This is a genomic window from Polaromonas sp. (assembly GCF_010365105.1).
Taxonomy (GTDB): Bacteria; Pseudomonadota; Gammaproteobacteria; order Burkholderiales; family Burkholderiaceae_C; genus Polaromonas.
In genome coordinates this window covers 1-101,979 of record NZ_JAAFGZ010000020.1, presented here as the reverse complement: position 1 = coordinate 101,979, position 101,979 = coordinate 1, and the positions used below count along the sequence as shown (strand labels likewise).

The following is a 101,979-nucleotide window of genomic DNA, read 5'->3' as shown; positions in this document are numbered from 1 at the left end:
AAGCGGTCACGTTGCCGGAATCCTCCCGTTCACGTTCACCGGAACGTCGGTCACGATCCCGGAATCACCGGTCACGTTGGTCCGGAATACTCAGCATTGCGCAAGCAGCCCAGAAGCACGTCGCCCAGCACTCTAAGACGTCGTCAGGAATGCCTGCGTTTCCGTCCGACGCAACAGCCAGCTTTTCGACCAAAGGACCTTGTGAGCCAGCATGGGCCCGGAAGAAGGTAAAGAGAAGACGGCCGGTCAAGTAGGGCCAGCCGAATTCACCTTGGCTCGGCAGGACCTGCCGTCGCGAGATTTTGGCGGTTGGGTCCGTCGGCAGTAAGGTCGACTTGTTACTTCCGGCGCCAAGGACAACCATCATCAAGACCCGAAGCCGCAGCAGGTCAGCTATCTCGAGCGGCTGGGATGTGGTTCGCCTCTGAACATCGGAAATGAAACGTTGCACCGCGTCGGCAATGCTCTTTTGAGTGTCTTTGTAGTAGGCCTGTTGGCGGCGCAGCTGCTGCCTTTCGTCTGAGCTTAGGTCGACTGGCTTGGACGCCAGCGGCTCGTTGTTGAATTGCTCGCCCCCTTCTATCGCGTTCTGCCCGTCGTCGGTCTCATCCCCAGTAGGGAGGACGATAGCTGGCGGGTCTACTCGGTCGACCGGCACGTGCGGGCTGTCGCGGCCTAGCAATGCATTGAGAAAGCCCCGAACCGATTCATGGTGAGTCGTAGCCAAGTGGCTCCCCACCTCGATACCCTTGGTCACCTCTCGCCCGGCGATGAACTCCGTGTATGGAAGTATCATCGCTGCGTTCTCAACTTCAGAGTTCTCGAGGCCAACGGACGTATCGTTGAAACCCTTCGACCGATATTCCGCCTGGTCTAGCGCCACCGCATCTATGAGCTCCAGCAGCCATAGGCCTTCAAATGCCTCGTCGTCATCCAGGAACGCGAGTGAGTTATGCACAGCCCTGGAGACCATCCGTCGCTGTGACTGTTGAATCGCCTGCTCCACAACGATGACCGCAATCGAAGACTCGACGTCATGCCACCGCACTTGGGCGAAATAGGGCAGGTCGCTGCCTGCAAAGCGATAGGAAAAAGCCTCGTCCCGGCCATGCAGTCGTACGAGCTCCCCAGCATTGCGCGCTCCGTTCTGGTCGAGCAGCAGCAACTCTGCGCCCTCCGCCGCTGCGCCGTTCGGCGGCCACCACTGAAGGATGTTTCCAGCGAGCTCGAAGCGACCAGGAAGCCTCCCTGCAAGCGCTTCCAGCGGAATTTCGTCGGTCTGGTTGTAGGCTGGCAGGTCAGCTGCAGCTATACAGGCTGCATCTGTCAGAGCCTCGCTCAAGCCGAGTAACTGCGTGGCCTGACCAGGCGGAAGCTCTCGGTAAAGGCAGACTTCCTCGTTTGCCCCAGGGACACCCTCCCGCCCCAACGCGGCGAGTGTGCAGTTTGCGCTTCCGAAAAGGACGCAGTCCCCGTCGTCTGTCTCCGCAACGAACACCTTGGCATGGGCAAACCGGCTAGGGACCGTTCCCTTCACCTTGTCGGTGTCAAAGAGTACCGTCCCTCTTTCGCGGGGAAGGGCGTGCACCGGAAACAGTGCGGTTTTTGGCTGCACGAGGACAGCAGTGGCTCCCGGCTCGAGCCTGCGTTGCATCCAACCTAGCGCGGTAAGGCTCGGGTCCCAGTAGGGGCTGGCCACGACCAGTCGCTTGACCAGGCGCTTGCCAATCAATTCGAGGAAGCGTTCGCCGATACCCTTGTCCTGAGCGTTCACGACAAAGGCCAACCGGCCGCCGCCATCAAGTTCCACAGTTGCGTTGGCATCGGTATCCGCGGCCACCTTCAACCAGGGTGTCCGGCGCATCGCCCAGTCCAGCTGCCGTCTTGCCACTGAACCATGCGCAAGAAACTGCTGCAGGTACGCGACGGCCGCCTGGAATACGGGCACCGCTTGGCGGTCTGTTTCACTCGTCAGCACCGAACCCACGACCTCAAGGTTGCCAGCCAAACCTGCGGACGTCATGTTGGCCGACGCGACGAGCAATCGGCCGGCTTTGGTCCCTAACTGAACTATGACTTTGGGATGGAACACGCCCGAGGAGCGCGCACCGGTAACCGAGTACCGTCGCCCGGCGTGCGCAGGCCGCTGGAACGCATCGCTCATGGACAGCCCGAGCATCCGGTCGTCGGCGATGAGCATATTGTTGTGGCAGCCGGCTTCTCGCAGCCGGCCAAGGACGATGGATTCGTACGCGCTGAAGTCGACGCCGAAGGTCGTGACGATACTACTGTGGTAGCCAGCGTCACTGAAACAGTCAAAGAGCTTCATGCGGCCTCCAAGACCTTGAGGCCGGCGGATGTCGGGGCAGTCGGCGAGAGCAAGTGGATGTCCTGCAAGAATGTGATGGCCGATGCTAAGCGCGGGTTGGTCAGAGCAGGGCCGTCTTTTCTGCGAAGACGCACTCGACCTTCGTCGTCTTCGATAAGGAACGTGTAGTCCCCCTGACCTCTGAACTTGTGGATTGCGACCCAGAGATGGCGCTCCATGACTCTCCGCTTGACTAACTGCCCGAGAAAGTCGGCCAGAGGAATCGTGGCGTTCTGGCTCAGGTAGGTCAGCTCGGTCACGATGGACTGAATGTGAGTCTTTTCGGCAATCACCGGAAGTTGCGCCGCGACTTGGGGTACTAGGCTACCGTACCGCTTGTACAGAACCGCAAGCAGACGAACCGCCCCCGCCGCTGAAGTTGAGGTTGTGACCGCAAGTGGGTCCGCCATCTTGAGCACGGCTTTGTGAAGCGCGAATTCGCTCACTACCTGGCTAGCCGACCAGGCGTTCTCCGAAAGGTCGATGGAGGCGACGAGCTTCTCCCACGTCTCGTGGCCACCCAGCGCGGCGTGAAGTGCCGTCACTACTCGGCCCATCAACCGGTCCATCGGCATCCCGTTGGGGGCAAGCCCGAGAACATCCAATGAGTACTTCAGGAGCGCCTCGTAGCATACGTGCAGAAGGTCGTTTGCTTGGTATGCGCCCCATGCGTCCCTTTGAGCGCTCTCATCGGCTGGAAGGGGGGGAAGGCTTGCGCCGGCGGCATCGTGTGATGAGTACAGCGCCCAACGGACAGCGTTGGCGTCCACGCGGCCGACTGCCTGAGCAACTCGCAGGACCAGCCTCAGGCTGAGCCGGCGCGCATTCGCCTTCGGGGATACCTTTAGCGAAGCGCCGAGAAGCAGTTCTTCGTAAAGCCGTCGTTCCTCTCCTGCGTGGTCGATGCGCGAGGGGAGCATTTTCTGGAGTGTCCGCAGCTCACTCTTGGTAACACGGGCCTTGGCGGCCACGCTCAGGAAGAGAGGGGCGGCATCCCCGATGGCAGCCTCGAAGGCGAGGGCAAGAGTGTCGCCCGAGTCCGGGGTTGGCACGGGAATGGAGTGCTTTTCGAGGTACTGCAGCAATCCCACCTCGACAAGCTGGGCGCCGTAGGCTGCACCGAATGCGCCGAATCTTTGCGCCAGATACTGCGGGGCACCGCTATCGAGGTCGCAGTTCTTCGAGAAGTCCAACTCACCGTCGGGAAAGGTGGCGACAGCTCCAATCGCCCAGGTGACCCCTGCAACCCCGAGCTCATACGCTGCGTCTGCTGTGGACGCCGCGGCAACCTTCTCGCCACCCTCAAGCGCGGTGACAAGTGCGTAGAGTGCTTCTGCACGGCGCAGGTAGCCACGCCACGCGTTGGGCGATACGTCTCCGGTGTGCTTTGCATAGGAATGGGAGAGCCAGGTGTACAGGCCGTAGTAGCGCATCCGCAGCGTCACGTTGCCGATGCCGGGCATGAGCTGCTGGTAGAGCGCGATGCTTGTCGTCTGCATGCCAAGCGGGTCCAAGCCGCGCTTCTCCGCGCGTTGTGTCCATTCAGGTATCCCAGTAGTCACTGTCCCTCCGTGTCGCCTCGTCATTTGAGGCTAGGTTATTGTTGAAAACCAGTTCTTGCCCGCGGACAGGCTCTTTCGCCACATGGTGTCCACTCGAGCTGTGTCGCCGTCAATAATACGGCTGTAGGCCAAGTCCCACTGGAGTGGACATCCGTAAACACGCCTTGCAGCACGTGCTTTGGACACTATCTTTAAACGAGGTCTCGACCTCAGGAAAGCTCAGTTAGAAGCTGATGAATGTCAGGTTCGAAGAAGTCTGAACAGCCGGGGAAGAAGACGAAGCGCCTCTGACACTGACAGGGCCAGTGCAATGTCGGCAGTGTTTTTGCCCGAGGCGTACTGGTATTGCAAGCAAGGCGTGAAAGCTAGGCGAACCAGTGCTTCTTGCCACTTGTTGGCCAGCGTCGTGTGGTTGCCGTAGCCCCGGCGCAGCACCACGCGCCCGAACTGGGCAATCACGCGCAGGGCGTACTCCAGAATTTCAGGCGTCACGTTGTCGCAGTCCACAAGAACTGCCACACGCGTTTCGCCAGTTGCCACCGCACCGTTCATTTGACAGGCTCCAAAGTTGAGCTTCCATCATATTCGGCGGCAATGCTTCAACGACAAGAAAATCCAAACTCCACATTCAAAAAAATATCCGAACCAGCACTGCTTGGCTCGCGGAAAAAAGCAATGAAATTTCGTTGGATACTTTTTGTTTCATGTGCTATAACGTATATCTATTAGGAATATAAAACGGATACGCTAGATAGCTCACTATGGCACGCCCCAAAAGCAAAACTGAAGCGACAACGCTAAAAATGACCCCCGAGGTTCGAGACCTATGGGAGCGTTGCGCCGCGACTGAACACCGTACCCTCACCAACATGTTTGAGGTCATGGTGCGCGAGCACGCCAAGAAGCTCAAGCTCAAGCCGGCCCCTGCGCCCGCAGTCCAATCCACAGAACCACCAGATAACAAGTAATCCCAAGATATATGGCTCAAAATTTCTCAGAACTCGCGAATTTCGTATGGTCCGTCGCCGACCTCTTGCGGGGCGACTACAAAGCAGCCGATTACGGCAAGGTCATCCTTCCCCTGACCCTCCTACGCCGCCTTGACTGTGTGCTTGAGGGCACCAAAGAACAGGTTCTTGAGGAGCATGCCAAGCACAAGGGCGAAGGCGACGCCCCTGCCAGCCTTGACCGCATCCTCAAACGTAAAAGCAAGCAGGCCTTCTACAACACCAGCCCCTTCACGCTGCAGACCCTGCTGGATGACCAGAAGCACATTCGCCAGAACCTGACGGCCTACATCGGCGAGTTTTCGGCCGATGCGCGCGACGTGTTCGAGCGTTTCAAGTTCCTCGAACGCGTAGTGGAACTCGATGACAAGGACCTGCTGTTCATGCTCATGCAGAAGTTCGCCAGCATCGACCTGCACCCCGATGCCGTGCCCAATGAAACCATGGGCTTGGTGTTCGAGGAGCTCATTCGCAAGTTTGCTGAAGCGTCTAACGAAACGGCCGGTGAGCACTTCACGCCGCGCGAAGTCATCCAGCTCATCGTGCATTGCCTGTTTTCCGGGGACAGCGAAGCACTGTCCAAGCCGGGCGTGGTGCGCTCCATGTACGACCCCACCGCCGGGACGGGCGGCATCCTGTCCGTGGGTGAGGCCGTGGCCCGCTCCATCAACAAATCGGCCAAGATGGTGCTGTTCGGCCAGGAGCTCAACGATGAGTCCTACGCCATCTGCAAGGCCGACATGCTCATCAAGGGGCAGGACCCCAAGAACATCGTGCGGGGCAACACATTGTCGGCAGACGGCTTCCCCGACGAGAAGTTCGACTACGGCGCGGCCAATCCCCCATTCGGGGTGGACTGGAAGAAGGTGCTTGACCCCATCAAGGCCGAGCACGAAACAAAAGGCTTTGCCGGTCGCTTCGGGCCGGGCCTGCCCCGCGTTTCGGACGGCTCATTGCTCTTCCTGATGCACCTGATTTCCAAAATGCGCCCTGCTGCCGAAGGTGGCGGCCGCATTGGCATCGTGCTAAACGGCTCACCCCTTTTCACGGGAGATGCCGGTTCCGGGGAATCCGAAATCAGGCGCTGGCTGCTCGAAAACGATATGTTGGAGGCCATCATTGCGCTGCCCAACGACATCTTTTTCAATACCGGAATAGCCACGTATATTTTTCTCTTGGATAACGACAAAAAAGCTGACCGCAAAGGCAAGGTCCAGCTCATCGACGCGACGCGCATGCACACCAAGATGAAGAAAAGCCTTGGTAGCAAACGCGTGCGCATCACGGACGAGCAGATTGCCGAAATCGTGGGCGTCTATGCTGCGGGTGCCAAGGACGTCACTTTTGAGCTGGAGTTCAAGGAGCCGGTGAAATCAGTTGGCACCAGCCCGGCAGAGGTACCAGCCCGCCGGATTGTGTCCAAGGTCTTTGAAAACAAGTTTTTTGGCTATCGCAAGGTGACGGTGGACCGCCCCCTGGCAGAAGGCAAGACTGGGAAATTCAAAAAGGGCGAGAAGCCTTTTGACAAAGACCTGCGCGACACCGAGAGCGTTCCGCTCACCGAGTTCATCGACGCGTACTTCAAGCGGGAGGTGCTGCCGCATGTGCCCGACGCTTGGGTGAACAAGGACGTCAAGGACGAAAAGGACGGTCTTCCAGGCAAGGTTGGCTATGAAATCAACTTCAACCGGTATTTCTATGTCTATAAGGCACCGCGCAAGCCAGCGGTGATTGCAGAAGAAATCCTGGAGATGGAGAAGCGCTTTGTGGAGTTGATGAAGGGGGTGACGGCATGAGCGGGTGGGCGCAGACGCGACTGCGCTATGTGACTGACCTCAATCCTCCAGTTCGTGCTGACCTACTTGCGGCGCTTGATACGGAACTTTCATTTTTGCCAATGGACTCCATCGGCGAAAACGGTTCGTTGAACCTTGAGCGAACCCGCCCCATCGCAGAAGTTCGAAACGGGTACTCATACTTCGAAGACGGAGATGTTGCGTTTGCCAAAGTAACGCCCTGCTTTGAAAACGGTAAGGGTGCTCTCATGCAGGGCCTAGAAAATGGCGCTGGCTTTGGAACAACTGAAATAACTGTTCTTCGTCCAAAGACGGGGACAAACGCAAGGTACCTGCGTTATATCGTTCAAAGTGAAATGTTTCGGCAACTCGGTGTCGGCGCAATGACTGGGGCAGGCGGCCTAAAACGGGTGCCTGACGACTTCACCCGGGACTTTAAGACTGACTGGCCCGGGGCAGTAGACCAAGAACGCATCGCCAACTTTCTTGATGACAAGACGGCGCGGATTGATGCTTTGATTGCAGAGAAGGAACGGCTGCTCTCGCTTCTGGGTGAATCGCGTGAATCCGTGACTGAGCTTGCGGTTATGCCCACAGACGGTACGCCGCTAAAACCTTTAAAACGAGTGACTCTTCGAATCATCACGGGCCCTTTTGGGAGCGCATTACATTCGTCGGAGTATGTAGAAGACGGGGTGCCGGTGATTAACCCGTCCCACATCGTAGGAAATTCAGTTTGCCCTGACCGGAACGTTTCGGTAACGAAAGAAATGGCAATGAGCCTGTCGTCCTACTGGTTGAGCCCAGGTGAGTTGGTTGTGGGACGGAGAGGCGAAATGGGCCGCTGCGCAGTAGTACCTTTGGAGGGAAAGGGGTGGCTGTGCGGCACGGGTAGCCTGCTGGCAACCCCAGACCCTCCACAAGTGCTACCGGACTATCTGCAGTTGGTAGTGTCCAGCCGTGCCTCAAAAGACTGGCTCTCACTTGAGTCAGTGGGGAGCACGATGGAAAATCTGAATGGCGAGATTCTTGGACGACTGCCGGGATTTTTCCCTTCGATTTCGGTCCAAGCTGACCGATTGAGTAGAGCCCACGTTGCATTGCACACACATGACGAATTAATAAAGCATGTTGCAGAGCACATCGCCCGCCTCCGGGAATACCGCTCCTCGTTGATTTCAGCGGCGGTGACGGGGCAGTTGGACGTAGGCGCCGCCGAGGTGGCCGCGTGATTGGCGAACAGGACGCATTAGCCCTCAGAAGCGATGCTACCTTTTCATCCTGCCGGCAGTACCGCTACAGCCTGTGGCGCCGATGGGGTGACCCCGCGGGCGGATACGCCATGTTTGTCGGGCTTAATCCAAGCACGGCGGACGAAACGATGGACGACCCGACCATCCGGCGGTGCATCGGCTTTGCCCAGGACTGGGGCTACGCTGGGTTGTGCATGACCAACCTGTTTGCATTTCGCGCGACGCAGCCCTCGGTGATGAAGGCCGCCGCCGACCCGGTCGGGCCCGACAATGACCAAGCCTTGCTGTGCATGGCGCAGGGGGCTGGAGTCATCGTGGCCGCCTGGGGCGTCGACGGCGCGCACCAGGGCCGGGGTGACGCCGTGCGCGTCATGCTGCCCAACCTGCATTTTCTAAAGCTCACCCAGGCGGGCCACCCGTCCCATCCGCTGTACCTGCCCAAGATTTTGAGGCCGCAGCCTCTATCGCCTGCAGGCCGTTCGGCAGCTACCTGAAAAGATTATGTCTTTACGAAAAATTATGAAATCCGCATAATTATGGCATTCTCATAAAAGTTAATAAATCATGACCTTCCGGCGTACCGTCCTCGCTCAAGAAATGGCCAAGCAGTTGCTGCAGCCTTCATTTCTTGACACCTCTTTGCGCTCTGGGCTGTTTCTGTCAGGGCAACGGCGGGTGGGTAAAACCACATTTCTCGCCACCGACCTGATTCCTGCTTTGGAAGCTTTGGGCGCTATCGTCATCTATGTCGACTTGTGGAGCCAGCCGCAAGCCAATCCGGCAGACCTAGTGCATGGTGCTATTCGCAAGTCTCTGGAGGAGTTGCAAACCCCCGGTTCCGGAATCCTTCAGAAACTCAGACGGGTCTCTAGCGTCGAGGCAGGCGTTGCCGGGTTCAAATTTGGATTCAAGCTCGCGGACGTTGGCAAGGAGGGCGGCGTCAGCCTTGCCCATGTCTTTACGGAGCTTGTCGACCAGGCCAAAACCAATGTGGTGCTCATCGTTGACGAGGTGCAGCACGCGCTGGGCAGTGCCGAGGGCGACAACATGCTCCACGCGCTCAAGGCCACCCGTGACGCCATCAACACGCGGCCGGCAACCTCCGGCTACTTTCTGTTTGTTGGAACAGGGTCGCATCGCGCGCGCGTTCAGGAACTCTCGCTCAAGGGCAACCAGGCGTTCAACGGCGCGGTAACGCACGAGTTTCCGGTGCTCGGGCGAGACTTCATCGAATACGTTCTTGAGCAGGTGGGGCCTCTGCTGGGTGGCAAAACTCCCTCGGTGACCGTCACGCAAGAGGCGTTCAAGACAATGGGAAGCCGGCCCGAAGAATTGATGAAAGCCCTTAATGTCCTGCGTAGCCTGCCTGAAGGAGCAAATCCTGATGAGCATTTGCCCACCATTGCCCAAGCGCTTGGCGCGGCCGCGGCTGACGTGGAGCTTCAAAAGATAGAAGCCCTAGGGCCTCTGGCAGAAGCCGTGTTTTCACGCATTTGCAATATTGGCGGAAACGTCAAGGGCGGATTTACGGCGGACGCTCTGAAGGAGTACTCGGCTCAAATAGGCCGCGAAGTCACTGCCCAGGAAGTCCAGGGCGTCATCGGCCTGATGACTGCGGCCAACTTGCTCATGCGCGTGAGCCATGGGCGCTATGGGGTGACGGACAGCTTTGTCGAGAAAGCGTGGGTGACTCGATTGCAGACCGACAGCCTCTTGCGGCCTGGCGCGCCCCCGGACAACGGCGCCACGAGTTGACCTCAAGCATCCGTGGCAATGCTCAACTGGAAAAATCTCGCTCAGTGCACCCCTTACCTAATGTCGCCGCCCGAGCATGGCCACAGCCCCGACGCAGACCTCAATAAAAACAAGTTTTAAAGGGAAACCTCACATGACACCAAAAACAATCAAGGCAGCTGCGGTTGTCGCCGTCGTAGCCGTCGCAGGCTACTGGTACTGGTCTCCATTCTTGGCAATTCGCCAGCTGCAGTCCGCAGCCCAGGCGAAAGATGCCGACGCCTTCAACGAGCGCGTTGATTACCCCAAACTGCGCGAGAGCCTCAAAGGCCAACTCTCAGCAGTCATGGGCGAACAAATGGCCAAGACACAGGATGCGGACAATCCTTTTGCTGCGCTGGGCTCGATTCTGGGCCTGGCTATGGTGGACCGTTTCGTTGATGCCATGGTCCGCCCCGAGACGGTGATGCGCGCCATGCAGGATGGCCAAATGTCTCCAGCAGCCGCCAAGCCGAGCGATGCCCCGGCGGCGCCCACCCGTAATCCGTACAGTCAGGCCCCAGCCGAAGCCCGGGAGGACAACAAACCAAAGTGGACGTATGAACGCAAGGGCGTGGACAAGCTCATCGCCTATGCAACCGACCCCCAAAAGCCAGGCGCACAGAACTCGGAAAAGCTGGGTGTCGTATTTGAGCGCAGTGGCTTTGTGAACTGGAAGCTGACAGAAGTCAGGCTGCCCGCGATGGAAAAGTAGATTTCCCCGGAATGGATAAAGCCGAGACCTATAGAAAAAAACAATAAAGAGAGCCATGCCAACCCCGTCCAATGTCCACACCGAACGCGTCTTCGAAAACGAGCTTTGCGAGCACCTGACCGCCAATGGCTGGTCCGTGCGAACCCACCTGCAGGACGCAAAGTCCTACAGCCGGGAGCTGGCTCTCTTCCCCGAAGACCTGATTGCCTTTGTCCAGGAAACGCAGCTGGGCCAAGTTCAAGCAGTGGCACAACGGGCAGTCCGAGGCGATGTTTACCAAGCGCGTGGCCGACCAGCTCAACAAGCATGGCACGCTGCATCTGTTGCGCCACGGGTTCAAGGACTCGGGCAGCAACGGCACGACCAAGTTCTTCCTGTGCCAGTTCCGCCCGGCGCACAAGAAAAACATGCAGCTGTGGGAGCTGTATGAAAAGAACCGCATGACGGCCATTCGCCAGCTGCATTACTCGCTGAACAACGAAAAAAGCTTTGACATGGTGCTGTTCGTCAACGGCTTGCCGGTGGCTACTACCGAGCTCAAGACCGACATGACGCAGTCCATCAAGGACGCTATCGACCAATACAAAAAGGACCGGCTGCCGCGCGACCTCAAGTCCAAAGAGCTGGAACCCCTGCTGCAGTTCAAGACCCGGGCCCTGGTGCACTTTGCGGTGTCGACCGACGAGGTCTTCATGGCCACCAAACTTGATGGCGACAAAACGTATTTTCTGCCGTTCAACCTGGGCAGGCCTGACGGAGCTGGCGGCGCTGGCGCCGGCAATCCCCCCGCGTCCAAGGAACACGGCTACCCGACCTGGTACCTGTGGAAGCTGGTCTGGTCGCGCGATGTCTGGCTCGACATCCTGGGGAACTTCCTGCACATCGAGGTGAAGGAAATGCAGGACAAGGCGGGCAAGAAGGTCACGAAGGAATCCCTGATTTTCCCGCGCTTTCACCAGCTCGACGCCGTGTTGCGCCTGGTTCGCGGCGCCGGTGACGAAGGGGTCGGGCAGGTCTACCTGATTCAGCACTCTGCCGGCTCGGGCAAGTCCAACACCATCGCCTGGACGGCACATCGGCTGGCCAACCTGCACAGTGCCCAAGACAACAAGGTGTTTGACACGGTCATCGTCATCACGGACCGCCGGGTCCTGGACCGCCAGCTGCAGGAAACAATTTCGCAGTTCGAGCACAAGGCCGGCGCCGTTCAAAAAATTGACCAGAACTCCGAGCAGCTGGCCAAGGCCCTCAATGACGGCGTGCCGGTCATCATCACCACGCTGCAGAAATTCCAGTTCATCCTGCAAAAGGTCCAGGGCCTCAAGGACAAGAAGTTCGCGCTCATCGTGGATGAGGCTCATTCCAGCCAATCCGGTTCTGCCGCCCAGAAGCTGCGCCGGGCTCTGACGACAGACACCAAGAAGGTCGTGACCGTTGAGCTGGACGGCGCTGAGGTGGACGTCGATGTGGATGTGGAAATCGACCCGGAAGACGTGACCTCCGAGGACATCATCAACCAGGTGATGCTGTCACGCCAGCGCCCGGCCAATGTGAGCTACTTCGCATTCACGGCCACGCCCAAGTCCAAAACGCTCGAACTGTTCGGCCGGCCAGGCACCGACGGGCTGCCCGTGCCGTTTCACGTGTACTCCATGCGCCAGGCCATCTTCATCCTGGACGTGCTCAAGCGGTACATGTCGTACAAAACGTTCTACAAGCTGGGCTCAACGGCGGCCGAGAAGATGGTGCCGCAGATGAAGGCCAAGAAGACCCTGGGTCGGTTTGCCGTCCTGCACGCTTACAACATCGCCCAAAAGATTGTGGTCATCGTGGAGCACTTTCGCGAGTTCATCGCGCCCAAGCTGGGCGGCCACGCCAAGGCCATGGTGGTGACCGACAGCCGACTCGCTGCGGTGCGCTACAAGCTCGCCATGGACAAGTACCTCAAGGAAATGGGCTACGACAAGGAAATGAAAGCGCTGGTGGCCTTTTCCGGGGAGGTGCAGGACCCCGAGTCGGGGACGGATGATTTCAGCGAGCGCAGTATGAATGTCGGCATCAAAGGCCAGGAGCCCTCCGACGCCTTCAAGGAGGAGGTTTACCGCGTGCTGCTGGTGGCCAACAAGTACCAGACCGGGTTCGACCAGCCGCTGCTGCAGGCGATGTACGTTGACAAGCGCCTGTCGGGCGTCATGGCCGTGCAGACCCTGTCCCGGCTCAACCGCATGGCCCCGGGCAAGGAAGACCCGTTCGTGCTGGACTTCGTGAACAAGCCCGAAGAAATCCTGGCCAGCTTCAAGCCGTATTTCCGCACGGCCGAGGTGGAGGACGTCACGGACCCCAACATCGTGCACGAGCTTCAGGTCAAGCTGGACAAGGCCAAGGTGTACTTCCCTAACGAAATTGAGCAATATGCCAAAGCCTTTTTCGACCTCAAGTGCAAGCAGGCGAGCCTGATGTATATCCTGAAACCGGCCAAGGACCGGTTCTACGACCTCGAGGACGAAGACGCCGAGCAGTTCCGCAAGGACTTGGGCACCTTCTTGCGGTTGTACGACTTCCTGTCGCAAATCATTCCCTACGGGGACGCGGACCTAGAAAAGCTCTACAGCTTTGGCAAGGGCTTGATGCCGATGGTGGCGGCCAGGAATTCAGGCTCCAGCATTCTGGAACTGGACTCCGATGTGCAGCTCACCCATTACCGCATCCAGAAGCTGGGCGAGCAAACGCTCGACCTGGCCACGGGCGAACTCGTCAAGCTCAAACCAGCGTCCGACGCGGGCAGCGGAACGACCCAGACTGACGAGGAAAAGAAGCTGGCCGAAATCGTCGACAAGATGAACGATTTGTTCTCGGGCGAGCTGACCGAGGCCGACCTGGTGGGCTACGTCACGACCATCAAAGGCAAGCTGCTCGAGAGCGAAACGCTGGCAGAGCAGGCCGAGAGCAATACCGAGCAGCAGTTCGGCATGGGCGACTTCAAGGACATCATGATGGACATCATCATTGACGGCCAGGAGAGCCACAACAAGATTGCCGGTCAGCTGCTCCAGGACGACCGGACCTTTGCCATCATGCAGGGAATGCTGGCAAAGATGGTGTTTGATGGATTCAAGCGGGCTGCAGCACAGCGCCTGACCGTTTAATGATGGCCTTAGCTTCCCTCGAAGCGGCTGTGGCCCTGCTTTCCAGTACAAAGCGCAGGTCATGAACGACCGCGCTTTGCCCTTGGCAAATGAGGCCTTGCAGCAAATGCTGCCCACCTGTGAATTGCTTGACTTAGGTCGGCAGCAGCGAAACCTGCTGCTTTTACGCCCCCTCTTTCAGCTCGAACTCAACAAACTTCGGATTGGTGACGAGGCATCCGGCGACAAAGGACTTTTCCAAGCCGTTGACACCCACTATTTGGTGCTCTCTGCGCTTGATTTCATGATGGAGGGAACGACCGTCAACATGGGAAGCACCCAGCAAGAAGTGCTCAGCCATTTGTCAGCGGTGGCGCAGGTTATGAAGCCTGAGTTGACTGCGCAGCAAGCCACCCGGGTCGCCGAGGTGGTTCTGGATACCTTGGATAACAAGGCTCAGTCTTATCGTGAGTTCCAATTCGAACACTTCGACGCTGAGCATCACACGCACCGAACCTTGCGTTTTCGGCTGGTGGCCTACCAGCCTGACCTGGAAGACATTTACCGCTACAAGCCGACGTCCGAGGGCTACCTGGTTTACCTCGGCATGCTCGACTTAGCACCGGAGGATTCGCAAGAACTGATGGAGAAAATGCTGGACCTTCTGGTCAAGCGGGGGCGCTTCGAAGCTGCCCTGGAGATTGCCCGGCGTGCGCGCAAGCTCTCCCTCGAATACCGGCAGCTTATCCGGGACCGCTTGATGCAGGCTTACCGCGCGCCTGGCTCCGTGAACTGGACCAAGGACATGGCAGGAAAACTGACCGCAGCCCGTGGCCATGTTGCAGGACGCCAGGCCGAGGACCAGCGGATGGAGGAAGCCGTGCGGGAGGCGCTCCAGGCCTCCGATGAGCTGAAAACCCGCCAGGATTTGTCTCAACTGCTCAAGACGCTGCAAAGCGCGAGTCTCATCCGCTCAAACCTGGTCAATGACATCACGGTCGCGCCCGACAAGTTCCTCTTATCGCAGAGGTCGTTGTTTCGGGCCCGACGGCCCTCCGGCCTGCCTGATTTGGAAGACAGGCTGCTCCCCCAGCTCATCAGCCTGCCTGCCAACGTGCTGGTGGCCAATGCCGACAACTGCATCAGCGGCCTGTATCCGGCTTCATGGGCAAAGGTCTATGACCTCAACAACGTATTTGCGCTGCTTTTGGAACGCAGGGCAGATGAGTCTGTGCCGGACGAGGACGACGGAGAAATTACGCCCTTCGAGCCCCAAAAGGACCAGTTCGCACCGGAGGTTATCAGCCAGGTCGAACAGTGGCTCAAGCGGCAGTTCGCCACTGGCTCAACGTTCCGCATCGACCAACTCCTGGGCATGGCCGAGGCGCAGGGGCTGGAAAGCCAGCTCCGCCGCTGCATGGTGCTGATGCTGTTTCGAAGCTTTGCCCAGTCCGAGACCCTCTTTCCGGGCATGAAGTCTGATGCTGCCGGCCGGTTCCAGATGGATATTGCGCAGGGAACAAACCTCGAGTTCTCGCCGCTTCAAGAAAACAAGCCAGAACAACCATGACAACCCTACAAGCCTCTACGCGCAACGCCGCACGCCTGGTCTACAAAGCCCTCCAAACTTCCGTGTCGCCCGTCAACGACCTTCAGTACCGGGAGCTCCTGGACCTGTACCGTGCCGACCCCAAGTTTGCCGACGCCGTGCAGGAAGTGGCCGAAGGACTCGAGCTCGTCGTTCTCGACTTCAGCGAGCGGGGGCTCATCGTCGTGCCCACCTCCCGAGAAAGCAAATTTTCCGTACGGATGGCTGACATCCGCACAAACCTCAAGGCGGACCAGAAAGCGGGCCTGCTCCTGGCCCATGTGGCCATCGCCGCGGTTTTTTACCCCACCACGGATGGGCTGGACGACGACAACTACATTCCGCCACCGGCGAACCTCGCTCAATTCCGGGACGTGCTGTTTGCGCTGGCCCGCCGGCTTAAAGATGCGGGCGGCAATGTACAGGACGTGCCGCTCGAACTGGCGCCGGGCTGGGAATTGATTTGCGCCATGCCAACGGCAGTGCCAGCAAGCCAGAGGGCCTCCGCCAGCTCGTTGACCGGGTTGATTGGTCTGGCCTTGTCGCATATGGTGTCGGGAGGGCTTGTTCGCATCGACCGGGATTCGTCTGACGAAGAACTTATCACCTACACCGCAACGCACCGGCTTCGTGTGCAATTGCGCGAACTCACGCTGCGCCGCCTTTTTGAACTGGCCCAGACCAGCAGCACCACCGCCGGGAGCGCCTGACATGCAAAAAATCACTCGAATCTACGTTGGCAACTACGGCATTGACATGGCGTGGTACGACGGCATCACTTTTGACCTCACCGACCCGGATGACGGGAACCCGACGGACACCATCATCAATCTGGAAAACGGGGGCGGCAAGACGACGTTGCTGAGCTTCATCTTTTCCTGCTTTGAGACCAGCCAGGAACGATTCCTCAAGCATATCCAGAACAAGAACCACCGGTTCAGCCAATACTTCGCCAAGGACGGACTGCCAGGAATCGTGCTCATCGAGTGGCACATGCCTGCGCGGGTGGCGGGAGGCGCGCCTTATCGCCTCGTGACGGGTCAAGCCGTGGCAGTCAGGACCAATGCCGAGCGGGACGAGGTCGACCGCGTGTTTTTCTCCTTTGAAGCAAGCCAGGGCCTTACTTTCGAGACGGTCCCGGCGCCCAAGCTTTGCTTCGCCCCGGTCACCAACATGAACGAGTTCAGCCGGTGGATGCATGAGTCGCATAAAACGTCGCCTGATTTCTTTCATACCCGTACCCAGAGCGACTGGCAAAAGCACCTTTGCGACGAGCGGCTCATTGACGTCGAGATGCTGCAGCTGCAGGTGAACTTTTCAGCGCAGGAAGGCGGCATCGACACCGGATTTTTGACCTTCACCTCGGAGCCGGAGTTCATCCGCAAGTTCTTCGACCTGACCCTGGACCCTGAACGCTCCGCGGCCGTCCGGCTGGCAGTCGTCAATACCTGCGACAAGCTCAGTCGCAAGCCCCATTTCCAGCAGTGCCTGACCGAGCTGACCAAGCTGCGCGACAACCTGACCCACTTCGACGAGGTGGCGGGTTCCTTCGCCACCGCCCGCGTGTCCCAGGACGAGGCTGTCCGCCGAGGCTCCGGGCTGGCCTTAAGCCTGGACACGAGAAACCGTGACCGAACGAAGACAGCTGCCGACGAAGCGACTCGGGCGACAGACCAGGAACTTCTGTCCAACAAGTCGAGCGAAACGGCAAGCAGGCGTGCCGATGACGTCCTGGTCCTGACGGCCTTGCAATACCTTCGGCGCAAGGAGCAAGCCGAGGCGGCAAAGAAACAAGCCGATGACCTCTTGAGCAACGCGCGCAACAAACTCGTCCACGTGAGGGCCGCCCAAGCCCGCGGTGAGCTCGATGCCCTGGACGCGCAACTGGCGCAGCTTGAATCTTTGTCCGCGGTAGCCCAAGAGCAGCTCGAGCCTTGGCGCGACAACGCTGAGAAGCAAGGTGCTCTGCTACGCCGCGCGCTGTACGTGGGAGAACAAAAACTGCAAAAATCCGCAGCGGGAGAAGCCTCGCTAGAGGTGGCCGCCCAGCAAACCCAAATTGCCCTCAGCAAGGACCTGGCTACGCTGACCAAGGACGAGCAGCGTCTCTTTCAAGAGCAGGCGAAACTGAATGCAGTCGAAAATGCGTACACCGCAACAAAGGCGCAGCTCATCCGCGATGGGCAGTTGGAGCCAGAAGAGGAGTCCACCGCGGCAGCCGCCCGGTATGCCAGCACGGAGACTGCCAAGCGTGCCCGCGAACAGGAACTCATAGGGCGGGCCAAGGAATTTCGCACCCTGGAATCGGCGTCCAGAGCCAAAAGCAAAAATGAGGCAGCAGAAGCCGCGCGCCTCAAAGCGGGAATTGGTCCGCTTGAGCGGTTCATCGCCGACGCAGAAGTTGAGCGCGAGCAGTTGTCCCAGCTTCCCATCCTTCGACAGGCGGCTGAAGCAGAGACAGCCGACCCGGTCTCCGCCGCACTGCTGCCCGCCCTGGACCGGCTGGTTCATGGAAGTGAAAGCGAGGTGGCCCAGTGCGAGGTGCATCTTGCCGCGCTGCGGTCGAGCAAGGCCGCCATCGTTGAGACCGGGGTATCCGGGGCGTCGCGAGACGTCAATGAGGTGGTGTCTCGCCTGCGAGAGCTTGGGGTCAAGTCCGCAGCCCCCTTCAATACCTACCTTGCCCGGGCTCTGCCCGACGCTGACAAGGCGCGCGCCCTCGTGGCCAGCAACCCTGCGCGATTTTTGGGCGTGTGCGTTGCCTCCGCCGAGCTTGACAAAGCACGAAGTGTCCTCAGCCAGTCCCTTCAACTGGTAGCGCCGGTCATGGTGTCGAGTACGGCGCTGGAGTCTGACCCGGTGGAAGAAAACCGGTTCGTCCTGCCAGCCGCCGATGACGCGGCATTCAACTATGCAGCCGCCACAGAGCACTTGACCCACCTTGACGCACGCCTCAACGCGGAAGAGCAGCGGCGCGAGGTGTATGCCGGGCGTCAGCGTGCAGCGCTGGCCGCCAAGCAGCGCCTACAGGCCTACGGTGCGCGTTTTGGGGGCGGCGCTGTCAGTCGCGCGGGCATTGATGTGGCTCGCCTGGAAGCCGAGAGCCACGCGGCTTCGGGACGTGCTCAAGAGGCCGAGACACTCGCCAATACCTCCCAAGCAAAGGCGGAGGCCGCAAGAAAGGAGGCAGACAAGTGCTCCAAGGCAGCCGACCGTGCGCAGAACGACGGGCGTGTCATCGAGCGGTTTGCCAGGGACCACGAAGCTGGCTGCGCGGAGCGTCTGGCTCGCCTGGACTGTCTGCTGGTAGAAATTGCCGCCAAGGGCGACCTCCGAGACCGCATATCCACTGAACTGAGCGACAGCGCCGAAGCGGAAAAGGCAGCATACCGCCGCAAGCTTGAGCACCAGACCGAAGCAGCTCACCTTGGCGCTGAGCGCGGAGCCCTCAAACACTACAGCAAGAGTTTTTCGGCCGAGCAGCACCTCGCAGAGCATCCGCAGGAGTTGGCTGTCCTGCGAGTCTTGTACAGCGACGCGGAGAAAACCTACGACGCCGAGGCCGAGACCCGGCTGGGCATCGTGCATGAACGGCAAAACTCGGCACGGGAAGACCGAGCGAGCAAGGGCCAGGCGTTCACGAACGCGTTCCCCGGCGTTAAGGCTGGCGACATCACTCCCTACCTCACCGCGAACTTCGCCGTTTTGCTGCCCCAGGCCGAGCATGAAGTAAAACAAAGCGATGACACGTCCCGCTCGGCAGACCGCCAGTGTGCTGTTGCTGTTAACGACCATTCCCGCTATATCAAAGCCAACAAAACCAACTCTGCCGCCAGTGCTGAGATGCTGGCGCTGAACGATGACGCGCTCCACGAAGCTATCCAGACGTCAACGCAGGACCAAATCCAGTCTGCGGCGACAGCCCTGGCGGCAAAATTAGAAGCAGGCCGTTGCCGAGACCGTGCCCGCCAAGCTCGGGCAGACGCAACGCAGGCCCTGAACACCGCCAGCGCGCTGCGGGCGTCGCTCTCGCTGCCTGAACTGCTGGATGCTGAGCCCGAGATACTGCTTGAGGACATCGCCGACCAGGCAAACCGGGTCATTGCCAACTTCCAGTCGAAAGCCAAGTCGGTCGAAAGCGCCCGAAAGAAGGCCTATAAAGCGTTCGAGGACCTCAAGGGCACAGCCTCGACGCCGGCGCTTCAAAAAGTCGAACCCGATATCGCCAACCAGCTTTTGCGCAACGACTTCGACGCCGCCTGCGCAGACAGCACCCGGCTGCTGGAGGGCATTGAAGACCGCATTGGCACGACCCAGTCCAGCCTGGACGGAATGACCTCCGACTTCGAGAATTGTGTGGGCGAGCTGTCCAACCTTACCAATGGCGCCATCACCTTGCTCAACTCGGCCACGACCAACAAAAAGGTGCCCGTGGGTGCGCCCTATGTTGGCGGCAAGGCGATTCTCAAGATGCGCGCCCGCTTTCACGAGCTCGGCCAGGACGTTCGCCGGCAGCACCTGCGCAACTACCTTGACTCCTTGATTGGCAACAACGCCGTTCCAGCCAAAGGCCCGGAGCTGGTGGCAGAAGCGCTGCTGCGCATCCACGGCAAGCCTCTGGGCATGCAGATGCTGAAGATGGTTCCAGACGAAAACCTTCAGTACGTAGCGGTTGACAAGATTCAGAACTCGGGCGGTGAAGGGGTGGTGATGGCCATGTTCCTGTACATGGTCATCAACCAGCTTCGCTCCGAGACCCAGGCCAAGCTCAAGAAGGCCGGCGGCGGCCCGCTCATTTTGGACAACCCGTTTGCCAAGGCCACCACCCCGACGCTCTGGAAGGCTCAGCGCATGCTGGCCGAGTCGATGGACGTGCAGCTTATTTTCGCCACCGCCCTGCCGGACTACAACACCGTGGGCGAGTTTGGCCGATTTGTCCGGTTGCGCAAAGCGGGCAAAAACACCAAGACAGGGCGCTGGCACCTGGAGGCCGTTGACTTCAAACTCAGCCCGCAGGCCGAGGCGTTGGCGGCATGAGCGAAGCATTTCTTCATCTCCTTCGAGGTTCCTCCCGCAAACGAGTGCCCCTGCTTGACGTCAAGCGGGCATTCTTTGAAGCCCACCCCGAGGCCTTGACCAGCCCGTCGCGGCACGAGCATCTGCTATCAGCGCTGCGCGGACTGGAATCCTCCTGCTCGGTTCAACTTCCTGCCGCCGGAAGTTGGGAAAGGGTGGGAAATCCGCCCTTGCCAAACTGGGTCCAGCTTGTCCGGGACGAGCCGGCTCAACCCAGCCCGGATTACTCACAAGTTCCTTGGGTTCCGGAACTCGGGTTCTGGACGGAATTGAAACCCTCTGCACTTGAGGCTGCCAAGGCAGTCAATGATTTTTTATTACACCGTCGAAAAAACCTGTTGTTGGCACCCATCAAGGAGCGCTCCCTGGAAATTTTTGGCGACGAAAAGCGGCTGGATACCTTGGAAACGGGGGGCCGGCTGTTTGCAGGCAGGCTGCCGCTCTCGGCTATTGGCGCCTTCAAAGTGCCCTTACCCTTGCCCTATCGCATGGCGGAAGCGCCCGGGATGCCCGTGCTTGTGGTGGAGAACCACAACAGTTACTGGAGTTTTGGCGAGTGGAATCAGACCGCCAAACGCTACTCCGCAGTGGTCTACGGTAGCGGAGAAGCTTTTCGCAGTACGGGTGCCGCGCTGGGTCAGGTTCTTCGCGAGGTGCAAGGGGTGGGCGCGGAGTACCTGGGTGACCTGGACCCCAAGGGCGTGCGCATTCCTCATGAGTTCAATAATGCGTCTGCGATGACCGACCCCAAGGTTCGACCCGCGGTTGACTGGTACCGATGGCTGCTGCAAAACGGCCGAAAACGAGAAAAGCCGGAATGCACGACTGCCGACAAGGCGCACGCGTTAGCTTGGCTGGGTGCCGGCACCGGCATGGGGGAGGAACTCGCTGCCGTTTGGAGAGCAGGGCTGTGGATTCCACAAGAGGCGTTGGGGTATGAGCAGTTGGCGGTCCTAACCGCATGACCGGCCGCATTGTCGGGCAACGTGCCATCGCCTCATCGAGCGCGTCGCGGGTGCGGGATTGATGGCGCGCAGGCCCATCTTAAGTTTGGACCAGCTCGGCTCGATGGGCGAGTAGTAGGGCGAATACGGTGGTAGACACATCAAGGCAGCGCCCTTGGCTTGGATGGCGCTGCGGATGTCGTCCACCTTGTGCGCAGCCAGGAAAGTCCATCACCACCACGTCGCCTGGCTCGAGCGTGGGCGCCAAGACCTGGCTGACATAGGCACGAAACACCGCGCCATCAATGGTGCCCTCCAAGGTCATCACCGCTTCGAGCCCAGCACGGTCAAGTTGCGGCCACAGTTATTCGGCACCACGTCATGCACGCGCTGGCCGTGCCGCGCGCGCCCTTAGCAGCGTGTCATCGCCAAGTTGACGCCCGATTCGTCCACAAACTTCAACCGCTTCGGGATATGCCCGGCAGTGTCTCTCCAGTATTGATGGCGTGCCTAACGTACCTACGCAGTGTCGCGTTCGGAGGCTTATACGGTCTTTTTTATTTCGCCGCAGGTTCAGGCGTTGCAGCGCCCGACATCTTTGATGACATCTTGCTTGGACACTCGGTTTTTCAAAAATATTCATTGCATTAAGTTATCTTGAAAACCGCTCTATTGGCACTTCAGATGCGACAAGGCGAGCGCACTTTTTGTTCGCGTTGTATCTAAGCGCCACGAACGAAAGAGCTTTGGTATTACGTAGTTAGTGTTGGCGCTCAAAAGTGCAAGTCCACCTTCACGCAGGTTTTCATTCGGTCACTCGACAAAGTCACATTTAAGCAACTTTTAATCGCCACTGTGGGTCGTGCAACCCAGCTGGTGTTTTTTTGCAAGTCAGGTTTTCCGCCATCACGGGTAGAAGTGAGGGCTTGACTAAGAACCTGGTCACCAGAATCAACAAATCTCCAGTTCAAACAACTAAATTTTCAGGATTTTTTTAGTTCTCCAGCGGTGCATCGCTCAACTCTCCGGGTCGGGGCTCATCTCTATTCACCTCTTGGCACCATGTCTCAGGAGTGCTGGATGTGGGTTTTCAGTAAAAACATGTCTATCTAAATATTATTGCGTTTTTAAATTCGAGCGACTGAAGTGTCATGACTCACTAATATTTTTAAAAGTAGTAAAAAAACAACAATATAAATTAAAAGTTCAAAATATTTTTAAATGCTTAGAGGTAGGCATGGGTATCGACTTTAGATAAGTTAATACTAAAAAAAGAAAATTTTAGAATTAATTTATTTGGCAGTTTTTCCGTCCCGAATATTGACGATTTGTTAGGTAACGCATCGTTCTAGATGAGATTTTGTTAACCTAAATTATAGGAATAGAAATTGTTTTAAACAGAAGCTGGCAGTAGTTTTTAAATATAAATCGAGCGTTTCTATAAATGCTAAACAAAAAATTACTTGCAAAGTCTGACGTTGCAGGTGAGGAAAAATCTGGCAATAATTAAAAACCGCATCAGTTTCGGGAACTGAAGCGCAGCAACAATTTTGTTGTTGAGCGACGGAATTTTATTAACAGTCAGGAGTGAGTTTTGATGAGAGATGAATTTAACGAGACAGCGGTTGTAATGGAGTCTGGTTGCTCAAGATTTCAATTTAACCTTGATGGCAATGGCGCAAAATTGAATGTTTTTTCCAAAAATCCGTCTTTGAGTGAGATAGATTTATATAGAAAAAATGAAGTCCAATTTGCATTGTTCGTGCATAACGAGGTCGCATATTATTTGACAAAATTCGGTAAGGAAGAATGGGTTGAATGTCCATTTCATGCGTCGATTAATTCTGTTAAGTCAAGAGGTATCCCTGTTGGGTTTGTCGCAGGAAAACATAACTTGTCTGTTGCTGTTGTTTTGTGTGATGAGTACAAAGCACAGAAATTTGGGGGCAGATTTGTAACGTTGAGCAAAAAAATGTCCGAAATGCTTATTGATATTGCATTAATGCAATTGAATAAAGCTATCTCCCTCCGGGAGTACGAGCTTCGTATCGAACGTACTTTTACGAAGTACTCTGCGTCTGAGATGGCTGCAATGGCCGTCGTCAAGTGCATTGGCGGGAAGGACGATGAGGATACAGGTGAGGAGGGGGTAACGCCGAACGCCCAGGAAAATATTAGTAAAAAATATCCAGATGTGAAAGCTTTTTCACATATTTCACTGCACAGCGGGCATGTCTGTACTCAGCCTTGGATTGATATCAGTCAACAGTCAATGAGGGCTTGTCGAGGTTTGATTGTTGATTCAAGAGAAACAGGATGGACGCGAATGATTTTGGATAAAAAAATATACCCTGTTTATATCCATCTCGATGGCAGTAATCTTTTAGGTAAGCTTTATTTGCCATCTAAAAACATCAAATCTGACCATCCGGCTGTGGTGTTTGCTGTAGCTGCTGTCGCCGAAAACGGTGAGCAGCCGTGGAGAAAATTACATGAATGGAGCGGCCAATTGGCACTTACAAATCCAGACTGTAAGCCCACAGTACCTTGGGTAGCTGCAATGCCAATGCCTCCGCACGATATGGGCATGCCGTCGTTGCTTGAGTATTTGGAACTGATGACTTGGGTAGGCGATTTTGAACGCGTGATGGCATTTGCATTTTCGAGCTATTTTTATTCAAAAGATAATATCTGATGTCAGCTTTAAATTGTGAATTTTGATAAATTGCAATGATTATTAATAGCAGGATTAAATGATGAATAAACGAAGAAATAATTTTAATATACTTTCTCCATCGGAAGACCAAGTGCAAAGAGTAAGTAATTTTCTTGATGGCCTAGGTAAGAATATTAATGCTCAAGGACCAATTGCATACAAGAGGATGGTATTTCAGATTACCATTGACATTATTAGCATTGATAATCTTAAAGAAGTCAATTCAAATAAAAATCCTCTGACAGATATTTTTCATATGGCCAGTTTTGATTATAAAAATTGTGCGGAAGAATTTGCGATTGATTTGATTGATTCAGTGTTCTTTGTTGAAAGAATTAAATTAAATAAGGGTAGGAATTTGTATGAGATTTTTTTTAAAAATCAGAGTAAGTTGGTACTGGAAGACATTGCTCGCTGCACATTAATTCTCGATGAATTAGCCGATGAAAAACTTGGAAAATATGAAGGATGGAAAATTAAAAGGATTGGCAATCACGATTGGAGAAATTATATTTAGTTATTGTTTAATATTTTTCTTGCCTTCTTAATTTTTAGAAACCTAATTTGGTAGTTGCTGATAATTTATCAACTCTATTTCTTTGGACGGGTTATTCATCGAATAAAAGGTTAATATGAAATTGATTTATTTAAATATAGATAAAGATTTTGAGTTTGGAGGAATGCATGGTTGTGCTTTTGAATTCTCAAGACCTTACTTGAAAACGTACTTGGAACAACATGAAAACATTGCAGATGGTTTAACTGGTGGTCGTGTAGCGGGTTTGGCTTGTGCAAGACTTGAGTGGATTCTTCAAATGACTCGAGAACGTATTAGCAACATGTTTTCCTTGGAGGACATCAAGATTCTCATTGAATACAACAAGGAGGGCATCTTTATGCCTCAACATTTTTCTTCAATTCCTGAATTTCTTTGTGATACACATGGAATAGATTTTGATGAATACCAGTCTAGTTACCTTAAAGATTTAGTTGACAAATTGTGTTGTCTGGATGACATGCAATTTTTCGCTCTCGGGGATGTACTAGAGCAAACCTGGCGCCATGGTATGACGGACGAAACCAATCCAGGAGAATTTTTGCAAACGCTCGGAATCGAATTGGTCTGAATTGACTTGCAACTGTTGACGAACTGACGAACTGACGAACTGACTAATGGCATTTCAATGATGCAAGCCCTCTTGAAAACGGGGGCTTGCACTGGAAATGCAGGATTGCATTTTGAATGAGTTTGACAATCAAAATTAATCTGGTCAGGCAGAGCTGTTGGGGTATGTTATTGCGAAGTACGAGGCAGCATGCAAAGCGAACCTGTGCTGGTTTGGCGCTAATTTTTTAACCAAATAATTGAATGTATTCAACCGATTCGAGCTGCTGCATACCATTTTTTAATTAATACACTTGAATTTATCAAATGAATATTACTCAAATTAAACGTCCCACGTTGCATCTCAAGCAACGCTTAAACCCTGAAACTATGAAGGTATTAAAGAATGATGAAATATCGCCAGCTGTACCGGCTTCCAATGGCGACCTAGTTTTGATTCGTGGTCTGCCGGGCAGCGGTAAAAGCAACATGGCCAGCATCCTGGCCATGATTGGATACAAACATTTTGAGGCTGGCATGTTTTTCGAAATCGGTGGAATATACCGATTTGACGGTGCCCGCCTCAAGGATGCCCATGCTTGGTGCCAGCACATGGCACGTCAGGCTTTGGCTCGTGGTGACAACGTTGTTGTCAGCAATACCTTCACCACCCGATGGGAAATGGAGCCGTATTTTTCAATGACGACAAGAACAGTTCGAGTTATCGAAGCGAAGGGGCAATTGGGAAATGTGCATGGCGCTCCACCAGAAACTGTGGAAAGAATGGCATTGCGGTGGGAATCGATGCCGAAATGTATGAGGTCAACTACCATCCCTCTCTCATATGAGCGGATGTAGAGAAGGCGAGCCCTGGAGCTCTCCTGGCTGGTGGATGCCAATGCGGGGCGGGTGAAGGCCGGTTATGCCTTGCATGCATGGCCTGCGAACAAGAGAAATCTGTCGGCGAACTTGTGCTTTGATGGGAGGACTGACGCTCATGCGAGTGGGCGGCTAGTCCGGCTGTTGTGTGCTTATTGCTCCGGCCCTTTGAAGTCACTACTATTTTTTGCCGCCTACAGAGGGAAAAGGGAGTTGAAAATTTCAGACTTCATCGGGCCGGAGCAATAGGACCGGTTTGCGCCGTTGAAACTACGGAGCAAGCACAGAAGGGCAGTGGCAGATGCGATGGAAAGCAGGTCGTTTCGCCTTTCGAGACTAAAAGTTATGACGCAGTAATTGACGGCCGTAATTGCATGCGGAGGCTTAAAGATTTGTCGAAAAATGCTGTCATTGAAGGGGGCAACTTGATACACTGCTTGATACACAGAGCCGTGTAACAACCTCTTGAAACCCGCATGGATACTGGGGTGTGGTTATGGCCAGTGGCTCCCCATCAGCCACCCCAGATAATGCCTTTCAGCGCATACAAAGCCTGCTACTTAATCGGTAGCAGGCTTTTTTTTGGTGTCAGGCAGTCGTCATCACACTAACATCGCTAGATGGAAAAGAGAAGCGCTTTGGCTGGAAGAGGTGGGTTACCAATCGAGTGCAAGTCATTCATCCACCACACAATGTATCTCTGCAATTGTTGTGCTTACAAGTGTGAAATTTATCCATTCGTCGGGTGACTCTCGCATCTTCAAAAGAAAACAACTTCCGTGGCCTGTTAGTCCGGTACCACTAAAGGCATCGATTTTTGAAGAAAATTGAGTAGGCTGCCTTGTTTCTATCTGATAATTGCTGCACCGCAACATTTTTACAAAGGCCGCCACATGTTTACCAATACTTCTTTTGAGTCCATTGCAAAAACCATCAAGGAAAACTCGCAGAAGTTCAATCCTGCTGCCTCCCAGGAAGCATTCAAGCCTGTGATGGATCAACTCAAGGCCTGGGGTGATCTGGCTCAGAAACAAGCGCAAGTTGCTCAGGCCGCTGTGGCTGAAACTGTTGAGTCTTTCAAAACCATCAAGGAGCCGCAAGCAGCATTTGAGGCCATGAAAGCTTCGGCAGAAAACAGCATTGCGTTGGCGACACAGAATCTGAAGGAAGTGACTGCCTTGGGTTTTGCGCAATTCCACACCAGCGTTGACGCCCTGCAAAAAGCTCATCCAGCGCCGGAAGCTTTTGCGAGTGTTGGAAAGGGTCTGAAAGATGCGGCTTCCACCATGGAAAACGCACTGGAATCAGCAATGAAAAATGGTGCAACGGCAGTAAAAGCCGCCACCAAGAAGTCTCGCGCTTCCTGAAGAGGCAACTGCCCCCACAAACATTGACTTCAATATTTGGTTGAAGGCCCTGATGCTTTAACCTGACGCTCTTCCATTGAAAACACCCAGGCCATGGGCTGGGTTCTTCAACTGGAAGAAAAAAATCTGGCGGTGCCTTTAGTCCTCCGGTTTATCGGTAAGCCAAGGTAACCGAGTCGAGGACCATCCAGGCCGGTCCAAGAGTTTGTGATGGAACGGACTACAAGAACACGAAATTTTCTCTGCAGATAAAGCAAAAATTTTGCGAAACAGCAGTTTTTCAACTATTGGTTTGCAAGCACTACCGTGCATTGATTGTTTGACACGAGTGTCTGGTACCAGGCTGTGTTGCGTATCGCAAACATAGGAAACCAATAACTGTCACATGAGCAGATTGCATTCATGTAGAACGAACAATCCTTTCACTGCGCACATGGCAAAAGGCTGGAAAATCTAAAGAAGACACTTAATGCGGGTCCGATAAACGAGAAAAATTCGGGTTTCCCCTGTTATTCGAATGCGTGTTGCGATGCCGCACAATCGATGCCATCAAATCGGATGCCGAGTTAGAAGGCGACAAGTGGTGCGGTTTGCAGGAGTCAACGTGGATAGCAATCCGGCATTGAATGGTTTGGAGCGGTTTATGACCGCACAGGATCGCGTCTATACAGCGGTCTGTGAAGAACTGGCGGCAGGAAACAAGACTGGCCACTGGATGTGGTTTGTCTTTCCTCAATTGAAGGCCCTTGGCCGAAGCAGCATCGCCAGACACTTCGGCATCGAATCAAGGAAGGAAGCGCTGGCCTATTGGCAGCACTCTGTCCTTGGAAGGCGTCTTAAGGAATGTACCGAACTTGTTCTTGCTGTCGACGACAAAACGGCCCATGAGATTTTCGGATCCCCGGATGACCTTAAATTCAGGTCGTGCATGACGCTTTTTGCACAGGTCGCACCGGATGAAAAAGTTTTCAGGTGGGCCTTGCAACGCTTTTCTGGCGTCCAGTCTGATGAAAACACACTCAGATTGCTTGACATGGTAGGTTGAATGCCGATGCTTGGCCACGGCAAAGCCCTTTGGCTGTGCAGCATCGACATGTCCACGGAATCTGCGCTTCAATTTCTGTCGCCAAAAAGATCCTTCCTGGAAGGCTTCACAGCAACCTCGGCTTTCAACTGATCACCTGGACAGGGCTGCATGAAGTCCATGGTCTGTTCCACCGGTGCCGTGAGCCAGTCCCGATAAGCACCGTCGGGCAAGACCACCACCATTCTTTTTTCATCGTCGGGCTTGTGGTAATGCTTCATTAGCGGGTGAGCACTGGCATTGATGGTCAGCAGCGCATAGCTGTGCACCACTTCACCGGAGGGCGACTTCCAACGTGACCACAGTCCTGCCAGGCCGATCGGCTTGTCATCGGTGCGGCTGAAACGGGTCGGCACGGACTTGCCACTGCGCCAGTCCGGCTCATAAAAGGCGTCAACCGCAATGATGCAGCGCTGGCTTTGGCGCCACGCATCCCGAAAACTCGGCTTGCTGGCGGCAGTCTCGCTACGCGCGTTGTAGGTTCGTTTGCCGATAGCCGCGTCCTTGGCCCAGTGCGGAATCAGACCGAACTGGCCGGACAGGGCTTCGAATGCCGGCACGGCTTCATCGCTTGCGTCGGCTTCAGGCGGGCGGCGTATCAAACTGGCCATGTACAGGGGCCAGACGTCCGACCGGCCCGAATCGGCCGGTGGCTCGATATCAAAATGACGTCGGTAACGCTGTCGGTCCTGGACTGCTTCATAGTGGGCGCACATGTCGCTATGTTAATGGGGCATGCCACAACGTGAATGGCGAAATGCCGGGGCGGCGACTTGTCCCCGCCCCCTGTGGTTTAGCTTGTGGATAAGCGCAGGGACAAGTCCAGAAAGCGGCGCCAGTTCTGGGCTGGCGGGCAGCGCTTAAAAAACAGGCGGATGCGTTAGAAAGTGCATAAGAGAGCCGCATGGACGATTTATCAAGCGCTGGCCACGTTGATGCCGCTACGTGTTCCGATAAGAAAATTTTTTGATCAAATCGGCACTCTCCGCTTTCCTGTTATATCTTTGTTGCTATAAATAATGAAGTGTTTAATTTTTTGCGACTGACCTATCCTTGCCCCACAATCGCATGCAGTCTGACCGAAATCAGGCAGCCGACTAGACAAGAAAGTGACTTGCATGCGTTTCATCCATACTGCCGACCTGCACATCGACAGCCCCCTTCGTGGGCTGAGCCGCTATGAAGGCGCACCGCTGGAGCGGCTTCGTGGTGCCACGCGCCGCGCGCTGGAGCGCCTGGTAGATATGGCGCTCGATGAGCGGGTCGATTTTGTGCTCATTGCTGGCGATTTGTACGACCGGGACTGGCAGGATTTCCATACCGGCCTGTTCGTGCGCGAACAGATGGTCCGCCTGGGCCGCCATGGCATTCGTGTGTTCATCGTGCAGGGCAACCACGATGCCCGTGGCGTGATCACGCGACAGATTCCGTGGCCTGACAATGTCAAGGTATTTTCCAGCCGCGCCGCAGAAACCGTGTGTCTGGAGGCTCTGGGCGTGGCCATTCACGGGCACAGCTTTCCGGACCGTGAGGTGCCCGAAGACCTCGTACCCGGCTACCCCTCAGCGTTACCGGGCTATTTCAACATTGGCCTGCTGCACACCAGCCTGACCGGCATTGGCGGACATGACACCTACGCGCCAACGACCTTGTCGAGCCTGAAATCCAGAGGCTACGACTATTGGGCGCTGGGACACATCCATGCGCGGCAGGTGATTTGCGAACAGCCCCGGGTGGTGTTTCCAGGCAATCTTCAGGGCCGCCATGCCCGTGAAACCGGCAGCAAGGGGTGCGAGCTGGTCACGGTCGAAGATGCCCAAATGACGACCCGCTTTATGCCGTTGGCGGTGGTTCGCTGGCACCAGATCGACATCGATTTGCAGCCCGTGAAAACCTTGGACGAATTGCCTTTACGGGTTGCGCAGGCGCTGGAAATTGCAGCATCTGAAGAGGTGGATGTGCTGCATGCGGTCCGGGTGGTGCTGTCCGGCGAAACCCACTTGCATGCGCTGGAAGCGCGCCAGCCCGGAACGCTGGCCGCAGCCGTCCAGGCCGCTGCACAGGATGTGTCTGGCGTGGAGGTCTGGATTGAGCAGGTCAAGCTCGATATGCGTTCGCCCCTGGACCGGTCGCGCGTCGAGCAGGGCGACGATGCGCTGGGTGAACTGGTGCGCTGGGTTGACTCGCTGGCAGCCGACCCGACGGGTCTGGAGAGTTTTTGCCGCGACGTGCTGGCCGAAGTGCTCGGCAAGGTGCCTGCAGAAGTACTCGCGGCCATGGCCCATGAGGCGGCCGATGCCGCCACGGAAATTCCCCGGCTGGACGATGGCGCTGCGCTGTTGGTCCTGTTGAAGGATGCAGAGGCCACCCTGCTGGCGCGACTGACGAGCCACGAAGTGATTTCATGAAAATCCGGAAATTTTTTCTCTCGGCGTTTGGTCCGTTCACCAATGCCGCACTGGACTTCTCAGGTGCCGCCAACCTGCACCTGGTCTATGGTGCCAACGAGGCGGGCAAGTCTTCGGCTCTGCGTGCCATGACCGATCTGCGCTATGGCATACCCCCGCGAAGCAAGGATGATTTTGTGCATGGCTTCCGGGACATGCTGCTGGCCGGATGTTTCGAGGACGCGGCCGGCGGTGATGTAGGCTTGGCGCGTCGCAAGGGCAACAAGGATCCCCTGACCAGCGCTGATCCGTTAACTGGCATGCCTGCCACGGGTCCTGCGGTTTCCCCCGAGGTGCTGCTGGCGCTGACCGGCGGGGTGGCGCGCGAGCAGTTCGACACCATGTATGGCTTGAACTCACTGCATCTGCGCAAGGGCGGACAGATGCTGATACAGGGCGAAGGCGAACTGGGCGCAGCGCTTTTCGAGGCCAGCACCGGTTCGGCCGGGATCAAGCTCATGCTCCAGACGCTGCAGGCCGATGCGAAGAAATACTTCGTTCCCAAAGGCCAGCTACCCATCCTCAATGAAGCCGCGCGGCAACTTGAAGAGGCCCGGCAGCGCTACCGGCACGCCGTGACCAAGCCCGACCAGTGGAAGGCGCTCAAGCGCGTCCATGACGAGGCGAAAGCACAACTTTTGAACGCAAGGGAACAACTGGCCGGCCAGCGCCGGCGGCTTGAGGAACTGACCGAACTGCGGGCGGTTGAACCCTTGCTTCGCGAACTGGACATGGCCGAAAGCCAGTGGACCGCGATACAAAGTCACGTGTCCCTGCCAGCCGACGCCCGGGACTGCAGGCTTGCCGCGCTCCAGCACCAGACGCTGTCGCAAAGCGCGCTGCTCGAAGCCGATGAAGCGATTGCACAATGCCGGCATTTGCTGCTGGCATTGGCAATCGAGCCCCTGCTGCTCACCCGTGCTGCGGCCATCGACCGCCTGGAGGCTGACGTGTCCCTGGTGCGGCGCGAGCGCGATGTCCGCCTCAAGCTGCAGGCCGCAACCGAGGACGAAGGCCGGCAGTTGATGCTGCGGGCGCAGCAGATGCAGACCTGCCGCCAGGGAGTTGACAGCCTGGAAGAATTTTTCAGGCAAGCGCCGTCGGCAGCCGACCAGGCCGAGCTGCTGCGCACGCTGGAAACGTTTCAGGCACTGAGCATCGAGTTACAGCATGTCCAGGTGCGGCTGGCCGCTGACAGTTGCAAACTGGCGCAACTTCGGCGCGAGGAAATTCCCGAGCCGGCAGCGGATTTGCGACAGGCCCTGGTGTCGGCGCTGGAGCAGGCCAGGTCGCTGGGCGATGCGCAGCAGCGGTTGCTGGGACTGCAGGCCGGGCTGGACACGGAACAGCGCAAGCTGAACGGGTCACTGCGCGACATGGGGCTGCAGTTGCCCGTGCAACTGACCCTCACGGGCTGGCTGGCCGTTGCCGAAATCGATGCCTGGGAACACGAACGAAGCGAACTGCTCAAGCAGGCAGCGCTCAACCAGAACCATACCGGGCAGTTGCAAACCGATCTGGCATTGCAGCATCGGCGCAGCAAGCGCCTGGCTGCCACCGGCGAGGTCGTAACGGCTGACACGTTGCGCCGGGCCAGGGAACTGCGGGAAGCGAGCTGGCAGGCCATACGGTCTGCATACATCAATTCTGATAAGGAAGCAGTCAAGCTTGCAAGTAACGACATGTTCGGCAACCCATTGCCGCTGCGTTTCGAGCAGACGCTGGCCGAAGCCGACCGGCAGGCCGACTTGTTGCGCGAGGGGGCGCAGCGAGCCGCCGAAGTGGCTGAATGCGGGCAGCGCATTGAAGAAATGATGCAGACGCTGGTCGTTTTGCAGACTCGAGAAGTCGAACACACCGACGCACTGGCGTCGCTGGACAGCGGCTGGCACCAAACCCTGTCGCGTCTGGGGATTCCCGCCAGCACGGCAGCCGGGGTACGGGAGTGGCTGATAGTCCGTCAAACGGCGCTAGACCAGCATGAGCGCCTTGCGCAGACCCGACTTTCCCATGACTGGCTGACGCAGCAGATGGCGGCATCCTTCCAGGGCTTGTCTGACGCCCTGCGCGCGCTGGGCCATGCACTCCCCGAAACATCGCTGCCACTGTCTGTGCTGGTCGCGCTGGGCACCGCCGCCGAGCGTGAACTGGTGACGGTCCAGGCTGCGATGCAGCGCTGGCGTGTTGACCTGGACAGCCTGGGGCAGGGTCTTCAGGCCGATCAGGCCCGGGATGCCGAGCTGACCCGATGGATCCAGAACGCCCGCGTGGCTTTGGACCGGAACTGCTCCCGCCTGTCCCTGGAGCAGGATGCCGAAGCGCCCACCATCAAGGCGCGGCTTGCTGAACTCCATCATTGGGTCAATGACTACCAGTTGCATGTAGGCCACCAACAGCAACTCAAGCAAATGCAGGCGAGCGAAGAAGCTGCCACCCATGGGGCCATTGCATTGGGCCGGCTCTTGAAGGAGCCTGTCTGGGATCACCGGGATGCCTGGATCGACGAGATGGCCCGTCGGCTCTCGCGCTCCCGCGAGGCGGCTTTGGCAAAGGCCTCCCTGCTACGCAGGGAAGACGAGGAAACCGCCCGCCGGCAACGCGCGCTGTCAGGTCTTGAAGACGTCCATCAAATACTTCAAGAGCTTGTGGGCCAGGCAGGGGTGCGGCATGCCGACGAGTTGCCGGAGGCAGAAATTCGCTCGGGCCAGCTGCACGCGCTGCGCCTGCGCCTTCAGGGGCTCAAGGACCAACTCGCACGGACGTCGCGCAAGGACGCTTGCGCCCTGCGTCACGATCTGGCCAGTCTGGACAGCGTGGCCATAGAGCAGGAAAAACAGCTCTGTTCGGCGGCGATCCTGACGCTGGAGTCAGACGAAAAGACCGCTATCGACGCGGAGCAGGCCGCCCGTCTTGCATTGGCGCAGATCGACACGTCGGACGAAGCTGCCCAGGCCAAGGAAGAAATGGAAGCCGCCATCGCCCGCTACCGCGCTGGCGTACGGCCATGGGCGCGGCTCAAGCTGGCCGAAGCGCTGCTGGGCGAAGCCTTGCGCCGCCACCGCGAAAAGGCACAGGGTCCGGTGGTGGCCCTGGCAGGCGACTACTTCCGGCTCATGACGGCGGGGCGTTTTGTGCGGCTGGTGGTTGATGCCGACAGCGACACGCCGCTGCTGCTCGCCCAGCCCGCACAGGGCAAGGCCGTGGAGATTTCGGCCTTGAGCGAAGGAACGGCCGATCAGTTGTACTTATCCCTGCGATTGGCCGCGCTGGAAGTGCAGCGCAAACCCGGCCGGATGATGCCGCTGGTGCTCGACGATGTGTTCATGACCGCCGACGACGAGCGCGCCAGCCACATGTTCCGCGCACTGGCAAAATTTGCGGCTGCATCACAGGTGCTGGTGTTTACCCACCACCATCACCTGCTGGCGCTGGCGACCAGCGCTGTCGGGGAAAGTGAATTGCGGGTTCATCAGCTTGAAGCTGGCTTTGCGCGCGGCCAGTGAAGCAGGCGCGGGTGCTGAAGGTTGCCAAAGTAAAATTAAAAGAGATTTGTTGCCTCAGCGGACTAACTGCAAGCCCTGATAGCTATCATTTTTAACTTCAAAAGAAGACAAGGAGATTGCATGATTGTTCGTTTCCACATCGACCCGATGGAGCAGGACCTGTATGAATACAGCGTCAGTTACGAAGGGGAGACGCTGTATTCCGATGTGGGTCTGGGCTCCATGGAGGACTGCATCGTCGCCGCCACGGAAGGCCTCGATCAGGAAGCCGTGGCTGCCGAAATAGCCTACAAGGGAATCATCAGCGGGACTTATGCACTGGCATCGCTGGCCCTGATGTCCGAGCAGATTGCCAGTCATGCACTGCAGACAACGCTTGCGATTGAAGAAGTCAGCGAGTAGGACTTTCGCAACGCGCCAGCTGTTGATTCAGTGGGCTCGGCATGCATTTGTAAGAAACGCACTGCAAAAATTAGGTGACGAGCCTTGACCCCGGCACTGGCTCCGCAGTTAGGGCTGCTTGGTTCCCCATCTGACCCGGTTGGCCGCTTTACCATGCGGGAAGGCCCGTCATCCCGGATTATAGGGGCGATGGCTTCGCCCTTTGACGCATACGGAGAATTTTCATAAAACCGGTACCTGCAGCTTCAATCATCCCTCATACTGTGCCGCCACAAAAAGCTGCAAACTGTATTCCCGCCTCTGCCAGACCGTCAGTTCGAAGGGCTGCCTGTGCTCGCGCCAACCCTTCGCGCCCATATCATCGCAGGCACAATCGGTTATTCACTACTGCCGCACAAGGAAGCTTCATGCCACGCGTTGTTTTCAATCAAAAAGGTGGAGTAGGCAAGTCCACCATCACCTGCAATCTGGCCGCCATCAGTGCCAGCCAGGGCTTGCGTACGCTTGTCGTTGACCTGGATCCGCAGGGAAACTCCAGCGCTTACCTGATGGGCAAGGCGGCTACCGATGGACAGCCAGACGTGGGCGGATTTTTTGAAAATACCCTGAGTTTCAGTTTGCGGAATGTTTCGCCCGCCGAATTCATTGTTGCCACGCCGCATAAAGGGCTTGACTTGATGCCGTCCAGCCCAAAGCTTGATGAATTGCAGGCCAAGCTGGAGTCCCGTCACAAGATCTTCAAACTGCGCGAGGCACTGCAGCAACTGTCCGGCAGCTATGACAGGATTTACATCGACACACCGCCGGCGCTCAATTTTTACACCCGCTCGGCGCTCATCGCGGCACGCACCTGTCTGATTCCCTTTGACTGCGACGATTTTTCACGAAAGGCCTTGTACACCTTGCTTGAAAACGTTCAGGAAATCCAGGCGGATCACAACGCCAGGCTGGTGGTCGAGGGCATTGTGGTCAACCAGTTCCAGCCACGCGCCAATCTGCCGCAGCGCATTGTCAATGAACTGATAGAAGAAGGTTTGCCTGTGCTGCATCCTTACCTGCCGGCTTCCATCAGGGTTCGTGAATCGCATGAACAATCGCTGCCGATGATCTACATGGACCCCGGCCACAAGCTGACCCAGGCGCTGGTGGAGCTGCATGCCGCGCTTGAGCCCTGAACCGCCAGCCTGCCGCAAAACACTGGCCATCCGTGCATGCCGCACGCAGGCTGCGGTTCAGGTGCTGCCCGGGCAATTTAGAATGAGCCCATGTCCTATCTAGTGCTTGCCCGCAAATACCGCCCCAAAAATTTCTCGGAAATGGTGGGCCAGTCGCACGTCGTTCAGGCCTTGGGCAATGCGCTGGGCACAGGGCGGCTGCACCATGCCTACCTGTTCACCGGCACCCGGGGCGTGGGCAAGACCACGGTGTCGCGCATTCTGGCCAAGTCGCTCAACTGCACCGGCATTGACGGGCTGGGCGGCATCACCGCCCAGCCTTGCGGCGTGTGCGACGCCTGCCGGGACATCGACAGCGGCCGCTTTGTCGATTACACCGAACTGGACGCGGCGTCCAACCGGGGCGTCGATGAAATCGCCCAGCTGCTCGAACAGGCTGTCTACAAGCCGGTAGTGGGCCGCTTCAAGGTATTCATGATCGACGAGGTCCACATGCTGACCAACACGGCGTTCAATGCCATGCTCAAGACGCTGGAGGAGCCGCCCGACTACCTCAAGTTCGTGCTTGCCACGACCGATCCGCAAAAGGTGCCCGCCACGGTGCTGTCGCGCTGCCTGCAGTTCAACCTTCGGCCCATGGCACCCGAGACGGTGCTGGAGCATTTGGTGCATGTGCTGGCCATTGAAAACGTTCCGGCCGAGCCGCAAGCCCTGCGCCTGCTGTCGCGTGCCGCGCGCGGCTCAATGCGTGACGCGCTTTCGCTGACCGACCAGGCGATTGCCTTCGGCTCAGGCCAGCTCGACGAGGCCAGCGTGCGCGTCATGCTCGGCAGCGTGGACCGCAGCTATGTGTTTCGATTGCTCGATGCGCTGGCGCGCGGCGATGGCCGCACAGTGGTCGAAACCTCGGAAGTGCTGCGGCTCAACGGCCTGAGCGCTGCCTCCACGCTTGAAGAAATGGCCACTATTCTGCAGCGCATGGCGGTGCTGCAGGCCGTACCTGGCATTGGCGCCAGTGATGACGACACAGATCCCGAGATCGTCGAAACCGCCCGGCTGGCCCATGCCATGCCGGCCGATGAAACCCAGCTGCTCTACAGCCTGTGCCTGCACGGACGCGGTGAACTGGGCCTGGCGCCTGACGAATATGCTGGACTGACCATGGTGCTGCTGCGCCTGCTGGCTTTCAAACCGTCAGCCACCGTTGAGCCGGCCGCTGTTGGGGCACAGCCTGTCGCTGTCAGGCCTGCGCCGGGGAGTGCCGCCGAGCCGGTAAAAAAGTCGCTGCCTGAACCGGGCGAGGCGCCTGTTGCCAGCCGCTACACTGCGGCCCAGGTCGCGCCTGTGAAGCGATTGACAGACCCCCATCAGGCCGTGTCAACCCAGGAAGTGCCAGCGCTGCCACTTACGGCGTTTAATGAGTCAAATGGGGCTTCTGCGCATGCTGATGTTAAACCGATTGCTATCAATAGCGAAGCACCGGCTGTACCGGCGGAAACACCCATCCAGCCATCGGCGGCCATCGGGACAGAAAGTGTTTCCTTTGACGATGTATGGGAACGGATCGTCAACCAGATGGTGGCGTCTGAATCCATCGCAGCCCTGACGCGCGAACTGGCGCTGCAGTCGCAGTTGTGCGGCCGGAGCGAAAGCCTCTGGACGCTGCGTGTCGAGCGTGAGTCATTAAACCAGGCGGCAGCCCGTGAAAAACTTCAAACCGCGCTTCAAGTGGAACTGGCCGAACCAGACCTCCGGCTGGTCGTCGAATTGGGCGCCGTGACCGATACGCCGGCGCGCCGGAACAGCGCTGCGCTGGTCGAGCGCCAGCGCGCCGCAGAACTGTTGATCCAGAACGACCCGTTCGTGCAGGACATGATCCGCGAATGGGGCGCCCGGGTTGTTCCGGGCAGCATCAAGAGCGTTTCGCCCTGAGCCAGGCTGCGGTTGCCATAGCCAGCCGATATGATCAGCGACAGTTTCAGCAACTCCATTTAAAGGAAAAAACCATGTTCAACAAAGGACAACTCGCAGGCCTCATGAAGCAGGCGCAGGCCATGCAGGACAATCTGAAAAAAGCCCAGGACGACCTGGCGTTTGTCGAAGTCACGGCTGATGCCGGCGCCGGATTGGTGAAAGTCACCATGACATGCAAGCATGATGTCAAGCGCATCGAGATCGATCCCAGCCTGCTGACGGAAGACAAGGACATGCTGGAAGACCTGGTGGCTGCCGCCTTCAATGCCGCCGTGCGCAAGGCCGAGGAAGTCAGCCAGGAAAAAATGGGCAAGCTCACGGCGGGCATGCCGGCGCTGCCGGGCGGCATGAAGTTTCCTTTCTAGTTTTTTTGCGGGACGGACCGACGCACGCGCGCAGCGCCCCTTCGCTCGGTCCCCAACTGATCAAATTCTTCGACCCAATCCATAAATGATCCCCTCCGATGCCCTTGACGGCCTGACCCAGGCCTTGCGCAAGCTGCCTGGCGTGGGTGCCAAGTCGGCAGCGCGCATGGCCTTTCACCTGCTGCAGCACGACAGGCCTGGTGCCTTGCAGATTGCACGGGCGCTGGACCATGCGGTGCAGAGCATCGGGCATTGCGCGCTGTGCAACACCCTGACCGAGCAGGAGGTTTGTGTGACCTGCACCAATCCGCAGCGCGACCGCAGCAAGCTTTGCGTCGTGGAAACCCCGGCGGATCAGGCGGCGCTGGAGCGGACACTGGCCTACCGGGGCCTGTATTTCGTGCTGATGGGCAAGCTCAGCCCGCTGGACGGCATTGGCCCGAACGACATCGGCCTGCAAAAGTTGTTCGACCGCGTGGCGCCCCGCGACGACAGCGGAGAACTCCTGCCGGCTGCTGACCGCGAAGTTCAGGAAGTCATTTTGGCGACGAATTTCACCGCTGAAGGCGAGGCCACGGCGCATGTAATCGGCCAGGCGCTCAAAAGCCGCAACATGCAGGTCACCCGCCTCGCGCGCGGCGTGCCGGTGGGTAGCGAACTGGAATATGTGGACCTGGGAACGATTGCCCACGCACTGACCGACCGACGTTAAGCCTGCAGGCAGCCAGTGCCGCTGCCAGGCATCAAAAAAAGGATTCTCATGACGCTTGAACATTTCACGATCGCCTACTGGTGTGTTCTGGTGGCCGCCTTGCTGCCTATTGTTTGCGCCGGCATTGCCAAATTCGGATTGATGCGAATCGCTCCGGCAAAAGGTGGTTACGACAACAACGATCCCCGGGCCTGGCTGGCGCGTCAGACTGACTGGCGCGGGCGCGCCAATGCGGCGCAGGCCAACACCTTCGAGTCCATTCCCTTCTTTTTTGCAGCAGTCATCATTGCCCACCAACTCCAGGCCAGTCAGGCACGGCTCGACATGCTTGCTGTGCTGTTTGTCGCGTTGCGCATCGTCTATATCGCGCTCTATGTTGGCAACAGGGCCAATGCGCGCTCCATCATTTGGGCGCTTGCATTTTTCATCAACATCGGCATCCTTTTTTCCGGCTTCCGCTGACAGGTTTTATATTAGGAAATCACCTCCCGTTACAAAGACGCGAGCTTTGACACCAACCTGCACGGGATGACCCCGATGCGATTTTTTTTCGGGCTCGATATGCTGAAACGCATGGCTACCGAAAAGAAAAAAATGGGTATTGAACGACTCCCCCGACTGTCCAGGCGGATGTTTACTGGCGGCAGCGTATTGGCGGCAGCAACACTGGTCTGGCCCACCTTGCATGCCCAAGGACAGCCTGAGATCCGGAAAATCACCATTGCAGCAGGTAACAAGGCTGCTTTTTACAGTCTTCCCCTGACCATTGCAGAGCAACTGGGTTATTTCCGGTCGGAAGGCCTTACCGTTGGCATCAGTGACCATGAAAGCGCAACACAGGCCGTGCAGGCGATGATGGGAAAATCAGCCAATATCTGTCTGGCGGGCTTCGAGCACATCATCCGCCTCCAGTCTGCCCAGCAGATGGTCCAGTCGTTTGTGCTGCTCGGCAGGGCGCCCCAGATCGCATTCGGGATTTCGACCCGAAGTCTACCGCGCTACAAATCGATCGCCGAACTCAAGGGCAGGAAAGTCGGCGTTGCTGCGCTGGAAAGCGCAAGCGCCCTGATGGCTTCCATGGTGTTGGCCCAAGGCGGCCTGCGAGCCAGCGATGTGGGTTTTCTGGAAGTAGGTGAGGGAGAAGGTGCCCTGGCCGCGCTGCGTTCAGGCCAGGTGGATGCCATGAGCCACACCGACCCGTTCATGACCATCCTGGAGCAAAAAGGCGAAGTCCGGATCATCAGTGACGCCCGCACCCTCAAGGGAACGACTGAACTGTTTGGAGGACCGATGCCTGCGGCCTGCCTGTTTGCGCCAATCGATTTCGTCCGAAAAAATCCCAACACCTGCCAGGCGCTGGCAAATGCCATGGTGCGCGGCCTGAAATGGCTTCAAACGGCGGGACCTGGGGATATCATCAAGACTGTTCCCGAAAATTACCTGCTGGGTGACAGGGGTCTGTATATTGCCTCGTTCAACAAGGTGCGCGAATCCATTTCGCTCGACGGCATCCTGGCGGATGAAGCGCCCCGTACCGCCCTGAAGGCGATCGCCGGTTTTGACGCAAGCGTCAAACCTGGCAGGATTGACCTGTCAAAAACTTACACCAACGAGTTTGCACAGCGGGCCAAGGAGCGTTTCAAGGCCTGAGGCAGCACGCGCTGGGAATGACGGACCCGTCTGGAGACGGTCTGTTGAAACGATTGCAAACTATTCGTGCCGTCATGACGCCTGCATCGACGCGGCTGTCTAAAGTTTCTGGTGAAATGTCCGTGCAGTCCAGTTTTGGGCTGTGATTACACTTTTAAACCATAAATATCCAGGGAGCAACTATGAATCTTCACATGAGCATTGGTCCAATCGTCGCGTTGATCGCAGGCATTCTGATCCTGCTGATCCCACGGCTGCTGAATTCTATTGTCGCCGTGTACCTGATCGTCATCGGACTGATCGGCCTGTTTGGAACCGGCTCGCTGCGGATTTGATGCCGCCGGATTCGTCGTCATTCAATCGCCGGAAATTACTTTCTTCTTGACTTGACCACCGCCTTACCAGTGTCGCGCCTGTTGGCCTGGACAGCGGTTTTTCCCCTGGATGGTGCGGACCTTCTGTGCACATTGCTGGTCATGGCGCGCGCGGTGATTGGCAGATACAGCACGACCTGATGGCCTTGCTTGAAAGCGGCTCCGGCACTGACGCTGTTCCAGCTGGCGACGCTGGCCGCTGTCAGGCCGTAGCGCCCCGCAATGCTGGCAACCGACTCGCCCTTGCGCGCCTTGACCGTTGTGCGGCGAGTGGTGATTTCAGGCGCCAGCGATACCTGGGCATTGTCCGCAACCTGGCTGCTGACGTCCTCGTTCATCTGGGCCGTGCGCGGCACGACCAGCGTCGAGCCGGCCTTGATGAGCATGCGCGGCGGAATGTTGTTCATGCTGCGCAGATCGGATTCGTTCATTCCGGTGTGCCGCGCTGCCTCCGTGACGTTCATGGTGCTGGGCGCTGTCCACGCGGTCCAGCTTGCATATTGGCCTTGGGTATAGGCGTCGAAGTTGCGTTGGAACACAAGCGCGTTGTCCCAGGGCAGCAAGATCTGCGGCGTTCCCGATGCCAAAATGACCGGGCGGCGGGCGGAAGGATTGAGCGCCTTGAACACGTCAATTTCAACATCTGCCAGACGTGCCGCCAGGGCGACGTCAATATCCCGCGTGATCTGCACTTGCTGGAAATACGGATGGTTTTCAATCAACGGCAGTTCGGTGCTGAACGCTTTTGGATTGGCAACGATATTTTTTACTGCCTGAAGCTTGGGTACATAAAGGCGGGTTTCCGCCGGCATATTGAGCTCGTCATAAGTGGTTCCCAGCCCGGCCTTCTGGTTTTTGGCAATGGCCCGGCTCACGCTGCCTTCGCCCCAGTTGTACGCGGCAAGTGCCAGGTGCCAGTCGCCGAACATGCCGTAAAGTTTTTGCAGGTAGTCCAGCGCTGCCCGTGTCGACGCCAGTACGTCGCGGCGGTCATCCCTGAAATCGTTTTGCTTGAGTGCAAAATATTTTCCGGTCGCCGGCATGAACTGCCACATGCCCGCCGCCTTGGCGCTGGACACTGCCTGCGGGTTGAAGGCGCTTTCAATGAAAGGGAGCAGCGCCAGCTCGGTCGGCATCTGGCGACGCTCCAGTTCCTCGACGATGTGAAACAGGTATTTGCTGGAGCGCTCGGTCATGCGCTGGATGTAATCCGGTCGGCTGGCATACCATTGCTCGCGGTCGGTTACCAGTTCATTTTGCAAGTCGGGCATGGCAAATCCCCGGCGAATCCGGTCCCAAAGTTCCTTGGGCGGCTCGGTGGATGCTATCGGGAAGGAATTCACCTGGCCCGGGGTAATGGCGCGCAGCGGACCGGCTGGAATCCTCTGGCCCGGGACAGTCCCCGGCCCGGTGGACAGCACCGGATCGTCCGGCAGGCCTGGAGGCTGTGTGGCGCAACCTGCCAGCACGGCCATCACCAGCACAAACACCAGCGAAACAAGCCGAAAGCCGCGTAAGGAAAAAGAATGGGAAGGGAAAAAGGAAAGCGGTGCGTTTCGAGGGACGAGTCTCATTTGAATTGGTTTTTCCATTGCCGCAGGGCGGCAAATACAGTGGTGTCGTCATGGGTTGACGCATCAAAGTGGTGAACAGCAGCCATGATGGTGGCTTGCCGTGTACGTAAAAAAGGATTGATCAGGATTTCCTGTCCGATGGAACTGGGCAGGGTCGGCATGCCCTGTTCTCGCAACTGGCGGCAATGCTTTTCATACGCTGCCAGATGCGCATTATCAGGCTCAACAGCAAGCGCAAAGCGCAAATTGGCCAGGGTGTACTCGTGCGCGCAGCAGACACGGGTTGTATCCGGCAATGCGCCGAGCTTGTCAAGCGATGCCAGCATTTGCGCTGGCGTTCCTTCAAACAACCGGCCACAACCTCCTGAAAAAAGTGTGTCGCCACAAAAAAGCAGCGGATGACCGTCCATGTCCGGGGTGTAGAAGGCAATATGTCCTGCGGTGTGGCCTGGCACTTCCAGTACCTGGAAATCCAGGCCGAGGGTCGTAACCCGATCGCCCTCGCGCAGCGGCTGGAAGGGCGCCGGTATGCGTTCGGTGGCCGGTCCATATACCGTGGCGCCGGTTGCCTGGCGCAATGCATCAACGCCGCCGGTGTGATCCGCATGGTGGTGCGTGACTAGAATTGATTCCAGTTGCAGTTGGGATGCTTGCAGTGCGCGCAATACCGGCTCGGGGTCGCCAGGGTCCACCACCAGGGCGCGCTTGCCGTCATGCAGCAGCCACAGGTAGTTGTCGGCAAAAGCGGAAACAGGAATCAAATACATGCAGTGGTCTCGATGAAGTCAGAAATTATAGGATTGACAGAGTGGCTTGAGACCCCGCCGGGGGCCTATCTGCTGGACTGGGAGCGCTCCCACTTTGACTTGGCCGTCAGTGATATTTTTGGCTACCATGCCCTGCAACTGGGATTTCCAGAAATCGATGCCCTGCGGACCAACCGCATGCCGCACAAATGGCTGGCGCTTCATTCTCTGCAAAAGCAGACCTTAGCGTTTCCTTCAAGATGCGGTGCAGAGCATCGGACAGGGCCTGAATCCATAAGTTCCCCGCACCCTGCCTTGTACACCGATTCAGCAGCGCTGCCGTTTCCCGAGAGCAGCCTTGACCTGGTGGCCTTGCCGCACACGCTTGAGCTTGGCAGCGACCCGCATTCTGCCTTGCGTGAGGTGGCCCGCGTTCTGGTCCCCGAGGGGCGTGTGGTCATCAGCGGCTTTAATCCGGCCAGTCTGTGGGGCCTGCGCCAGCGGCGCGATCATCTTTACCAGCGTTTTGGCTACGAAGGGCTTTTTTTGCCGGACGCTGGCAAATACATTGGCTACTGGCGGCTTCGTGACTGGCTCAGGCTGCTCGACTTTGAGGTGGAATCGGCGCAGTTTGGCTGTTACCGCCCGGCGCTGAAAAGCCAGCAGTGGCTGGACCGGTTTGACTGGATGGACCCCGCCGGAAAACGCTGGTGGCCAATCTTCGGGGCGGTTTATTTTCTGGTGGCCGTCAAGCATGTGCGTGGCATGCGCTTGCTGGAACCCAGCTGGAAAACCCGCAAATCACTGGCGGCTGCACCCGCCATCGTGGCCAGCAAGAAGCCCGCTGGCTGGGTCAAAATAAGCGGTTGAGCTTTTTCAATTTTTCAAACCCACCAGGCATTCCTGGCATCACAAGCATCCCATGACCGATTCAGCAGCAGCGTCCCGCGTTCCCAGTCAACACATCGTGATTTATACCGACGGCGCCTGCAAGGGCAACCCTGGTCCCGGCGGTTGGGGCGCCTTGCTGGCCGGAGGCGGCACCGAGAAGGAAATCTTCGGTGGCGAGATGGGCACGACCAATAACCGCATGGAGATGACTGCTGTCATCGAGGCGCTGGCAGCACTGAAAAAACCCTGCAACGTGACCCTTTACCTCGACAGCCAGTACGTGCTCAAGGGCATCACCGAATGGATTCATGGCTGGAAAGCCCGTGGCTGGCGCACGGCGGCCAAGGCACCTGTCAAGAACGTCGATTTGTGGCAACGGCTGGACGCGTTGCTGGTATCCAGCGGCCACACTATCGACTGGCGCTGGGTGAGGGGCCACAACGGCGATCCCGGCAACGAGCGCGCCGATGCGCTGGCCAACAAGGGCGTGGAACGCGCACTGGGCCGCATTTGATGCACGCTGGCGCCAGCGCCCTGGCGCACCTGGTTTTGCAAAAGAATTTGCCGTTGGGCCGAGACTTCGAGAACAGCGGCTTCAAACCCGGTTAAATCGTGCGCATCGCCTGCGTTTTTTCGGCCATCCTGCTACATTGAAAGGCGTTTCCTTTCATAACAAGTCACCTTGTCACCACCCCATGGCATCCAAAGTAATTTACACCGTCATCGCCGTGGCCGGCATTGCAGCGGCTTCAGGCGCCGCCTGGTGGTACCAGAAGCCCAAGCCGGCTGGTGCGGCAGGCATGGCCGTCACTGCGTCAGGGCAGGGCGCGGGCAGCAACGGCACGGCGGCCAAACCGCCATCAGTGGAAGTAGCCAGGGTCGAGTTGGCGCGGCTGGTCGACGACACCCGCGCGGTCGGCAGCCTGCGTTCGCGCCGGGGCGTGGTGTTGCGTCCTGAAATCAGCGGCCGCATCACGCAGCTCAACTTCACCGATGGCCAGCGGGTGAAGAAGGGCCAGGTGCTGGTGCAGTTTGACGACCAGTTGCCGCAGGCGCAAGTCCAGCAAAGCCAGGCCGAGCTGTCGATTGCCCGAGCCAACCAGAAGCGCAACCAGGAACTGGTGGCGCAAAACTTCATCAGCCAGCGCTCGCTCGATGAAAGCGAGGCCAATCTGCAAGTGGCCCAGGCCAAGCTGGCGCTGGCCAAGGCCACGGCGGCGCGCTTGAAAATCGTGGCACCGTTCGACGGCATTGCCGGCATCCGCCAGGTCAATGTGGGCGACTACCTCAAGGATGGCGCCGACATCGTGAACATCGAAGACATCGACGCCATCTATGTCGATTTCAGGCTGCCCGAGCGCTACCAGAGCAAGGTGAAGCGCGGCCAGACGGCCCTGCTCGACATCGATGCCTTGCCGGGACAGGGCTATACAGCGCAGATCCAGGCGATTGACCCGCTGATCGATGCCAACGGCCGGTCGGTTGGTATCCGGGGCTGCATCGACAACCGGGCGCTGCAGTTGCGCCCCGGCATGTTCGCCCGGGTGAATGCCGTTTTCGGCGTTCGCGACAATGCCAGCGTCATTCCCGAAGAAGCGATTGTTCCGCAAAGCGGGAAGCAGTTTGTCATCAAGCTGCTCGAAGGACCCAGCGAAGAAACGCGGAAAACCCAGCGTGTCGAGGTCAAGGTGGGCCTGCGCAGTCCGGGCAAGGTTGAAATCCTGGAAGGGCTTTTGCCTGGTGACACCGTGGTCAGGACCGGCCAGCAGCGAATCCAGAAGGACGGGACCGTCGTCAGGGTGGTGAAGCTGAACGGCGGGGCCTCTGTCGGAGAAGCAGCAATGGATAAAAAACCTGCCGACACGGCCTCCACTGCGCCGGTTTCGTCCGTGGCAACTAGCGTAAAAGCAGCGCCGGCAGGCCCCAACCCGTGCGGCATCATTGTTTCGCAGCTACCTGCCAGCGGCAGCGTGATGCCAACCTCCAGCACAGACCCTGCAGTGCACAAGCCGGCCCTTCCTCCAGTCCGCAATCCGGGCTGAGGCCTGCCTTCTGCCCGAATCTTCGTGACCAACGCCGGACCGCCGCATGCAACTCGCTGAAACTTCCATTCGCCGCCCGGTGTTCGCCACCGTGCTGTCGCTGCTCATCGTGCTGGTCGGTGCGGTTAGTTTCAACCGGCTGACGGTTCGCGAATACCCCAAGATTGACGAGCCGGTCGTGACCGTGAGCGTTCGCTATGCCGGCGCCTCGGCCGAGGTCATCGAGTCGCAGGTGACCAAGCCGCTGGAGGATTCCATTGCCGGCATCGACGGCGTGGATGTCATCACCTCGATCAGCCGCGCCGACCAGGGGCAGATCAGCGTGCGTTTCCGGCTGGAGAAAGACGCCGATTCCGCCGCCGCCGAGGTGCGCGACCGCACCTCGCGGGTGCGCAACAAGCTGCCTCAAGCAATTGAAGAGCCGGTGATCGCCAAGGTAGAGGCCGACGCGTTTCCGGTCATCCAACTGGCGTTTTCCAGCGAGTCGCTGACGCCGTTGCAGATCAACGACCTGGTCAACCGCATCGTCAAGCCGCGCCTGCAGACCGTCACCGGCGTGGCCGACGTGCGCATCTTTGGCGAGCGCAAGTACGCCATGCGTGTCTGGCTGGACACCGACAAGCTCGCTTCCTACCGGCTGACGACACAGGACGTCGAAGACGCAATTCGCCGCAGCAACCTGGAACTGCCTGCCGGCCGCATCGAATCGCAGCAGCGCGAATTCAGCGTGACCTCGCAAACCGACCTGCTCAAGCCGGCGCAGTTTGGCGAGATCGTGATCAAGACCGTGAACGGGTTTTCGGTCCGGGTGCGTGATGTGGCCCGGGTCGAGGAAGGCGCGGCCGACGAGCGCACGGTGGTCCGGCTGAATGGCCGCCCGGCCGTCGGCGTGGGCGTGATCCGCCAGGCCACGGCCAATCCGCTTGACCTGTCCAAAGGTGTGCAGGCCGCCATTCCCCGGCTGAAGGCAGACCTGCCGCCCGATGTGCTGATCGACATTGCCAACGACAACTCGGTGTTCATCGACCGCTCGGTCAAGAATGTGTACCAGACTATTTTCGAAGCCGTCCTGCTGGTCGCGCTGGTGATCTTCGTGTTCCTGCGCACCTTGCGCGCGTCGATCATTCCGATCATCACCATCCCGGTCAGCCTGATCGGCACGTTTGCGCTGATGGCGCTGGCCGGCTTCACCATCAACACGCTCACTTTGCTGGCGTTGGTGCTGGCCATCGGCCTGGTGGTGGACGACGCCATCGTGATGCTGGAAAACATCTTTCGCCACATCGAGGAAGGCATGGACCCGTTTTCCGCCGGCATCAAGGGTGCGCGCGAGATCGGTTTTGCCATCGTTACCATGACCGCCACCCTGGTGGCGGTGTATGCGCCGCTGGCCTTCACCCCGGGGCGAACCGGCCGGCTGTTCGTCGAGTTTGCGCTGGCGCTGGCCGGCGCGGTGGTGGTATCGGGCGTGGTGGCACTGACGCTCACGCCCATGCTGTGCACGCTGCTGCTCAAGCACAATCCGAAGCCAAACCGCTTTGACAGCACCATGGAGCGCGTGCTGACCGGCATTTCGGACCGCTACGGCGCCCTGCTGCGCTGGATCGTGACGGCGCGGTTTGTTCCCCAGGCCGGCAGCTCGGGACAGCGAGTGAAAGGCTGGGTGCTGCAGGCGCGCTGGCTGGTGCTGGCGGTTATGCTGGTCAGCGGCGCAGCCATCTTGCTGATCTTCCCGACCATGAAGCAGGAACTCTCGCCCATGGAAGACCGGGGCGTGATCCTGGCCAGCGTCAACGCGCCTGATGGCTCCACGCTCGACTTCACCAACCGCTATGCCCAGGAACTTGAAAAGATGGGCCAGCCGTTCAAGGAATTCGACCGCATCTTTGCCAATGTCGGCAACCCGACGGTGGCGCAGGCCAGCGTGGTGTACCGCACCGTGGACTGGAAAGACCGCACGCGTTCCACCATGGACATGGCGCGCGAGCTCCAGCCGATGTTCAATGCGCTGCCGGGCGTGACGGCGTTCCCAATCACGCCGCCCTCGCTGGGCCAGGGCTTTCGCGAAAGGCCGCTGAATTTTGTCATCCAGACCTCGGAAAGCTACCAGAACCTCAATGGCGTGGTGCGCCAGATGCTCGACGAGATCGCCAAGAACCCCGGCATCGTCTCGCCTGACGTGGACCTGCGGCTGAACAAGCCCGAACTGCGCATTGATGTGGAGCGCGACAAGGCGGCCGACCTGGGCGTAAGCATCGAGGTCGTGGCCAAGGCCATCGAGACGCTGCTGGGCGGGCGCAACGTGACCCGCTACAAGCGCGATGCCGAGCAATACGACGTGGTGGTGCAGACGGCTGCCATCGGCCGCACCACACCCGAAGACATCGACCGCATCTACGTGCGTGGCCGCAACGAGGCCATGATTCCGCTCTCCAGCCTGGTCAAGGTGACGGAAAGCGTCTCGCCGCGTGAGTTGAACCACTTTGGACAGCGCCGTTCGGTGTCCATCACCGCCAGCCTGGCGTCCGACTACTCGCTGGGCGAAGCGCTGGCCTTCATGGACCAGACCGCCGCCAAGATCCTGAAAACAGGCTACAGCACCGATCTGAACGGCACGTCGCGCGAGTTCAGGAATTCGCAGGGCGCGCTGGTCATCGTGTTCGTGCTGGCGCTGGTGTTCATTTTCCTGGTGTTGGCGGCGCAGTTTGAAAGCTTTGTTGATCCGCTGGTGATCATGCTGTCGGTGCCGCTGTCAATGATTGGCGCCTTGCTGGCACTCAAGTGGAGCGGCGGCTCGCTCAACGTCTATTCGCAGATCGGCCTGATCACGCTGGTCGGCCTGATCACCAAGCACGGCATCCTGATTGTCGAGTTCACCAACCAGCTGCGCATGCAGGGCATGGAAATGACCGATGCGCTGATCAAGGCGTCGTCGCAGCGGCTGCGCCCGATCCTGATGACCACCGGCGCGATGGTGCTGGGCGCCTTGCCGCTGGCGCTGGCTTCCGGTGCCGGGGCTGAAAGCCGCACCCAGATCGGCTGGGTCATCGTGGGCGGCATGTCGCTGGGCACGCTGCTGACCGTGTTTGTGGTGCCCACCATGTACGCGCTGTTTGCCCGCGCTGCAGTGCCGGGCGCCAAAACCGCCGAGGTGCGGGAGGCGCCCGCCGGGCACGAGGCGCTGGCCGGTAAATAAGGATGCGGAAAGTAATGACTTTCCGTCCGTCATTCCCACATAGGCGGGAATCCAGCGCCACGGGCTAAAGCGCTCAAACCGGTCTGGATACCCGCACCCGATCAGGTCAAGGGCAGGCTCTTCCCGGGTATGACGCAGGAAAGTTATTTTCGACCGCATCCCAAGCTGCGGTTCTGGGGCTGCGCCTGCATGCGTTGCGCCATTGCGGTTGGTGCCAACGTCACGCAAGGCTCGACCAAGGGTTGACCCCGATTTTCTTCTGGACTTTTCGGACCGCCAAAAGTGATGGGACCGCGCTTTTGCTCAAATACACCCATGGCGCAATCTTGCGCTGGCCTGGCGTACAAACAGCAAGGGAAAAATAATGAAACTGCTGATCTGGGGCGTGACCGGTTTTTTGGCGCTGCTGTGGACCGGTGCCGCCTCCATGCTGGCGGCTGCTGTCAACTGGCTGGCCGCGTCGTCCGCTGATCCGGCGATTCGCGGTGCTCAGGCAATGGCGCAGTGGCCCTTGCCCGACTGGCTGGCCGTGTGGATGCCACCCGGCGTCATCGAGCCGCTGAAGGCCAGCATCAGCGAACTGCTGGATTCCGTGGTCATTGCCACCAGCTGGATCGCGCCCATGCTCGGCTGGCTGTCGCCGCTGGTCTGGGTCATCTGGGGAATGGTGCTGGTGTTGATGCTGGTGTTGGCCGGGGGCTTTCATGTGCTGGCGGCTCGCAGTTCACGCCCGACCGCCTGAAGCGGGACCGGCTTCAGATAGCGCCGTCAAACATCATCACATCGACTTCATCACCGGCTTCGACGTTGCCCTGGCCGTGGTGCAGCACGATGAGGCCGTTGGCCTCGGCCATCGAGCGCAGCACGCCCGAGCCCTGGCTGCCAGTGATCCTGACGTGGAGGCTGCCGTCCGGTGCGGTGGTCACGCGGCCACGCTGGTATTCAGTGCGGCCCGGTTTCTTGCGAATAGTTTCCACGCTGTGCGCCTTAAGCAGCACCTCGGGCTCGGGCCGGGCACCCATCATCTGCAGCAGGGCAGGGCGAACAAAAGCCAGGAAGGTCACCATCACCGCCACCGGATTGCCGGGCAGTCCGAACAACACGGCGCCTTTGCTTTCATTTTGATAGCTGGCAGCGCCTGTGGACAGTGCGGAGACGGCCGATTTGATGCTTGAAATGCGTCCCACGGCCATCGGCCGGCCCGGCCGCATGGCGATGCGCCAGAACGCCACGTCGCCGAGCTTTTTCATCATTGCCTTGGTGTAGTCCGCCTCGCCCACGCTCACGCCGCCCGAGGTGATGATGGCGTCGGCCTGCCGGGCGGCATCAAGGAACGCGGCTTCAAGCCGCGCCGGCTCGTCGCGTACCACGCCCATGTCGATGACTTCGCAACCCAGGCGGCTGAGCAGGCCGAAGACGGTATAGCGGTTGCTGTCGAACACGGCGCCTTCGCGCGGCGCTTCGCCCAGTGACAGGATTTCGTCGCCAGTGGAAAAGTAAGCCACACGCAAGGGCCGCCAGGTTGACAGTGTTTTAAGGCCCAAAGAGGCCGCCAGCCCAAGCCGGGCAGGCGTTAGAAGCTCGCCTTCTTCTAGCGCGGCCTTGCCCTGCGCCAAATCTTCGCCGCGCAGTCGGCGGTTGTCACCCATGCGCAGCAGGCCCGCCGGAATCGTGATGGTTTCGTGTTCACCGGTTCGGCGCAGCTGGACGAATTCCTGCGGAACCACCGTGTCCAGGCCCGCCGGCATCACTGCACCGGTCATGATCTTGACGCACTGGCCATGATCGACGCTGCCTTGCCAGGCCTTACCCGCCAGAGCCGTGCCGACGACCTGCAAGTCCAGCGTCGCGTCTGGCGCCAGCTGCCCACCAAAAAATGCAAAACCGTCCATGGCCGAGTTGTCATGCGGCGGCACGTCAAAGGGCGAAACCACATCGGCCGCCAGCACCCGACCGAGCGCTTCAAACAAGGGCAGCTCAATGGTTTCCTGAACCGGCGTCACCAGCCGGGCCAGAAAATCGCGCACGCCGTCCGCCGTCATGGCCTGCGGGTCATAGCCCTGCAGCTGGGCGGCAATCGTGTCGATGGTGTTCACGATTGCTTCGCTTCAAGCTGGTGCAATTCGGCCAGGGTGTTGGCATTGAAAAAGGCATGCGCCTCGTCGCCCGGCTGGTCGAAGGGCACGATGACCGTGCGGTGCTGCGCCGTCCAGGCGTCAATCTTGCGGCCGCCCGCCTGGGTAAAGCGCGCCAGGCTCTCCAGCATGTCAACGCCCATCAGGCAAAACACCGGCTGCGGCCGCAACTGGCCGTCTTCCTCGCGCGCAGCGGCGACAGCAAAGTCTGCGTCTTCCCGCGCCATGGCGTCGGCCATGCGCGCCACCAGGTCGGCGGGAAACAGCGGCGTGTCGCAAGGCACGGTCAGCAAATAAGGCGTTTCGCAGCGTTCCAGGCCGGTGATGAAGCCAGCCAGCGGACCAGCATAGTCACCCAGGGACGTCGCGTCGGGCCACACCGGAACGCCAAACGATTCGTAGGCGGACAGGTTGCGGTTGGCATTGATCATGATCTCGCCGACCTGCGGCGACAGCCGCATCAAGGTGTGCAGTGCCAGCGGCACGCCGTTGAAGTTTTGCAGCCCCTTGTCCACGCCCCCCATGCGCGAGCCGCGTCCACCGGCCAGGATCACGCCGGTAATGGCTTCGGCATGCAAGGGTGTCTTCATGTTCATGGTCATCCAGTGTTCCTAAAAATGTGCATTATGCGAAGCAACAAGCGTTGAGGCAGTATTTCCCCCAGCAGGGGCCGCAGGCGCAGCATCCCGTCGGGAGCAGCAGAGTACGCGAAACGACAAGCGCAGAGGCGGCGCCTCTTCCCCAGCAGGGGCCGCGGAACTGGCTTTGCCAGGCCGCAGGCGCAGCGCCCCCTCGGGGGGCAGCGAACCACACGCAGTGGGGAGCGTGGTGGCCACACTCACCCGCCGATGTAACTCATTTCAATGCGTTTGGCACCGCCTGCCGGACTGGCATCGGGCGGCAGTGCAGCGCGAATTTCCGAATAACGGTCCGAACGCGCTTGCCAGATCGGCCCGATCGCTGCCGAAATCTGCTCGTCGGCCAGGTTGCCGCGCAGCAGGGCGCGCAAGTCATGGCCCTGGCTGGCGAACAGGCACAAAAACAGCTTGCCTTCGGTGGACAGCCGCGCCCGGTTGCATTTGCCGCAAAACGCCTGCGTCACGCTGCTGATCACGCCGATTTCACCGCCTCCGTCAACATAACGCCAGCGCTCGGCGGTTTCGCCGCTGTAGTTGGGGTCAATCGCGGCCAGGGGAAATTCGGCATGCAGTCGTTCAACCACCTGGCGGGAGGGCATGACCTCGTCCATGCGCCAGCCATTGGTCGCCCCCACATCCATGAATTCGATAAAACGCAGCACTGCGCCGGAATGCCGGAAATGACGTGCCAGCGGCAGGATCTGGCTGTCGTTGGTGCCGCGCTTGACGACCATGTTGATCTTGATGGGCGCCAGGCCGACCTGCTGCGCCACCTCGATGCCCCGGAGCACATCGGACACCGGAAAATCCACGTCGTTCATGCCGCGAAAAATCGCATCGTCCAGCGCATCGAGGCTGACGGTGACGCGCTGCAGACCGGCATCCTTGAGCGACTGGGCTTTTCGGGCCAGCAGCGATCCGTTGGTCGTCAGGGTGATGTCCAGCGGCTTGCCCTCGGGCGTATGAAGCTTTGCCAGCATGCCTATCAGCACTTCGAGGTTCTTGCGCAGCAGGGGTTCGCCGCCGGTAAGCCTGATCTTTTCGACACCGTGGGCCACGAAGATTTTCGCCAGGCGGGTGATTTCTTCAAAGCTCAGCAGCGAGCTTTGCGGCAAAAACGCATAGTCCTTGTCGAAAATCTCGCTCGGCATGCAGTAATTGCAGCGGAAGTTGCAGCGGTCGGTGACGCTGATGCGCAGGTCGCGCAGCGGCCGGCCCAGCGTGTCGCTGAGCAGGCCGGTTGGCTCCGTCAGGCGGGCTGGAACTGCAGGGATGCGGCTGGCGTAACGCAGGTCTGCCAGGGGAATGATCTTGCGTGGTGTGTCTGTCATGGTGATGGGCCTTGGGGGAGAATTTACCCCATCGGTCTGTCCAGCTCCTGCGCTGCCGGCTTTACCCACGGAAGATATGCGTGATCGGCGTGACGCAGTTCAGAGCTTGCGTCATTTTTTCTCAGACACAGCGGGCGCCATCCACCTCCAGGCACACGCCGCTGATGAAGTCGGCCTCGTCGCTGGCTAGGTAGAGCACGGCATTGGCCACGTCCAGCGCCGTCGAAAACCGTCCCAGCGGAATGCTGGCCCGAAAGCGCGCCTTGCGGTCTTCATCCAGCGGCCCGCCGGCAAACTCGGCGGATAGCCCGGTGTCGGGATTGAACACCGGGTTCACGCAGTTGACCCGGATGTTGTCCGGCCCCAGTTCGGCCGCCAGCGACTTCGACGTGGTGATGACCGCGCCCTTGGAGCCGTTGTACCAGGTCAGGCCGGGGCGTGGCCGCACGCCGGCGGTCGAGGCAATGTTGATGAAGCTGCCGCCACCCTGGCTCCGGAACACCGGCGTCGTGTGAATGGTGGCGAGGTAAATGCTTTTGACATTGATGGCGTAGCACTTGTCGAAATCGTCCTCGCTGACCTCCAGCGCGGGCTGGTTGCGGTGCGTCCAGCCGGCATTGCTGACCATCACGTCAAGCCGGCCGTAACGCTGGACGGCGGCATCGACCAGCGCCTTGACTTCATCCGATTGGGTGACGTCGGCGGCAAAGAAGGACGCCGTGCCGCCGGCCTTGACGATGGCGGCGACGACCTTTTCGCCCAGTTCGGCATTGATGTCGTTGACGATGACCCTGGCGCCTTCGGCCGCCAGCCGCCGGGCGATGCCTTCGCCGATACCGCCGCCTGAACCGGTGACGATGATGGATTTGTCCTTGACGCGCATGATGTTGTCTCCGGGTTGTTTACTATTTATTTGATAGCTGTTAGCGTACGCCAGCTGTGCGCTAGTGGCCTACTGAATTTATAATTGATGTTTTTGCGAAGCATCCTGGCAAGGCGTGACGCCGCTATGCCTTCATGCGCCAGTCTGCGCAAACATTGATGCACATGCGCAAAGCTGGCCCCGACAGCCTGCAAGTTTCCGCAAGGAAGCGAGGCCGGGCGAGAAGGGTGCTGGAAAATGTGCTGCAACCCACGCCGTGCAGGTCTCTAGCCATGCCGCACGGCCACGGTCTTCAGCGTGGTGAACCCGTACAGCGCCTCGAAGCCCTTTTCCCGGCCATAGCCCGACGACTTCACGCCGCCAAACGGCAGTTCGACGCCGCCGCCCGCGCCGTAGTTGTTGATGAACACCTGGCCGCTTCTGACGCGCCTGGCCATGCGGAACTGGCGCGCGCCGTCGGCGGTCCAGATGCCGGCGGCCAGCCCGAAGCGGGTGCTGTTGGCCAGTTCGACGGCCTCGTCCTCGTCCTGAAAACGCATGGCGCACAGGACGGGGCCAAAGACTTCTTCCTGCATCAGGCGGTGGTTGGCCGGTACGTCGCAGAGCAATGTAGGCGCCTGGTAAAAGCCGCTGTCAGGCGCTTCATCGACGATCTGGCCCTGCGCCACCATCGGAATGCCGGCGACATGGGCATCGCTCAGAAAATCCCACACGCGCTGCTGCTGGCTCTGGCGAATCAGCGGGCCGACGTCCAGGTCCATGGACGCCGGACCGACGCGCAGGTTTTCAAAGGCCTCGCCCAGCCGCGCCAGCAAGGGGTCATAGATCGATTGCGCGATCAGCAGGCGCGAACCGGCCGAGCAGGTTTGCCCGGCATTTTGCACGATGCCATTGATGATGGCGGGTATTGCCGCGTCCAGGTCGGCATCGGCAAACACGATCTGCGGGCTTTTGCCGCCCAGCTCCAGCGTGACCGGGCAGTGCCGCTCGGCCGCCACCTGCTGGATCAAGGTACCGATGCCGGGGCTGCCGGTGAAGCTGATGTGGTCGATGCCGGCGTGACGGGCCAGCGCGTCGCCCACTTCATGCCCATAGCCGGTCACGATGTTCAGGGCGCCGGCCGGAAAGCCGGCTTCGGTCGCCAGTTCGGCCACGCGCAGCAGCGACAGGCAGGCGTCTTCGCTGGGTTTGACGACGCAGACATTGCCCGCCGCCAGCGCGCCACCGACGCTGCGGCCAAAGATCTGCATCGGGTAGTTCCACGGAATGATGTGGCCGGTTACGCCGTGCGGTTCGCGCCAGGTCATCACGCTGTAGCCGTCCAGGTATGGGATCGTCTCGCCGTGCAGCTTGTCGCAGGCACCGGCATAAAACTCGAAGTACCGGGCCAGCGCCAGCGCGTCGGCTTTCGCCTGCCGGGTCGGCTTGCCGCAGTCGCGCTGCTCGATCAGGGCCAGTTCATCGGCATGCTCGGCCACCTTGACCGACAGGCGCATCAGGAGCCTGCCGCGTTCCATGCCGCTGAGCCGGCACCAGACCAGTTCCAGGCAGTCGCGGGCGCTGCGCACCGCCACGTCGATGTCATGCGCCGTGCTGCGCTGGATGTCGTCGAAAACCTGGCCGTCGGACGGGTCAATCACCGGAATGGTCTTGCCGGACAGGGACGGGACGCGGGCGTTGGCAATGTAGTTGAGTTGCATGGGCATGATTTTGCGTGAATGTGGCGCCGGAGGCCACCTGAGCGTTAAAAACTTTCAAATCAGCCATCACGCTCCGCTGCACAAAGTGCGGGAAGTTCGACGGCGGACATCGCCAGTGGACAGGTCATGTCCGCATCGCCCTGACAGGCTCAGGGCGTCTTGATGCCGGCGGTCTTGATCACCCGGGTCCAGCGCGCTTCCTCGCTCTTGATGAACTCGGCGTAATGCCTGGCGCCTTGCACCGGAACCACAAAGCCCTGCGACTCCAGACGCTGCTTGACCGCCGGGGAGGTCATGGCCTGGACCAGGGCGGCTTCCAGCTTGTCGATGACCGGCTGGGGCGTGCCCTTGGGTGCGGAAATGCCTGACCATGACAGCGCTTCAAACCCTTTGTAGCCCGACTCGGCCACGGTCGGCACGTCCGGGTACAGCGCATTGCGCTGGGCGCTTGAGACCGCCAGCGGGCGCAGTTTGCCGGCCTTGACATGCTGCAGCGCCACGTCCTGGTTGATGAACATCATCTTGATCGTGCCGCCCAGGATGTCGGTCATCATCGGGCCGCCGCCGCGGTACGGGATGCCCAGCATGAAGATGCCGGCGGTCTGCTTGAACTGCTCCATGGCCATATGGCCCGAGGCGGCCGGGGTGTAGCCGTAGTCGAGCTTGCCGGGGTTGGCCTTGGCGTAGTCCACCAGTTCCTTGAGCGTCTTGAACGGCGTGCTCGGATGCACCACCAGCACATTCGGGCCGGAGTGGACTTGCGAGATGTGGATGAAGTCGGTGTTGGAGTTGTACTTCGGGAAAGGCTCCAGGCCGTGGGCCACGGCGTTTTGCCCCACGCCGGTCTGGATCAGCGTGTAGCCGTCAGGCGCGGACTTGGCGCCGCGTTCGGTGCCGATCACGCCGCCGGCGCCGCCAATGTTCTCGACGATGAAGGGCTGCTTGAGGATTTTCCCGAGTTCTTCGGCCACCAGCCGGCCCATCACGTCGCTGGTGCCGCCGGCCGGAAATGGCACGATGATCTTGACCGGCTTGTTGGGGTAATCGGACTGGGCCAGGACCGGGCCAGCTGATGCTATGAAACCAATAGCTGCACACGCAATGGTGGCAAGCGTAAGACGTCTGTTTGACATGAATTTATCTCCTGATGAGGCGTGGTGACGCGTGCTAGGGCGAGATGATTGAAGACGATTCAGCGTCCCCTGGCCTGGCGCCAGACGGCAAAGTCGTCCTTCGATTGCTGCTGCGTGGGCGGGTACAGGCCGATGATGGGCCGGCCCTTCAGCACTTCTTCGGTCACGAAATCCTCGAAGGCAGTCATTTCCACCGCCTCGTCGGCAATCTCGTCGGCCAGGTGCGCCGGAATGACGAACACGCCTTCCTGGTCGCCCACGATCACGTCGCCCGGGTACACCGCCACGTCGCCGCAGCCGATGGGCACGTTGATGTCCAGCGCCTGGTGCAGCGTCAGGTTGGTGGGGGCGGAAGGGCGCTGGTGGTAGGTCGGGAAGGGCAACACGGCCAGCTCGGGCGAGTCGCGAAAGCCGCCGTCGGTGACGATGCCGGCCGCGCCGCGCACCATCAGGCGCGAGATCAGGATTGAGCCCGCCGAGGCGGCGCGGGCGTCCTTTCGGCTGTCAATCACCATCACCGCGCCTTCAGGGCACTGCTCGACGGCGACGCGCTGCGGGTGCCTGGGGTCCTGAAAAACGCTGATCGGGTTCAGGTCTTCGCGCGCCGGGATGTAGCGCAGGGTGAAGGCTTCGCCCACCATGGTCGGCAGGCTGGTATTGACCGGATGCACGTCCTGGATGAACTGGTTGCGCAGGCCGCGCTTGAACAGGGCGGTACACAGCGTGGCGGTGCTGACCGTCTTGAGCTTGTCGCGCGTGGCGGGATCGAGGGCCATGGGAATGTCTTTCGCTTTCAGTAAATGTCCGGCTCGCCAATGGGAGCGCCGAACGAGGTTTCAAGAAAATCAAAATCGCAGCCGGTGTCGGCCTGCTGGATGTGGCGCGCGCTCATCCAGCCGTAACCTCGCTCGAAGCGCCTGGGCGGCGGCATCCAGGCGGCGCGGCGCAGCGCCAGCTCGTCGTCGCTGACTTCCAGGTGGATGGACCTAGCCGGCACATTGACGGTGATGAGGTCGCCGGTTTTTACCAGGGCCAGCGGGCCGCCGATATAGGCCTCGGGCGCAACGTGCAGGATGCAGGCGCCGTAGCTGGTGCCGCTCATGCGGGCGTCCGAAATGCGCAGCATGTCTTTCACGCCCTGCTTGACCAGCTTGAGCGGGATCGGCAGCATGCCCCACTCGGGCATGCCGGGGCCGCCCTGCGGGCCGGCGTTGCGCAAAATCAGGATGTGATCGGCGGTGACGTCGAGGTTCTCGTCCTCCACCGCTGCTTTCATCGACGGATAGTCGTCAAACACCAGCGCCGGGCCGGTGTGCTGGAAGTAGCGCGGTGCGCAGGCGCTGGGCTTGATCACGCAGCCATCGGGCGCCAGGTTGCCGCGCAGCACGGCCAGCGCGCCTTCGGCGTAGATAGGGTTGTCCAGCGGGCGGATCACGTCGTGGTTGTAGACCTCGGCGCCGACCAGGTTCTCACCCAGCGACTGGCCGGTCACCGTCAGCGCGTCGAGCTTGAGGTGGTCTTTGAGCACGCTCATCATGCCGAGCATGCCGCCTGCGTAGTAGAAGTCTTCCATCAGGTAGCTGTCGCCACTCGGGCGGATGTTGGCAATCACCGGCACCTTGCGGCTGGCGGCGTCAAAGTCGTTCAGGCCGACGGCGCAGTGTTCGCCGGCACGGCGCGACATCGCCACCAGGTGAATGATGGCGTTGGTCGAGCAGCCCATCGCCATGGCGACGGTGATGGCGTTCTCGAACGAGGCGCGCGACAGCAATTTGGCCGGCGTCAGGTCTTCCCAGACCATGCCGACGATGCGCCGGCCGCATTTCGTCGCCATGCGGATATGGTTGGAATCGACCGCCGGAATCGACGACGCGCCGGGCAGCGTCAAGCCGATCGCCTCGGCAATGCCGGTCATGGTGCTGGCAGTGCCCATGGTCATGCAGTGGCCGTGGCTGCGCGCAATGCCGCCCTCGACTTCCAGCCACTGCGCCTTGTTGATCTTGCCGGCGCGGCGCTCGTCCCAGTATTTCCAGGTGTCCGAGCCCGAACCCAGGATCTTGCCCTTGACGTTGCCGCGCAGCATCGGCCCGGCGGGCATGTAGATGAAGGGCACGCCGGCACTCAGGGCGCCCAGCACCAGGCCCGGTGTGGTCTTGTCGCAGCCGCCCATCAGGACCGCGCCGTCGATGGGGTGGCTGCGCAGCAGTTCCTCGACGTCCATCGCCAGCATGTTGCGGTACAGCATGGTGGTCGGCTTGACGAGCGACTCGGACAGCGACAGCGCCGGCAATTCCAGCGGAAAGCCGCCTGCTTGCAGCACGCCGCGCTTGACGTCTTCGACACGCTGCTTGAAGTGGCCGTGGCAGGTGCCGATGTCGCTCCAGGTGTTCAGGATGGCGATCACCGGCTTGCCTTCCCAGTCCTCCGGGCCGTAGCCCAGTTGCATCACGCGCGAGCGGTGGCCGAAGGAACGCACGTCGTCCGGCGCAAACCAGCGTGCGCTGCGCAGTTCTTCACAAGTCTTTTTGGTCATCAGAAGGGCTTCAGATCGAAAATATTGGAAAAATTAAAGCACTAATATATTAGTGTGTCAATGTTATGATTTACCCTGATTGCCACCTGACCTCACCTAAAGACCGCATGAATGCCTTGACGAAAATTGCTCCGCTCAAACTGGACCGAACACGCCAGTCCGCGCCCCAGGTGTTCGAGGCCTTGCGTGAGTTGATCGTCTCGTTCCAGCTGGAACCCGGAACGGTCTTGCAACGCGCCGAGCTGGCGGAACACTTCGGCATCAGCCAGACGCCGATTCGCGATGCCCTGCTGCGCCTGGGCGAAGAGCAGCTGGTCGATATCTTTGCGCAACATGCCACGGTGGTCAGCCGGATTGACCTGTCGGCGGCATTGCAGTCGCATTTCCTGCGACTGGCGATTGAACTGGAAATCCTGAATGCCTTGTGTGTGTTGCCGCAAGCTGAGCACGGGGGCCTGGTGCGGCGGTTGAATGCGAATCTGGCCGTGCAAGAGGCTGCGCTCAACCCGCTGGATGTGCCGAAACTGGCCCTGGCCGACCAGGCTTTTCATCAGGAGCTGTATGCAGCCGCCAAGGTCGGGCCGCTCTGGAGCCTGGTGCGCAAACAAAGCGGTCACGTGGACCGGCTGCGTCGCCTGAACCTCCCCGATGAAGGCAAGCCGCAGTCCATCGTGCGGGACCATCGAGCCATCGTCGAAGCCATCGCCCGCCAGGACGCACCGGCTGCACAGCAGGCCCTGCGTCAGCATCTGGCCGGAACGCTGTCCTTTGTCGATGACATCAAGCAGCGATTTCCGGAGTGGATCGTTTAGCCCGATCCTGGTCAAGCAAAGTGCTTACCCTGTGGTGCGTTGCAGCAGGAACTCTGCAAGCAAGGGGTCGTCCAGGTGGGTTCCGGCGATGGTCTTCGACAGAAACCCCCCGCGTTTCAGTTTTTCGATGGATGATCTGACCTTCGAGATCGTCGGTTTCGAACCGGGAATGGCCCCCAGCGCTTGCAGCGTCGCCTGGCTCATGGGCGGCTCGCCTCTGGCAATCACTTGCAGCACGCCCTGGTCGAAGGTATCAACCGAACTCAGCAGCGCCTGCCAGACGGCGACCTGGTGGTCGCTCGTCATGTAGTTCCGCAGACCCTGCGACACATCGGTCACGCCTTCTGCCGACATCGCCTTGACCACATCGCGCATCAGCGCCGGCTTGAAGCCAATTTTGCTGAAGCCTTGGTGCAAATCGTCCAGCGCCAGCGCTTTTTCCGGATGCACCTTGCTGAAATGATCCGCCAGCAGGCGCAGGAATTCATCGTCCAGGAAAGGGAAATCAATGATTTGCGCAAACTGGTACATCGGCGCGCCTGCGGTGTTCATCAGCCGCGCCAGCCCTTCCTGCGAGGAACCGGTAAAGACGGCGCGCACCTCCCCGCGCCGCTTGTGCAGGACGGCCCGCAAGGAGGCTACCAGGGGCACGCCATCGGCCGCTTCGCCCAGGGTTTGCACCTCGTCGAGCATCAGCAGGATCTGGCCCTTGTGCCGCGCGGCCAGCCGGGTGACCAGCGCATCCAGTCGCAGGGCCGGTGATTCCGGCAAGGCCCGGCGCTGTGGTTCGTCGCCCAGGTCAACGCTGGCCCCCAGAACGCCGATTTTCTTCACCGGCGTTCTGGCCAGCTTTCCGGCGCGGCTGGCGGGCACCTGCAAATCGTCCAGCGCTTCTTCCAGCGCATGGTTCAGCGCTTCGATCGGGGCTGACTTGTGCAGCCACAGGTCGGCGTATACCGGCAGCATTCCCGCTTGCCTGGCACCGGGCGCCAGGTCGTGGTCAAGAAAGAAGGTCTTGCCGACGCGCCGGGGCGCAAACAGGGCCAGCGGACGGCCTGGCTGGGCGGCCAGCAAGGCCAGATAGGCTTGCGCCAGGACCGGGCGCCGGAGTTCAATGTCGTCGAAGGTCTTCATCACCTGATTGTCGTGAATTGTCGTAAAAATCGCAATTGCTGCCAAAGCAGCAGCAAAGGGCAATACCCGGCAACGCCACAATCCGCCGAAGCGGGTTGTGGCAAGTCGAATGCGCACACTCAGTGCGCAGAGAAAAAACCTTATCGGGACGCGGCCGGTGCCGGCGTGCTGGCTGCAGGCGTCGCAACGGCTGCGGCGTCAGGAGCGCGGGCGGGTGCCGGTGCGGGCAGCCCTGGCGCCATCGGTGTCATCACCGGCGCGGCCGGGCCGCTGAACGCCGTGGGCGCCTGCACTGGAACAACGGGCGCGGCCTGCACCTCGCCGCCATGGAACTTCATCATCAGCGGCACGATCAGCAGCGCCACGATGTTGATGATCTTGATGAGCGGGTTGATGGCCGGGCCGGCCGTGTCCTTGTACGGGTCGCCCACGGTGTCGCCGGTCACGGCGGCCTTGTGCGCTTCGCTTCCCTTGCCGCCGTGGTGGCCGTCCTCGATGTATTTCTTGGCGTTGTCCCAGGCGCCACCGCCAGTACACATCGAAATCGCCACGAACAGGCCGGTGACGATGGTGCCCATCAGCAGGCCCCCCAGCGCCTTGGGGCCAAGCAGCAGGCCGACCAGGATCGGGACAATGACCGGCAGCAGCGACGGAATGATCATTTCCTTGATGGCTGCCGTGGTCAGCATGTCCACCGCGCGGCCGTATTCAGGCTTGGCCGTGCCTTGCATGATGCCGGGAATTTCCTTGAACTGGCGGCGCACTTCCACCACCACCGCGCCGGCTGCGCGCCCCACGGCTTCCATGGCCATGGCTCCAAACAGGTAGGGAATCAGTCCGCCGATGAACAGGCCGACGATGACCATCGGGTCGCTCAGGTCAAAGCTGATGGCGCGGCCATAGCTTTCGAGCTTGTGGGTGTAATCGGCAAACAGCACCAGCGCGGCGAGGCCGGCCGAACCGATCGCGTAGCCCTTGGTCACCGCCTTGGTGGTGTTGCCCACGGCGTCCAGCGGGTCGGTCACGGCGCGCACTTCGGGCGGCATGTCGGCCATTTCGGCAATGCCGCCAGCGTTGTCGGTGATGGGGCCGTAAGCGTCGAGCGCCACCACGATGCCGGCCATGCTCAGCATGGAAGTCGCGGCAATCGCAATACCGTAAAGCCCGGCCAGGTTGTACGACACCAGAATCGCGATGCATACAAAGATCACCGGCCAGGCGGTCGAGCGCATCGACACGCCCAGGCCGGCAATGATGTTGGTGCCGTGGCCGGTGGTGGAGGCCTGCGCGATGTGCTTGACCGGTGCGTATTGGGTACCGGTGTAGTACTCGGTCACCCAGACCAGGCAGGCTGTCAGCACCAGGCCGACCGCACAGGCGCCGAACAGCTTCATCTGGCTGCCCGTGGCGTAAATGGCGTCGTCGGGCATCAGCCAGGTCGTGACGAAGTAAAAGGCAATAAGCGACAGCACACCGGCCACGGCCAGGCCCTTGTACAAGGCTGGCATCACATTGGTCATGCCCGGCGATGCCTTGACAAAAAAGCAGCCGACGATGGACGCGATGATCGACACCGCGCCCAGCGCCAGCGGGTACAGCACGGCGTTGACCGGCGCGGCGGCCACCAGCAGCGCGCCCAGCACCATGGTGGCAATCAGCGTCACCGCATAAGTCTCGAACAAATCGGCCGCCATGCCGGCGCAATCGCCGACGTTGTCGCCCACGTTGTCGGCAATCACCGCCGGGTTGCGCGGGTCGTCTTCGGGAATGCCGGCCTCGACCTTGCCGACCAGGTCGGCGCCCACATCAGCACCCTTGGTGAAAATGCCGCCGCCCAGCCGGGCAAAGATCGAGATCAGCGACGAGCCAAAGGCAAAGCCGATCAGCGGGTTGAGCAGGTCGGCCAGCCTGGTGGTCGGCGTGTAATTGCCGTTGCCGACCAGAAACCAGAAAAAAGCCGTCACGCCCAGCAGCCCCAGGCCGACCACCAGCATGCCGGTGATGGCACCGCCGCGAAAGGCCACGTCCAGCGCCGGGCCAATGCCGCGCGTGGCGGCTTGCGCGGTCCGCACGTTGGCGCGCACCGAGACATTCATGCCAATGAAGCCGCAAGCGCCCGACAGCAGCGCCCCGACGACGAAGCCGATGGCGGTCTTGCTGTCGAGGAACACCCCGATCAGCACCGCCAGGATGACGCCGACGATGGCAATGGTCTTGTACTGCCGGGCCAGATAGGCGGCTGCGCCTAGCTGGATGGCGGCCGAAATTTCCTGCATTCGGGCGTTGCCCGCGTCCTGGGAAAGAATCCAGTTGCGTGCCCAAAAGCCGTATCCCACGGCAATGAACCCGCAGACCAGCGCAAGAATGAGCGCGGCTGAGTGACCTGTCATAAATACCTCCACCTTGTTTTTTGCCTTGATGGGTGCCACGCAAGCGGCCCCCCGCTGCGTTGCTTCCTCGTGGCTCGCATGGAGGCGATGGGACGATTGGCCAACTCAGGGAAATTAAACGCGAAAACACCAGCCGTTGGCAACCCGTAAGGTCGGCATCAGTAAAATACAGGCAAATAACCGTCTGTGAGCCCGCGAGGCCGGCCTCGCGACAGCGGCTATCGGACAACTTGAACGCAGCGGCCTGGCGGGCCGCTTTTTTTCATCAACGTGTTTTCATCAACTCCAAAGCGACCATGTCCCTAGATAAAGTTACTCCCGGCAAAAACGCTCCCGACTCCTTCAACGTGATCATCGAAATCCCGATGAACTCCGATCCGGTGAAGTACGAGGTTGACAAGGAGTCCGGCGCCATCTTCGTGGACCGCTTCATGAGCACGTCCATGCACTACCCCTGCAACTACGGCTATGTGCCCCAGACGCTGAGCGGCGACGGCGACCCGGTCGATGTGCTGGTGATCACACCGGTACCGCTGATATCCGGCGTGGTGGTGACCTGCCGCGTCATCGGCATCCTGAAGATGACCGACGAAGCCGGTGAAGACGGCAAGGTTCTGGCCGTGCCCATCGACAAGAAATGCTCGCTGTACAGCCACTGGCAAAAGCCCGAGGACTTGAACCCGCTGCGCCTGAAAACCATCGCCCATTTCTTTGAGCATTACAAAGACCTGGAAGAAGGCAAATGGGTCAAGATTTCAGGCTGGGAAGGCCCGGAAGCTGCAAAGAAGGAAATCACCGACGGCATCGCCAACTATGCCAAGGAACAGCCGGCAGAGTGATTTTTCCGTTAGTTCAAGCTTTTTATGTGCTTTAAGCATGTCCCATATACATAGTTTGCTATTAAATTAATAGTAATCAATAAAATCGGCCTTGCCTGCAAAAAGCGCTTCCAGTTCAGTCTGGGGGCGCTTTTTGCATGACTGGTGGGTGTGTGTGTTTCGGCAAAACTCTCGCTGGGGCTCGGCCTGGCCCTGTGATCAATGCTGGCAAGCTGCAAGCTGCAAGCTGCAAGCGTAAAGTGCCGGACGTTCCGTTTTTTGCCGGTTGGCCGCAATAACGGGTTCATGGGGCTGGTCATTTTTGCTGGCCTGCATGAATAATGACGAAAGTGATGCGGTGTCAGCCTGGAAGGCTTTCAGCATCCAACGGTATTATCAAAATCCATTTACCCCGACTGGTTCATCAGCATGGCAGATCCGCGCGACGCTTCCCTGGACCCTGAAAACAGCGACGGCTTCACCAAAAGCTCGCTCAACTTTCCCGTCGTCGGCATTGGTGCGTCGGCCGGTGGCCTGCAGGCCCTGCTGCGGTTCTTCGAGCACATGCCCGCTGCCAATGGCATGGCCTTTGTCGTCATTCTTCATCTGTCGCCAGAGCATGAAAGCAATGTGGCCGAGATATTGCAGCGCGTTGCCAGCATGCCGGTTATGCAGGTGAACCAGCCAACCGCCATTGAAGCCAACCATGTGTACGTCATACCTCCCACGCACGACCTGGAAATGAACGACGGGCACTTGCAACTGTCCAGCCATTCGCGCGTGCGGGGCGCGCACCTGGCCATCGACCTGTTTTTCCGCACGCTGGCCAATGTTCACCAGGAAAGGGCGATTGCCATCGTGATGTCCGGCACCGGCAACGACGGCGCTGCCGGCCTTGCCCGGGTCAAGCAAGAGGGCGGTGTCACGCTGGTGCAAAAACCCGAGGACGCCGAATATGACGGCATGCCCAAAGCCGCGATTGCCACCGGCATGGTTGATTTTGTTGCAATGGCGGCCAAAATGCCGCAGCGACTGCAGGAACTCTGGGCCAATGCCTCCCGCATCAGCCTGCCCCAGAAAGATGGTGCGGCGTTACGGGCCGTGGCGGCCGACAGCGATGAGAACGCCCGGCTTGCCGAAGAGGCGCTGCGCGAAATCATGTCGGCACTGCGTGTCTATTCTAAAAATGATTTCCGCCAGTACAAGCGGGCCACGGTCCTGCGCCGCATCGAGCGCCGGCTGCAAGTCAATGGCGTATCGGACCTGCCGGCCTATCGGGATTTCATGCGCGTGCACCCTGAAGAGGTCAAGCTGCTGCTTCAGGACATGCTCATCAGCGTCACGAACTTCTTTCGCGACCCGGCGGCCTTCGAGGTGCTTGAACGCGATGTGCTGCCGGCGCTGCTGGCCCATCGCTCGCCAGACGAGCCGGTGCGGGTCTGGGTGGCGGGTTGCGCCACGGGGGAGGAAGCCTATTCGGTGGCCATTTTGCTCAAGGAGCAGATGGAACTGCACCACTGCACGTCCGAACTGCAGATTTTTGCCACCGACATTGATGAAAGGGCCATCAACTTCGGCCGCAACGGACTGTATCCGGCCACGATCGCGACCGATGTGTCGCCTGCCCGGCTTAAAAGGTTTTTCACCCCCGAAAAAGAGCAGTTCAGGGTGACCAAGCAGGTGCGCGAAAAAGTGCTGTTTGCCAGCCACAATGTGCTGCGCGATCCGCCTTTTTCGCGCATCGACCTGATTTGCTGTCGCAACCTGCTGATCTACCTGGACAAGTCGGCCCAGGCCAGTGTCCTGGCAACCTTTCGCTTTGCGCTCAAGCCTGAAGGATTTTTGTTCTTGGGCACTTCAGAGTCTGTTGAGGCCGTGCACAAGCTTTACACCGTGGTGGACAAAAAGAGCCGGTTTTTCAAGGTCAATCCGACGGGCATTTCCATTCGCCATTTGCTGCTGAGCAATGAACAGCCCAGCGGCCGCATGGTTTTCAACCAGCGCGGGCCTGACCGGCGTGCGCCCAAGCCGACTTCGTTTGCCGAACTGCATCACAAGCTGATTGACCAGATTGTCCTGCCCAGCGTGCTGATCGACGGCCAGCACAACATCCTGCACCTGTCAGAGAATGTTGGCAAATTCCTGTTGCCTGGCAGCGGCACGCCGTCGGTCAATCTGCTGGACAACACCCAGTCCGAGCTGCGCACCGAATTGCGCACGGCGCTTTACCAGGCCCTGCATACCGGCAAGCCCGTCAGGACGCATGCCGTTCCGTTCCGGCGCGGAAACAGCACCATCCTGGTGGAAATGAGCGTGCATTTCTTCGAGGAAGTTGACGCCGAATCAGCGCTGGCGCTGGTGATGTTCGAAGAAGTGCCTGAAAAGCCCGCTCTGGAGCGCAGCACTGCCGGGCAGGCGCACCAGGTGCTGGTCGAGCAGCTGGAAACCGAGATCCGGCAACTCAAGGAAAATCTTCAGCAAATCATCGAGCAGACCGAGATATCGACCGAAGAACTCAAGTCCTCCAACGAGGAGCAGCAGGCTGTCAATGAAGAACTCCGCTCGGCCACAGAGGAGCTGGAAACCAGCAAGGAAGAACTCCAGTCGATCAATGAGGAGCTGACCACCGTCAACTTTGAGCTGAAAGTCAAGGTCGATGAAACCGGCATGATGAACGACGACCTGCAAAACCTGATTGCATCGTCTGACATTGCCACGATATTTGTGGACCGCAGCCTGCACATCAAGCGCTTCACCCCGCAGGCAACCCGCATTTTCAACCTGATCGAGTCCGACATCAGCCGCCCCTTGATGGACATCACCCACAAGCTCGACTATGCGTCGCTGGCAGACGATGCGGCCGGAATGCTCAAGACGCTGAACCCGAGCGAGCGGCCGGTCAGCAGCAGCGACGGCCGGTATTACCTGGCCCGCATTCGCCCTTACCGCACCATGGATGACCATATTGATGGCGTCGTGCTGACATTTGTGGATGTCACAGAGTTGCGCAAGGTCGAGGAACGGCTGCGCGCTGGCGAGGAACGGCTGCGCATAGCCGCAGAAACCACCAGGGACTACGCCATTTTGACCATCGATGAGGAGGGCATCATCACCAGCTGGAACGTCGGTGCGCAGCGAAATTTTGGCTATACGCCGCAAGAAATCGTGGGCCAGCCGTTTTCCACCATCTTTACCCCCGAAGACCGTGCCGCCGGGGCACCAGAAGAAGAATTGCGCGGTGCGCACGAAGACGGCCGCAGCGTGGACGAGCGCTGGCACCTGCGCAAGGACGGCAGCACCTTTTTTTGCAGCGGCGTTGTCACCCGGCTGGAAGGCAAGACCGGCGGCTATGCCAAGATTACCCGCGACATGACCGAAAGCCGGTCGCAGCAAGTGAGCCGCGATGAGTTGCTGGCCATGGAAAAGCAGGCCAACGAACTCAAGGACCAGTTTCTGGCCGTGATGTCGCATGAACTCAAGCATCCGCTGAACCTGATCCAGGTCAACACCGAATTGCTGCTGAGCCATCCCGAGGTGCGCGCGCTTCCCGAAGTGGCGCGGGCTGGCGAAACCATTCGCAGCGCCGTGGTCAGCCAGACCAAGATCATTGATGACCTGCTGGACCTGTCGCGGGCCCGCACCGGCAAGCTGACGCTGCGGCTGGCGCCGGCAGACCTGGCTGAAATGGCCACCTCCATTGCTTCGGCCGCGCGCGAGGCTGCCGGCAAAAAAAGTCTGACGCTGAATTTCGAATGCAGCGACAAGGAACTGGTTGCATTGTGCGACCGCGTACGGACGGAGCAGATCCTGTGGAACCTGATCAACAACGCCATCAAGTTCACGCCTGCCGGGGGAACGGTCACGGTGCGGCTGGGCCGCGAAGGCGGTTTTGCCGTCATGAGCGTCATCGACACCGGCCAGGGCATAGACCCGGCATTCTTGCCGCAGATCTTTGGCATGTTTGTCCAGGCGCCCGATCAAAAAACCTTCAACACCAACAGCGGCCTGGGCGTGGGCCTGACGCTGGTGCGCGACCTGACGGTGGCGCAGGGCGGCAAGGTGCTGGCCGATTCTGAAGGCATCGGCAAGGGAAGTTGCTTCACCATCTGGCTGCCGCTGGCGCAAACCAGGGTGCAGGATAAAAAAGCCGGCCTGCCCAGCGGAAACCTCAAGGGTCTCAGGATTCTGGCGGTCGATGACATGAGCGACTTGCTGGAGCCCTTTTCGGCACTGTTGCGGCTAGAAGGCGCCAGCGTGGACATGGCCACCAGCGGCCAGCAGGCGCTGGACATGCTGGAAAAAAACAGCTACGACCTGCTGATCTCGGACCTGGGGATGCCCTACATGGACGGCTACGAGCTGATCCGCAAGATTCGCAAGCGCCCTGACTGGCGCAACCTCAAGGCGATTGCGCTCAGCGGTTATGGCCGGCAGGTGGACACCGTGCGGGCCTTGCAGAGCGGCTTCAATGCCCACCTTTCCAAACCTGCCACGGTCGCGCATATCTGCCAGAGCATTGCGCAACTGGTTCCCAGCGGCCCGGGTTGATGCGCGCAGCCATTGCCACAAGGCGCAGGCTTGTGCATGTCTGGCGGCTTGTGCCGCTGGCATGAAAGTATGGATCAATAGCCGCTGGTTACAAATTAACCGGCTTTAACCGGCCGGGACGTATTTTGTTTTGATACAAACAGTTCAGCTGATTTTCAGAAAAACCATATCCGGCAGTCACCTGCTTCAAGCACCGTGCCTTGGATACGCCTAAAGCACCCTCAGCAGTAAAGCCGACCCATTTCTCATCGGGAGGAGCAAAAATGACCCTACAGCAAACCCCTCAAGACCCCATTGCTTCTGCGTTGCCCGCCGAGGTGTCCGCCCAGCAGATCGAGGCAGCGCGCTATGCGGTCCTCAGGCGCCTGGCGCCTTGCTTGCGGCACCACATGGTTCGGCCGCTGCAGCCCATCGGGCTGATCTACGGTGTCATGCACCACAAGCTTTCGGCCGCCCAGCCCGATTTGCCGGCGGTGCGCGAAGAGGCTGCAAAGATCAATGAATTTGCCAAGGCGGCCCTTGAAGAATGCATGGATATGGGCACCTGGCTGGCGCCAGAGCCGGGCGTTCTGACAGATGCCGGTTCCGGCGTGCGTGAATGTGTCGGCCTGATGGCCACCATGCTCCATTTTTGCGGTTTCCGGCTGGTCAACGAGGTTGATGAACTGCCTGCCCAGGTCTTGCGTGACGCCTTGCGCATGGTGCTGGGCGCGGCCTTGTTTGCGCTGACCGACGCGTTGGACGAGCCCGCCACCGTGACCCTCCATGCCCAGGCCAGCGCGTCTGAAGTCACGTTGACGCTGCAGACCGATCTGATCGGCGACGGCCCGCTGGACCGTTATGACGATGGTTACCGAAAACTGGTGTGGGCCGATGTGCAGGCGCTGGCGCTGGCAGAGCATGTCGGCCTGTCCCGCCAGGGCCGCGAGGTCACCCTGCGCTTTGCCACCCTGCCAGCGCCGGTGCATTGAAGCGCTGGAACACCAGCAGCTTGTTTCCGGCTGGCCGCCGGATCAGGCTGGCCGGGACGGGTCGGGGTAGATCAGCCCCTCAATCCGGCCGCGCGTTTCACGCATGAACGGGCTCCATTGCCCTTCAGGCTGAGCCAGCCGGTTGGCAATCGCCCACCATGCACCGGGGTTGAACCCCAGTCCCACATGGCTGGCCAGGACTTCAATGTTTTCAGTCTGCGGGTTTTCCGTGCTGGGCGACTGGACGCTGCCCTGCCAGGCGACCACGCCGTCGGTACGCGAATAAATGCTGGTGGTGGGAACGGGCGGCGCTTTCGGCAGGTTGTAGCTTTGGCTTTCCTGTTCGATGCGACGTCCGCTGGCCAGCTCGTAAAGCCGCCAGGCATGGGTTGATTTGTGCGAACCCGCAAACGGCGTTCCCAGCGTGATGACGCCGCGCACCATGTGCGGCAGTTCCTTGGCCAGTTCACGCGCATAGATGCCGCCCAGGCTCCAGCCGAGCAGGCTGATCTTGCGGCCGGTGCTTTCGAATGTGCGCACCAGCTGGTCCCGGGCTTCGTCCAGAACGCCACGGCGCGGGCCGAAATTGAATCCCTGATCCCAGCCGCAGGCCGAATGGTTGAGGAGTTGCAGGTAGCGGCGCAAGGGCGCGGTCGAGATGTCATGGGCCGTGAGTCCCGGAAACACCACCACCGGATGGCCATCGCCCCGGGGTGCGCGGTTCAGCAGCGGCCAGGCCGGGAGCAGCGCGCTGAATTCCCAGATGGCGCGCACTTCAAGCGCCAGCAACCAGGCGCTGGGCGGAACGTCATGCAGGGCCGCCGTGGGCTCTGGCAACGGCGCTGCGCCAGGCAGGGCAGGCAGGATTTGCGTCAGCGGTGGATTGAAAGGTTTCGACATGGCGGAAAAAGGTCTGGAATGGTTGCCTTACGGGGCATGAATCCAGGCAGTATCGGTTTGCCAACCAGGATTTGATAGGGGGAAGTCCCCTAAACGGGCGGTTTCTTTCAGCATCTCCGGTGGGGCTGCCATGCAAGCACATTTGCACTGATCAGAAAATCAATTTTTAGCATTAAAAATGCCTTTTCCGCAAACTGTGTATGTGCTGATAGCTATTAATAAAGTAGCAGAAATACTGTATTTCTGCATGCCGCAACTGCCAGCCAAACCGGTTCCGTTCTAACCGCATTCGCCAAGCAAGCCTTGCACGCCATCGTTCAGTCCAGCCACCGGCGTTGCCTTGGCCAGCGCCATCCATACGCCCAGCGGCAGGTTTTGCCGTGCGCGTCGGGGCGCGGCCCGGCTCACTACCAGACGGCCGTTGTCAAGCTGCATCACGCCGCATTCGGCGGGAATCTCATCGGCAGCGCCTATCGGCCGGCCTTTGGCGTCGCAGCCCAGCACATACCAGCATTCGCCGCCCAGGTCGAGGTAGGCGCCTCGCTTGTCGGGCCGGCGCAGGTCGCCGAGCAGGTCCGAGCGCTTGACCTTGATCTCGTGGACGATGGGCTCCAGGTAGGTCTCGACGGTGGTGTTGCGGATTGAAAACACGTCGGGCCGCACCATGCACCATCGGGTCTTTTCGCCTTCTGCAACTGGCGGGAGTTGCGCACGCAGGCTCAGGGTGCGCCAGGCGATGCGGCCGGCGCGCACCATTTCGCAGGCCACGCGTTCCACCAGCGCTTCATGCGCCGACAGTGTCGAGCGGTTGACGGCCAATGTGGCGGCCAGCCAGGCAACGCCCGCATCGCTCACGCGCAGGGTTTCGTGGCCGGCTGGACCGGCGACGCGCTCCAGCATGCCGCCAGCCAGCAGTTCGATCTCCAGCATGTCCTGGCAGGGCCAGCCGGCCGAGCGGTAAATCTCGCGCAGCCGCCGGGCGTGGGTGCGGCCGAGCGCGATGGCCGGTTCCATTGCCATTGCGGCAAGCGGCTCGGCCAGGAAGGGCGAAGGGTTGTCGGGGCTGGACAGGGAATTCATGATCAAACAAGCCTTTTGCGCAATCAGCGCGGGCATAAGAAGCTATCAATAATGCAGCAATTCAGCCGAAGTTCAGAGGCTGATTTCAAACCGTGCGTCGCCCGTGTCGCGACTCAGTGGTTTCAGGGCCGTCATGATGGCCTGGTCCTCGGCTTTTTCCCACAGCGCGATCACTTCGCGCTCGGCATCATGGTCGGCATGGGCCAGTTCTTCCGGCGCCAGCTGGCCGGTGAGCGAGCGCGCCAGCATGCAGGCCTGCAGCGTCGGCACGACCAGCTCGCGGCCGCCGACGCCGGCTTCCAGCGCCATGCGAAAACGCAGTTCGGCGGCGCTGCGCTCGGCGGCGCTCAGGCCGGTGGCGTCCACCATCCGGAGGGTGTAGGGGGCAGTTTTTTCACTCATGAGGGGATTGTCAGGTCAGTAGGGTTTGGAAGTGCCGGTGCCTTGAAGGGGCTGCGCCGCTCCAGGTCTTCCATGTATTGATCAATGCCCGCGCCTTCGCGCTCCAGGAAGCGCTCGACGGCGTCGGCAAAGGATGGGTGCGCCAGCCAGTGCGCGCTGGTGGTCTTGACGGGCAGCAGGGCTCTAGCCATCTTGTGCTCGCCCTGGGCGCCGCCTTCAAAACTTTGAAAGCCATGCGCAATGCACCATTCGATCGGCTGGTAATAGCAGGCCTCGAAATGCAGGCAGTCCACCCGTGCCAGCGCGCCCCAGTAACGGCCGTAGGCAGTCAGGCCTTGAAAGGGCGGATTTCCTGCATTTTCTGGTGTTTCTGGTGTGTTTTCATCATGAAAAATGCCGTTTCCGCAGTCAGGGCGTGCGCTTACAGCTATCAAACTGCTAGCAATAGGCTTTCCCTCATGCTCGGCTATGAAGAGCAACCAGTTCTCCGGCATGCTGCTTTCCATGCGATGAAAGAAGTCACGGCTCAGGTAGGGCGCATTGCCATGCTCCAGGTAGGTGCGCTCATAGCAGCGGTAGAAAAAGTCCCAGTCGGCGCTGCTGATGTCTTGTCCCAGCGACCAGCGAAAGGTGATCCCGGCGTCCCGTACCTTGCGGCGTTCCTGGCGGATTTTCTTGCGTTTTTCCTGGCTCAGCGTCATCAGGAAGTCGTCGAAGCTGGCGAATGGGCGGCCAGAAAAACCAGGTTCGGGTTCGAAGATGTCTCCATCCCTTACTTCCCCCAACGAAGGAAGGAGCAAATCGGGTTCCGGGGACAGCGCAGAATGCGTAGCGACCAGTGTGGAGGCGGCAACTCCCTGCAAGCCAGGGCCGTGGAACCGGCTTTGCCGGGCCACAGGCGCAGCGGCCCCCCCGCGGGGCAGCGCAGTACGCGAAGCGACAAGCGTGGGGGCACTATTAGTCCAGTGAAACTGCACGGTGTGGCGCAGCATCAGGCCGGCTTCCTGGCAGGCGGCCACGTCGTCATCGCTGGCAAACAGCAGGTGCAATGAAGACAGCTTTTCCTCGTCGCACCAGGCCACCAGCGCCTTGACCAGCAGCGCACGCTCGTCGGCATTGCGCGCCAGCAGCCGTGCGCCGGGAACGGGGGTAAACGGCACGGCGACCAGCGCCTTGGGGTAGTAATCCAGGCCGTTTTGCGCATAGGCATTGGCCCAGGCCCAGTCAAAGACGTATTCGCCGTAGGAGTGTGCCTTGAGGTACAGGGCGCAGGCCCCGGCCAGCGTGTCGCCTAGCCAGAGGGTGACAAAGCGCGGCGTCCAGCCGGTTTTCGGCGTGGCGCTGCCGCTGGCGTGCAGCGCGGCAAGGTACTCGTGGCGCATGAAAGGATTCAGGATGCCGGCCGGGCTTTGCGCGGCCAGCAGGGCATTCCAGTCGCCGGCATTCACGGCCAGCGGCGAATCCAGGATGCGGATGACATAATCGTTTGACTTGTTTTTCACGTGTTTTTTGGCGTTTTTTCAGGGTTCGATTTCCACATGTCACTCAAAATCTGCGTTGCCCAATTGAACTATTGCGTCGGCGACATGGAGGGCAATGCGCAAAAAATCATCGCCGCTGCCCGCACTGCCTACCAGCAGGGCGCCCGGCTGGTGCTGACGCCGGAAATGGCGATTTGCGGCTACGCGGCCGAAGACCTGTTTTTGCGAACCTCTTTTATTCAGGCCTGTGATGATGCCGTGAATCGGGTGGCCCGTGAGCTGGCCGGGTTAAAAGGCCTGAGCGTCGTGGTCGGCACGCCCACGCACGGCGACAGCGGCCTGGGCCTGCGCACCCGCAGCGTGGCAGTGCAGCAGCGCCACAATGCCGCCCGCGTGCTGCGCGAAGGCCGCATCATCGAAAGCTACGCCAAGCGCGAACTGCCCAACTACCAGGTTTTCGACGAGCGCCGCTATTTCACGCCAGGACAGGGCACCTGCGTGTTCCAGGCCGGAGAAGGCGTTGACGCGGTCAGCATCGGCCTGTTGATCTGCGAAGACGCCTGGTTCGAGGAACCCGCACGGCTGGCCCGGCAGGCCGGCGCCGAATTGCTGGTGGTCATCAATGCCTCGCCGTTTCACGTCGGCAAGGGCAGCGAGCGCGAGCTGATGATGCGCGAACGCTGCCTGGCCACCGGCCTGCCGCTGGTCTATGCGCACCTGGTCGGCGGTCAGGACGAAATCGTTTTCGAAGGCCATTCGTTTGCCCTGCAGGCTGATGGCGCGCTCGCCGGCCGAGCCGAAAGTTTCAAGGAAAACCTGTTCTTTGCGCAGGCGGGACGGGGGCAGGGCGCTATTGAATTGGCAGCAAACACCGTGCCTCTGCGCAGCGCCGAGGCCGACCTGTGGGACGCGCTGGTGCTGGGCGTGCGCGACTACCTGGGCAAGAACGGCTTTCCCGGCGCGATTCTGGGGCTGTCGGGCGGCATCGACTCGGCGCTGGTGCTGGCCATTGCGGTCGATGCACTGGGGGCGGACAAGGTGCGCACCGTGATGATGCCGTCGCCCTACACGGCCGATATTTCCTGGATCGATGCGCGCGACATGGCCGAACGCATGGGCGTGCGCTACGACGAGATCTCGATCGTTCCTGAATTTGAAGCCTTCAAGGCCTCGCTGGCCGGCGAGTTCCAGGGGCTGGCCGAGGACACCACCGAGGAAAACATCCAGGCGCGCATCCGGGGTGTGTTCCTGATGGCGCTGTCGAACAAGTTTGGCTCGATTGTCCTGACCACCGGCAACAAGAGCGAAATGGCCACCGGCTACTGCACGCTGTATGGCGACATGGCCGGCGGCTTTGCGGTCATCAAGGACCTGCTGAAAACCACGGTGTTCCGTCTGGCGCAGTGGCGCAATGAAAACGACCCTTACGGCACCGGCAGCGCGCCGATTCCGGAGCGCATCATCACGCGCCCGCCCAGCGCCGAACTGCGCGCCGACCAGACGGACCAGGACAGCCTGCCGCCCTATGAAGTGCTTGATGCCATCCTGAAACGCTACATGGAAAACGACCAGAGCATCGAGTCCATCGTCGCCGAAGGCTTCGAGCGGGCCGTGGTAGAGCGCGTGGCCCGGCTCATCCGAATCAACGAATACAAGCGGCGCCAGGCGCCGGTCGGCATCCGTGTGAGCCACCGGAGTTTTGGCAAGGATTGGCGTTATCCTATTACCAGCAAGTTTGGCGCCTGACGCTCGGCAGTGATTCACAATCGTTACATTGCAGCCCGCAACCAGCCTTTACCATTCAGTTTTCAGACCCACAGAGAGACTTTTCGTGAAACAAATTACCGCCATCCTCAAGCCATTCAAACTCGAAGAAGTCCGCGAAGCCCTGGCAGAATGCGGCGTGACCGGCCTGACCGTCACCGAAGTCAAGGGCTTTGGCCGTCAGAAAGGGCACACCGAGCTGTACCGGGGCGCCGAGTATGTGGTCGATTTCCTGCCCAAGGTCAAGGTCGAAGTGGTCGTCAAGACCGACGATGTGGACCGCTGTGTTGAAGCCATCGTGCGCGCGGCGCGCACCGGCAAGATCGGCGACGGCAAGATTTTTGTCACCAGCGTCGAGCGCGTGTTGCGCATCCGTACCGGCGAAGAAGACGAAGCGGCAATCTAAGCCGGCTCAGATCTGGTCCAGCCGCACCGTCGGCAACGCCGTACCGGCCGCCTGCACCAGTTCGGCCATGAGCAGTTCGGCATCGCTGCCGGTGCGTATCAGCCCCATCTGCCATTCATTCATGAAGCCGCTGCTGACCGCTGATCCGAGAAACGCGAGCATGCTGTCGTAAAAGCCGCCCAGGTTGAGCAAGCCGACCGGCTTGTCGTGGTAGCCAAGCTGGCGCCAGGTCCAGACCTCAAAGAATTCTTCCAGCGTGCCGATACCGCCGGGCAGCGCCAGAAAGGCGTCGGCATGCTCGGCCATGATGCGTTTGCGCTCATGCATGTTTTCCACGACATGCAGTTCGGTGCAACCGGTGTGCGCCCATTCCTTTTCGACAAGAGCTTTCGGAATCACGCCAATCACCCGGGCGCCAGCCGCGAGCGCTGCGTCGGCCATGATGCCCATCAGGCCATTGTGGCCGCCGCCATACACCAGCTGGCCGCCATGCCGGCCAATCCAGGTGCCGACCTGCCGCGCCAGCGCAGCAAATTCTGGGTTGTTGCCGGGGCGCGACCCGCAGTACACGCACAAGGAAAAAGAAGGGTTGTTCATGCTGACTGTTTCAGGATTCATGTGCCAAGCCGGTCAATCAGCGCCAGCGTCCAGGTGCCTGCGCAAAGCAGCAGGCAGAGCAGAACTGCGGCACTGCCCGTGTCCTTGGCTCGTTTGGAAAGTTCATGCCACTCCGGTCCAATGCGGTCGATGGCCGCTTCGATGCCGGTGTTGAGCAATTCGACAATCAGCACCAGCATGACGGTTCCTGCGAGCAGCACGGTTTCCATCCAGCTTCGGCCCAGCCAGAATGCTGCTGGCACCAGCACCAGCGAAGCCAGCGCCTCCTGACGGAAAGCCGTTTCGTTCCACCCGACGCGCAAGCCGGCCAGGGAGTAACCGGCGGCATGCCAGATGCGGCTCAGGCCACGGCGGTTTTTCTGGGCGTTGGCGGGTGAGGTAAATGGAACTGGTTCAGGCATGACGATCATTCTCGCGGCGCAGCATGACGAAAGGCTTTCAGGAGGGCGTTGAAACCGCCGCCTTGGCAGATGCCGGACGTTTTGCCTTGGGCGGGGTAATCGAGGTGATCAGCCGGGTGCCTGCCCAGGCGTCGTGCCAAAACTGCCGCTGCGGATGAAAGCGCGCCAGGATGGCCCAGATGGCCACCCAGCCCATGCTCAGAACGGCGCCTTCGGCAGCCGACAGCCCCAGCAGCCAGCTTGCTGCCAAGGGCGGCAGAAACCACATCCAGCTGAACAGGTAGCGTAGCAGGGCGCGTTGCTGGGAAATCGGCTGGCCATTCACATCGACCACGCGTATATGCCAGGTTTTCATGGCGAGTGTCTGGCCCTTGGACCAGAACCAGACAAAGTAAACGGCAAAAACAACAAACACGAAAGCTTGCAGTGCATGACGGTTGTCCAGCGCATTGCGCGTCTGGCTCAGGGTGCCGAACAGGTAGCCGGCGATGAACACCACGCCGAACATGAGCAAGCCTTCGTACATCCAGCAGGCCATGCGCCTCGGAATCGATGGTATTTGTATATCTTTTGCAATCAAGGGAACAACTTAATAATGAATGCGTACAGGAAGCCGCTGCGCCAACTTGAACGACAAAGAACGTCTGCTATTCCTGCCCGGCTCTTTGTCGCTATTGCGCCGAGCTGTTTGCCGGCGCAGGCAGCGCTGTCGACGCTGACACTGGGGCTGCCGGCAGAGGACTGATTTTAGGTGCAGGATTGAAAGCCTGCTGGCTGGCAGCCCGTGCAGGAACAGTGGCCAGCTTTTGCGTCGCCACGGGCTTGAGGGCAGTGGCTGCACCGCTTGGCCTCGGGCTGGCCGTAGCGGCAAGTTTTTGTTTTTCTTCAGGACTCAAGGCCTGATAGGCTTCCCATTTAGCCTTTTTTTCATCTGGCGTCAGTTGCCGGGACAACTCCAGCGTCTTGCCAAAATTCAGCCGTGCCTGGGCGCGCTGCTGCGGACTGAGCGCGACCCATTCATTCATGCGGCTGTTCAGCGTGGCCTGGGCCTGGGGCGTGAGTGCGCCATAGTTTTTAGAAATTTCCAGCCACTTGCGTTTTTGTGCATCGCTCATGCTGGTGTTCCAGCTTGACGCCAGCGGCGCCAGGGCCTGCTGCTGCGATGGCGTCAACTGCGACCAGGCAGGACCGTTTGCCAAGGTCTTGCCCGAACTCTGTGCACTGGATGAAGTTGACTGCCTCTGAAGCTGCGATGAAGCGACGGGTGGCCAGGCCAGCAGGATCGCAAACGCCAGGCCCGGCAAGATGGAGCGCATCGGGGGCGCCGCGCGGTGCGCCGTTGGCCGGTTAACAAAGCCGGTGGCCCGCGCCAGTGAAAAATCAGCCGGTCGCGTCATTGCGGGCTGGCAGGCTGGGATCCTGTTTTGAGAAACTGGACAAAACCCGGGTCTGCAAATGCGGCCGGTGGCAAGTCATCGGTCAGCAGTGCAGCATCCACTTCGGCCAGTTCCTGGGTCCGGTTGTCACTTTGAAATGAATTGATAACCAACAAACCCGCGACCAGTGCTATCAAGGGCAGCACCGAGCCAATCCGGCTCCACCAGCTCAAGCCTTCTCCGGATCCCCAGGTCAACGCCGCACTGCCGCCTGAGTGAACCACGGCGCCGGCTGTCTGGGTCGTGGTGATCTTGCGCTTGGATACCGCCTGGACGCGGGCCGACCGCAGCCGTTCGGAGATGTCATGGGGCAGCCCTGCCGTACCGGCTGACAGGTAGGACGCGGTTTTGAGACCAAACCGGTCTTCCAGGATGACCGACCTTTTCTGGGGCGAAATTTTCATAGTTTTATTCCTTTGGCGCTCAGCGCTTTGCTGAGGGCGTGAACTGCACGGGAACAGTGTGTTTTGACGCTGCCTTCCGAGCAACCCATGGCTGCGGCTGTTTCAGCTACATCCATTTCCTCCCAGTAACGCATCAGAAAGGCTTCCCGTTGACGGTCTGGCAACCCCTGAATCTGAACTTCTATTGCATGCAAAATCTGAGCCCGCTCAGTGGCGTCCTGCGCACTTTCCGTACCTTCAGAGTTGGTCAGGCTCTCCAAAGTTTCCAGAAGATCGAAATCTCCGTCGTCTCCGGAGGCAGAAAATTCGCTCATGTTGGAAAAAAGGGCATTGCGCGTCTTGCGGCGCCGGAACCAGTCCAGCGTCGTGTTCGAAAGGATTCGCTGAAACAGCATGGGCAGTTCCGCAGCCGGCTTGTCACCATAGTGCTGGGCCAGTTTCATCATGCTGTCCTGAACGATGTCAAGCGCCGCTTCTTCGTCACGGACATGGTAAATACTGCGCTTGAAGGCCCGTTTTTCAACGCTTTTCAAAAAGTCGGAAAGTTCTTGTTCGGTTGCCAACTTTGAGTCCCGGTTGTCCAGCGTTGTGAGTGTGCTCAGGACTTGTTGTGTCGTTGCAAGGCCTTCAGGCCACTGCCCAGCTTGAAATTATCGCATTGGGTTTGCACGTGCCCAGACCTGACGTCCCCCGGAGCAGAAGGCGCATGCCAACAGACTGGCAGCGCGCAGTGTCATAATGCTGCCTGCACATCAAAAGGCAAACGGGTCATGGCTCGGCGGATTATGTTTCTGCTTATGGTTTTGGCCTCAAGTCTCGACGCGGCTTCACAAGAGCGGGCCAAGAGGCACCCTAGGTATTTCGTTAGAGAAATTCACAAAGGTTCATCATGGAAATCACAAAGGCGGAAATCGCTTCCGCAGCGGCAGCATCTGCCCAAACCAATTCTGAAGAACTGCGAGGCGCTGAAATCCTCGTGAAGGCCCTTCAAGCAGAAGGTGTTAAGCACATCTGGGGCTATCCGGGCGGCGCAGTTCTTCATATTTACGATGCTTTCTACAAGCAGGACACTATCCAGCATGTGCTGGTGCGCCACGAGCAGGCCGCAGTCCATGCCGCCGACGGCTATGCCCGCGCCACCGGAGATGTCGGCGTTGCGCTGGTCACCTCCGGACCGGGCCTGACCAACGCCGTGACCGGCATTGCCACCGCGTACATGGACAGCATTCCCATGGTCATCATCAGCGGCCAGGTGCCGACGGCCGCCATTGGCCTGGATGCCTTCCAGGAATGCGATACCGTGGGCATCACCCGCCCCATCGTCAAGCACAATTTCCTGGTCAAGGATGTGCGCGACATGGCAGAGACCATGAAAAAGGCTTTTCACATCGCCCGTACCGGTCGCCCCGGCCCGGTGGTGGTCGATGTGCCCAAGGACGTCTCGTTCAACAAGACGTTGTACGCCGGATACCCAAAAACCGTTGAAATGCGTTCCTACAACCCGGTTCGCAAAGGCCACGCCGGCCAGATCCGCAAGGCTCTGCACCTGCTGATGGCGGCGAAGCGTCCTTATATCTACACCGGTGGCGGCGTGCTGCTCAGCAATGCATCGCAGGAGTTGCGCACCCTGGTGGACATGCTGGGCTATCCCTGCACCAACACGCTGATGGGCCTGGGCGCCTATCCGGCCAGCGACAAGAAGTTTCTGGGCATGCTTGGCATGCACGGGACGCTTGAAGCCAACAATGCGATGCAGAATTGCGACGTGTTGCTGGCTGTCGGCGCACGTTTTGACGACCGCGTGATTGGCAACCCGAAGCATTTTGCCCAGAACGAACGCAAGATCATTCACATCGATATCGACCCCTCGAGTATTTCAAAGCGCGTGAAAGTCGATATTCCCATTGTGGGTGATGTCAAGGATGTACTGACCGAACTGATCGGCATGATCCGCGAGTCAGGCCTCAAGCCTGATGCCGATGCGCTGGGTGGCTGGTGGAGCACCATTGATGCATGGCGCTCGCGGGATTGCATGAAGTACAGCATGGGCAGCGGCGATGTCATCAAGCCGCAGTATGTGGTTGAGACGCTCTGGAACATGACCAAGGATGCCGATACCTACATCACGTCCGACGTCGGCCAGCACCAGATGTGGGCAGCCCAGTACTACAAGTTCGACGAGCCGCGCCGCTGGATCAATTCCGGTGGCCTGGGCACCATGGGCGTGGGCATTCCGTATGCCATGGGCATCAAGCTGGCCAAGCCGGATTCGGAAGTGTTCTGCATCACCGGCGAAGGTTCGGTTCAGATGTGCATTCAGGAGCTTTCGACCTGTCTGCAATACAACACACCGATCAAGATCGTGTCGCTCAACAATCGCTACCTGGGCATGGTGCGCCAGTGGCAGGAGATCGAATACGCCGGCCGCTACAGCAGCAGCTACATGGACGCGCTGCCCAATTTCGTCAAACTCGCCGAAGCCTATGGCCATGTCGGCATGCTGATTGAAAAGCCGCAGGATGTGGAGCCGGCGCTGCGCGAGGCGCGCAAGCTCAAGGACCGCACCGTGTTCATGGATTTCCGTACCGATCCGACGGAAAACGTTTTCCCGATGGTGAAGGCCGGCAAGGGTATTACGGAAATGCTGCTGGGGTCCGAAGACCTCTGAGCGCAACGCTCCCTCCCTTTATTTTTTCACCCCGTCAACTGACGAATCTATTGACTGCCGAGTCTGCGCATTACCGTGCGCAGGGGAGGGCAGCGAAAAGAGGAATCTTCATATGAAACACATCATTGCAGTCTTGCTGGAAAACGAACCGGGCGCTCTTTCCCGTGTCGTTGGCTTGTTTTCAGCGCGCGGCTACAACATCGAGAGCCTGACCGTCGCGCCGACCGAGGACCCGACGCTGTCGCGCATGACCATCCAGACCTCGGGTTCTGACGACGTGATCGAGCAGATCACCAAGCACCTGAACCGTCTGATCGAAGTGGTCAAGGTCGTTGACCTGACTGAAGGCTCCTATACCGAGCGCGAACTCATGATGGTCAAGGTGCGCGCGGTCGGCAAGGAGCGCGAAGAGATGAAGCGCATGGCTGATATATTCCGCGGGCGAATCATTGATGTGACCGAGAAAAGTTACACGATTGAACTGACGGGCGACCAGACCAAGAACGATGCGTTCCTGGAGGCCATCGACCGCAGCGCCATTCTGGAGACGGTGAGAACCGGTTCAAGCGGCATCGGCCGTGGCGAGCGAATTCTGAGAGTCTGATATGGCTGGAATCCGGGTATCGGATCTGGCAGTGTTATTTTTTTGCTGATTATTTAGGAGCGACAGATGAAAGTTTTTTACGACAAGGATTGTGATTTAAACCTGATCAAGGGCAAGACGGTCGCCATCATCGGTTACGGCAGCCAGGGCCATGCACATGCCCAGAACCTGAATGACAGCGGTGTCAAGGTGGTTGTAGGCCTTCGCAAGGGTGGCGCTTCGTGGCCCAAGGTTGAAAAAGCCGGTCTGCAGGTGGCTGAAGTGGCTGATGCGGTCAAGTCTGCCGATGTGGTCATGATCCTGTTGCCTGACGAGCAAATCGGTGCCGTTTACAAGAACGATGTGGCGCCCAACATCAAGCAGGGCGCATCGCTGGTGTTCGCGCACGGTTTCAATGTGCATTACGGTGCCGTGATTCCGCGCGACGACCTTGATGTCTGGATGGTCGCTCCCAAGGCACCCGGCCATACCGTGCGCAATACCTACACCCAGGGTGGCGGCGTACCCCACCTGGTGGCCGTGCATCAGGACAAGTCCGGCAAAGCCCGTGACCTGGCCCTGAGCTACGCGATGGCCAATGGCGGCGGCAAGGCCGGCATCATTGAAACCAATTTCCGCGAAGAGACGGAAACCGACCTGTTCGGTGAGCAAGCTGTGCTCTGCGGCGGTGCCGTAGAACTCATCAAGGCCGGTTTCGAGACGCTGGTGGAAGCCGGTTACGCGCCGGAAATGGCCTACTTCGAATGCCTGCACGAACTCAAGCTGATCGTGGACCTGATCTACGAAGGCGGCATTGCCAACATGAACTATTCGATCTCGAACAACGCCGAGTATGGCGAGTACGTGACCGGCCCGCGCATCGTGACCGAAGACACCAAAAACGCCATGCGCGCGGTGCTCAAAGACATCCAGACCGGTGAATACGCCAAGAGCTTCCTGCTGGAAAACATCGCCGGTGCTCCGACCTTGATCAGCCGCCGCCGTTTGAATGCCGAGCATCAAATTGAGCAAGTGGGTGGAAAACTCCGCGCCATGATGCCTTGGATTGCCAAGAACAAGTTGGTTGACCAGACGCGCAACTGATCTTTTAAACCACGACGGTTTTTCAAAAGCCGCGCAAAGCCCTTGCGCGGCTTTTTCAATGGCGCTGGCAAAAATGGCCGCAATTCAACAGCAGGTTTTTGCCCTTGCCTGTCTGAACCGGTATGCTGGGCCGGCTTGTTTACAAGGCAATCTCTTGTGTGAAGCCCTAACTCGCTGCACTATGAATTCAATAGCTATTGGCGCACACCAGCCGTGCCTGAGGAGTATTTTTTATGCATGATGGCGAGGAAAACCTGACAACAGCCACGGAAATCGTAGCGCGCAAGCGGCGCAAAGGCATCTACATATTACCCAACCTGTTCACGCTTGCTGCGCTGTTTGGCGGGTTTTACGCCATCGTCATGGCCATGAATGGAAGGTTCGACCAGGCAGCTATCGGCGTGTTTTGTGCCATGGTGCTCGACAGCCTGGATGGCCGGGTTGCACGCCTGACCAATACCCAAAGCGCTTTTGGCGAGCAGATGGATTCGCTGTCGGACATGGTGTCGTTTGGCGCAGCGCCCGCGTTGATCGCCTATATCTGGGCACTGACCAGCCTCGGTCGCTGGGGCTGGATTGGCGCTTTTGTGTATTGCGCCTGCGCAGCCTTGCGCCTTGCGCGGTTCAATGTCAACACGGCGGTGGTGGACAAGCGTTTTTTTCAGGGCTTGCCTTCTCCTGCCGCCGCCGCGTTGGTGGCGGGTTATATCTGGCTGATGAACGACCTGGGCGTCAAGGGAGTTGACGTGCGCTGGATCACCTTTAGCCTGATGCTGTATGCCGGCCTGACCATGGTCACCAACGTGCCTTTTTACAGTTTCAAGGATGTCCAGATGAGGCGTAGCGTTCCATTTGTCGTTATTGTGCTGATCGCACTTGGCATTGCCATCATCAACATTGATCCGCCGACGGTCATCTTTGGCCTGTTTGTGATTTATGGTCTGTCAGGTTACGTTCTGTACGGCTGGCGCAAAGCCAAAGGCCAGCAGACCAGCGTGATTTCAACCTCGACCGACGAGCCTGACGAACGTGGGCTGCACAAATGAATTGTGGTACATTGAACGGATGAAAAAAATTTCGCTAGCACTACTGCTATCTGCCAACGGGCGGAGACGGTAGCGTACGCGTACACCTGATTCGACGGCCCGTTTGCACCAGCAACGGGCCGTTTTTTTTGGGTTGCTGGTTTTTATGACTGGACAACTCAATGCGACTGAAACCTGCCTGAAGACCGACTTCCCATACCTGTCCTCAATCCTGCTTTACTTTTGCAGCCTTGTGCCAACCCCCTTCAAATCGAGAGACTTCCCATGACTGACAAACTCATTATTTTCGACACCACCTTGCGCGACGGTGAACAATCGCCTGGCGCTTCCATGACCCGTGACGAAAAACTGCGCATTGCCCGGCAACTGGAGCGGCTGAAGGTTGATGTCATCGAAGCCGGCTTTGCAGCCAGCTCAAACGGCGACTTTGAATGCGTCAAGTCGATTGCAGAAGTCATCAAGGATTCCATCATCTGCTCGCTGGCACGCGCCAACGACCGTGACATTTCCCGGGCCGCAGAAGCATTGAAGCCGGCGAATGCCGGTCGCCTGCATCTCTTTTTGGCGACCAGTGCGCTGCACATGGAAAAAAAGCTGCGCATGACACCCGACCAGGTGTTTGAGCAGGCGAAGCTGTCGGTGCGGTTTGCGCGCAACCTGATGGCCGATATCGAGTTCAGTCCCGAAGACGGCTACCGCTCCGATCCGGACTTCTTGTGCCGCGTCATTGAGGCGGTTATCAACGAAGGCGCGACCACCATCAATGTCCCTGATACCGTGGGTTATGCAATCCCCGAACTGTACGGCAATTTCATCAAGAACCTGCGTGAACGCATTCCTAACAGTGACAAGGCGGTCTGGTCGGTTCACTGCCATAACGACTTGGGAATGGCTGTTGCCAATTCACTCGCAGGCGTGAAGATCGGCGGCGCCCGGCAGGTGGAATGCACCATCAACGGCCTGGGCGAACGCGCAGGCAATTGTTCGCTTGAAGAAGTGGTGATGGCGGTGAAAACACGCAAGGATTACTTTGACCTCGAACTTGGCATCGACACGCAGCAGATACTGGCGGCCAGCCGACTGGTGAGCCAGACGACCGGTTTTGTGGTGCAGCCCAACAAAGCCGTTGTGGGCGCCAACGCTTTTGCCCATGCGTCCGGCATTCACCAGGATGGCGTCCTCAAGGCGCGCGACACCTACGAGATCATGCGCGCCGAAGACGTGGGCTGGTCGGCCAACAAAATTGTGCTGGGCAAGTTGAGTGGACGAAATGCCTTCAAGCAGCGCCTTCAGGAACTCGGTGTGGCGATGGAAAGCGAGACTGACATCAACAATGCCTTCATCAAGTTCAAGGACCTTGCAGACCGCAAGAGCGAAATTTTTGACGAGGATATTCTTGCCTTGGTCAGCGATGAAAGCGTTACCCATAGCAACGAACAGTATGGTTTTGTTTCGCTGTCGCAGCACAGCGAAACCGGCGAGCGGCCCCAGGCTTGCGTGGTTTTTACTGTCGCAGGAAAAGAGGTCAAGGGCCAGTCCGATGGAAACGGACCGGTGGACGCATCGCTCAAGGCGATTGAGACCCATGTCAAAAGTGGTGCAGAAATGGTGCTTTACTCGGTAAATGCCATCAGCGGCTCGACCGAAAGTCAGGGCGAAGTGACGGTGCGTTTACAAAATAGCGGGCGAGTTGTAAATGGGGTGGGGTCCGATCCTGATATCGTGGTGGCGTCAGCGAAAGCTTATTTAAGTGCTTTGAATAAACTTCAAAGTAAAGCTGACCGGGTTGCAGCGCAGGGCTAGTGAATCTGTTTTTAACAATACCTTTTAGATTCAATGGCTTAGCTCTGGCCTGATGGGTGGCTTGAAAGCTGAAGTCAGAGATTCTGGTAGTTATTTAAGAAAGTCACGCAAGCTCCTGATATTGCGTGACTTTTTCTATTTCTATACACTTCAACCTCTTTCTTTATCGCAACCAAAACAGGCAATATTCACCATGTCGAAACAGCTTTTTAGTCGTGCACTAAAAATCGTGGGATTCTTTGCTTTGTCGTTTGCTCTGGTGGCACCGACTGCCCATGCGGCACCGGCAAAATCGTCGTCAAAGCGAGCGATTGTCAAGAAACCCCATGTCGAAAAATCGAAAGCCTCTAAAAAAATCGTATCCGCTCGCAAGAGCGTACGTTTTGAAACCAGCGCCAAGGTAGCCCGTGCCAAACGGCCTTCCATTATTCAAGCGCTGATTCCTGCCATTCCTTCATTTGGCCAAATGGCTGGCCTGCACAGCGCCATCGATCCGCTGGACCTGAAGTCCAGCGTGGCGCTGGTGATTGACCAGGACACGCGCGAAGTGTTGTTCAGCAAGAATGAACATGCTGTGCTTCCAATTGCGTCTTTGACGAAGTTGATGACCGGCGTGATCATCAGCGGGGCCAGGCTTCCAATGGATGAGTTGATCACCGTGACGCAGGATGACGTTGACACTGAAAAGCACAGCCGTTCGCGGCTTAGCGTCGGCACCACGCTGTCCCGAGGCGAAATGCTGCACCTGGCGCTGATGTCGAGCGAAAACCGGGCCGCCCATGCTCTTGGCCGTACTTATCCAGGTGGCATAGCCACTTTTGTCAGTCTGATGAACGCCAAGGCAAAAATGCTGGGTATGCACGACACCAGCTATGCCGAACCCACCGGCCTTTCCAGCCTTAACCAGTCCAGCGCACAGGACCTCGCGGCGCTGGTCAATGCCGCTCATGGTGACCCGGTGCTGCGCGAATTGACAACATCTCCGGGATATCAGGTGGCGGTCGGCAGCCGTACCCTTCAGTACAACAACACCAACCGACTGGTGAAAAATCCGGAATGGGACATCGGCCTGCAGAAAACAGGCTACATCAATGAAGCCGGCCAGTGCCTGGTCATGCAAACCAAAATCGCAGGCCGCAAACTGATCATGGTGTTTCTGGATTCGGCCGGCAAGCTGAGCCGTCTGGGCGACGCGGAGCGCGTGCGACGCTGGGTTGAAACCAACCCGGTGGTGGATCAAAAGGTCAAGATCAGCGCTTCCGACAAGCACATCAACGGTTGAGGTTCAGTGGTCGGCAAGCTTGAAATCATGGCCTGATCTATGTTTTCCTAAAAACTGTAGCAGGATTTTTTTTGCGAAACGCTATAGTATTTGTAGCATCAAGTGCTTGTACAGCAAGCGTGAATGCCACTTTTACCTTGAAGTGTAGCCCAGCGCAGTCGATATCTCGTTGGCGGTAGCTTGCAGCTTGGGCAGCCAGCTTTCATCCAGCCGGTCGGCAGGCGCTGAAATTGACAAGCCTGCCACCAGCTTGTTCTGGTCGTCATAAATGCCGGCAGCCATGCAGCGAACGCCCAGTTCCAGTTCCTCGTTGTCGCGCGCAAATCCGTACTGGCGGGCTTTGGACAGTTCGCGTTCCAGCACGGCCAGGTCGGTGATGCTGTTGCGCGTTTGCCCGGGCAAACCCGTTCGGGTCGCGTAGGCGCGCAGGCGCTGGGGATCGTCGGAAGCCAGGAACAGTTTGCCGACCGAGGTCAGGTGCAGCGGTGCCCGGCCGCCGATGGCGCGAACCACCTGCATGCCCGAACGTTCGCCGTACGTGCGCTCGACATACAGGATTTCGTCGCCCTGACGCATGCTCAGGTTGACGGGTTGCTGCGTCAGTTTGTGCAGTTCGCGCATGGGAAGAAGGGCCGCGTCACGAACATTGAGGCGCGCCTTGACCAGGTTGCCGAGTTCGAGCAGTCGCATGCCGAGGCGGTAGTTTCCTGCTGCCGGCCTTTCCACAAAGCGGCCCAAGGCCAGATCATTCAAGATGCGGTGCGCCGTGGAGGGGTGAAGGCCGGATTGTTCACTGATTTCCTTGAGGGAAACCGCTTCTTCATGGTGCGCCAGAATGTCCAGCAGGGTAAAGATGCGCTCGATTACCTGGACGGTTGGTTTGACGGGAAGATCGCTGTCGGGTTTTGTCATGTGCGGGCTTTCTGCCGCAAATTTTACCTTGTGAAATTGTCTTGCGCATTACTGAAGCGGCACTTGGCTATGCTGCTGAATTGCGTGGCTTGCTTATTGGGCGCTGGCGCTGATCGTTCGTGAATCAATCCAGTTGCCGTTCAGCAGTATTTCGTTGGGACTGAAGCCAAGCTTGTAGCTCATCTTGGGGCTTTGGGCGATCCAGTAACCCAGATAGACGAACGGCAGGCTGAGTTGCCGGGCCTGCTCGATCTGCCAGAGCACGCTGTAGTTCCCGTAGCCAGCGCCTGCTTCTGGTTCATAGAAGGTGTAGACCGCTGAAATGCCGTCTTCCAGCACATCCAGAATTGAAACCATTTTGAGCGCCCCGGCCTCGCCATTGGGCAAGGGCTCGCGAAACTCCACCAGCCTTGAATTGACGCGGCTCTGGAGCAGGAACTGGGTGTACTGGTCGATGCTGTCATGGTCCATGCCGCCGCCGGCATGGCGGCTGTTCTGGTAACGCAGGTACAACTGGTAGTGTTCCGGCAGAAAACACAGTTTGAGGCTGCTGGCCTTGAGGGCTTGATGCCGCTTCCAGGCGCGTCGCTGGCTGCGGTCCGGCGCGAAGGTGTTGACGGGCACACGCAGCGGCACGCAGGCCTGGCATCCGTCGCAGTAGGGCCGGTAGGTGAACATGCCGCTGCGCCGGAAACCCTGGGTGACCAGTTCTGAATAGGCATCGTTGTGGATCAGGTGGCTGGGTGTTGCCACCTGCGAACGCGCCTGCCGGCCTGGCAGGTAGCTGCAGGGGTAGGGCGCCGTTGCGTAGAACTGCAGGGTGTGTAGCGGCAGGTCTTTGAGATGCGTCACGATGTTGCGGGCAACGGGGTTGCTGTCGTTTTCAAGATTTCCTGCCAGTATAAGGAATCAAAATGCCATGCGGGCGCATTTCCATCCACGTGGTGGCTCAGGTGATCGGCAAATTCTGCGCGGCTGATTTCGGCTGCGCCGAGTGATGCAAGATGGCCGGTGTTCTGCTGGCAGTCGATCATCGTGATGCCCTTGGCGCGGCAAAAGGCCACCAGCGCGGCGAGGGCGATCTTGGAGGCATCGGTCTGGTGCGCAAACATCGATTCGCCAAAAACCATGGTGCCCAGGTTGACGCAGTACAGGCCGCCGACAAGTTCTCCGTTCACCCAGGTTTCCACGCTGTGGGCATGGCCTGCGCGGTGCAATTCACCATAAGCCTGCGTCATTTCCGAAACAATCCAGGTGCCGGACTGGCCAGCCCTGGGTTGGCTGGCGCAAGCGTCGATGACGCGCTCGAAGGCACTGTCAAACCTGATTTCACAGCGGGCATCGTTGATGAAATGAACCATGCGTTTGCGCAGCGACCGGTGCAGCCTGAAGTCAGCGGTTCGCAGCACCATGCGCGGATCGGGACTCCACCAGAGCACGGGCTGCCCCAGGCTGTACCAGGGAAAAATACCGCTTGAATAAGCCCGGGTCAAGGTGGCCGCATCGAGTGTTTCGCCTGCCGCCAGCAGGCCGGGTGCCGGGTCGGCCATGCTCCAGGCCTTTTCCAGCGGTGGAAAAGCCTCACCAGCGGCAAGCCATGGCAGCGCAGGCAAGGCGGCTTGGGAAGTTCCCTTCGGCAGAGGCATGAATAGCTTCGGGTTAAACGGTCGGGAACCGTCTGAAAATCAATTTTTGGATGCTATGAATTAACTAGCTGCTTATGCACGACCTGTAAGCGCAAACGCCTTATTTGGTTCCAAAAATACGGTCGCCGGCATCGCCCAGGCCTGGCAGGATGTAGCCATGCTCGTTGAGTTGCCGGTCGATCGCTGCGGTGTAAATCGCCACGTCGGGGTGCGCCTTTTGCAGGGCCGCAACGCCTTCCGGGCAGGTCAGCAGGCAGACAAACTTGATCGATTTGGGTTTGAGCTTCTTGAGCCTGGCCACTGCCGCGATGGCCGAGTTGCCGGTGGCCAGCATCGGATCGACGATGACGATGTCGCGCTCTTCCATTTCCTGCGGCATCTTGAAGTAATACTCGACCGGCGCCAGGGTTTGCGGGTCGCGGTACAGGCCGATGTGGCCCACGCGGGCGCCGGGCACGACGTTCAGGAAACCATCGAGAAAACCGTTGCCGGCGCGCAGTATGGACACCAGAACGAGCTTCTTGCCATCGATGATCTTGCCGGTCATGGTTTCCAGCGGCGTTTCCACTTCGATGTCCTGAAGCGGCATGTCCCGGGTGACTTCGTAGGCCATCAGGTTGCTCAGCTCGCTGAGCAGGGTACGAAAGGTGCTGGTCGAAGCGTTCTTGCGGCGCATCAGCGTCAGCTTGTGCTGCACCAGCGGGTGGTTGATCAGGTAAACATTGCTCATGAAGGACGGCTTTCTAGTGGTGTCGGGAACCGATTGTCAGCGTTTTTTGCCACCGAACAGGCTGCCCAGTACGCCACGGATGATCTCGCGTCCGACAGTGGAGCCCATGGTGCGGACGGCAGACTTGGCCATGCTTTGCGCCAGGCCGTCATATTTGGCACCGCGCGGACCGGTGCGGCCAAACAGCATGTCGTTCAGACCGCCCAGCATGCCGCCCGAAGCCGACTGGCCAGCCGCTCCGCCATTCGGTAACGCGGCTGGCTGGCTTGCCGCTGCACCCGCGCGCTCCTGAAGCATCTCGTAGGCGGATGTGCGGTCAACTTCCTTTTCATAGACACCGGCCACCAGCGAGTCTTGAAGGAGCTGCTGGCGCTGCTGCGGCGAAATCGGGCCGAGCTGGCTTCCGGGAGGCAGCACAAAGGCGCGTTCCGTGACGCTGGGCCGGCCCTTGGCGTCGAGGAAACTCACCAGCGCCTCGCCCACGGCCAGTTCGGTGATTGCGGTTTCTATGTCCAGGCCGGGGTTTTGCCGCATGGTTTGCGCCGTGGCCTTGACCGCTTTCTGGTCGCGCGGTGTGTAGGCGCGCAAGGCATGCTGCACCCGGTTGCCCAATTGCGCCAGCACCGAATCCGGAATGTCCAGCGGGTTTTGCGTCACGAAATAGACACCCACGCCTTTGGAACGAACCAGCCGCACCACCAGCTCAATGCGCTCGACCAGTGCCTTGGGCGCATCGGTGAACAGCAAATGCGCCTCGTCAAAAAAGAACACCAGCTTGGGCTTGTCGGGGTCGCCGATTTCGGGCAACTGCTCGAACAGTTCGGACAGCATCCACAGCAGAAAAGTTGCGTACAGGCGTGGCGAATGCATCAGCTTGTCGGCCGCCAGGATGTTGATGACCCCATGCCCGGCGCTGTCGGTCTGCATGAAGTCGCTGATGTTGAGCATCGGCTCGCCGAAGAATTTGTCGCCGCCCTGGGTTTCGATCTGCATCAACCCGCGCTGGATGGCGCCCACGCTGGCGGCGCTGACATTGCCGTACTGGGTGGTGAACTGGCTGGCGTTGTCTCCCACGTACTGCAGCATGGCGCGCAGATCCTTGAGGTCGAGCAGCAGCAGGCTGTTGTCGTCGGCGATCTTGAAGACCAGGTTCAGGACACCGGCCTGCGTTTCATTCAGGTTGAGCATGCGGCCCAGCAGCAGGGGCCCCATGTCGGACACCGTGGCACGCACCGGATGGCCCTGCTCGCCGAACACATCCCATAGCGTGGCCGGGCAAGCCAGTGGATCGGGCGATGCCAGACCACGTTCCTTGAGAATACAGGCCAATTTTTCACTGATGACGCCGGCCTGGCTGATGCCGGTCAGATCGCCTTTCACATCAGCCATGAAGACCGGTACGCCGATTCTGGAAAAGCTTTCGGCCAGGGTCTGCAGGGTGACCGTTTTGCCGGTTCCGGTGGCGCCCGTGATCAGGCCATGCCGGTTTGCCAGTGCCGGCAGCAGCTCGCATGGGGTCAGGGAGTTTTTCGCAATGAGGAGCGGCTCGGCCATGATGTGGAGGTCCTGATAAAACGGCGTTGAAGAAGGACAAGCGAAAAGTAAAATGAATGCTGTAGATTAAATCAATTGCTGAAGGATTTTCCGTGGCTGGTCATAGTAAATGGGCGAATATTCAACACCGCAAGGGTCGCCAGGACGACAAACGCGGCAAGGTCTGGACGCGGGTGATACGCGAAATCATGGTGGCTGCGCGCCTGGGCGGCGGCGACCTGGCCACCAACCCACGCCTGCGCCTGGCCGTTGAAAAGGCCAAGGCAGCCAATCTGGCGGCCGACACGGTCAAGCGCAACATCGACAAGGCCACTGGCAACCTTGAAGGCGTTCATTACGAAGAAGTACGCTATGAAGGCTACGGCATCGGCGGGGCGGCGATCCTGGTGGACTGCATGACCGACAACAAGGTTCGCACCGTAGCCGAAGTTCGCCATGCGTTTTCCAAGCATGGCGGCAACATGGGCACCGAAGGCTCGGTGGTGTTTCAGTTCAAGCATTGCGGCCAGCTTATTTTTGCACCCGGCACGAACGAGGACCATGTCATGGAAATCGCCCTGGAAGCGGGAGCCGACGATGTGATTGCGCACGAGGACGGTGCCATTGAAGTGCTGACGCCCTATACCGAACTGGAAACCGTCAAGAGCGCCCTGGAGGCCGCCGGCCTGGTCGCCGAACTGGCAGAAGTCACCATGCGCGCTGACAACGCCATTGAGCTGAATGAGGAAGATTCCCAGAAAATGCAAAAACTGCTGGATGTGCTGGAAGACATGGACGACACGCAGGAAGTCTTTCACAATGCCGAGCTTTCAGAATAAACCACTTTAGAAAACACAACAACAATGAAAGCTTCATCATGAAAGTCTTGGTCGTGGGCGGCGGCGGCCGTGAACATGCGCTGGCCTGGAAACTGGCACAGTCGCCCAGGGTGCAGGCGGTGTATGTGGCGCCGGGAAATGGCGGAACCGCTCTCGATTCCCGGCTTGAGAACATAAATATCACTGATCCGCACGCCCTGCGGGCTTGGGCTGCTACAGAAAAAATAGCATTAACGGTTGTTGGCCCCGAGCAGCCACTGGCCGCCGGCATCGTTGATGAGTTTCGCGCACACGGTCTGCGGGTGTTTGGCCCGACCAAGGCGGCGGCGCAGCTGGAAAGCTCCAAGGCGTTTTCCAAGGCCTTCATGAAGCGCCACCATATTCCAACCGCCGACTACGAAACCTTCAACGATGCGGTGGCGGCGCATGCCTATGTCGATGAAAAAGGCGCGCCGATCGTGGTCAAGGCTGACGGCCTGGCTGCCGGCAAGGGCGTGGTGGTGGCCATGACCCTGCACGAGGCGCACGAGGCGATCGAATTCATGCTGGCGCCGGACCCGGAATTCAATCCGCTGGGCGTGAGCCACAACGAAGGCGGCGCGCGCGTGGTCATCGAGGAATTTCTGCAGGGCGAGGAAGCCAGCTTCATCGTCATGTGCGATGGCAAGAATGTGGCCGTCATGGCCACCAGCCAGGACCACAAGCGTTTGCTCGATGGCGACCAGGGGCCGAACACGGGCGGCATGGGCGCTTATTCGCCAGCCCCGGTGGTCACGCCCGATGTCCACGCCAGGGCGATGCGCGAAATCATCTTGCCCACCATCCGGGGCATGGAAAAAGACGGCATTCCGTTCACCGGTTTTTTATACGCCGGCCTCATGATTGATGCGCAGGGCAAGCCCAAGACGCTCGAATTCAACTGCCGCATGGGCGACCCGGAAACCCAGTCCATCATGATGCGCCTGAAAACCGATCTGTTCGAGGTCTTGATGGCTGCCACCTCGGGAACCCTCGACAAGGTGGAAATGGAATGGGACCGCCGTCCGGCGTTGGGCGTGGTGATGGCCGCGCACGGTTATCCGCTGCACCCGCGCAAGGGCGATGTCATCCACGGTCTGCCTGTGGCAGCGGAAGACGCCATGGTGTTTCATGCAGGAACGCAGCGCCAGGACGGTGCGACGCTCACTTCGGGTGGCCGCGTGCTGTGTGTGACGGCGCTCGGCAGCACTGTCAAGGCGGCGCAGCAGCGCGCCTATGACGTCGCACGAAACATTGATTTCGATGGCGCGCAGTACCGCAAGGACATCGGCTACCGGGCCATCAAGTCTTGAAAGCCAGCCATGTCCAGCATTGATCTTTCAGCCGTTCGCGGTTTTTTGCTGGGTCTTCAGGAGCGCATCACCAATGCTGTTGCCGAAATCGACGGCCACGCCTTTGTCAGCGATTCTTGGCAAAAAGAGCCGGGCGAGATGCTTCAGGGCAATGGCATCACCAAAATCCTGGAGCAGGGCAAGGTGTTCGAGCGTGCCGGTTGTGGCTTTTCGCATGTGCGCGGTCCCAGGCTGCCGCCTTCTGCGACCCAGCATCGACCCGAGCTGGCAGGCGCACCGTTCGAGGCGATGGGTGTTTCTCTGGTGTTCCACCCCCGCAACCCCTACGCGCCGACGGTACACATGAATGTCAGGATGCTGGCGGCAACCCCTGTCGGTGAAGCTGCCGAGCCGGTCTGCTGGTTTGGCGGTGGCATGGACCTGACACCTTTTTACGGCTTTGATGAAGACGCGGTGCATTTTCACCAGGTTTGCAAAGACACGCTGGCACCGTTTGGCGAAGACAAATATCCACGTTTCAAGCAGTGGTGCGACGAGTATTTTTTCCTCAAGCACCGCCACGAGCAGCGCGGCATCGGTGGCGTGTTCTTCGATGATTTTCAGGAACTTGGCCTGGCGCAGAGCTTGACGATGATGCAGGCTGTAGGCGATTCGTTCCTGCAGGCGTATCTGCCGATCATCAAACGTCGCAAGGACAGCATCTTCACGCAACGCGAGCGCGATTTCCAGTTGTACCGGCGTGGTCGCTATGTGGAATTCAACCTGGTGTGGGACCGGGGAACCCATTTTGGCCTTCAGTCCGGTGGACGTACTGAATCGATCCTGATGTCGATGCCGCCTCTCGCAAGCTGGACCTACCAGCGGCCCAATGTTGCCGGATCGCCCGAGGAGCGCCTGTACAAAGAGTTTCTTGTCAGGCGGGACTGGGTTTGAGCACCAGCGCTGGGGGTCAGTCCAAACGCATTGGCGTGTTTGGCGGTGCGTTTGACCCGCCCCACAATGCCCATGTCGCACTGGCCAGGGCAGCGCTGGAGCAGTACGATCTTGATGTGCTGCATGTCATCCCGACTGGCCATGCCTGGCACAAGGCCAGGGCGCTCAGTGCCCCTGAACACCGGCTAGCCATGGCCCGGCTGGCGTTTGGGAATATTGAGGGCGTCACGGTGGATGCACGTGAATTGCAGCGTCCGGGACCTACCTTTACCATCGATACCCTGAAGGCCTTGCAAGCCGAGAATCCAGGGTGTCAGCTCTACCTGTTCATAGGCGCTGACCAGTTTGCGACCTTTGGCCAATGGCATCTATGCAGAGAGATTCTTGAAATCGCTATAATTTGTATAGCTGATCGCACAGAATCCGCGCTGACTCAAACCGAGTTTGATGTTTATGCGCCGTACAACCACCGGTTTTTCATTCTCAAGTTGCCCTTGATGCCGGTCAGCGCCACCCAAATTCGCCAGATGCTGGCTTCGGACGCGGCCACCGCTGAAGAAGCCATCAAATTAGTTCCCGACGCGGTTGCACGTTATATTTCGCACTATCAACTGTACGGCCCCGGTTAATTTTTCACCCTATTGAAGCAAAGCATTGCATGACCCCCACCACTGTCAAAACCTCAAGCACCGAGGGCAAAAAAGATGTCCAAAAACTGCAGCGCGCCATCATTGATGGGCTCGAAGATGTCAAGGCGCAAGACATTCAGGTGTTTGATACCGAGCACATCACCTCGCTGTTTGAGCGCGTGATTGTTGCCTCGGGAACGTCCAACCGCCAGACCAAGGCGCTTGCTGCCAGCGTGCGCGACGCCGTGCGGGACGCCGGTTTTGCCAAGCCACGCATTGAGGGCGAGGACAACGGTGAGTGGATCATTGTTGACTGCGGCGCGGCTGTTGCCCACATCATGCAACCCACGATTCGCCAGTATTACAACCTGGAAGAACTTTGGGGCGACAAGCCCATCAAGCTCAAGCTCGGCGCACCCACGCCGCTGCCCAAGGCCTCCAAGGTTGAGGTGAAAGCAGAAGTCAAGCCGGCCAGGTCGCCTGCGGCGGCCGGCGGCAAGTCAAAATCTCCTGCCAAGCCGTCAAAGGCAGCAAAAGTCATCGGTGAAGAAAGCTTGCCCGATGCCGCAACGTTGGCCCGAACTGATGACGGCACTTATGTAGGCCGCGTTGGAAAGACGCACGACTGGACGGCCAAGCGCAATGCGACTGCACCGGCTGCCGAGCCTGAAGCCAAGCCGATCAAGGCACGCAAACCATCCTCCAGAGTGGCTCCGGCCGAGTCCAAGCCGGTGACGGCCAAGACAGCTGCCAAAAAGGTGGTTGTCAAGACACCTGTCGTGAAAATTCCTGTGGCCAAGAAAGTCGCTGCCCAGCAGGCAGCAGTCAAGACGGCTGTCAAAAAGCCCGCCGCCAAAAAGTCAGCTGCGAAGAAAACCACGACCCGGAGCGAATGAGGCTGACCATCGTCGCCGTCGGCCAGAAGGTGCCCGATTGGGCCCAGACGGCTTACGACGACTACGCCAAACGCTTTCCGCCTGAACTGAAAGTTGAGCTCAAGGCGGTCAAGACCGAACCGCGTGGCTCCAAAACTTTGGAAACCCTGCTTGCGGCAGAGCGTACCCGCATCGAAGGCGCCATTGCCAGAGGCTGCCGGATCGTGGCGCTGGATGAGCGTGGTACGGCTGTGACCACCATGGCGCTGGCAGAAAATCTCAAGACCTGGCAGCTGTCCGGAGATGACATTGCCATCGTGATTGGCGGGCCGGATGGACTGGACGCCGGCTTCAAGCAGGCAGCCCATCAACGCATTCGTCTCTCGGACCTGACGCTGCCGCATGCCATGGTGCGTGTATTGCTGATCGAACAGCTTTACCGCGCCTGGAGCATCACGATCAATCATCCGTATCATCGTGAATAATTTTTTCAGGCGTGTCCAGTATGGTTCAGTTTGTTTATCTGGCCTCTCAAAGTCCAAGGCGGCGTCAGTTGCTGGAACAACTCGGAGTTCGCTATGAGTTGCTTCTGCCGGATGCCGGTGAAGACAGTGAAGCGTTGGAGGTCGCACTGGACAACGAGGCACCAGCACGCTACGTCAAGCGGGTAACTAGCCTCAAACTCAATGCCGCTTCAGCGCGCCTGGCCCGTCGCCAACTGCCGCCAGCGCCCATCCTGTGCGCTGACACCACCGTGGCCCTTGGACGAACCATTTACGGCAAGCCCGACGACGCCTGTCATGCCGAACGCATGCTGTCCGAACTTTCTGGCAAAACGCACCGGGTTTTGACAGCGGTGAATATTCAGTCAGGCCCGCAGCGTTATTGCGCACTCAGCAGTTCAAATGTGAGCTTCGAGCCCATGACTGCCGACCAAATCAGCCGCTATGCAGCCACCGGTGAACCTTTGGGCAAGGCGGGTGCTTATGCGATACAGGGCAGGGTGTCCATGCATATCACCCGAATCACCGGCAGTTACAGTGGCATCATGGGTTTGCCATTGTGGGAAACGGCTTCGTTGCTTCGAGCTGCCGGACTTGCCATTTAGCCTTACTGTCTGAGAAAAATGCAACAAGAAATTCTGATCAACTGGTCGCCTCAAGAGACACGCGTTGCAGTGGTAGAGCATGCCGCTGTGCAGGAATTACAGGTGGAGCGGACGCTTGAGCGCGGCTTGGTTGGCAACGTCTATCTTGGCAAGGTGGTCCGCGTGCTGCCGGGAATGCAGTCTGCATTTATCGATATCGGCCTGGACCGTGCTGCATTTTTGCATGTGGCCGACTTGATGAGCAGTATCAACAGCCGCCATGCCGAGCCCGAAACGCTTCCGGGTGGCGTCGCCGTGGTCTCGGGAAGTTCAGCATTGCAGCCGATTGAGAAGCAGTTGTTTGAAGGACAGGCCTTGATGGTGCAGGTTCTCAAGGACCCGATGGGCACCAAAGGCGCACGCTTGACGGCGCAGATCAGCATTGCTGGCCGTTTGCTGGTTTTTCTGCCCCAGGACAACCACATTGGCGTCTCGCAAAAAATTCTGCCGCGCCAGCGCGAAGAGTTGCGTCAGCGGGTTCAGTCTTTGGTCGCCGACATGGGCGGTGGTTTTATTCTTCGGACCAATGGCGAGGATGCCACTGACATTGAACTGGCTGAAGATATTGCTTACCTGCGAAAAACCTGGCTTCGTATCAAGCAGGCTTCCTTGCGCATGCCGGCAGCGTCTGTTTTGCATCAGGATTTGAGCCTGTTGCAGCGCGTGTTGCGCGATATGGCGCTGGAAAATACACAAACCATTCGCATCGATTCGCGTGAACAGTTTGAAAAACTCAAAGCTTTTGCCCTGGAGTTCATGCCCTCGACGCTTCCAAAGCTTCAGCTTTACAGCGGTGAAAGGCCTATTTTTGACTTGTTCAACATCGACGAGGAAATCGCAAAAGCGCTGGGTCGTCGGGTGGACCTCAAGTCCGGTGGCTATCTGGTAGTTGACCAAACGGAAGCGTTGACAACGGTTGATGTGAACACCGGTGGATTCGTTGGCGCCCGAAACTTCGACGAAACCATTTACAAAACCAATCTGGAGGCTGCCCAAGCCATCGCCAGGCAGCTCCGTCTGCGCAATCTGGGCGGTATCGTGATTGTCGATTTCATCGACATGAGCAAAGAAAACCACCGTGATGCCGTATTGGCTGAGTTCAAAAGACAACTGGAGAGAGATCGCATCAAAACTGCGGTGAATGGATTTTCAGCCTTGGGATTGCTTGAAATGACACGCAAGCGAACACGGGAGTCATTGGCGCATCAGCTGTGCGAACCTTGCAATGCCTGTAGCGGAAAAGGAATTGTCAAAACGGCCCGCAGCGTAACCTACGATATCCTGCGTGAAATTTTGCGTGAAGCACGGCAATTCAATCCACGGGAATTCAGGATTGTGGCTTCTCCAAAAGTGATCGAATTATTTCTGGACGAGGAAAGCCAGCACCTTGCTAGTTTGAGCGAATTTATTTGTAAACCCATTTCCCTGCAGGCTGAAGCGGTGATGGCCCAAGAGCAATACGACATCGTGTTGCTTTGACCCCGTCCAAGTCGATCTGAGCATGCCCAAGAGACTCACCGCAAACACCCGGCCCATTCCGATTCTGGTTTACCACCAGATCGCTGCCGCACCTCCAAAAGGCAGCCCCTTTCGAAGCCTGTATGTGGCACCCGAAGCTTTCGCCAGGCAGATGGCCTGGCTTGAGCGACTTGGCTACCAGGGTTTGTCGATGACTGCCTTGGAACCCTATTTGAATGGCCAGAAAAACGGCAAGGTAGTAGGAATAACGTTCGATGACGGCTACTTGAACAACCTGTCGAACGCCTTGCCCTCGCTGACAAAGCATGGTTTTTCCTCAACTTGCTATGCCGTGAGCGGATTGCTTGGAAAAACCAATGTCTGGGATGTAAAGACAGGGATTGCACAGACCCCGTTGATGAATGAAGCTCAACTGCGTCAATGGGTCTCGGCGGGGCAGGAAGTAGGCTCGCATACCCACCAGCATATCGATCTGACGGTTAGCGACAAAAACAAGTGCCAGCTTGAAATTACGCTGGGAAAAAACGAGCTCGAATCGGTCGTGAAAACTCCGGTAGCGCACTTTTGCTACCCGTATGGTCGTTACCAAACAGAACATATCGGAATGGTCGATACGCTGGGTTTTGTGACCGCTACCACCACGCAGCGCAGCCGTTGTCATGCCCAAACGGACATGCTGCAATTGCCTCGGGTGCCCGTTTTGCGTTCGACGATGCTGCCCGTGTTCTGGCTCAAGATTGCAACTGCCTATGAAGACCGCCGAAAAAAATGAGTTCGTCAACGCCAAGTTCTGCTGAAGATTCAGTCGGCGAACAGAGACGGCTGCGAATTGCTGTCTTCAACCGGACTTTTTCGACAACTGGCGGTGGCGCTGAGCGCTACTCGACTGCATTGGTCGAGCAACTGTCTGCCAAGCATGACATTCATGTGTTCGCCCAGGAAATAGCCCATAACTGGCCTGGCGTCGCTTATCACCGGATTTTCATGCCGATGCGAAAACCCCGGTGGATCAATCAGTTGTGGTTTGCCACCTGCACGTGGTGGTTAACTCGCAGTGGTTTTGATGTCGTGCATTCTCACGAGAACACATGGCATGGTGACGTTCAGACGGTGCATGTGTTGCCTGTGAAATACACGCTTTTTCGCGAGCTTCGGGGCTGGCGGAAAGCTTCAAGGTGGATCAAGGTCGCCACCAGCCCACGTCTGCTGGCTTATCTAGCGCTAGAGCGTTTACGGTTCACGCCCCGTCCCAGCAAAAAAATAGTGGTCACCTCTGAAAGCCTTCGGCAGATCATGGACTCTACCTATCCTGATTGTGCAAGGATGATCTCCGTCATCACACCCGGAATCACTTTACCGCTTTTGCCACTGACGCGACTGGGCAAAAAAAATGCCAGGTCACTCTTGGGTTTGCCTCAAGAAGGATATTGCATATTGTTTGTCGCCAATGATTACCGGAAAAAAGGACTAAAAACCTTGCTGACGGCACTCGGTCAGTGCCCAGCGGGATTCAATTTGGCTGTTGTGGGAAATCTGTCTGAAATGCCCACTTTCATGGAACAGGTGAAAACTCTCAATTTGGAATCGCGGGTTTTTTTTCTGGGCTCTTTGAAAAATGTTGCCCCTGCCTATGAATCTGCTGACTGCCTTGCCCATCCAACGCTTGAGGATACTTTTGCAATGGTGGTGCTTGAGGCGATGTCTTACGGACTACCAGTGGTGGTGAGCAGTTCTAGATATTGTGGCATCTCAGAACTTCTCCAGCATGGCGAAAATGCGCTGATTGTTGATGATCCTTTGAGTCCGTCCGAGGTACAAAAAGCTATTAAACAGGCGCTGAGTCAACCACAGCATTTGAGCAGAGGCGCAATAGCATTTGCACGCAGTTATCAATGGAGCAGACTTGCACTGCAACAGGAGTCGTTGTATCTCGATGTGGATGCTGCTAAAAGAGGAGCAGCCTTAACAGGCTGCTGAACTACTACTTTTTCGAAATTTCTATGATTTTGATCACACAAGTCAGGCAATGGTGCTATGATTTGCGGCTCTGCTGATGACAAGGTGGCCAGTGTAAAAATTGGTCGCGAGGTAGGTAAGCAGAGAAAAAGTCAA

The 101,979-nt window shown here is 58.8% G+C and carries 85 protein-coding genes, 1 other RNA gene and 1 pseudogene; 53 read left to right on the top strand and 34 right to left on the bottom strand.

The window, feature by feature from the left end; all coding sequences use genetic code 11:
* Window positions 1-64: 64 nt before the first annotated feature.
* The 3 genes and pseudogenes from GZ092_RS14235 to GZ092_RS14225 all read right to left on the bottom strand — a co-directional run.
* Entirely contained in the window at window positions 65-2,329 is a 2,265-nt protein-coding gene (locus GZ092_RS14235; protein WP_293637342.1) for a hypothetical protein, read from the bottom strand.
* Window positions 2,326-3,882 carry a hypothetical protein gene (locus GZ092_RS14230; protein ID WP_293637341.1) on the bottom strand — a complete coding sequence of 519 codons (1,557 nt, stop codon included), beginning with the start codon at window positions 3,880-3,882 and terminating at the stop codon, window positions 2,326-2,328. The genes GZ092_RS14235 and GZ092_RS14230 overlap by 4 nt, the downstream gene beginning before the upstream one ends.
* A gap of 345 nt (window positions 3,883-4,227) precedes the next feature.
* Window positions 4,228-4,482 (bottom strand): annotated as a pseudogene (locus GZ092_RS14225) (NYN domain-containing protein); the annotation flags it as partial.
* A 427-nt stretch (window positions 4,483-4,909) separates the two neighbouring features.
* Here GZ092_RS14225 and GZ092_RS14220 point away from each other — a divergent pair.
* The 10 genes from GZ092_RS14220 (at window position 4,910) to GZ092_RS14175 (ending at window position 21,228) form a co-directional block, all read left to right on the top strand.
* Window positions 4,910-6,733, top strand: coding sequence for a class I SAM-dependent DNA methyltransferase (locus GZ092_RS14220; RefSeq protein ID WP_293637340.1), 1,824 nt, complete (start codon window positions 4,910-4,912; stop codon window positions 6,731-6,733).
* A gap of 29 nt (window positions 6,734-6,762) precedes the next feature.
* Entirely contained in the window at window positions 6,763-7,965 is a 1,203-nt protein-coding gene (locus GZ092_RS14215; protein ID WP_293637338.1) for a restriction endonuclease subunit S, read from the top strand.
* Window positions 7,962-8,480: a DUF1643 domain-containing protein gene (locus tag GZ092_RS14210; RefSeq protein WP_293637336.1), complete on the top strand. Its 519-nt coding sequence runs from the start codon at window positions 7,962-7,964 to the stop codon at window positions 8,478-8,480. Before GZ092_RS14215 ends, GZ092_RS14210 begins: the two co-directional genes overlap by 4 nt.
* Before the next feature lie 70 nt (window positions 8,481-8,550).
* The gene (locus GZ092_RS14205) at window positions 8,551-9,741 is read left to right on the top strand and encodes an AAA family ATPase (RefSeq protein ID WP_293637334.1); all 1,191 of its coding nucleotides are present in this window, start codon (window positions 8,551-8,553) and stop codon (window positions 9,739-9,741) included.
* A 76-nt stretch (window positions 9,742-9,817) separates the two neighbouring features.
* The gene (locus tag GZ092_RS14200) at window positions 9,818-10,474 is read left to right on the top strand and encodes a DUF2939 domain-containing protein (RefSeq protein WP_293637332.1); all 657 of its coding nucleotides are present in this window, start codon (window positions 9,818-9,820) and stop codon (window positions 10,472-10,474) included.
* A gap of 209 nt (window positions 10,475-10,683) precedes the next feature.
* Entirely contained in the window at window positions 10,684-13,620 is a 2,937-nt protein-coding gene (locus tag GZ092_RS14195; protein WP_293637330.1) for a type I restriction endonuclease, read from the top strand.
* A gap of 61 nt (window positions 13,621-13,681) precedes the next feature.
* Complete coding sequence (locus tag GZ092_RS14190) at window positions 13,682-15,169, top strand: hypothetical protein (RefSeq protein WP_293637328.1); 1,488 nt, start codon at window positions 13,682-13,684, stop codon at window positions 15,167-15,169.
* Window positions 15,166-15,897 (top strand): hypothetical protein, encoded by a 732-nt coding sequence (locus GZ092_RS14185; RefSeq protein ID WP_293637326.1) that lies wholly within the window; start codon window positions 15,166-15,168, stop codon window positions 15,895-15,897. Before GZ092_RS14190 ends, GZ092_RS14185 begins: the two co-directional genes overlap by 4 nt.
* 1 nt (window position 15,898) lies before the next feature.
* Complete coding sequence (locus GZ092_RS14180; RefSeq protein WP_293637324.1) at window positions 15,899-20,224, top strand: hypothetical protein; 4,326 nt, start codon at window positions 15,899-15,901, stop codon at window positions 20,222-20,224.
* Complete coding sequence (locus GZ092_RS14175) at window positions 20,221-21,228, top strand: Wadjet anti-phage system protein JetD domain-containing protein (RefSeq protein ID WP_293637322.1); 1,008 nt, start codon at window positions 20,221-20,223, stop codon at window positions 21,226-21,228. Before GZ092_RS14180 ends, GZ092_RS14175 begins: the two co-directional genes overlap by 4 nt.
* Here the strand turns inward: GZ092_RS14175 and GZ092_RS21255 are convergent.
* A complete protein-coding gene (locus tag GZ092_RS21255) occupies window positions 21,217-21,414 on the bottom strand; it encodes a transposase (RefSeq protein ID WP_363254521.1) in 198 nt (65 codons plus the stop codon). The genes GZ092_RS14175 and GZ092_RS21255 overlap by 12 nt on opposite strands.
* A gap of 1,390 nt (window positions 21,415-22,804) precedes the next feature.
* On the opposite strand from GZ092_RS21255, the gene GZ092_RS14170 reads away from it, so the two are divergent.
* The 6 genes from GZ092_RS14170 to GZ092_RS14145 all read left to right on the top strand — a co-directional run bounded on the left by GZ092_RS14170 (window position 22,805) and on the right by GZ092_RS14145 (window position 28,319).
* Window positions 22,805-23,902, top strand: a complete 1,098-nt coding sequence (locus tag GZ092_RS14170) for a hypothetical protein (RefSeq protein ID WP_293637320.1) — start codon at window positions 22,805-22,807, stop codon at window positions 23,900-23,902.
* A 61-nt stretch (window positions 23,903-23,963) separates the two neighbouring features.
* Window positions 23,964-24,440 (top strand): ribonuclease E inhibitor RraB, encoded by a 477-nt coding sequence (locus GZ092_RS14165; RefSeq protein ID WP_293637318.1) that lies wholly within the window; start codon window positions 23,964-23,966, stop codon window positions 24,438-24,440.
* Between the two features lie 115 nt (window positions 24,441-24,555).
* Window positions 24,556-25,050, top strand: a complete 495-nt coding sequence (locus GZ092_RS14160) for a hypothetical protein (protein WP_293637316.1) — start codon at window positions 24,556-24,558, stop codon at window positions 25,048-25,050.
* 305 nt (window positions 25,051-25,355) lie between these two features.
* Complete coding sequence (locus GZ092_RS14155; RefSeq protein ID WP_293637315.1) at window positions 25,356-25,886, top strand: AAA family ATPase; 531 nt, start codon at window positions 25,356-25,358, stop codon at window positions 25,884-25,886.
* Window positions 25,887-26,800: 914 nt separating this feature from the next.
* The gene (locus GZ092_RS14150) at window positions 26,801-27,274 is read left to right on the top strand and encodes a hypothetical protein (protein ID WP_293637314.1); all 474 of its coding nucleotides are present in this window, start codon (window positions 26,801-26,803) and stop codon (window positions 27,272-27,274) included.
* A 604-nt stretch (window positions 27,275-27,878) separates the two neighbouring features.
* Window positions 27,879-28,319, top strand: coding sequence for a DUF1810 domain-containing protein (locus tag GZ092_RS14145; RefSeq protein ID WP_293637313.1), 441 nt, complete (start codon window positions 27,879-27,881; stop codon window positions 28,317-28,319).
* Window positions 28,320-28,387: 68 nt separating this feature from the next.
* Here GZ092_RS14145 and GZ092_RS14140 read toward each other — a convergent pair whose 3' ends face one another.
* Window positions 28,388-29,074, bottom strand: a complete 687-nt coding sequence (locus GZ092_RS14140) for an SOS response-associated peptidase (protein WP_293637312.1) — start codon at window positions 29,072-29,074, stop codon at window positions 28,388-28,390.
* A 402-nt stretch (window positions 29,075-29,476) separates the two neighbouring features.
* Here GZ092_RS14140 and GZ092_RS14135 point away from each other — a divergent pair, with 402 nt between their 5' ends.
* The 3 genes from GZ092_RS14135 to GZ092_RS14125 all read left to right on the top strand — a co-directional run bounded on the left by GZ092_RS14135 (window position 29,477) and on the right by GZ092_RS14125 (window position 34,710).
* Window positions 29,477-30,766 carry a DNA repair exonuclease gene (locus tag GZ092_RS14135; RefSeq protein ID WP_293637310.1) on the top strand — a complete coding sequence of 430 codons (1,290 nt, stop codon included), beginning with the start codon at window positions 29,477-29,479 and terminating at the stop codon, window positions 30,764-30,766.
* On the top strand, window positions 30,763-34,308 hold the full coding sequence (locus tag GZ092_RS14130; protein WP_293637308.1) for a YhaN family protein: 3,546 nt from the start codon (window positions 30,763-30,765) through the stop codon (window positions 34,306-34,308). The genes GZ092_RS14135 and GZ092_RS14130 overlap by 4 nt, the downstream gene beginning before the upstream one ends.
* Window positions 34,309-34,428: 120 nt before the next feature.
* Window positions 34,429-34,710 (top strand): hypothetical protein, encoded by a 282-nt coding sequence (locus GZ092_RS14125; RefSeq protein ID WP_293637306.1) that lies wholly within the window; start codon window positions 34,429-34,431, stop codon window positions 34,708-34,710.
* Between the two features lie 73 nt (window positions 34,711-34,783).
* Here the strand turns inward: GZ092_RS14125 and ffs are convergent.
* Window positions 34,784-34,880, bottom strand: an RNA gene (gene ffs / locus GZ092_RS14120) — signal recognition particle sRNA small type.
* 237 nt (window positions 34,881-35,117) lie between these two features.
* On the opposite strand from ffs, the gene GZ092_RS14115 reads away from it, so the two are divergent.
* From GZ092_RS14115 to GZ092_RS14085, 7 genes are all read left to right on the top strand, one after another.
* Entirely contained in the window at window positions 35,118-35,885 is a 768-nt protein-coding gene (locus tag GZ092_RS14115; protein ID WP_293637304.1) for a ParA family protein, read from the top strand.
* Window positions 35,886-35,975: 90 nt separating this feature from the next.
* Complete coding sequence (gene dnaX / locus GZ092_RS14110; protein WP_293637302.1) at window positions 35,976-37,817, top strand: DNA polymerase III subunit gamma/tau; 1,842 nt, start codon at window positions 35,976-35,978, stop codon at window positions 37,815-37,817.
* Window positions 37,818-37,891: 74 nt separating this feature from the next.
* Window positions 37,892-38,224: a YbaB/EbfC family nucleoid-associated protein gene (locus tag GZ092_RS14105; protein WP_029524440.1), complete on the top strand. Its 333-nt coding sequence runs from the start codon at window positions 37,892-37,894 to the stop codon at window positions 38,222-38,224.
* An 85-nt stretch (window positions 38,225-38,309) separates the two neighbouring features.
* Complete coding sequence (gene recR / locus GZ092_RS14100) at window positions 38,310-38,936, top strand: recombination mediator RecR (RefSeq protein WP_293637299.1); 627 nt, start codon at window positions 38,310-38,312, stop codon at window positions 38,934-38,936.
* Between the two features lie 48 nt (window positions 38,937-38,984).
* Complete coding sequence (locus GZ092_RS14095) at window positions 38,985-39,398, top strand: MAPEG family protein (protein ID WP_293637345.1); 414 nt, start codon at window positions 38,985-38,987, stop codon at window positions 39,396-39,398.
* 132 nt (window positions 39,399-39,530) lie between these two features.
* Window positions 39,531-40,586 (top strand): ABC transporter substrate-binding protein, encoded by a 1,056-nt coding sequence (locus tag GZ092_RS14090; RefSeq protein ID WP_293637344.1) that lies wholly within the window; start codon window positions 39,531-39,533, stop codon window positions 40,584-40,586.
* A gap of 182 nt (window positions 40,587-40,768) precedes the next feature.
* Window positions 40,769-40,921 carry a DUF3096 domain-containing protein gene (locus GZ092_RS14085; protein ID WP_293637297.1) on the top strand — a complete coding sequence of 51 codons (153 nt, stop codon included), beginning with the start codon at window positions 40,769-40,771 and terminating at the stop codon, window positions 40,919-40,921.
* Between the two features lie 35 nt (window positions 40,922-40,956).
* Here the strand turns inward: GZ092_RS14085 and GZ092_RS14080 are convergent, their stop codons facing one another.
* Together GZ092_RS14080 and gloB are read right to left on the bottom strand one after the other, a co-directional pair.
* Window positions 40,957-42,534 carry a transglycosylase SLT domain-containing protein gene (locus GZ092_RS14080; protein WP_293637296.1) on the bottom strand — a complete coding sequence of 526 codons (1,578 nt, stop codon included), beginning with the start codon at window positions 42,532-42,534 and terminating at the stop codon, window positions 40,957-40,959.
* The gene (gloB, locus tag GZ092_RS14075; RefSeq protein WP_293637294.1) at window positions 42,531-43,301 is read right to left on the bottom strand and encodes a hydroxyacylglutathione hydrolase; all 771 of its coding nucleotides are present in this window, start codon (window positions 43,299-43,301) and stop codon (window positions 42,531-42,533) included. Before gloB ends, GZ092_RS14080 begins: the two co-directional genes overlap by 4 nt.
* A gap of 12 nt (window positions 43,302-43,313) precedes the next feature.
* Here gloB and GZ092_RS14070 point away from each other — a divergent pair, with 12 nt between their 5' ends.
* The 5 genes from GZ092_RS14070 to GZ092_RS14050 all read left to right on the top strand — a co-directional run bounded on the left by GZ092_RS14070 (window position 43,314) and on the right by GZ092_RS14050 (window position 50,151).
* A complete protein-coding gene (locus GZ092_RS14070; protein ID WP_293637292.1) occupies window positions 43,314-44,150 on the top strand; it encodes a methyltransferase domain-containing protein in 837 nt (278 codons plus the stop codon).
* A gap of 52 nt (window positions 44,151-44,202) precedes the next feature.
* Complete coding sequence (rnhA, locus tag GZ092_RS14065) at window positions 44,203-44,685, top strand: ribonuclease HI (protein ID WP_293637290.1); 483 nt, start codon at window positions 44,203-44,205, stop codon at window positions 44,683-44,685.
* Window positions 44,686-44,866: 181 nt separating this feature from the next.
* A complete protein-coding gene (locus tag GZ092_RS14060; RefSeq protein WP_293637288.1) occupies window positions 44,867-46,213 on the top strand; it encodes an efflux RND transporter periplasmic adaptor subunit in 1,347 nt (448 codons plus the stop codon).
* A 46-nt stretch (window positions 46,214-46,259) separates the two neighbouring features.
* Window positions 46,260-49,409, top strand: a complete 3,150-nt coding sequence (locus GZ092_RS14055) for an efflux RND transporter permease subunit (RefSeq protein WP_293637286.1) — start codon at window positions 46,260-46,262, stop codon at window positions 49,407-49,409.
* Between the two features lie 364 nt (window positions 49,410-49,773).
* Complete coding sequence (locus GZ092_RS14050; RefSeq protein ID WP_293637284.1) at window positions 49,774-50,151, top strand: hypothetical protein; 378 nt, start codon at window positions 49,774-49,776, stop codon at window positions 50,149-50,151.
* 13 nt (window positions 50,152-50,164) lie between these two features.
* On the opposite strand, the gene glp is transcribed toward GZ092_RS14050, so the two are convergent.
* The 8 genes from glp to araD form a co-directional block, all read right to left on the bottom strand.
* Window positions 50,165-51,505 (bottom strand): gephyrin-like molybdotransferase Glp, encoded by a 1,341-nt coding sequence (gene glp, locus GZ092_RS14045; protein WP_293637282.1) that lies wholly within the window; start codon window positions 51,503-51,505, stop codon window positions 50,165-50,167.
* Window positions 51,502-52,146, bottom strand: coding sequence for a molybdenum cofactor guanylyltransferase MobA (gene mobA / locus GZ092_RS14040; RefSeq protein WP_293637280.1), 645 nt, complete (start codon window positions 52,144-52,146; stop codon window positions 51,502-51,504). The genes glp and mobA overlap by 4 nt, the downstream gene beginning before the upstream one ends.
* A gap of 236 nt (window positions 52,147-52,382) precedes the next feature.
* The gene (gene moaA / locus GZ092_RS14035) at window positions 52,383-53,513 is read right to left on the bottom strand and encodes a GTP 3',8-cyclase MoaA (RefSeq protein WP_293637278.1); all 1,131 of its coding nucleotides are present in this window, start codon (window positions 53,511-53,513) and stop codon (window positions 52,383-52,385) included.
* Window positions 53,514-53,634: 121 nt separating this feature from the next.
* Window positions 53,635-54,396, bottom strand: a complete 762-nt coding sequence (locus GZ092_RS14030; RefSeq protein WP_293637276.1) for an SDR family oxidoreductase — start codon at window positions 54,394-54,396, stop codon at window positions 53,635-53,637.
* Between the two features lie 266 nt (window positions 54,397-54,662).
* Window positions 54,663-56,096 carry an aldehyde dehydrogenase family protein gene (locus tag GZ092_RS14025; protein ID WP_293637275.1) on the bottom strand — a complete coding sequence of 478 codons (1,434 nt, stop codon included), beginning with the start codon at window positions 56,094-56,096 and terminating at the stop codon, window positions 54,663-54,665.
* 149 nt (window positions 56,097-56,245) lie between these two features.
* Complete coding sequence (locus GZ092_RS14020; protein WP_293637274.1) at window positions 56,246-57,229, bottom strand: tripartite tricarboxylate transporter substrate binding protein; 984 nt, start codon at window positions 57,227-57,229, stop codon at window positions 56,246-56,248.
* 59 nt (window positions 57,230-57,288) lie between these two features.
* Complete coding sequence (locus GZ092_RS14015) at window positions 57,289-58,005, bottom strand: ribonuclease activity regulator RraA (protein ID WP_293637273.1); 717 nt, start codon at window positions 58,003-58,005, stop codon at window positions 57,289-57,291.
* Window positions 58,006-58,022: 17 nt separating this feature from the next.
* Window positions 58,023-59,762, bottom strand: a complete 1,740-nt coding sequence (araD, locus tag GZ092_RS14010) for an L-arabinonate dehydratase (protein WP_293637272.1) — start codon at window positions 59,760-59,762, stop codon at window positions 58,023-58,025.
* Between the two features lie 107 nt (window positions 59,763-59,869).
* On the opposite strand from araD, the gene GZ092_RS14005 reads away from it, so the two are divergent.
* A complete protein-coding gene (locus GZ092_RS14005) occupies window positions 59,870-60,574 on the top strand; it encodes a GntR family transcriptional regulator (protein ID WP_293637271.1) in 705 nt (234 codons plus the stop codon).
* 24 nt (window positions 60,575-60,598) lie between these two features.
* On the opposite strand, the gene GZ092_RS14000 is transcribed toward GZ092_RS14005, so the two are convergent.
* Together GZ092_RS14000 and GZ092_RS13995 are read right to left on the bottom strand one after the other, a co-directional pair.
* Window positions 60,599-61,708, bottom strand: a complete 1,110-nt coding sequence (locus tag GZ092_RS14000) for a hypothetical protein (RefSeq protein ID WP_293637269.1) — start codon at window positions 61,706-61,708, stop codon at window positions 60,599-60,601.
* 140 nt (window positions 61,709-61,848) lie between these two features.
* Complete coding sequence (locus GZ092_RS13995) at window positions 61,849-64,098, bottom strand: sodium-translocating pyrophosphatase (protein ID WP_293637267.1); 2,250 nt, start codon at window positions 64,096-64,098, stop codon at window positions 61,849-61,851.
* 296 nt (window positions 64,099-64,394) lie between these two features.
* Here GZ092_RS13995 and ppa point away from each other — a divergent pair, with 296 nt between their 5' ends.
* On the top strand, window positions 64,395-64,937 hold the full coding sequence (gene ppa, locus GZ092_RS13990) for an inorganic diphosphatase (protein ID WP_293637265.1): 543 nt from the start codon (window positions 64,395-64,397) through the stop codon (window positions 64,935-64,937).
* A gap of 198 nt (window positions 64,938-65,135) precedes the next feature.
* Here ppa and GZ092_RS13985 read toward each other — a convergent pair whose 3' ends face one another.
* Entirely contained in the window at window positions 65,136-65,300 is a 165-nt protein-coding gene (locus GZ092_RS13985; protein ID WP_293637264.1) for a hypothetical protein, read from the bottom strand.
* A 45-nt stretch (window positions 65,301-65,345) separates the two neighbouring features.
* Between GZ092_RS13985 and GZ092_RS13980 the strand changes: the two genes are divergently transcribed.
* Both GZ092_RS13980 and GZ092_RS13975 read left to right on the top strand, forming a co-directional pair.
* Complete coding sequence (locus GZ092_RS13980) at window positions 65,346-69,464, top strand: chemotaxis protein CheB (RefSeq protein ID WP_293637263.1); 4,119 nt, start codon at window positions 65,346-65,348, stop codon at window positions 69,462-69,464.
* 263 nt (window positions 69,465-69,727) lie between these two features.
* Complete coding sequence (locus GZ092_RS13975; protein ID WP_293637262.1) at window positions 69,728-70,435, top strand: hypothetical protein; 708 nt, start codon at window positions 69,728-69,730, stop codon at window positions 70,433-70,435.
* 42 nt (window positions 70,436-70,477) lie between these two features.
* Here the strand turns inward: GZ092_RS13975 and GZ092_RS13970 are convergent, their stop codons facing one another.
* From GZ092_RS13970 to GZ092_RS13955, 4 genes are all read right to left on the bottom strand, one after another.
* Window positions 70,478-71,335, bottom strand: a complete 858-nt coding sequence (locus tag GZ092_RS13970; protein WP_293637261.1) for an alpha/beta hydrolase — start codon at window positions 71,333-71,335, stop codon at window positions 70,478-70,480.
* 279 nt (window positions 71,336-71,614) lie between these two features.
* On the bottom strand, window positions 71,615-72,415 hold the full coding sequence (locus GZ092_RS13965; RefSeq protein ID WP_293637260.1) for a hypothetical protein: 801 nt from the start codon (window positions 72,413-72,415) through the stop codon (window positions 71,615-71,617).
* A gap of 72 nt (window positions 72,416-72,487) precedes the next feature.
* The gene (locus GZ092_RS13960) at window positions 72,488-72,817 is read right to left on the bottom strand and encodes a hypothetical protein (protein ID WP_293637259.1); all 330 of its coding nucleotides are present in this window, start codon (window positions 72,815-72,817) and stop codon (window positions 72,488-72,490) included.
* Window positions 72,814-74,319: a GNAT family N-acetyltransferase gene (locus tag GZ092_RS13955; RefSeq protein ID WP_293637258.1), complete on the bottom strand. Its 1,506-nt coding sequence runs from the start codon at window positions 74,317-74,319 to the stop codon at window positions 72,814-72,816. Before GZ092_RS13955 ends, GZ092_RS13960 begins: the two co-directional genes overlap by 4 nt.
* Window positions 74,320-74,355: 36 nt before the next feature.
* Between GZ092_RS13955 and GZ092_RS13950 the strand changes: the two genes are divergently transcribed.
* Window positions 74,356-76,044 (top strand): NAD+ synthase, encoded by a 1,689-nt coding sequence (locus GZ092_RS13950; RefSeq protein WP_293637257.1) that lies wholly within the window; start codon window positions 74,356-74,358, stop codon window positions 76,042-76,044.
* An 85-nt stretch (window positions 76,045-76,129) separates the two neighbouring features.
* Window positions 76,130-76,468: a P-II family nitrogen regulator gene (locus GZ092_RS13945; protein WP_029524602.1), complete on the top strand. Its 339-nt coding sequence runs from the start codon at window positions 76,130-76,132 to the stop codon at window positions 76,466-76,468.
* A gap of 6 nt (window positions 76,469-76,474) precedes the next feature.
* On the opposite strand, the gene GZ092_RS13940 is transcribed toward GZ092_RS13945, so the two are convergent.
* The 6 genes from GZ092_RS13940 to GZ092_RS13915 all read right to left on the bottom strand — a co-directional run bounded on the left by GZ092_RS13940 (window position 76,475) and on the right by GZ092_RS13915 (window position 79,890).
* Complete coding sequence (locus GZ092_RS13940) at window positions 76,475-77,065, bottom strand: TIGR00730 family Rossman fold protein (RefSeq protein ID WP_293637256.1); 591 nt, start codon at window positions 77,063-77,065, stop codon at window positions 76,475-76,477.
* A gap of 17 nt (window positions 77,066-77,082) precedes the next feature.
* On the bottom strand, window positions 77,083-77,496 hold the full coding sequence (locus GZ092_RS13935) for a diacylglycerol kinase (protein ID WP_293637255.1): 414 nt from the start codon (window positions 77,494-77,496) through the stop codon (window positions 77,083-77,085).
* Window positions 77,497-77,524: 28 nt separating this feature from the next.
* On the bottom strand, window positions 77,525-78,067 hold the full coding sequence (locus GZ092_RS13930; protein WP_293637254.1) for an RDD family protein: 543 nt from the start codon (window positions 78,065-78,067) through the stop codon (window positions 77,525-77,527).
* Window positions 78,068-78,158: 91 nt separating this feature from the next.
* Entirely contained in the window at window positions 78,159-78,884 is a 726-nt protein-coding gene (locus tag GZ092_RS13925) for a DUF3106 domain-containing protein (RefSeq protein WP_293637253.1), read from the bottom strand.
* Entirely contained in the window at window positions 78,881-79,327 is a 447-nt protein-coding gene (locus tag GZ092_RS13920; protein ID WP_293637252.1) for a DUF3619 family protein, read from the bottom strand. The genes GZ092_RS13925 and GZ092_RS13920 overlap by 4 nt, the downstream gene beginning before the upstream one ends.
* Window positions 79,324-79,890 (bottom strand): RNA polymerase sigma factor, encoded by a 567-nt coding sequence (locus GZ092_RS13915; protein ID WP_293637251.1) that lies wholly within the window; start codon window positions 79,888-79,890, stop codon window positions 79,324-79,326. The genes GZ092_RS13920 and GZ092_RS13915 overlap by 4 nt, the downstream gene beginning before the upstream one ends.
* 326 nt (window positions 79,891-80,216) lie before the next feature.
* Here GZ092_RS13915 and GZ092_RS13910 point away from each other — a divergent pair, with 326 nt between their 5' ends.
* From GZ092_RS13910 to GZ092_RS13885, 6 genes are all read left to right on the top strand, one after another.
* Window positions 80,217-81,995 (top strand): acetolactate synthase 3 catalytic subunit, encoded by a 1,779-nt coding sequence (locus GZ092_RS13910; RefSeq protein WP_293637249.1) that lies wholly within the window; start codon window positions 80,217-80,219, stop codon window positions 81,993-81,995.
* Window positions 81,996-82,107: 112 nt separating this feature from the next.
* Window positions 82,108-82,599: an acetolactate synthase small subunit gene (gene ilvN, locus GZ092_RS13905; protein ID WP_011801117.1), complete on the top strand. Its 492-nt coding sequence runs from the start codon at window positions 82,108-82,110 to the stop codon at window positions 82,597-82,599.
* Window positions 82,600-82,665: 66 nt separating this feature from the next.
* Window positions 82,666-83,682 carry a ketol-acid reductoisomerase gene (gene ilvC, locus GZ092_RS13900; protein WP_293637245.1) on the top strand — a complete coding sequence of 339 codons (1,017 nt, stop codon included), beginning with the start codon at window positions 82,666-82,668 and terminating at the stop codon, window positions 83,680-83,682.
* Between the two features lie 233 nt (window positions 83,683-83,915).
* Window positions 83,916-84,728 carry a CDP-diacylglycerol--serine O-phosphatidyltransferase gene (pssA, locus tag GZ092_RS13895; RefSeq protein ID WP_293637244.1) on the top strand — a complete coding sequence of 271 codons (813 nt, stop codon included), beginning with the start codon at window positions 83,916-83,918 and terminating at the stop codon, window positions 84,726-84,728.
* 264 nt (window positions 84,729-84,992) lie between these two features.
* A complete protein-coding gene (locus GZ092_RS13890; protein WP_293637242.1) occupies window positions 84,993-86,531 on the top strand; it encodes a 2-isopropylmalate synthase in 1,539 nt (512 codons plus the stop codon).
* A 193-nt stretch (window positions 86,532-86,724) separates the two neighbouring features.
* The gene (locus tag GZ092_RS13885; RefSeq protein ID WP_293637343.1) at window positions 86,725-87,813 is read left to right on the top strand and encodes a serine hydrolase; all 1,089 of its coding nucleotides are present in this window, start codon (window positions 86,725-86,727) and stop codon (window positions 87,811-87,813) included.
* Between the two features lie 132 nt (window positions 87,814-87,945).
* Here GZ092_RS13885 and GZ092_RS13880 read toward each other — a convergent pair whose 3' ends face one another.
* The 5 genes from GZ092_RS13880 to GZ092_RS13860 all read right to left on the bottom strand — a co-directional run bounded on the left by GZ092_RS13880 (window position 87,946) and on the right by GZ092_RS13860 (window position 92,655).
* Window positions 87,946-88,725 carry an IclR family transcriptional regulator gene (locus GZ092_RS13880; protein WP_293637240.1) on the bottom strand — a complete coding sequence of 260 codons (780 nt, stop codon included), beginning with the start codon at window positions 88,723-88,725 and terminating at the stop codon, window positions 87,946-87,948.
* A gap of 93 nt (window positions 88,726-88,818) precedes the next feature.
* The gene (locus GZ092_RS13875; RefSeq protein WP_293637238.1) at window positions 88,819-89,577 is read right to left on the bottom strand and encodes an arginyltransferase; all 759 of its coding nucleotides are present in this window, start codon (window positions 89,575-89,577) and stop codon (window positions 88,819-88,821) included.
* Window positions 89,574-90,371, bottom strand: coding sequence for a leucyl/phenylalanyl-tRNA--protein transferase (gene aat / locus GZ092_RS13870; RefSeq protein ID WP_293637236.1), 798 nt, complete (start codon window positions 90,369-90,371; stop codon window positions 89,574-89,576). The genes GZ092_RS13875 and aat overlap by 4 nt, the downstream gene beginning before the upstream one ends.
* Before the next feature lie 100 nt (window positions 90,372-90,471).
* Window positions 90,472-91,101 (bottom strand): uracil phosphoribosyltransferase, encoded by a 630-nt coding sequence (upp, locus tag GZ092_RS13865; RefSeq protein WP_293637234.1) that lies wholly within the window; start codon window positions 91,099-91,101, stop codon window positions 90,472-90,474.
* Between the two features lie 36 nt (window positions 91,102-91,137).
* Entirely contained in the window at window positions 91,138-92,655 is a 1,518-nt protein-coding gene (locus GZ092_RS13860) for a helicase HerA-like C-terminal domain-containing protein (protein ID WP_293637232.1), read from the bottom strand.
* 92 nt (window positions 92,656-92,747) lie between these two features.
* On the opposite strand from GZ092_RS13860, the gene GZ092_RS13855 reads away from it, so the two are divergent.
* Genes GZ092_RS13855 through GZ092_RS13810 form a run of 10 tightly spaced genes read left to right on the top strand, consistent with a single transcriptional unit; the run spans window position 92,748 to window position 101,844 of the window.
* On the top strand, window positions 92,748-93,473 hold the full coding sequence (locus tag GZ092_RS13855) for a YebC/PmpR family DNA-binding transcriptional regulator (RefSeq protein WP_293637230.1): 726 nt from the start codon (window positions 92,748-92,750) through the stop codon (window positions 93,471-93,473).
* A 38-nt stretch (window positions 93,474-93,511) separates the two neighbouring features.
* A complete protein-coding gene (gene purD / locus GZ092_RS13850; RefSeq protein WP_293637228.1) occupies window positions 93,512-94,804 on the top strand; it encodes a phosphoribosylamine--glycine ligase in 1,293 nt (430 codons plus the stop codon).
* Window positions 94,805-94,813: 9 nt separating this feature from the next.
* Entirely contained in the window at window positions 94,814-95,737 is a 924-nt protein-coding gene (gene hemF, locus GZ092_RS13845; protein ID WP_293637226.1) for an oxygen-dependent coproporphyrinogen oxidase, read from the top strand.
* Window positions 95,738-95,772: 35 nt separating this feature from the next.
* The gene (gene nadD, locus GZ092_RS13840; RefSeq protein WP_293637224.1) at window positions 95,773-96,366 is read left to right on the top strand and encodes a nicotinate (nicotinamide) nucleotide adenylyltransferase; all 594 of its coding nucleotides are present in this window, start codon (window positions 95,773-95,775) and stop codon (window positions 96,364-96,366) included.
* A 29-nt stretch (window positions 96,367-96,395) separates the two neighbouring features.
* Window positions 96,396-97,262, top strand: coding sequence for a ribosome silencing factor (rsfS, locus tag GZ092_RS13835; protein ID WP_293637223.1), 867 nt, complete (start codon window positions 96,396-96,398; stop codon window positions 97,260-97,262).
* On the top strand, window positions 97,259-97,726 hold the full coding sequence (rlmH, locus tag GZ092_RS13830; RefSeq protein WP_293637222.1) for a 23S rRNA (pseudouridine(1915)-N(3))-methyltransferase RlmH: 468 nt from the start codon (window positions 97,259-97,261) through the stop codon (window positions 97,724-97,726). The genes rsfS and rlmH overlap by 4 nt, the downstream gene beginning before the upstream one ends.
* A 20-nt stretch (window positions 97,727-97,746) precedes the next feature.
* Window positions 97,747-98,349 (top strand): Maf family protein, encoded by a 603-nt coding sequence (locus tag GZ092_RS13825; RefSeq protein WP_293637221.1) that lies wholly within the window; start codon window positions 97,747-97,749, stop codon window positions 98,347-98,349.
* Window positions 98,350-98,367: 18 nt separating this feature from the next.
* Complete coding sequence (gene rng, locus GZ092_RS13820; protein ID WP_293637220.1) at window positions 98,368-99,867, top strand: ribonuclease G; 1,500 nt, start codon at window positions 98,368-98,370, stop codon at window positions 99,865-99,867.
* A 22-nt stretch (window positions 99,868-99,889) separates the two neighbouring features.
* Entirely contained in the window at window positions 99,890-100,639 is a 750-nt protein-coding gene (locus tag GZ092_RS13815; RefSeq protein WP_293637219.1) for a polysaccharide deacetylase family protein, read from the top strand.
* Window positions 100,636-101,844: a glycosyltransferase family 4 protein gene (locus GZ092_RS13810; protein ID WP_293637218.1), complete on the top strand. Its 1,209-nt coding sequence runs from the start codon at window positions 100,636-100,638 to the stop codon at window positions 101,842-101,844. The genes GZ092_RS13815 and GZ092_RS13810 overlap by 4 nt, the downstream gene beginning before the upstream one ends.
* Window positions 101,845-101,979: the final 135 nt, after the last annotated feature.

Bases quoted from the DNA above. Each gene is read 5' to 3' on its own strand.
- GZ092_RS14235 (WP_293637342.1), bottom strand. From the start codon at position 2,329: ATGAAGCTCTTTGACTGTTTCAGTGACGCTGGCTACCACAGTAGTATC.
- GZ092_RS14220 (WP_293637340.1), top strand. From the start codon at position 4,910: ATGGCTCAAAATTTCTCAGAACTCGCGAATTTCGTATGGTCCGTCGCC.
- GZ092_RS14205 (WP_293637334.1), top strand. From the start codon at position 8,551: ATGACCTTCCGGCGTACCGTCCTCGCTCAAGAAATGGCCAAGCAGTTG.
- GZ092_RS14200 (WP_293637332.1), top strand. From the start codon at position 9,818: ATGGCCACAGCCCCGACGCAGACCTCAATAAAAACAAGTTTTAAAGGG.
- GZ092_RS14190 (WP_293637328.1), top strand. From the start codon at position 13,682: ATGAACGACCGCGCTTTGCCCTTGGCAAATGAGGCCTTGCAGCAAATG.
- GZ092_RS14185 (WP_293637326.1), top strand. From the start codon at position 15,166: ATGACAACCCTACAAGCCTCTACGCGCAACGCCGCACGCCTGGTCTAC.
- GZ092_RS14180 (WP_293637324.1), top strand. From the start codon at position 15,899: ATGCAAAAAATCACTCGAATCTACGTTGGCAACTACGGCATTGACATG.
- GZ092_RS14175 (WP_293637322.1), top strand. From the start codon at position 20,221: ATGAGCGAAGCATTTCTTCATCTCCTTCGAGGTTCCTCCCGCAAACGA.
- GZ092_RS14170 (WP_293637320.1), top strand. From the start codon at position 22,805: ATGAGAGATGAATTTAACGAGACAGCGGTTGTAATGGAGTCTGGTTGC.
- GZ092_RS14165 (WP_293637318.1), top strand. From the start codon at position 23,964: ATGAATAAACGAAGAAATAATTTTAATATACTTTCTCCATCGGAAGAC.
- GZ092_RS14160 (WP_293637316.1), top strand. From the start codon at position 24,556: ATGAAATTGATTTATTTAAATATAGATAAAGATTTTGAGTTTGGAGGA.
- GZ092_RS14155 (WP_293637315.1), top strand. From the start codon at position 25,356: ATGAATATTACTCAAATTAAACGTCCCACGTTGCATCTCAAGCAACGC.
- GZ092_RS14150 (WP_293637314.1), top strand. From the start codon at position 26,801: ATGTTTACCAATACTTCTTTTGAGTCCATTGCAAAAACCATCAAGGAA.
- GZ092_RS14140 (WP_293637312.1), bottom strand. From the start codon at position 29,074: ATGTGCGCCCACTATGAAGCAGTCCAGGACCGACAGCGTTACCGACGT.
- GZ092_RS14135 (WP_293637310.1), top strand. From the start codon at position 29,477: ATGCGTTTCATCCATACTGCCGACCTGCACATCGACAGCCCCCTTCGT.
- GZ092_RS14130 (WP_293637308.1), top strand. From the start codon at position 30,763: ATGAAAATCCGGAAATTTTTTCTCTCGGCGTTTGGTCCGTTCACCAAT.
- GZ092_RS14125 (WP_293637306.1), top strand. From the start codon at position 34,429: ATGATTGTTCGTTTCCACATCGACCCGATGGAGCAGGACCTGTATGAA.
- GZ092_RS14115 (WP_293637304.1), top strand. From the start codon at position 35,118: ATGCCACGCGTTGTTTTCAATCAAAAAGGTGGAGTAGGCAAGTCCACC.
- dnaX (WP_293637302.1), top strand. From the start codon at position 35,976: ATGTCCTATCTAGTGCTTGCCCGCAAATACCGCCCCAAAAATTTCTCG.
- GZ092_RS14105 (WP_029524440.1), top strand. From the start codon at position 37,892: ATGTTCAACAAAGGACAACTCGCAGGCCTCATGAAGCAGGCGCAGGCC.
- recR (WP_293637299.1), top strand. From the start codon at position 38,310: ATGATCCCCTCCGATGCCCTTGACGGCCTGACCCAGGCCTTGCGCAAG.
- GZ092_RS14095 (WP_293637345.1), top strand. From the start codon at position 38,985: ATGACGCTTGAACATTTCACGATCGCCTACTGGTGTGTTCTGGTGGCC.
- GZ092_RS14090 (WP_293637344.1), top strand. From the start codon at position 39,531: ATGGGTATTGAACGACTCCCCCGACTGTCCAGGCGGATGTTTACTGGC.
- GZ092_RS14085 (WP_293637297.1), top strand. From the start codon at position 40,769: ATGAATCTTCACATGAGCATTGGTCCAATCGTCGCGTTGATCGCAGGC.
- GZ092_RS14080 (WP_293637296.1), bottom strand. From the start codon at position 42,534: ATGAGACTCGTCCCTCGAAACGCACCGCTTTCCTTTTTCCCTTCCCAT.
- gloB (WP_293637294.1), bottom strand. From the start codon at position 43,301: ATGTATTTGATTCCTGTTTCCGCTTTTGCCGACAACTACCTGTGGCTG.
- GZ092_RS14070 (WP_293637292.1), top strand. From the start codon at position 43,314: ATGAAGTCAGAAATTATAGGATTGACAGAGTGGCTTGAGACCCCGCCG.
- rnhA (WP_293637290.1), top strand. From the start codon at position 44,203: ATGACCGATTCAGCAGCAGCGTCCCGCGTTCCCAGTCAACACATCGTG.
- GZ092_RS14060 (WP_293637288.1), top strand. From the start codon at position 44,867: ATGGCATCCAAAGTAATTTACACCGTCATCGCCGTGGCCGGCATTGCA.
- GZ092_RS14055 (WP_293637286.1), top strand. From the start codon at position 46,260: ATGCAACTCGCTGAAACTTCCATTCGCCGCCCGGTGTTCGCCACCGTG.
- GZ092_RS14050 (WP_293637284.1), top strand. From the start codon at position 49,774: ATGAAACTGCTGATCTGGGGCGTGACCGGTTTTTTGGCGCTGCTGTGG.
- mobA (WP_293637280.1), bottom strand. From the start codon at position 52,146: ATGACCATGAACATGAAGACACCCTTGCATGCCGAAGCCATTACCGGC.
- moaA (WP_293637278.1), bottom strand. From the start codon at position 53,513: ATGACAGACACACCACGCAAGATCATTCCCCTGGCAGACCTGCGTTAC.
- GZ092_RS14030 (WP_293637276.1), bottom strand. From the start codon at position 54,396: ATGCGCGTCAAGGACAAATCCATCATCGTCACCGGTTCAGGCGGCGGT.
- GZ092_RS14025 (WP_293637275.1), bottom strand. From the start codon at position 56,096: ATGCAACTCAACTACATTGCCAACGCCCGCGTCCCGTCCCTGTCCGGC.
- GZ092_RS14020 (WP_293637274.1), bottom strand. From the start codon at position 57,229: ATGTCAAACAGACGTCTTACGCTTGCCACCATTGCGTGTGCAGCTATT.
- GZ092_RS14015 (WP_293637273.1), bottom strand. From the start codon at position 58,005: ATGGCCCTCGATCCCGCCACGCGCGACAAGCTCAAGACGGTCAGCACC.
- araD (WP_293637272.1), bottom strand. From the start codon at position 59,762: ATGACCAAAAAGACTTGTGAAGAACTGCGCAGCGCACGCTGGTTTGCG.
- GZ092_RS14005 (WP_293637271.1), top strand. From the start codon at position 59,870: ATGAATGCCTTGACGAAAATTGCTCCGCTCAAACTGGACCGAACACGC.
- GZ092_RS14000 (WP_293637269.1), bottom strand. From the start codon at position 61,708: ATGAAGACCTTCGACGACATTGAACTCCGGCGCCCGGTCCTGGCGCAA.
- GZ092_RS13995 (WP_293637267.1), bottom strand. From the start codon at position 64,098: ATGACAGGTCACTCAGCCGCGCTCATTCTTGCGCTGGTCTGCGGGTTC.
- ppa (WP_293637265.1), top strand. From the start codon at position 64,395: ATGTCCCTAGATAAAGTTACTCCCGGCAAAAACGCTCCCGACTCCTTC.
- GZ092_RS13985 (WP_293637264.1), bottom strand. From the start codon at position 65,300: ATGCTGAAAGCCTTCCAGGCTGACACCGCATCACTTTCGTCATTATTC.
- GZ092_RS13980 (WP_293637263.1), top strand. From the start codon at position 65,346: ATGGCAGATCCGCGCGACGCTTCCCTGGACCCTGAAAACAGCGACGGC.
- GZ092_RS13975 (WP_293637262.1), top strand. From the start codon at position 69,728: ATGACCCTACAGCAAACCCCTCAAGACCCCATTGCTTCTGCGTTGCCC.
- GZ092_RS13970 (WP_293637261.1), bottom strand. From the start codon at position 71,335: ATGTCGAAACCTTTCAATCCACCGCTGACGCAAATCCTGCCTGCCCTG.
- GZ092_RS13965 (WP_293637260.1), bottom strand. From the start codon at position 72,415: ATGAATTCCCTGTCCAGCCCCGACAACCCTTCGCCCTTCCTGGCCGAG.
- GZ092_RS13960 (WP_293637259.1), bottom strand. From the start codon at position 72,817: ATGAGTGAAAAAACTGCCCCCTACACCCTCCGGATGGTGGACGCCACC.
- GZ092_RS13950 (WP_293637257.1), top strand. From the start codon at position 74,356: ATGTCACTCAAAATCTGCGTTGCCCAATTGAACTATTGCGTCGGCGAC.
- GZ092_RS13940 (WP_293637256.1), bottom strand. From the start codon at position 77,065: ATGAACAACCCTTCTTTTTCCTTGTGCGTGTACTGCGGGTCGCGCCCC.
- GZ092_RS13935 (WP_293637255.1), bottom strand. From the start codon at position 77,496: ATGATCGTCATGCCTGAACCAGTTCCATTTACCTCACCCGCCAACGCC.
- GZ092_RS13925 (WP_293637253.1), bottom strand. From the start codon at position 78,884: ATGACGCGACCGGCTGATTTTTCACTGGCGCGGGCCACCGGCTTTGTT.
- GZ092_RS13920 (WP_293637252.1), bottom strand. From the start codon at position 79,327: ATGAAAATTTCGCCCCAGAAAAGGTCGGTCATCCTGGAAGACCGGTTT.
- GZ092_RS13910 (WP_293637249.1), top strand. From the start codon at position 80,217: ATGGAAATCACAAAGGCGGAAATCGCTTCCGCAGCGGCAGCATCTGCC.
- ilvN (WP_011801117.1), top strand. From the start codon at position 82,108: ATGAAACACATCATTGCAGTCTTGCTGGAAAACGAACCGGGCGCTCTT.
- ilvC (WP_293637245.1), top strand. From the start codon at position 82,666: ATGAAAGTTTTTTACGACAAGGATTGTGATTTAAACCTGATCAAGGGC.
- pssA (WP_293637244.1), top strand. From the start codon at position 83,916: ATGCATGATGGCGAGGAAAACCTGACAACAGCCACGGAAATCGTAGCG.
- GZ092_RS13890 (WP_293637242.1), top strand. From the start codon at position 84,993: ATGACTGACAAACTCATTATTTTCGACACCACCTTGCGCGACGGTGAA.
- GZ092_RS13885 (WP_293637343.1), top strand. From the start codon at position 86,725: ATGTCGAAACAGCTTTTTAGTCGTGCACTAAAAATCGTGGGATTCTTT.
- GZ092_RS13880 (WP_293637240.1), bottom strand. From the start codon at position 88,725: ATGACAAAACCCGACAGCGATCTTCCCGTCAAACCAACCGTCCAGGTA.
- aat (WP_293637236.1), bottom strand. From the start codon at position 90,371: ATGCCTCTGCCGAAGGGAACTTCCCAAGCCGCCTTGCCTGCGCTGCCA.
- upp (WP_293637234.1), bottom strand. From the start codon at position 91,101: ATGAGCAATGTTTACCTGATCAACCACCCGCTGGTGCAGCACAAGCTG.
- GZ092_RS13860 (WP_293637232.1), bottom strand. From the start codon at position 92,655: ATGGCCGAGCCGCTCCTCATTGCGAAAAACTCCCTGACCCCATGCGAG.
- purD (WP_293637228.1), top strand. From the start codon at position 93,512: ATGAAAGTCTTGGTCGTGGGCGGCGGCGGCCGTGAACATGCGCTGGCC.
- hemF (WP_293637226.1), top strand. From the start codon at position 94,814: ATGTCCAGCATTGATCTTTCAGCCGTTCGCGGTTTTTTGCTGGGTCTT.
- rsfS (WP_293637223.1), top strand. From the start codon at position 96,396: ATGACCCCCACCACTGTCAAAACCTCAAGCACCGAGGGCAAAAAAGAT.
- rlmH (WP_293637222.1), top strand. From the start codon at position 97,259: ATGAGGCTGACCATCGTCGCCGTCGGCCAGAAGGTGCCCGATTGGGCC.
- GZ092_RS13825 (WP_293637221.1), top strand. From the start codon at position 97,747: ATGGTTCAGTTTGTTTATCTGGCCTCTCAAAGTCCAAGGCGGCGTCAG.
- rng (WP_293637220.1), top strand. From the start codon at position 98,368: ATGCAACAAGAAATTCTGATCAACTGGTCGCCTCAAGAGACACGCGTT.
- GZ092_RS13815 (WP_293637219.1), top strand. From the start codon at position 99,890: ATGCCCAAGAGACTCACCGCAAACACCCGGCCCATTCCGATTCTGGTT.
- GZ092_RS13810 (WP_293637218.1), top strand. From the start codon at position 100,636: ATGAGTTCGTCAACGCCAAGTTCTGCTGAAGATTCAGTCGGCGAACAG.